Raw genomic sequence first — 115343 nt, 5'->3', positions numbered from 1 at the left:
CACCTGGGAAAATTCTTAATTGGTGTTCTCCAGATTGTATAACTGTTTGACCTTCAACACAAAAAACAATCGATGCTGAATTGTTATCCAGTTTAATTGGCTGCTCTGATAGAGAATAAATAGAAAATGCAAAATCATCTACTGGAATAGGGAAGTTTTCCGCTGTTTTTTCCTGTTTTGGCAGAGTAAATAAGGTGTCTGCTGGTTTTGACACAAAATCAAGGTTTGCCATTAACTCGGGAATATCGATATATTTATTGGTCAAGCCTGCTCGTAGGACATTATCTGAGTTTGCCATAACTTCAAGAGCAACGCCTTCCAGATAAGCGTGAGGCGTGCGTGCACAGAGAAACATGGCTTGACCTGGTTCAAGCTCGATGACATTAAGTAAAAGTGGAATAAACAGGCCATTATCGTCAGGGTAAAACGCTGTCATTTTCTTGATGGAATCCCAAGGTTCACCGAGCCGACTGTTTAACGCTGATTTTAATACGCCAAGGGCTAACTGCTTTTGTTTACCACTCATATTAAGCAATTGGGAAAATAAGCAGGCAAGATTCTGTTCATTTGGTGTTTGAATAAAGTACGGAATCTTGGGATGGGCCGCAGTAACAAATTCCAGTAATTGCGCGATTTCGTTTAATGGCCGAAATCCATTCATTGCCCGGAAGGGGGTAAGAGCATAAACCAATTCGGGCTTATGGTTATCATCTTTGTAATTTCTTTTGGGTGAATCCAACGGAATACCGGCGATATTCTCTTTGACAAAACCATCTTCTGCGGATTTTTTATCAGGATGAACCTGAATTGAGAGAGGTTGAGCCGCGCACAATACCTTAAATAGGAAAGGCAAACGGTGAAATCTATCTGAAACTTTTTTCCCCAGATATTTTTCCGGATCACTGGCTATTAATTCATTTAAGGCGATTGGTTTTCCTGTTTCAGGATTGGTTACAAATGAACTGCTTTTAGGATGGGCACCCATCCATAATTCAGCCATTGGCAGATTATCTGGATTTTCAACACCATAAATATCCGTCAGGGCAGTTTGGCTTCCCCATGAATAGTGCTGGATCTGATTTATCATCTTCAACATGGCCGTTACTCTCTTTTTAAAAAAATCAATCTATTTCCTTTCTACCACAATACGATAAATACGACTTGGTTGGCATAATCAGGAACTAATATGTGGCATGATAACAGAATGTTAATCAGTTTATCTGCAAAGACTGATTATGCATATTCGATTATTCTGTGTGTTAAGGAGAGATAGTAATGGCAGCCACTCGCATTGAAAAAGACTCAATGGGGCCTATCGAAGTACCTGCTGACCAATTGTGGGGAGCGCAAACTCAACGCTCACTTGAGCATTTCCGCATTTCGCAGGAGAAAATGCCGGTTGCATTAATTCATGCTCTGGCGTTGACCAAACAGGCTGCGGCCAGTGTCAATATGGATTTGGGCCTTCTACCGCAAGAACGTGGAGAGGCAATTATTGCTGCTGCGAAAGAGGTGCTGGAAGGTAAACATCCGACAGAATTTCCGCTTGCTATCTGGCAGACCGGTTCTGGAACACAAAGTAACATGAACATGAACGAAGTGTTGGCGAACCGTGGTAGCGAGATCCTTGGCGGGGTGAGGGGGAATGAACGCCTTATCCATCCTAACGATGATGTAAATAAAAGTCAGAGTTCTAACGATGTTTTTCCAACAGCAATGCATGTTGCCGCTGTTATCGCGCTGCGTGAACACCTTATCCCTGAGCTGAAAATATTACAAAAAACATTGGCTGATAAAGCAGAAGCTTATAAGGATATCGTTAAAATTGGTCGTACACACTTGCAAGATGCGACGCCATTGACCCTTGGTCAGGAAATTTCTGGTTGGGCGGCAATGCTAACGCATAACCTGAAACACATTGAAGACAGTATTCCCCATGTTTGTGAACTGGCACTAGGGGGAACTGCGGTTGGCACCGGTTTAAATACTCATCCTGAATATGCTGTTCGTGTTGCTAAGAAATTGGCTGAACTGACCAGCCATCCGTTTGTCACTGCACCAAATAAATTTGAAGCACTGGCGACTTGTGATGCTCTGGTTCATTCTCATGGCGCATTAAAAGGTCTGGCTGCATCCATGATGAAGATTGCAAACGATGTTCGTTGGTTGGCTTCCGGTCCTCGCTGTGGTATCGGCGAAATTTCAATTCCTGAAAATGAACCGGGTAGTTCAATCATGCCAGGTAAAGTTAACCCAACTCAGTGTGAAGCGGTGACTATGCTTTGTGCTCAGGTGATGGGTAATGATGTTGCTATTAATATTGGTGGTGCATCGGGCAACTTTGAGCTAAACGTGTTCCGCCCAATGGTGATTAATAACTTCCTGCAATCCATTCGCTTGCTGGCTGATGGTATGCACAGCTTCAATGAACATTGTGCAGTTGGTATCGAACCTAACCGTGATCGCATTACTCAGTTGCTGAATGAATCTCTGATGTTAGTAACGGCGCTGAATACACATATCGGTTATGACAAAGCCGCCGAAATTGCTAAGAAAGCCCATAAAGAAGGGCTGACATTGAAACAGTCGGCGATGAAATTGGGTTATCTGACAGAAGCTGAGTTTGATGAGTGGGTTCGTCCAGAAGATATGGTTGGCAGTTTGAAATAATAGTTGTTTAGCCATGAAAAGCTGACCGGAGACGAGTGCTCCGGTTTTTTATTTCACGATCTTTAAATTATTTTTTGCCTTTACTAAACGGGAATCCATGCCAAAGTCCAGGGGCAGGATGATCATCTGCATCAATTCCGTATTTATGGCAAAAATTACGGTATTTCCTACTCCGGTGGGATTGGGTTTCCTGACAATCCTTACAAAATCATGCTGAATGACTTTGAATTTGATGCCGGTGACCGTTTTACCTACGAGTACAACTTTTTCGAACACTGGATTCATGATATCCGTATTGAAACGGTTCTCGAAAATTCTAATTTAACGTCCCCATTTTGTTTGGCCGGAAATAGAATGCCCGACGCGACGTTAGGCGATGAAGCTGATAAAACACTGGCATTGCTTGACGTAATTACCAGCAGTGGTAATTTTGCCCGTACCGCTGGACGGTGCTGGTACACGTACAACCGGCGTTGTGCGCTGCGATCAGCCGCGCACAATTGACATGGGCGCACGGGGCGGAAAGCGGCTTGAGCATGTGCCTGCAAAAATCATGGATGACGTTCTGGCCCGACTGACCGTAATTCTTAGTTGAATCAATAACGTGAATATGTTGCTGGCATTGCCTGTTCCTGACTTGCATAAGCACCTCCTCGGTCAAATAAGCAACATGCACTAAATCTCACGATATAAATGTAGCCTTGGAATAACCAATTCCAGTGGTTTGGCTTTGGGTTTATAGCGATGGACTATGGCATTGGCATCATAGTTAGCAAGTCTCCCTATCTTTGGTTGGTTATCGCCATAGTTAACATAAAATGCAATTATTGGCAGGGGACAAGCATACTGCACCTGTTTTTGTTGTTCCGCATACCAGACTCGTGCAATGGGTTGTACTTTCACTGGTCGCTTGATTTTTAAAACCACATCATCAGGTAATTTTTTTATATCGATAATTTCTTTTGCGACCAATGCTGCCCATTGTTCACGAGAATAGGGGGAAACTGCACGTCCAGAGTTATAGCTTTTCTCCAAACGTTGCAGAATTTGATCTTTTGTGACTTTATTGATGATATTTTTATTTGCCCAACCAAAGCGAACTGAATCGGGATTGAGAAGGGGAGTGATGGTTCTGTAAGCGTTTAAAGTTATCAGACCATGTAACTGACTGTGAACAAACTCAAACCGCTGTTCTTTATCTACCCCTGATTGCACTGTTACGATATGTTCAAGTTCTGCTTTCAACTTATTTATTTCCTCAATCAATAGTAAAGCAGAGCGATATTGCTGTTGGTTTACAGAAAAACATAATACACCGGGAAGGCGAACGGCAGCTTTACTACTGATATTTTGGTTATTGTGATATATAAATAGCTTCTGGTAATGACTTAACCCTATATTTAATGCGTCATTACCCGTCGTTTCATTAACAATTATTTCCGTTATTGGCTCATGTTCATTACCTTTTTCTACATCAGGCAGAATAAACACATGAGCGGCCGCCAGAGAATAGCTATTTAATTGTTCATGCAGTTGTTTCAACTTGTTCTCTTGTTTTTGAAAACAACTATTCAAATCTTCGATTGATAAATATTTACTCATTTGAATAACACAATTAGTTACAACATACTTTTTATTATAGAACAAAAGGTGAAAACATCAAACTCACAAGTCGCACTCAAAAGCAAAGCATGAAACTCACATACACCGGACGCATGTTCAATCGCCTATAAAACTTAAATCATCGATGCCCACGATAGCATGACGGTTTTCGGATTTAAGCCACTACAGGTAGAAATGGTTATTTAAAAGTTGGTGGTTATCGCAACTACCCGGTTATCACTCTTTTTAGCATTGTCACTTTTATGGGAGCTTAGGCATAATCTGTTTTTGTTTTGATTATGTTAATGATGATATATGAATTAATTTAATTAGAAGGAAGGGATGATGAAACGAAAAACGGGGTTTTTCTTTGATGAATATTGTTTTTGGCATAGTACTGGCATGCATGTAACGACTCTGCCTGTCGGTGGTTGGGTTCAGCCTTCTTCTGGAGCTGCACATGCTGAATCGCCGGAAACAAAACGGCGGTTAAAAAATTTGATGGATGTATCAGGCTTGAGCCACTCCTTGCACCTTTCTTCGGCCTCACCTATTGATGAGCAAACACTACGTAAAATTCATCCCGAAGAATACCTAGAGCGGTTTAAGCAAGTCAGTGACAACGGTGGAGGAATGCTTGGTACAGAAGCCCCTCTGGGACCGGGAAGCTATGAAATTGCTAAGCTCTCAGCTGGCCTTGCTTGTGCTGCGGTGAAAGCCGTGCTTAGTGGTGAACTTGATAATGCTTACAGCCTTTCTCGACCACCAGGTCATCACTGTTTGCCTGATAAACCTATGGGATTTTGTTTTCTGGCAAATATCCCATTGGCAATTGAACACGCAAAAGCACATTTTGATTTAAAACGAGTTGCAGTCATTGATTGGGATGTTCACCACGGTAATGGTACTCAGCATATTTATTGGGATCGCTCTGATGTTTTGACCATCTCAATGCATCAGGATGGTTGTTTCCCTAACGGATACAGCGGTGAAGATGATATCGGGGAAGGTGAAGGAACAGGTTATAACCTGAATATCCCATTACTTGCTGGAGCCGGACATAATAGCTATATCTATGCAATGACACAGATAGTACTTCCTGCGCTTGAACGCTTTAAACCGGAACTGATTATTGTCGCCTGTGGCTATGATGCGAATGCGGTGGACCCTTTGGCAAGGATGCAGCTCCATAGTGAAAGTTTTCGGGAGATGACCCAGCTAGTGCAGCAGGCAGCAGATAGTTTATGCGATGGAAAACTCGTTGTTGTTCATGAAGGCGGATATGCGGAGTCTTATGTACCATTCTGTGGATTGGCTGTACTTGAACAGATGAGCGGCATTCGTACAGAAGTCAAAGATCCAATGTTAGATTCTATACGTTTGCAGCAGCCAAGAGCCGAGTTTGAGCTATTTCAACAGCAACAGATTGATAAATTTAAAGAAAAATTCGGTCTTTGAGCTTTGTTACGTCGGTTTGCTCCGCATAGTTTGGGAGCAAACCTATAAGACTAATAAGGGGCGGTGCGTACATTTCCCTGAAAATGTCTCACTTTCATAACTTTACCCCAACAATTCTTTATCAAAATATTTTCTAGTTGACAAATATGCTTCATATAGTCGCGCACTTAATACGCGAATAATGACTATTTTATCGATTTTTTCTATTAACCAAGCATGGGGTTAATTTTGTTTTCATAAACATCAGTGTTTACATCGAAATTAACTGAGTTCAATAGATGGAATAAGAAGTTCGATAAACAGGAACAGCATCATGCTGTTCCCGATAATAGTTATTTTATAAGATGTACCTAATATCAAGCAGGGCTAATTGTTGTATCAATTACTTGGTAAAATGCATTTAGGGTATCTGAGATTGTCCAAACACCCAGTATAACGTGATAGCCTTGATAACCCTCTGGTAAGGTACATTTATTAATAACTCTGCTGCCCGGCATTTTTTCCTGATAATCCTCAAAGCAGAAAGGTGTACTATTAAATTGCTCTCTGGTTAAAGGCTTATTGGGCTCCCAATCAGGTTTGGTAATAAAATATTCCCAACTTGCGGTTTTGTGTTGAATCACAATTTCCCACTGGAACTCAATCTCACCGGCAGTAATTGGGACTTTTTTCCAGCGATCTTCGGTTTGAACATCCAATGCGCCAAAATGACCAATGCCAGCGCTGGCAATATGGCCATCTTCTGGGCCAGCCTGTGGAAAGCCTTTCTTAGCTTCAAGAGATTGAGGCTCATATTTGACCAACCCACAATCCGTATTTTGTTCATTTCCCTGCGCAGAACAAAGGAATGCCCGACTTCCTGGGCTATCAATATAACCATGAGCCCATGTGCCATTAGATAAAGCTGTAATTATCGTAGTGGCTAAAGCCATCACTTTCACTTTATGTTTATACATAATAGTGTCCTCCACTTTACAGGATAATTTATCTACGACAAATAAAGCCCTAGGACTTAACTATCAATTCTAGATAAATATAATATGATTATCCATTTCATAAATTGATTAATAATCTAATTATATTAAGTTATTGAAATTTTGTTTTAAATATGCCTGTTACTATTTTTTGTAATACAAAATGATATGATTTTCCTAATTTATTTGGCATGGCTTATATTGTTCATTAATCACTAGATTTAAAGTTCCGTACTGAATTTGCTCTATACGTATAGTCAAACGATTTTTATTATCAAAATATGGCTATTTAAAATGACCACTTAATCCTCAAAACAGAAAGGTGTCCAAGGAGGGAAATTATCCGGAGGGGAGAAACAACAGATTGTGATAGCAAGAGTAATATTACGCAATCCTTTGATGATTATATTAGATGAACCAACTTCCATTCTAGACTCAAAGATTGAATATAAAATCATTGATGTTTTGAAAAAACGGGTTAAAACTTTGTTAATTGTAACTTATCGTCAAGATTTAAAATCGCTAGCAGATATTATTTATGAGTTAGACTCAAATGTAAAAATTAACCAGTGGTCAATTTAGGAAATGTATTAATTAATAATTTACCAATATATTACGGTTTAAAATTATTACGGTTTAAAACAATCAACCTGTTAAAAACCGTAATATAGACTTAAATGTTACAATAACATTCTATTAATGCTTAACAACATAAAGATCTTTTGTCGACACAAAACCCAATGGACTCATATAATATCCACCAATATAAGGCTTAACTAATCTAACGCCGATATAGTAATAAACGGGAATTGCTGGTACATCTTTTGCCAGAATGTCTTCTGCTTGCTGAAAATATTTTCGATCATTTGTTGCTTTAGCTTTATTTATCAAATCATCATAAGCAGGATTGCTATATAAGAATGTATTATTAGAACTATCAGTAACAAAATTATTTAAAAACGAGGCAGGATTATCATAATCAGCAATCCGCGCATATCTTACCATCTCAAAATTACCTTGACGAATAACGTCCAACATAGCTTTTCGTTCTTGGTTCTGCAAAACAATATCTACATCCAGACTTTTTTTCCACATTGAAGTCGCCGCAATAGCAATTCGTTTATGCTCTTCTGATGTATTATAAAGAAGTTTAAATTTCAATGGGTTATCTTTATTGTAACCCGCTTCATTTAGCAATTGCCTGGCTTCCTCAACTCTTTCCTGTTGTGTCCATGATGCATAATCAGGCTGACCTAAATCCATTCCTCCGGTATTAGGTGGGGTATGATTATAAGCTGGCTCTTGGCCTTGCCCTAAAACTTTATTCGCTATGATCTCTTTATCTAAAGCCAGATTCAATGCCTGTCTGACCCTGACATCATTAAAAGGCGCTTTTTGATTGTTAAAATCATAATAATAAACACCTAATGCTGGCGTGATATGAACCTGACTACCTAATTTGGCCTTTAAGGATTTAAATAAAATTGATGGAATATTCTTGGTGATATCAATTTCATCGGCCAAATAGCGATTTATATCTGCTGTTTCTGATGCTATTGGAAGATAAGTGACTTTGTTAATAACAGTATGGGCATTATCCCAATATTGTGGGTTCCTAATTCCAACAACTTTTTCGTTAACAACCCATTCGGTTAACTTAAATGGTCCACTACTGACAAATACATCGGAGCGAGCCCATTTTTCGCCATATTTTTCAACCGCTTTTTGGCTGATGGGTACCATGACAGGATACGCCAACATCTGTAAAAAATAGGATACCGGTTGTTCTAAGGTCACTTCCAAAGTCAAATTATCCAGTGCTTTTACACCTAATTCATCAATTCTTTTCTTACCAGAAACAATATCTTTAGCATTGACTACGTGCATGTTTCCAAGGTAACTGCCATACGGAGACGCAATTTGGGGATCAACTAAACGCCGCCAGCTAAAAACCACATCATGGGCAGTAATAGGGGAACCATCAGACCACTTTATTCCTTTTCTTAGATGAAATAACCACACTTTATTATCTTTGGTTTCCCAACTGACCGCTAAATCAGGATTGATTTTTCCATCGCTGCCCGCGCTGACTAATCCACTGAAAAAGTCATGAATAATATTGAATTCAACATCATTTTCAACTTTATGAACATCAAGAGATACAGGTTCTGAACCATTATTGCGAACGATATCTTGATTAACTGATAATAATGTACCTGCTGGAATAATTGCGGCATGGGATAATGCCATATTGCCAAATATAATGCCTGTGAATAAGGATATATTCCTTAATGTTTTATTCATCGTTTGTTCTCCAAGAAGATCTCATTTGAGGTATCCATTTCAGGGGAGTCAGTTATTTGATAATTAAGATTTTTATGCAATCTTGCAAACCAAACTTTAAAATTTTTATGACTATTTTAGATGTTAAGTTAAAATTATATGATTCTATTGAATACCCTATTTTGAATGCGAGAGGTATAACTATCATTAAGTATTAGTATAAAATACTTATCGCTACTCCATCAACATCATGAAATTTAAGTAGTAAATTTATATACATCCTGAAATATTCACTTGTGATATGAGTTGTTTTAAAATTTTCATTTCAGCATCAATTCGTTGACCAGATTTAGCAAAACTTTTCAATAAAATGTGATCTAAATTGTATTAATCCTTGATCATCAACGCTTAAACCGTTTTTTCTAAATAACATCCAACGAATGAGATGCAATGTGGAGGCTAATATGAAACATAGAAAAATAAATTATGAAGCCAATGAACAGAATGATGACCTGACGGCCAGCCATCGTCGTTTTATTCAAGCGAGTGCAGCGCTTATATCTATTCCTTTTGTTTCTACCCGCCAAGCAACCGCCGAAGAGAAAACAAGCCAAAATTCACTCCTGATTCATGTTATTGATGCAGGTGAAACGAAAGTCGTACCCACCTGTAGTACGTTTGATTGCGGAGGAAGATGCGATATCCGAGCTCATGTTCGAGAAGGTGTTGTTACCCGCATCACCACCAGACCTGATCATGAACTTGATGAAGCAATGCCGATCATGCGCGCTTGCGTTCGCGGCGGGGGCTATCGCAAATTTGTTTATCATCCTGATCGTTTAAAATATCCGATGAAACGAGTTGGTAAGCGGGGAGAGGGGAAATTTGAACGAATCTCCTGGGATGAAGCGACAACCATTATTGCGGATAAGCTAAAAAGTATTACTGAGAAATATGGTCCGGCTTGCCGCTACGTTAGCGTTAATACCGCGGTAATCGGTGGTGTATCATCAGGTGATAAAATGTTGCGTCGTTTACTCAATATTACCGGCGGACATTTACAATTTTACCATTCCGTGAGTATGGGCAATACAGCGGCAGCGACACCCTATACCTATGGCGTAGCAACTTCGGGTAGCACATTGGATACCTTAGAAAATACCCCTTTGGTGATCCTTTGGGGCCATAATCCGGCTGAAACTATTTTTGGTCACTCCAACCACTATTTCCAGAAGATGAAAAAAAACGGCACCCAATTTATTGTTGTCGATCCCCGTTATTCTGATTCTGCATCCTCATTGGCTGACCAATGGATTCCTTTGCTGCCAACAACGGATAACGCATTAATGGATGCAATGATGTATGTGATTGTCAGTGAAAACCTGCACGATAAAGAATTTATCGATCGTTATACAATTGGTTTTGATGAAGACAATATGCCGGATGGCGTTCCTGCCAATGAATCTCTGGTTGCTTACCTGACAGGCGCTAAAGATAACATTGTGAAAACACCAGAATGGGCTGAAAAAATCACTAAAGTGCCGACAAATATCATTCGTCAGCTTGCCCGTGAATATGCCAGTACTAAACCCGCGGCTCTGATTCAAGGATGGGGACCACAACGTCATATCTGTGGTGAACGTGTTGCACGTGGTGCAACAATTTTGGCCACAATAACCGGTAATGTGGGTAAAAAAGGAGGATGGGCAGCAGGTTTCAGTGGTGTCGCTGGCAATAAATACCTTTATGGACTCGATCTTGGTAAAAACCCAGTAAAAGAAAAAATCTCCGTGATGAACTGGGTCCAGGCAGCCGATGATGCCAGTAAAATCACCCCGGCTGACGGTTTAGTTGGTGCCGATAAGCTGAATACCAATATCCGTGTGTTATTCTCACTGGCCGGTAATTACCTTGCAAATCAAAATCCAGATATCAATCAGGCAGTAAAAATATTAGCAGATGAATCTAAAATTGAATTGATTGTCTCCAGTGATCTTTATCTAGCGCCAAGCGCCCGATACGCAGATATTTTATTGCCGGAAACCAGTTTTATGGAACGCTGGAATATTGCCCATCCTTGGGGCACTGGCAGTTATTTCATGCTGTCATCAAAATTAATCGAACCTGAATTCGAACGGCGCTCTGATTATGAATGGATACGCGAAGTTGCAGCAAAACTGGGCGTTGAACAGGAATTCAGCCAAGGCCGTGACGAAAAAGCGTGGATAGCCCATATTATGGAATCTAATCGTCAGGCTATGCCAAAAGAAAATTTACCCACGTTTGAGGAATTACAACGGACGCACAAACATCTTTTCAAAATACCGTCTTATGTCGCTTTTGAAGAAAATATTCGTGACCCAGAAAACCATCCATTTCCCACACCTTCGGGAAAAATAGAGATATTTTCTAAACGTCTGTACGACATGCAACATCCTGAAATCCCTGCGTTATCACATTATGTGCCGGCATTCGAAGGGCCGGAGGATAAATTAACTGAAAAATACCCACTGCAATTAATTACCTGGAAAGGGAAAAACCGCACCAATTCAACCCAATATTCAAATCCTTGGTTAAAGGAGGTGCAAACCCAGAAGTTGTGGATTAATCCGCTGGATGCGCAGAAACGTAAAATTAAACAAGGGGATTTGGTTCGGGTATTTAATGATCGCGGAGTTTCTATGATCCCGGCGGAGGTAACTCAACGTATTATCCCCGGCGTGGTAGCAATGCCAACCGGCGCATGGTGGCAACCGGATAAACATGGTGTTGATTGGGGCGGTTGTGTCAATGTGCTGACATCATCCCGTCAGACCCCGCTTGCACATGGAAACTCTCATCAAACATTACTGGTCGAGGTCAATAAAGCATGAGTAAATTTATATAATATGTGCGCCGCTGTTTGTTTCCCTAAATCGATTACCGTTAAACCTATTATCAGTAAGACAGCGATAACGGATTCCTACCCTTATTATGTTCAAACATGCCATTCTTGCCAGCAACAATTTAGTAGCTGGCAAACCCATGCTATTGAATGTCATATTTGTGCTCGTCATCAATATGGGATGCGTGAAGTATATACCCGTCATCTTTCAAGTTGCTTCTTTGTTGGCTGCACTCACTCCGGTCACATAGTTCTCTATGCTCCAGGGGATTCGCTCCTTTGCCGCCGCGGTGCATCTTGAAATCAATAGGGTATAGTCCGAAATAGTTCATTTTGAAAATATTCTTAGCGAAATAAAATCATTTCTTGATAGATAACTTTATTATGGATGCTGGGCAATTTGTTAGTAATAATATCATTTAAAAATGAATCATGAGTTATCTTATAGATTCGGCGTAATGCAGCTAATCTGTATTATAATTCCTGCGAATAAAGATATATTTTTTATTGTCTTTATTCATCGTAATTTCTCCAATAAGACTTCTTTTTTTATATTGATGTTGCAGATTGAGCAATCTCTGATATTAGCTAGATTGTAAATAATCCTGCCGAGAAATAACCCAAAATCTTTTCTTCCAGTTAAAAAAATCCTCGATCCTGTTCACAGAACGGCATATTTTCTTGAACAGGAATGTCTAAAGTTACATCTATGTATGTATCTAATTACTCTTTTATTTTTGTTTTTTTAGTTGAAAAATTAACATCTATATCTCGATTGAACATATTAAGTTATAGGTTATATTTTATATTATCTAATCCATCAGGAGGTAATCATGGCGGTACCAACGCTCAGGCATTTCATTAATAGTCAGTATGTTGAATCTAAAAGTTCCGAATATTTTGACCTAGTAAGTCCAGTCACTGGTGAAACCTATGCGCGTTCTCCTAACGCGACTGTGGAAGATATTGATAAAGCTTATGCATCGGCTAAAGAGGCATTCAAAATCTGGGGGCGCAGCACACCGTCAGCGCGTCAACAGGCGTTGCTGGCATTAGCCGATGTGGTGGAAAAAAACTCTGAACGTCTGATCGAAGCGCAAAGCCGCAATACAGGGCAGCTAAAGCATCTGATTGCCTCTGAGGAAGTTGCAACGTCAGTGGATCATATCCGTTTCTTCGCTGGTGCCGCCCGTTTTCTGGAAGGCAAAGCGACGGCTGAATACCTTCCTGATATGACAACCAGCATTCGGCGTGAACCGCTAGGCGTGGTGGGGCAAGTTACGCCGTGGAACTACCCGCTGATGATGGCAGTATGGAAGATAGCACCTGCGCTGGCAGCGGGTAATACTGTGGTACTCAAACCGAGCGATACCACGCCGGAAAGTACTCTGTTGCTGGCTGAACTGGCCGCTCCGTTTTTCCCTATAGGTGCATTCAACGTGGTGCTAGGTAATGCCAGCGCAGGCTCTCTGGTCGTTTCACACAAAACGCCAGCTATGGTTTCCATCACCGGTTCCGTGCGTGCAGGTTTGCAGGTTGCCTCTTCGGCGGCGGCTAATCTCACCAGAGCACATTTGGAGCTAGGTGGCAAAGCGCCAGTAGTTGTTTTCGCCGATGCAGATATGGACAAAGCGGTGGAGACCATCGCTACCGCGGGGTATTTCAATGCAGGTCAGGATTGTACAGCAGCCTCGCGTGTGCTGGTGCATGAATCTGTTTACGATACCTTCGTCGCTAAACTGGTGGCGGCAGCTAAAGCTACCCGCTTTGGCTATCCAGAAGATGAAGAGGCTCTGTATGGGCCACTCAATAATGTTCGTCAGCTAGAGCAGGTCAAAGGGTTCATTGCGCGTTTGCCCGCTCATGCCTGTATCGAAACAGGAGGCCGTCAGGCCGAACGCTCGGGTTATTACTTTGAACCCACAGTAATTACCGGTCTGGAGCAACACGACGAAGCAATTCAGACCGAGATTTTCGGTCCGGTTATCACGGTGCAGAAGTTCCGCGATGAACAGGATGCCATAGAGAAAGCTAACGACGTGAAATACGGGCTGGCATCCAGTGTCTGGACCCGCGATCATGGCCGCGCCTTGCGTCTATCACGTGAACTCGATTTCGGTACTGTCTGGATTAACACCCATATTCCTCTCACGGCAGAAGCGCCGCACGGCGGCTTCAAAAGCTCCGGATATGGTAAAGATCTGTCGGCTTATGGCTTCGATGAATATACGCGTATCAAACATGTGATGAGTTCCAACGACTGACACAGGGCATCCATAATGATTCAGAATAGATCTCCACGCGATTTGGTGTCGCGTGCGCACCACGAGCTGTTTACTGACCATGATGTAGGGGCGCTTGAGCGTTATTTTGCGCCGCATTTCATCGAACATTCCCCGTTGGTCAAAGATGGTCTTACCGGATTGCGTGAGCTGGTTTGGACACATCCTGAACTGCACCACGAAACGTATCGTATATTGCAGGATGGCGATCTGGTCGCTATCCACGGTCGTTTTACAGGATTAGACGACTGCCCGTTGGTCGGTTTCGATCTGTACCGGGTTGCCAACGGCTTAATCGTAGAGCACTGGGACGGACTGGTGCCGCAGGCTGCACCCAACGCCAGTGGCCGGACTCAGTTAGACGGTCCGACTGAAGCAGGCCATGACCATGACCGAGAGAAGAATCGCGAGCTAGTGGTCAATTTTTTTACACGTACCCTGATCGAAGGTCACTACGAAGAGTTTGGAAACTACACTAATGGTGAATTGTTTCGCCAGCACAGCCCCGATATTCCTGATGGTACGGCGGCAGTCATCTCGTTTCTTAAGCAACTCAGGGATGAGGGTCAGGGCCTGCATTACACTAAAATTCACCGTACGGTAGCCGATGGGCAGTTTGTTCTGACCCATTCGGAGGGGAGTATCGTCGGAGTGCGTCACAGCTACTTCGAGCTATGGCGCATTGAGAACGGCAAAGTGGTTGAACTTTGGGATGCTATCACCCCAGTACCGGAGGATGCAAAAGCGCTGCATCGCCACGGTATTTTTTAAAGTTGATCGATACCCGGCGCGGATGTCATGGCGGTAGCTTCGTGTGTCAAGTTCCCGTTGAGACAATGCGGAAAATAGAGACAACGCAGAAATATCACCTGTTGCGGTTGATGGCTTCAGGTGAACTAGCGAATTTCACTGTGCAGTGATCGGTCACAGCGCGAAACTTGCGGTCGCGATGCAACCGGATGCCCCATACACAGGCAGATATACACTCATCGACGATCCCTATGTGGATTATGTCTGCAACGGAGCCTACACGATTACAATAGCCCACTTGGTACTCATCGTTGGGGATTTTGTCGGCATTGCGACGGCGGATATGCTGGTTTCGACGCTGGATCGGTTACTTCTACCAGCTCTGGGAGCTATATCACATGGACGTCTGTCTGCTGAAGCTCACTTATTTCAGATTGCTGAGGAGTTTTCATTTATGACTGAATCTATGTTAGCCAAAAGACGCAGCGCGGCTATTGCAAAAGGCGTGGGCGTAACCACGCAAATCTATGCGGAACGTGCGGAAAACGCTGAAATTTGGGACGTTCAGGGGCAACGTTATATCGATTTTGCCGCCGGTATCGCCGTGGTGAATACCGGCCACTGCCATCCGCGCGTCATCGCGGCAGCCAGAGAACAAATGGAACAATTTACCCACACTTGTCATCAGGTGGTGCCCTACGAAAATTATGTGGCACTGGCCGAACGTCTGAACCGCTTGGTGCCTGGTAATTTTGCGAAGAAAACCGTCTTTGTCACTACTGGGGCCGAGGCGGTGGAAAATGCCGTGAAGATCGCACGTGCCGCTACCGGGCGCAGTGGCGTGGTAGCTTTCAGCGGCGCTTTTCATGGACGTACCTTCCTCGGTATGTCATTAACCGGCAAAGTTGCACCGTACAAAATGGGGTTCGGCCCGCTGGTTAGCGACGTTTACCGTGTTCCATTTCCGGTCGGGCTGCATGGCGTTAGTGTGGAGCAAACGCTGAATGCGCTGGAAAATCTCTTTAAAGCTGACATTGAGCCCACGCGCATCGCTGCCATCATCATCGAACCGGTACAGGGAGAAGGCGGTTTCTATCCTGCTCCTCCCGAGCTGCTCAAAGCTCTGCGTGAGATCGCCGATTACCACGGCATTGTACTTATCGCCGATGAGATCCAGACCGGTTTCGCGCGGACGGGCAAACTGTTTGCTATGGAGCATCATGAGGTTGTTGCCGATCTGACCACTATGGCGAAAAGCCTGGCGGGCGGTTTGCCGCTGGCGGCTGTAACGGGACGCGCAGAGTTGATGGACGCTGTAGTGCCTGGTGGTCTAGGGGGAACTTATGGTGGTAACCCGGTGGCGATTGCGGCCGCCCATGCGGTGCTGGATGTGATCGAAGAAGAAAAGCTGAATGCGCGAGCAACACAGTTGGGAAACCAGCTAAAACAGCGTCTGCATGAACTACGACCGCGTGTCCCGCAGATCGCCGACGTGCGTGGGCTCGGGCTGATGATTGCGGTGGAGTTTAACCATGCGGACAATCAGGAACCCGATGCCAGCTTTACCAACGCGGTACGTCAGAAAGCGCTGGAGCGTGGTCTGATCCTGCTGATATGCGGTGTACACGGTAACGTGATCCGTTTCCTTCCGCCGCTGACCATACAAAATAACGTTTTTAATGAAGCGCTCGACATTTTGGAGTCTGTACTGCTCGAACTGACTGAACAGTAGATAGAATCTGCTGCCTCACAAGAGGGGATCACAATGCACTGGTATTTAAATGTATTAAAGAACTATGCATGCTTCAAGGGACGAGCCAGGCGTAAGGAATTCTGGAATTTCTTCCTGTTCCAGATCCTGGCTGTATTTATTATCTCTTTCCTTGAACGCTACTTTGCCGTTGCCAATCCTGAAGTTTATATGGGGTGGTTCAGCGCTGCCTATCTGCTGCTCACGTTTTTGCCCGCGCTAGCAGTGAATGCCCGCCGCCTGCACGACATCAACTGTAGCGCTTGGTGGTTACTGCTGCATCTCATACCGTTTATCGGCACTGTTATCCTGCTAATTCTCGCCGGTCTGAAAGGTAGCTCTGGCAGCAATAAATACAGCTCAGATAGCCGAGCTCACTCGTAGGGAAACTCTCCAGACTAGGCCTGCGAGTGATTTCAAAATCATGACAGGAGTGTTGAAATGACAATGAATAGAAGAGACTTTATCTCTACCGTCGCGACGCTCGCGGGGGCGGGAGTGCTTTCATCCGTACTTCCCAATTTATCCCTGCTCGCCCAAACCTTAACTGCGGCCGATGCTCCGGCCGTCAATATTGATAAGCTCCGGCCAACGCTGTTGGAGGATGCGCAGCATCGAGCCAGCCGGTTGGGGCTGGACCCGCGCATCTGGAGCTGGCATAAAGACGCTGCTGCCGACACCATGCCAGCCAACTATTATGAAGCTTCTTTGGCTGACTGGTCAGCTTTTGGAAGCCTGCCTGGAGACCAGAACTGCGAGGTTGTGGTTATCGGCGGTGGGTTGCTGGGGGCTTCCACGGCATTGCATCTTGCTGAAGCGGGAGTGGACGTGATTCTGCTTGAAAAGGATAACATTGGTTCAGGCGCTTCTGGCCGTAACGGGGGACAAATAACCCCTGGGCTCGCACGCTGGGAAGCTAAGACCATGCTGGAAAAACTTTCATTCGATGAGGCTAAACGCTTATGGCGTTTTGCATCTGTTGAAACGATGAATCTCGTGGATGAACTCCGTGAACGTTATAGTTTCGAATGTGACCGCAAATATGGTCATATCACTGTTGCGGTACACGCAGGCCACATGGGGCCACTGGTGGCTAATGCCGATGCCCGGCACCAGATGGGAGATACGGCGATGAAGGTTATCGGGCCGCACCAATTGCAAGAAGAGTATGTGCGTTCGGGCATCTATCATGGAGCAAATATCGACAGTATCGGTGGGCAAGTCCAGCCTCTGGCACTATTGCGTGGCCTGGTTTATGGCTTCGCCAGACTGGGTGGGCGAATCTATGACAGCACGAAAGTGAAGGGCATCAGGCAGGATACCGGTGGCACAGTCGTAGAAACTGAGCGGGGGACTATCAGGGCAAGTAAAGCCGTGGTGTTGGGTGTGCATATCTCCACGGGTGAGTTTATTTCCGGCCCTTCCACTACGATGCCTTTTTTCTCCTACGTGGCGGTAACGCCTCCATTGCCAGTGGATGTCAAAGAACTGATCCCGTCAGATCTGCCGGTCTACGATACACAGTTACAGGTAGACTACTATCGTGCAGTGCGCAACAATCGCCTGCTGTTCGGTGGACAGGGTACTGGCAATTCTTGGTCACCGCGTGATGTGAACAACTATCTGCTTAATCGTATCAGAACCGTGTTCCCGCAGTTGGAAAAAGCTGAACTAGAATATTCTTGGGGCGGTATCAGCGATCTGACCCTGAACGGTGCTATCGATGCCCGCAAGAGCAATGACAGAGTACCCGTGTATATGGTACATGGCTGGAGTGGTCATGGAGTGGCGCAGACGGTGCGCATTGGCAAAGCTATCAGCGACGATCTTACCAGACGCAACGACGATTTTACCATGCTTACCTGCATTGACCACGCGAGTATCCCTCTGGGTTCCTATCTCTCTCCGGTAGCCATTCCGTTAGCTAAGAGTATTCTGGGAGTGATAAGCACACTTAATCCGGCAGATATGGTTTCGTTCTGAGCAACAGGGCGTAGGGTTTCGGGAGCCAATGTCGGTTATATTTGCATTGGTTAACGATTGTATGTATGTTTTTCATACTATCAATCGTTAACTTGAGGTGCATTATGCAAACTTGAAAGATGACGGGTATATGTCTTATACGAGCACTTCTGGAGTAACTCTCTATAAGTATTCTGTGTTTCACTAAGCAATTATTGATAACGTCACCGCAATAAATATCTTAAATAGCGCCTGTGATAACGCGATACTAATGAGGAACATCAAATGGACCGTATGCTAGAAGGTAAGGTTGTCATTGTCACTGGCGGCGCAAGTGGCATCGGAGCAGGCATTGCTTTAGCTGCGGCGCATCATGGCGCAGCAACCGTAATTATCGGTGACATCACTGATCAGCCCCGAGAAGGAGGTACGCCAGTGCTCCAGCGCCTTAGTTCGCTTGGTACAAAAGCCATATTCCACCGGTGTGATGTCACCTCACGGAGCAATATGGATGCATTGGTCGATGTTGCAACTCCGTTCGGCGGTGTTGATCTGATGGCTTGCAATGCAGGAATTGCATTAGCTACCGATGGCCCACAGATTAGTGCAGATGATTTTCACAAGCTGCTGACAGTCAACCTTGATGGCGTTTTATTTGGTGCACAAGCTGCTGCTAAGCAGATGATAAAACTGGGCAAACGCGGAAGTATTGTGGCAACGTCAAGTATGGGGTCTATTAGGACAGGACAACTTACAACCGCCTATTCCACTAGTAAAGCTGGCGTGAATATGATGGTGGCCGCATTGGCTGATGCTTTTGGTCCATCAGGTATTCGTGTTAATGCAGTATGCCCAGGATTGATCAATACAGCGCTTCCTCTTTCCTCGCCGGAAGTGGCGAAAATGTTTGATGGATTACGAGAGAGGATGCCTCTCCGAAGATTGGGAGAACCGGAAGAGGTAGGAAATGCGGTCATATGGTTAGGATCGGATCTCGCATCATTTATAACCGGCGTATCACTGCTAGTCGATGGTGGACAAACGGTAGTACTGTGAGAATACGCATTTTAAGGCAATTGGCATATTCCGAAGGCGAGTAGGGTAAAATGGCTGTTTTTCAATTACATGTTGGAGTTCCTTACATAGAATCAACAGAACCGAACATTTTTGCCAGTTTTACCAATTGAGCAATTTCATCATTGGAAGCGCCATTTCTGAGGATATCCAATACCGTCGTGGATTCAGCCAGATCGATACCAAGATTAAATGTCTTGATTTTACGGAGGAAAAAACTGCACTTTTTTACGCCACTGACTGGACCTAGACTAGCCAGCATTTCTGGAACACCTTTTAAATATCCCTTATTACTAGTTTTTTTATTTACCGAAAACTGAAATACAGGATATAAATTCTCTATTCCCCAATTTAATACAATGAGTTTATGATTTTCACCATACTTATTTACTGTCGGACGGGTCACTCCTAATATATCAGCAACCTTACTGGACTTATAAACACCACCATATTCCCCAAGATGGGCAAGAAAAGCGTTTCTAGTCTCGATAAATTCCTCGTATTCCTTCTTTTCTGGTGTGATATTTTCCACTATTTCAATATAGTTAGCTCGACCTTTGACTTCTGTCCAAAATTCATCATCAGGAAGAGTTAACAACAGAGAAATACTTTCTGAGTCTTTGTTTTTAAGCACATTAATAAAATGATCAGCAAGATTGATGATGCGTGCTTTGACCAGTTCAGACTGCTCAAATCCGCTTTTCGGTTTTACTGTCCGGTCATTGGGCTGTTTTGCTGATGTCTCCATTAGCACCTCAATGGTATTTTGCAATTTCGAAAAATTAGCTTACAGGAAGGAAAGCTTTTTCACCAATCTCTTTTTAAAAAGTCATACTAGTCGGTGATGCGGTTCAATTCTTCTAACTCAGGACGGTTTTCCTTGAATGATTATATATTCGTGCAATGGTATTCAACGCGGTACATTACTGGAGAAGTTGAAACAATTTTCACTCCGCTCATAAACATATGGAAATATTCCTCTTCCTGGCCTGCATTGTCTATTCTGTACCACTTGATATTAGCAGATTGTAACGTCTGTCTAGTAGCATTGATTTACTTTAATTCCACCCCATTTTGATGATAATTTAACTAGATTATGCTAGTTAAATATTATTATCTTACTATAACTAGCGATAATTTTATTGACTACTTTTGAATTTTATTTTCTATTGAAAGAAAAATCGAAGTAGATGTGGATACCGGAGGTTGACATTTACCAAGATTATCTACCGATGGTTCAATCGCAAAAATGGTGAGTGTTAGTTGACTTGGGCAAAGTTACAACTGATCCTTAAAACGGCCAAGTTATCTAGTAAGATGGAAAAACCTGTTTAAATCTCACTTATCATATTAAACGTAACCCAATAAAAAGGATCGTCAAAAGAAATAAGAGGTATATATGCACAGCCAAATTAATTCATTGCCCCAATATATGTTAGCTATCAGCATCATTAAGCCCGGAGGCCCGGAGAAATTGCATCTGGTTCAGGTTCCGCTGCCGCGGCCAGGAAAAGGCTACTTGTTGGTAAAAGTGGCTGCGGCAGGTGTTAATCGGCCTGATATATTTCAGAGAATGGGTTCTTATCCACCACCACCTGATGCATCGCCATTACCGGGTTTGGAGATTGCAGGAGAGGTGGTTGCCAAAGGTGAAGGTTGTGAACGCTGGAATCTTGGCGATAAAGTTTGTGCCCTTGTTGCCGGCGGCGGTTATGCCGAATATTGTCTGGTACATGACTCCGTTGCTTTACCCATCTATGGTTTGGATTTTGTTCAGGCCGCCGCATTGCCAGAAAACTTTTTTACCGTCTGGGCTAATGTTTTTCAGACTGGCAAGCTGAAACAAGGAGAAAATTTGCTGATTCATGGTGGCACTTCTGGGATAGGCAGTGTCACTATTATGTTAGCAAAAGCCTTTGGTGCCAAAGTTATTACTACCGTCGGCTCTGATGAGAAAGCTAAAGTTGCACACAGTTTAGGTGCTGACTTTGTTATTAATTACCATAAGGAAGATTTTGTTGATCGAGTATTGAAAATCACGGGTAATCATGGTGTTGATATGGTTGTTGATTTAATCGGTGGTGATTATGTCAATAAAAACTATAAGGTTGCGGCTAAATTCGGGAGAATTATTCAGATTGGTATGATGAAAGGAAACCCTGAAAATCTTAATCTGATGCCCTTAATGCTAAAACGTCTGACTCATACGGGTTCTACATTACGTTCTCGCAGTGTAGAGGAAAAAGCGGAAATAGCCAGGGAATTGGAAAAACATGTCTGGCCATTATTGAAATCAGGAAAAGTCAGTCCATTAATCTGTAAAGTTTTTGATCTAAAAGATGCTGCCGATGCACATCGAATGATGGAAGCCGGTGATGTTATCGGCAAGGTTATGCTAGTAAATGTATCATCTTAATAGTACTTCTGCTTAAATCAGGGCTATTTTAACTTGTAGCCCTGCATTCTATATCTACCTATCGACTAACCTCTTCACGTTAAAATAAATCATTATAATCAATAAGGTTAATAACAAATAAATCTCCATTTTTTGATTGGTTTTTATTCATTCTTTGTCCTCGCGCACAAAATCAGAATTTATATTTAATGTCATTGTTAATATTTTAACAAATATAGTCTATATCTATTAACAAATGATCGTTTATAGATATGTTAATGACTAATCTATTCCACCTGATAGATTTTTCTAAATGTCTAGAATGATGAGGTATAAACAGCTATTAGTAAGTTAGGTGACATATAATTTTCTGTCTACCCATCAGAGAATGATAGTGATTTCATTAACAAATAAAGAATTGCAGAATCTCTCTGTTGCTGACAGCCGTTTTTGTTAGTTGAAAGGGTATATGATTATGACCAAGCAGTTCACTTCGCACTTAAACATTGATGCGTTGTTTTTAGGCCCTAAATCAGAAAATACGGTTTTTTTTAGAGAAATGATGGAATATGCCGTAAGTGAGCACATGCACTGGCGCTCTGATTTTCACCCAGAAGATCCTGCTTTAGTCACTTCGGTTGATCGTTATGCACCTGATTATAGAGAAACGCTTTATCGGACAGAGGGTATTCTAAACCAGCTATCCGCCAAACTAAAAAACACCTCTATTCCCTGGTTTTCTCCTCGCTATATGGGACATATGAATGCCGATACTCTGATGGTTTCCAATCTCGCTTATGTCATGGCAATGATGTACAACCCAAACAATTGCGCCCATGAGTCATCACCGACAACAACGGAGCTAGAAATTGAAGCAGGGCTGGATCTATGCCGGATGTTTGGTTATGACCCGCGCCGAGCCTGGGGACATATTACATCAGGAGGAACCGTCGCCAATTATGAAGGTCTATGGGTTGCGCGTAATTTAAAAACCATGCCTCTTGCCATTGCACAACATCCGCAATCCAGTGATCTGGTCGCAAATAAATCAGAACAACAACTGTTGAATATGTCGCCATCAGATATTCTGGATTTGACGGATGAATTAAAAAAACGTGGCATTTTCGAAGAAGTTCGTGAGCTTTCTTGCCGTGGCACTGGGATAAAACAGGGGATGTTTGGCAAGGTCTTGGTTCCACAATCGAAACATTATTCATGGATGAAAGCAATGGATATTCTAGGAATTGGTCAACAGCATATCGTGCCATTGCCGGTCGATGCGAATTATCGTACCGATGTTGAAAAAATGCGTGAAATTACATTCGGTTTGATAGAACAGGGGGAGCCTATTCTGGCTATGGTAACCGTAGTTGGAACTACAGAAGTGGGTGCCATTGACCGAGTTGATGAAGTTATTGCGTTGCGCAAAGAGTGTGAAGAGCGTTATGGCGTTTCATTTTATGTGCATATTGATGCTGCTTATGCAGGTTATGCCAGTGCGATGTTCCTCAACGAACGGGGAGAGTTTATGGAATATGATGAACTTATCCGTCGTTATCATGAATTGGCGATTATTCCCGAAGATATTATTTGGCCTAAACCTGAAATTTACCAAAGTTTCCGGGCTATGTGTCAGGCTGATTCAATCACCGTAGATCCTCACAAAGTTGGATTTATTCAATATGCCGCTGGTGCGGTATGTATGAAAGATAAGCGTATTGTTGACCTCATTTCCTATCGTGCGGCTTATGTTTTTGAAGATGTTGATACTCAATCAGAGCAAGCTGTTGACCGACATGTCGTACTCGGTGCCTCTATTATGGAGGGATCTAAAGCCGGAGCTATCGCTGCCGCAATTTGGGCCGCGCACCGATTGGTTCCACTTAATATCAGCGGCTACGGAAAAGTGATTGCTGCCGGTATTGTGACGGCTAACTGGATGATTAAAAAACTTTTAACCACCGAACCATTGGTTGTCGGTAAACGCCGGTTTGAAATTCATACCATGCCGACCCCTGATTTCCATATGGTCAATTTTACTTTTAAAGAGCAAGGAAATAACGACTTAAGGCATCACAACCGTCTTAATAAACGGATGTACGAGCTTTGTTCATATGCCTCTGGACGTAGTTACACCAATGATTTTTTGACTTCTTCCACCTCCCTTGGTTATGGAGAGTATGGTGATACGCCTTGGCATTACGTTGAAAGTTGCGGTTTTGACCAAGAAGAGTGGCAGAAAGTCCACAGTTTATATGTTTTGCGTGCTGCTGTGATGACTCATTGTTTACGTAATGCTGACGATTTTGGCGAGTATTGGGAAAGGCTCCAGAAAATTTTTATTCACAAACTGACTCAGATTGTTGATGAAGAAGAAAAAAAGAAAGTGGCTTGATTTTCTACTATTAAATATTTGTGGTTGATTCGAAGGGAAAAAAACGTGAAGAACCGTACTTTTGGCAGTACTTTTATTATCGCCGGAACGACCATCGGTGCTGGTATGTTAGCCATGCCATTAGCCACCGCAGGTGTAGGATTTGGTGTAAGTTTGATCATGTTGGTTGGCTTGTGGGTTTTGATGAGTTACACCGCGTTACTGCTGGTTGAAGCTTATCAATATGAGTCTCCTGATACAGGATTAGGGACACTTGCTCAACGTTATCTTGGCAGCGGCGGCAAAATATTAACGGGTTTCAGCATGATGTTTCTGATGTATGCGTTAACATCAGCATATATTAGTGGTGCCGGGGAATTACTGACAGTCAGCCTCAATAAATGGCTTAATTTATCCCTGCCTGCTTCCATAGGCGTTATTCTGTTTACGGTAATTGCCGGAGGAATCGTTTGTATTGGCACCAGTTCAGTAGATATGGTTAACCGGGTTATTTTCAGTGCAAAAATTATTTTCTTGGTATTGATGTTGGGGCTGATGATGCCGCATGTTCAGCATGTTAACCTACTGACATTACCATTAGAACAAGGGTTAATATTATCTTCAATCCCTGTGATATTTACATCGTTTGGTTTTCACGGCAGTGTTCCCAGTATTGTGAAATATATGAATGGCGATGTACGTCGGCTCCGTTGGGTGTTTATTATCGGCAGCGCAATTCCGCTAATTACTTATATTTTCTGGCAATTGGCGACATTAGGCAGTATCAATTCCAACACGTTTGTTGATATCTTAGCTGAAAACGCAGGGCTGAATGGCTTATTACACAGCATTCGTGAAGTTGTTGCTTCACCGAAAACTGAACTTGCAGTACAAATGTTTGCTAATCTAGCGCTCGCAACCTCATTCCTCGGTGTCGCACTTGGCCTGTTTGATTTTCTGGGTGATCTATTTAAACGCAAAGATAACGTAACCGGGCGTATGCAAACCGGTTTGCTGACTTTCGTTCCACCCTTGATTTTCGCACTATTTTACCCAAAAGGTTTTGTGATGGCGTTGGGGTATGCTGCGGTCGCGCTGTCAATTTTGGCGTTATTGCTGCCTAGCCTCCTGGCATATAAATCCCGTCAGCAAAATGAACGTCGATACCGGGTACCTGGTGGTAAACCTATACTATTACTGGTATTTGCCTGCGGTATTGCAGTAATAGCAATCCAAATTGGCATAGTCAGTGGAATATTGCCGAAAGTAGGGTGAATACAGGATTATCGAAGATAGATTATTTTTGACCCAAATAAGTTCTTTTTTGACCTAAAGAGTATTCTCTGACAGACTGCTGCATAATAGACCTATTAGCGGAGGCAATTATGAATCATACCCGTTACGAAACTGATGTGGTCGCTTGGGCAAATGAACAGGCAGCGTTATTACGTGCCGGTAAATTCTCTGAGATTGATATAGCCAATATTGCTGAGGAGATCGAAGACGTGGGCAAGAGTGAACAGCGTGAGTTGGCTAGCCGCATGGCAGTATTAATTGCTCACTTATTAAAATGGAAATACCAGCCAAGTCATAGAGGAACAAGTTGGGAAAGGACCATTAAAGCGCAAAGAAAAGAGATTCTTTATGGTTTAAAAGAATCTCCTAGCTTAAAGACAAAGTTAAATGATTCAGACTGGGTTGATGTTGTTTGGTCTAAAGCTGTTGCCTCAGCAATGAACGAAACCGGGTTAGACGTGTTTCCCGACGTATGCATTTGGGGTATGTCCCAGATACTGTCCCTTGAATTTTATCCTGATTAGCGAATAATCAAACGGTTGATCACTAGGCAGTGTTGAAATGGGCTGAAAGTCTTAACCAGACCATATAAGGAACAAGTCGAGAAAGTACAATTAAAAGATAAGCACTTTAAAAACAAAATGGAGAAAATTTAAAAGTTATAATAACTATCTCTGTTTTCCCCTGTGAAAAACTAACATTAATTATAAGGAGTTGGATCATGGCGAAAGAATTATTTACTGCCACAGTAAAATCTGTAGCTGGATTGAAAGTTGAATGTACATCAAGAGATTTCTCCTTTTATTTGGATGAACCGCGTAATTTAGGTGGTACTGATCAGGGGATGAATCCCGTTGAAGCTTTACTCTGTTCTCTCGGGGCCTGCAAATGTATCGTAGCAAAGGCTTTTGCTAAATTGCACAAAATTAACTTAATTGATATTCACGTTGATCTGGAAGGTGAGCTTGATACTGATGGTTTCACTGGTAGAAATAAACAAGCGAAATTAGGTTTCTCCAAAATAGTGACAAAATTTCATATTAAAGCGGATAATAGTGAAGAAGAAATTCATGCCTTTGTCGATTTTATTAATAGAACCTGCCCGGTTCATGATACCATTGAGAATGCACCAAGTTTTGTCACTGAAATATATTGTGAATAAATAGATGTTACGGCGAGATAATTTTACAAAGAAAATGTTATTTTAATTAATCTAAAAAATCCTCTACGGTGAAGTAGAGGATTTTATTATAAAGTTAGGTAAATCAATGTTTATCTATCTTTTTATCCCGTTGATAGCAATATAATAACATAACAAATAATTACTATTGTTTAATAACGTAAACCGTAGTTATATTACAACTTACGTTTTCTATGCCAACTTTAATACTTAAACCCTGTGCATAAGCTTGGCTTAATAGCCTATTAATATTTTCAGCGCTTGATCCTGACCAAATATAACCTGGTTTTCCACAGTTACTGGCCAAGCTTCCACTAAATGTATAAAAATAATGTGCAGGATTATCCCAATCAGCTTTAATTTCTGCGACTTTAACAATGCCACTATTCGTTTCTGCCGAGAATGCAGGGGCACTAATCATACCAATGAAAATAAACAACATAGATATCAATTTTTTCATACTCTACTCCTAGTTAATAATAAATAAAATCTGACGCATTTGAAGTGTAAATTATGCAAATAATCTTTGCACCAACTTCATATTAATATAATAGGTGAATCTCCTGATAAATAATGCCAAAAGTTTCCCATTAAAATAAGCAATTGATAAAACAATATGGTAATTTTCATCAAAAAAAGTAAAGATTTTCATTATTAAATTCAGTATTATGTCGCAGATTTATTTTCTTCCTCTGCTAATACTAAGATTCATAACCAACTCACTAACTGGTTATATTAAAAAAATAAAAATCCATGCTCATAGCAAACTATTCACATTCAGATAATTCTGACGATGAAGATGAAATGATTAATCTCCTATTATAATAAAATATTGATTAAATTTTCATAGAATACTCATTTCATTATGTATATAATCGCTATAATTTCTCAATCATTATCTTCTTTAACTTCCTATTATTGGTGCACTTCTAGTTTCTTCAAAATAATAGCTATATCCTATGGATTTCAAGATGCATCGCGGCGGCAAGGGAGCGAATCCCCGGGAGCATAGCGAACTATGTGACCAAGGTGAGTGCAGCCAACAAAGAGGCAACTTGAAAGATAACGGGTATATACTTGAGAGTAATAATGTCGCTTTATGTCATACGTTAAATACCTCTTAGATAACTTAAATTAATATGGTGGGAAATAAATATGAATAACAACAGTAATAATATCGATGAAAAATCAAAAGTTGATCATCAAACCGACTCACTATCAATATGGACTCCTAATGCTTGGATGGGGCATTTGCATGATGATAATCGACTTTTGAGCCATATCACTATTCCGGGAACACATGAAAGTTGCGCCCACAGGAACATATTGGGATTTGTTCAATGCCAGAATTTGTCAATAGCGGACCAATTGCAGCTAGGAATTCGCTATTTAGATATCCGATGTCATGCAGAAACCAATGATAGGGGATTTATCATTGATGGCTATGAGGACAGGTGGATTTTTGACATGCATCACGGGATCATCGATGAATACATCGTATTCGATAAGGTAGTCAATGACTGTCAGAATTTTCTTAAAGCTAATCCATCAGAAACGATTTTGATGAGTATCAAACAAGAGCAATCAAAGGAACCAGACGAACTATTCAACGCTATTTTCAAGCACTACAAGGACAAATACTCTCCGCTCTTTCATGACGATCGCCAAATTCCAAAGCTTGGTGATGTCAGAGGAAAGATTGTTATCATTTCAAGGAATAAAGGGTTGCCTGGAATCGCCTGGACATCAATGGATATTGAGGATCACTATGATAACCCTGGGAAGAAAGAGAAATATCATCTTGTCGTTAATCATCTCGAAAAGGCATTAAAAGATAGCGAGGATACTCTATATCTGACTAACACGAGTGCATATAGTGGCCCTGATTTCACTCTCGATTATGCTTTTTATATGTACAAAAACCTTAAAGATTGGCTTATTCATACTTACCAACCTGAACACCCGGGCCACGATAAACCAACTCTCGGAATCGTAGCAATGGACTTTGTTGGCAGATGGAATAACGGCGATGTGGTTTCCCTACTTTATGAAGGCTGCAATTCCGACAAAATGTCTGGTTGTTCAAGTTCCAACTAGGTTCACCGTGCTGTTGGCTGGACGATCACTGGTTTGCTATCCATCTCCCTCCTAATGCTAAACGCTCGCTTTACTCACAATTCGTATTCAGGAGGGAGAATTCCGCAAGTTTTGTTAAAGATAATTTCCCCAAAGCAACATCATTCAGAAACTCAATTCCCATGCCAAATACATCGGGCTAATTTTATATCAATTGAGGCGGATTTACTTTATTTACAGATTATCCCCGCCAAGTTTAACGACGGGGATTGTACATAATTGCCTTTATAGAGCTTTAACCTTGGGAGAGCGGAAAACCATCATTATCCCCACCAATATTGCTGCCATTCCAAATATGCCTGACAGGGGCAACTTATTCCCAAGCAGAAAGTAGTCCAGTACGGTTGTAATCACCGGAACCAGATAAAACAGGCTCGTGACGTTAACAACGCTGCTAACACTTAATAGCCTATAAAGTAGAAGCTGGGCCACTACAGAAATAAGTAAGCCAAGGAAGAGTACCGAGACCAAAAAACCTAAATTCAGGGTTACTTGAAATTTCCCGAATGGGGTCATCATAAGGCATAAAAGCAGACTGATACCGTATTGCAAAGGAAGAACGTCAGCCGGTGCCTGATGATTTTTTTTCTGCAAGATGGCTCCGAAAGTCATAAATAGTAGCGCTGCTAAAGCAAAAAGGATTCCCGATACGGCCATATGCGATGTGGAAAGGCTGCGCCATACCAGTAATACCAAACCTGAAAGCGCGATAACCAAGCCCAGAAAACGTATACCCTGCAAGCGTCGTTCAACAATACAGAGCGTCAGAATAGGTTGGATGCCCATTATAGTTGCAATGAGTCCTGGGGTAATGCCATGTGCCATCGATTGGAAATAACAGATTGAATAACCGCCGATCAACATAATGCCCGTCAGGGCAACCTGATAGCGCGTTCCCCGCGCCGGTAACCATCTGCGGCGAAAACAGCCGATCAGAAGTAATGCCCCTAGTGCAATGGCAAAGCGAAAAACAAGCAGGGCATAAGGGGAGGCGTTATCTAGCCCCCAGCGAGTGAAAATGGCGGCGCAGCCCCAGAGCAGGACGAAGCCGGATGTTGCGCCATGTGACGCGAGCATGGTTTTACTGAAAAGCATGAATGTGCTCCAAGATTCCTAAAACTGCAAATTACGGACACAAGTAGACAGCACAACGCTACAACGAAGAAACTGGCTTATATCCATCTATCCATCAAAAGAGAAATTAATCTCTGAAGAGTGCAGATCCGGGAGGTGGAGGGCAGGTAATGGCAAAAAGTTTATACAACGATGACTCAGTACTTTCGACCGTATAACCGGTGAAAACGCCTATTTGTATTGGTGTCATCATTGTCATAGTGGTGTAAGTACCAGTGAAAAACATTAATATCCCCGCAATCTATCACGAGAAGTGCATTCTGTCATTTACCTTGATAGAAAGAGTCAAGAAAGTAACAGCATTTATCTTGGTAAATTTCTTTTCAAACAAACCCAATATAATGTTTTTTTTGCATTAAAGACTCACATGACTTGACATAAAAGTTTGGGATTGCCCAAAACGTTCAATCAGCCAGTTAATAAAGACGTTAAGTCTAGTATTTTGATGAGTATTCTGTCGGTAAACGACATAGAAAGGCAGAGGTGGCTGGTGCCAGTCTTTCCGTATATGTACGAGTTTTCCAGAATCCAGATGCGGTTGAACGAAAGCCCTCAGATGTTGGGAAATACCTAATCCGGCGAGCATAAGATTAATAATCTCCATCAGCTTCATTGGCCGAGAACTGGCTGTCAATAATTTCTATGGTTTCCTCTTTTTTTCTGGCGAAAGTGAGAGGAACGATTTTCCCGGTAGTGGAGGAGAAATAAATAATTTAGGGGCTGTCCTAGGTAACGATTATATTTTTCCTTTAACTATTTGTTTTAGAACATGTAATTGGTCTTTTATACCCGGAGTGTTAAATCTCCACTCACATTCCTTAAGAAAGAGCTCAAAATGTTCCTTTGGTATACCATTAAATATACAGATTTGCAAAACCAGCACGTTCGGTAACACATTCTTTTGAAACCAGCTCACGAATGACATCAACACGACCATTTGGCATTACATCTTCAATTAACAAACGAAAAGCAACTTTATTACGCTCTACTCTGGAATCTGGCATTTTATCCTCTCATTTTAAATATATGGTTATCCCATTCTGTGCACAATTAAACGTAGTTCTTTACAAAAACGAGATAACGGTTGGTATTTAAGAGAATAAATGTGGTGGATATGGTTAACAATAGCCAAAAAGCGATAACACTGTTCATGGTAATGAATAATCACCGAAAAAAAGGCTCTGAGAAGTAGATAATATGTTGTACATTGGTTGCGGATATTATAATTTTGGTAATGCATGGCGATGACTAACTGATAAAACAGAGAAAACAAATTGTGGCAAAGAAAGAAAAACGGCCTCACCATGATGTATTATTCAAATATTTTTTAACGCAGCCTGAAACGGCTAGGGAGTTTTTATCCCTTTATCTGCCCGAAGAGGTCCAGTCGTTGTGTGACTTAGCCACATTGAAACTGGAACCCGGCAGTTTTGTGGACCTGAATTTACGTCAACTGCACAGTGATGTGCTGTACTCGGTTGAAACGGCTCGGGGACAAGGCTATATCTATTGTCTGATTGAACATCAGTCCACTCCTGACCCGTTGATGGCCTGGCGGCTGATGTATTATTCCATGTCAGCTATGTCGGCTCACCTGAAAAAAGGCCATACTGAACTCCCTTTGGTAGCGCCTCTGCTGTTTTATCATGGTGAGGTTCGACCGTATCCTTACTCAAACCGGTGGCTGGATTGTTTTACGTTCCCCGAACAGGCGGCTCGCTTATACCACCAGGCGTTTCCGTTGGTGGACGTCAGTGTACTCAGTGATGAAGAAATCCTGACACATAAAGGGGTTGCCCTGATGGAACTGGTGCAAAAACACATACGCTGCCGGGATATGCTGGAATGGGTCCCCCAATTGGTGAAACTTTTGAATGCGGGGTATAATACAACTGAGCAGCGCAATGTGGTGTTAAGCTATATTTTACTGAATGGACATACGCTGGATCTCTCACAATTTGTCCATCAACTGATTGAACAATCTCCGGAGCATGAAACTATGCTGATGACTATTGCAGAAGAGCTTGAACAAAAAGGGCGCGAGCAAGGCCGAATAGAAGGTCGAACAGAAGGTCGAACAGAAGGTCGAACAGAAGGTCGCATAGAAGGTCGAATAGAAGGCCGAGCGGAAGGCCGAGAAGAAGGTAAAGTGGAAACGGCTCGCGCATTATTACGACATGGTGTCAGTCTGGACATTATTGTCACTAGTACCGGCCTGAGCCGGGATAAAATTGAAACGTTAAAGCATTAAATTAATCTTCTCTTTTACAGCAAAATGCCGATATTCAAGATCGGCATTTTTGTTATTAAACTCAAGTGGTCAGTAATTCAATATTATGTTCCAGATCCATTTTTCTCCTTAGCTAATTTATCAGCCACTTTATTTAGTAACCTAATTATCACTATCAGTATTTTTTAGCACCTGATTAATAATTTGTTTATGATAGCCAATCCGTATTTCTGTTATGAATATGTACGATTAAAGGGTCGTAAAAGGGGTTGATATCATACTATTTATATGAGACAACTTTATTTGAGATCCAACCGCAGTGACGAAATTCATTTTCACTATCCGGTCAGCGATCCTCATACGGACATGATTTGCATGGGATCAGGATGATGACTCGTCATACAGACCAAGCTACCAATAAAAGTAAAAGACTCTCTGTCTTAACGGATGCGAAGCAATTTGCCCTGAATATGCTTCCTGATTTTGATGAAGGCTCACAGTTGGAATTTCTGTCGTTGTCAGCAAGTGAACTGGAGCTTGTTACAAACCAGCCGGGTTTGTATTCCCAAATTTACTGTGTCCTGCAAATCGGTTATTTCAAAGTTAAACACGCTTTTTTCTGTTTCGCTTTGTCTGACGTGGAAAGCGATTATGCATTTGTGATTAGTCGCTACTTCCGTCATGCCACCCCAGTTGCCAACCATGAATATTACACTCAACGTAAACTAATCGCAGAATTGTTTGGATATTCTCTATGGTCTGAAAAATTCAGGCAACAATTCTCACAACGGCCTCTCGCCGAATACCCGGGCGCTACTCTACTGAAACACCTGCGTCCGTTCCAGCTAACATTCGATACTGAAAGCCAGTCGGTCTACATTTTATTTTTAGAAGGATGAAAGTAAATGTCTTATATTCAATCGCATTTGAAGGGAGGGTGTTGGTTTACCCTCGGCGACAGTATAACTGAAAGAGGGTGGTATCAACCAATAGTGACTGAAAACTTAGGTCTAAAAGAATGGAAAAACTATGGAATAGGGGGAACATGCATCGCCCAAAAAGATAAAAATGACAATTCAGCCATTTGTTTGAGATATGAAAAAATGGGAAGTAATCCAGATATTATTACAATATGGGGAGGGGTAAATGATTTTGGATTTGACTTTGGCTCCTATGGCGGGGTGGAAATAGGTGATTATAACGACAAAACCTCATTAACATTTATTGGCGGAATGAAGTTATTAATGACTGGAATTACCAAAAAATACCCATTAACAAGAATAGGGTTTATTATAACAACACCAATATCAGTACAAAGAGGTATGAATAGTAAAAACGCCAAAGGGTACTACTTGTCTGACTATTGCAACGTTTGTCGGGAAATTTGCGAAAAATACTCCATCCCATATCTGGATTTGTTAAAACAATCTGGATTCAATGAAGGAAATATCGATATTATGACCAGCAATAGCTTGGGCACAGTGTCCGATGGTTTGCATCCATCAAAAATAGGTATGGCCAGGATTGCCCCCAAAATTTCAAACTTCATTTTATCTATTTAAGAGACAAAAAATGAGAATATTAACCATAGATTTATTAAAGATCGTTTCTATATTTTTCGTTGTAATTTCTCACGTTACTTTATTTTTTTTGTTGCGCGATGATAATGACGTGGTTTTGTATTTTTTTAGGCAGATCGGTCAGTTGGGGGTCTCGCTGTTTTTTATGTGCAGTGGCTATTTCTTACTAAATAACAAGCATGAAAAGCAGGTGGATTACGTTATTAATAAAGCCAAAGGGATATTAACTGTATTGTTGTTTTGGCTTATCTTTTATTATTTGTATGACACATGTTTTATCAGTAAATTTACAACCGTGCCTACTGTTAATTTTTTAAACTATGTTAATGTCAGTAGAACCACATCAGATGCTACCCATTTATGGTTTATATTTGCAATTGTCTCTCTCTATATATTAACACCGCTAATGCGGAACACATTTAACGAAACAAATGCAAAGGGGATTATGAAGATACTTGTCATAATGCTTATAATTTCTAATCTTACATTGCTGAATGAACTAACAGATTACAAATTCTCTTTTTCCCTAATCCCATTCAATATTTTGCTTCCGTTCCAAGTTGAGGGTTTGATTAGTTTCTTGATAGGTGGATATTTAGGGCTAACGAAACCTCAAATAAAGACTTTTTCCTATAAACACATAATGCTTCTGGTACTTTTTGTTATTTCATTGATATCTTTATCAATCATTTCATCCAGAACGGGGATGGCCTTTTTTTATGGGAAGTTTTATAATGTATTCCTTCAAGTTTCTTCGGTGTGCCTATTTTTATTCTTGGTTAATTTAAATATCAAAGAAATACCATCCTTAATAGATGACATTAGCAAGAATATATTAGGCATATATCTTGTTCACAATATTTTCGTTATTGAAATACATAATGAATTTATCCATGATTTATTTTTTAAAAAATTTAATTACATAAATATATATGTTTACATAATAACCTATTCTTTGCTGGCTTTTATCCTGTCATATATATTATGCGTTTTGTTACGGAAATCAAAAATAACATCAAAAATTATAACCATCTAACGTTATTGACAGGGAGAGTCGGTTTCTTCCAGTAATATCTTTTTGGCAGTAAAGTGTATTGGCTAAAGGAAGGCGTTTTACAATTATCACAGACCACACAGTGGCTTGAAAAGTAAAACGCCTTATGAAACTCCCGTTGAGAAAATGAAAGCTTAAAAATGCTCTGTCAATCAAAGCGAGAGATCATACATCATATATTTTTATAATGAGTTCCAACACTATGAATCGTGATTGTATTGTCAGTATTATTTTGAGTGAAAGTTACCCTGTCTTTTTGGCTTAGCCTCACACTAAATAAATTATTTGGCAGTTTTTCCAAGTTACTACCGCTTGCTGTACCAATACTTTTTGCTGCTGTAAGTGGATCGTTACCCTTTTGCACCTCTTTTATAAATGAACTATACTTTTGTTTCGCAGCACCGTCCATATTAGAAAATCCATTCCTGGATTTGTTCTTTTTAAGTTCTTGAAAACTCACTCTCCATTTAGGTGGTTCAGTTGGGCCAGCCAAATAACCTATTCTGCCATCAGGTAACTTCTGTGGTGGTCGAAAGAAAGGTTTAGAAAGTTTTTTTCTCTCAATATAATTCTCTAATGATTTAGACTCTAATCCATTGTAAAATTTCTTTGAAAAAATCATCTTTCCTAGTGATGTTACAGCAGATAATATGAATAAGAAATCAATTAATTTAAAAAATCTTGCGACATTTGATTGTTGATTTTCCTCCAATGGGATTTCTTGTGCAGCGAAAAAATATAGTGCTAATAATTTATCATCATCTGAATAATCATTTAATGGTTTGTTTTCAAGACCAGGAATATTCCAAATATTTTCAGGATATTCACCTTCAAAATCCAATTCATTCTTGCAAAAACCATTTGCCATATCTTTAGAAATTTGATCACCATCTTCATCTAATAGTGAAGATGAAAGATTAGACATATATTCTTGATAAATTCTCTCAGCAGTATCTTTATTCTTATAATAGTCATCAGGAAGTTGAGATACATTATGAATACCACTTACAGCTAAAGCGTACGCTAATATTATTTTCTTAGCTCGATATTCAATTCCATATGATGCTGTATGACCCTCATCTGTTTGCCTAAAGTTTAGTACACGTACTATATCTCCTGCTATTTGTTTTTCAACGGGTGGATATCCACTTCTATCATCAGGTGTTAATTGTATAACCATTATATTTCTCCATTATGTTGAACTATGAAATTTCTGGCAGAAAACTCCGCAATTTGTCGCTGATAATATAAATTTCAACTTTAAATATAGGGTTTTACCTGGCTTTTTAATCGTTAATTTCAATGTAAAATTAACTTACGCAAGAATTATTAGCAAGCTTTTATTTTGCCATTTATCGTTTGGTTTTTTTCATTTAAATCATTGGGTTAATGTTCATTAAACAAATAATAAAATGAGTTAAATAAAAAACAGAGGACACTAAAAACAAATTGTAGCAATACGGACTTGAAGAATAGGATAACTTTATGTTAACAAAATATTTTTAATATAGTCTCGTCAGGTTATGTAAATGTAAAATAATCATTGCGTATGGCAGAAAATAGGCAATTTTCGATCCTTGTTGATAAAAAACTCACCTAATAAATGATTTTCATTGAGCGTTTTTTTATTAATAAAGCCTCGTATAAACGAGGCTATTTTTGATATACAAGGTCATATAGATTCAATACACCACGGTGTAATATCTCAAGTCCTACGGCGCGATATAACTAATTTATCCTTAGGACGATCCGCCCAATCGGAGGGTTTATTGTTGAAGTTATCTGCGAGCAGATAAGACGGAGTTTTGGCTAACCAATCAGAGAGTGAGATATCTTGGTAGATACCGTTATCCAGCACAACCAGCACCTTAAGATCATCATCGCCAATATTTTCGATATAGTGACCAAATCCCTGCGGAACATAACCGACGTCGGTTGGCCCATATTTTGCGGTTTGTGCGTGTCCATGAGAACTAAACACGGTCATGCGTCCTTTACCTGAAATGTAGTATTGCCACTCGTTAGCGTTAGGGTGCCAATGTAATTCACGTATTGCACCAGGTTTGACAGTTTCTATGAGACCAGTGATCGTTGTAGAAATAGGAAATTCCTTCGATGATGCCCGATAAATACTCCCTGCGTCATTCTCAAAGAAAGGTTTATTTTTCAAGAGCTGATAACGGTGGGTAAGTGGGGCATCGTTCAATCCTCCATCGTCAGCAGGTAGGGGAAGTTTTGGCGGTATAGCACCGCCAACAATGTAAGCTTCACCCTGTTTAATGTTAGAAAAAACGGATGCCGGCATGTTGACACTTTTCTCAAGCACCTCTTTCGGCATATGCGTTATCCAATCAGTGATGCTGAAAGTACCAAATTCTGAGAAATGCCCGTCATCAAAAGTCAGAATAAAATGCGCGCCATCTTCAAGTGCCTGAATGGAATGACCATGACCTTTGGGAAAATACCATACATCGCCGGGACCAAAATCAGCTACTTCACTGTTACCCTCCGGATCAATAATGGTAATACGTGCATGACCTTCAAGCATATATGCCCATTCAGCAGCAATAGCATGCCAATGAAGTTCACGTACACCACCCGGTTCAAGTAACATATCAACACCGGCAATTCCTGTAGATATCGGGAATTGTTCCACCGTGGCTTCCCGTGCCCATCCATTTTCCAATACCCGTTTTTTGCTATCGGTAAATTTATATTTATACAAACTTTTAGCATTTATTGGCGGTTTATTTTTGCCAGCAGTGACTATATCGTACTGTTCATCGGCAACAGCCGCTTTAACTATACCGCCCATGCTAGCGGCGGCGGCACCAATTGCGGATGCTTTCAAGATATCACGACGAGAGAACATATTTATTGCCTCCAGATAATAAAATGGGTACCAGCAGAAATAGTTGCAAGCTGATATCTATTTATTTATTTGTTTTTTTTAAGTTAATGGTTGTCACTGGAAAGAGAAAATAGAGGTGACTGATTAAGCATAGTAGAAAATTAGTCGTCTCGGGAAAACCAGAAACAACCTTGGTTTTCCCGGGGTTTGGAAGAAAAAGTGTTTTTACTTCATTTACTCTTTTTTACCAGAGTAAGGGCGAACGTATTTCATAATGCAGTCAAGTTTTTCACAGGTCTCTTGCCATTCTCTTTCTGGTTTTGAATCTCTGACCAATCCCGCGCCAGCCTGAAGCCAACAGCTTCCTTGATGCTGATAGAGAGAACGTAATACCAGAGCCGCATCCAGTTTACCTGAGCTATCTAATAACATGACACAACCGCTATAAAGCTGGCGTGGTTCACCTTCATAATGTGAAATTGCTTGTAGAGAAGGTTTTTTAGGTATTCCCGAAGCGGTTACTGCCGGAAATAGGGCGATAAATGCGTCCCAACGATTTTTACCTGTCTGTAGTAATCCTTTTACCCGTGATGCCAAATGTTGTACTGAACCCCGTTTACGAATCGCCATAAACTCTGATACACAAAGTGTGTCAGCCTGACAAATCGGTGCCAATTCTTCTAATGCCAATTTGGCCGAAACAGCGTGTTCGGAGATCTCTTTTGGGTCAGAAAGCAAATCTGCTCTCAACCGTTGATCCAGATCTTTATCATGTGTCAAAGCTCTGGTTCCAGCCAATGGTTGTGTACTGACCCAACCTGAACCATCTGCTTCAACCACGGTTTCTGGGCTGAAACCATAAACAGAGAAATCTTCATCCCGTAAGAAGAAGGAGCGGGCAGGTGTGTTAGCCTGACGACCTAACCAGTAACTGTGTGGCATATCAATATTCGAACCAAGTTCAACTCGACGTGACAGGATCACTTTTTGGTAGTGGCCCACGGTAATGTCCTTAACTGCATTGGAAACGTTATCCTTATAGTGCTTTGCCGCGTCTGGCTTATTAATGATTTCCATATCTTCTGTACATGAGAAAACAGGTGTGCCTAATTGGTCAGCATGGCGAATTTTCTCACTCAATATGGTGAGTTGACCTTCTTCGAGCGTTCGTATCAGAACCTGTCCTTGAGTTATGCGTAATTCATGCTGTGGAATAGTGATTTTTATTAATTCTTCGTTTTGTTGTGCTAATGGCAACCTATATGTCATATGGGAGAATTCAAATAAAGTTCTTCCATAGGCCCGCCAATCCTGAATGGGGAGGGCATTAAGCGACTGTTCAAGTTTTTGGCTCAATGTGTTGATATCGTATGGATGATAATTCCCTTGTGAATCAATCAATTGACCTGATGCGTCCGCACTGATGGTCGCTGCACAGCCTATCCCCAATGACCACTCGCCTTTTACTTCATAGAGCATATAAGGTTGTGCTTCGTCATCTGAAAGTAAATGCGTGATTAAATCTAACGGAGTGCTGGTAATAACAACAGTTTGCTCATGATATTGCTGTATTGGGTTGCCATGTTCTGCTTGTGCCATCTGTACCAAGCGGCGTTTATCAATTTTTCCTACTGTAGTTAACGGCCAATAGGCGACAAACAACCATTGGTCAGGAATTTTATGACGCTGAACCCCTTTCTGTTGTAGAAATGCCTCTATCTGCACCGGTTCCAGTTGATTGCCATTGTTAGGTAAACAGGCGCAGGTTCGTTCACCCAACAGTTCATCAGGCACAGAAATGACAACTGCATCATTAATGTCAGGGTGTTGCAGCAACAAGGTTTCAACTTCTTGGGTCGAAATTTTCTCGCCACTGCGGTTAATCAGCTCTTTAATTCGGCCCTCAACGATCAGGTTACCATCTGAGGTCATACGAACCAGATCACCGGTACGATAGAACCCATCGGTGGTGAAAGCTACAGTATTATGCTGTTCTGCACGGTAATATCCGGTAATGGTGTAAGGACCACGTGTAATAAGCTCTCCTATCTCTCCGGGCGCTACAGGTTGCAAATTGGCGTCAACTATTTTGATCTCATCTTCTTCTGATAACGGTCGCCCTTGGGTATTAATGATGACCTCATAGGGATCATCTAATCGGGTATAACAGAGTAATCCTTCCGCTGTACCAAACACCTGTTGCAAAGGCCCAAGACGCGCTATCACTTGTTCCGCTAGTTCTGGCGCCAACCTGCTGCCGCCTACTTGCAAACAGCGCAGAGATGAAAGATCGCTTTGTTCCCAGTCGCGGGCCTGTTCCCAGAGCCGTGCAAGAGCCGGTACTAATGCTAGATGGGTCACTTTGTGTTGCTCGATTAGCGGCATAGCTTCATCACAACTGGCGGTATCGCTCAGAAGGACACTTCCCCCTTGGGAAAGGACGCCCAAAATACCGGGGCTGCCTAACGTGAAGTTATGTGCCACAGGCAGTACGGCCAAATAAACACTTTCCGTATTTACTGCGCACAAGCGAGCAGAGAGCACAAAATCATAGGTATAAGCGTTGTGAGTACGGGGAATTAATTTAGGTGTGCCAGTCGTTCCCCCTGAAAGCAATAAAACAGCAATATCGCCATAGCTTGGACCAGGAATATTTACCGGTGCATCATCAATGGATGCCAATGCGGTAAATTCTTCCGCTTTTCCGTCAACAATAATGTGTTTCAAATCGGGACACGATGCCGCAATTTCTCGTGCCATTTCCCGGTAGTCAAAATCATGGATGCAATCGGGGATAATGTAAGCAACCGGACGTACAATCCGGCAAAGGGCCTGAACGTCATGTGCCCGCTGTGTCGGCATTAATAACACTGGATGAGCGCCTAACCTAAATAGGGCAAAACAGGCAACAACAAAGGAGATACGGTTAGGCAGTTGTACCATAACATTATCCCCACGACGTATCCCTCGACGAAATAGTCCGCTGGCTAATCTCTCTGCGGATTGGTGCAACTCACGGTAAGTTAGTTGTTGTTCTTGATAGATCAGCGCTGTTTTATCGCCCCAAATACCGGACCACCCGGCAAGTTGTTGGTCCAGCGTTTTGCCATTCCAAAGATAGTCCGGAGTCATAGTAAGTGTTTTCCTAGAAAAAATGCCATTATGTAACCTCCTGTAAATAGACATATTGTATAAATCGTGTAACCTGACGAATAAAACTCTCAGGTTCTTGAGTAATATAAAAATGGTCGCCTACAATCAGGTTCTCTCTCTGTGCGGGAGTGAATGAGACTATCAAGTCAGAAAGTGATTGAGCCAATGGCGCAATACTGGCGGCAGCCTTTTCCTCCATGCGGTTGTCACGTCTAGAGTAAATTACCAATGTGCATTCAGGCTTGCCGTGAGTCGTCAGACGCGGGCGAATCATCGGGTGTGTAGGGAGTGCCCACGTCATCAACATTCTTCCTTTAACATCAACTTTGCTGGCTCAATCCAAACAGGGGGCGGTACATCCTGAATAATAGGTTCTCCCATGATGCGCAAAATTTGTTGCCATAAACTAGCTAACCGCAGTTGGTAATCATAAGCAAAAGCAGACGGGCAGGAGGCACCATTCAATACAGAATTCAAGGTATTGAGTAGCAATGCCACACCTTTAGCGCCATCACATTCAAATGCCGTCATCCAGTTTTTGGTTGCCGGACAAATAATTTGTGATGTTGCCCGGTGTAAATAGTTACCATCCGGCTGACTGGCATTTAGGTAGAGGCTTTGTTCGCTATTCAGATGGTCAGGGGCATGAAGGACAGGCGTCCAAATGACCGGCCCGTAACTGGCTTCCTGCGTAAGATAACCGGCAGGCCAAATCAGCGTCATTTTATGCATCACCAAATTGTGCATATCGGGATCTCTCGGGTCTAGATAGGATTGCACGTTCAACGTTACTGTTGTTCCTGCGAAGCTAAGTTCAAAGCAATGAAATGCATTACTTCGCTGGCCAACATAGACTATCTCCATTTGTTCCGGGCAGCGACATGCCTGTAACAACAGATCGAGCGCAGAAAATAGCAATTGGCGACTGGTTGTCAGATAACCACTTACCGGACGCTGCTGCGATAATTGACTAATTTTCCGCGCCGCGTGTAACCAACTTCTTCCAGCATGACATTGGCTATAAAAGCTATTTACCCAAAACACCGCATTATATTTATTGGCGGTTAATTGATGTCTGTTGATGGCTTCAACGTCAAGGGGGTGTTCCTGAATGACAGAAATTCCACGAGCCAAGAGTGCCTGAGTGAGCTGATCGCCTTTACCGCCAATAACCTCCGCCCGTATTACCACACAGGCAATATCAATATCGTCTGGTAGCTCATCCAATGAGCGAAACAGAGGCACATTGAAATCACGAGCAAGTTGCCGCGAACGAGCGCTGCCTTGTGCCAAAATGCCAGCCAGTTCCAGACCAGACTGAGGTTGTAGGAACGCATTAAGATATAATTCGCCAAATTTCGAACCGACAATCAGAACCCGCCGTGGCTTTATCATATGTTCTCCTTAACAAGATTAGTGGTTGATACTGAATTCAAGATATCTTTTATACAGGTAATCAGTGAGCCAACATGTTCATGTTGGAACAAGGTGTAATGATCGCCCGCAAGTTGAGTCACATGGACTGGCCCAAAAGCCTGCCAGCCAAGATCGATTGAGGCGATGGTGGTTGGATCGAGATAATCCATAAAATCAGGTAATGCCTGCGCTGCCCGAATAAGCCAGAAAGGTTGTGAAGTCCGCGGAGGGCGGTAGTCAAGCAACGCATTCAAGTTATGACGCCACACGTCATAAAGTGTAGTCAGCGAGCTATCAATCTGTGCGGATTGTGGCAAGGCATCATGCATTGCATTAAGGAAAGTCTTAGTATCTGCAGCGATAACATGGTTATCCAGAGTCAGACCCGGAAATTGTCCCTGCAAATCGAGCAGGAAATGACGATGACAAAATGTTTCATTCAATGTTAAATCGGTGCGCACATTTGGTGCAAAGCTGTCAATCAGGATGCATTGAGAAACACGTTCACCCATCGCTCGTAATTGATGAGTCATTTCATAGGCTACCAATCCACCGAAAGACCATCCGGCCAAAGCATAAGGCCCTTGCGGCTGGAAGGCCCGGATTTGACTGATATAGTCAGCAGCCAACGCCGCCACGGAAGGGGTATCTGTATTTAAATTATCTGGCGAAAACGCCAGCCCAATCATGCGTTGGTCGCCGAAATTGGCCGCCAAATGGCGATATCCCAACAGATGCCCGCCAATAGGATGTACGATAAACAGAGTAGGTTGCTCAATACTCCCTTTGTTCAAGATCACCCCTTGGCAAGGGTTTTCTGGCTGATGCTCAATAAATTCAGCTAAAGCGTGTACGGTATCGTAAGCCTGTAGCAGGCTGAGTGGGTATCGACGGTTAAACGTCTGATTAATTTTCACCATTAATCGTACCGCCGCCAGAGAATCGCCGCCTAGCGTAAAGAAACTCTCATGCACGTTGATAGCTTGTTGTGCCAATACCGATTGCCAAAGGTCCAACACAGCTTGTTCTGTCACACTGAGAGCAACTGATGTTGGATTGATATCCTGTGTCGTTTCCTCAACCAAAGCTACCAATGCGCTCCTGTCAATTTTGCCATTGTCCGATACCGGGATCGCATCAAGAATGATAAAGCGCTGTGGACACATCCAAGCAGGTAAGGTCTGCTGCAACCAATGAGGAAACACGGGTAAAAGTTCTGTAGATAGCGGTGCTTCATCAGATAAACGTACACCTGCGACGAGTTGCAATGCGCCTGTTGATGTAGTACATGCAAACGCTAATGCCTGTTGTATATCTGGATGCTCACATAAGCGATGTTCGATCTCGCCTAACTCAATCCGGTAGCCACGAACTTTAATCTGGTGATCATTGCGCCCTAAGAATTCAATATTACCGTCTGGCCGCCAGCGCCCTAAATCACCGGTGCGGTACAACCGTTCACCCGTTTGAGGATGAGTAATAAAGGCTTGGGCGGTTTTTTCCAAATCAGCCCAGTAACCTAGCGCTAACCCTTGTCCACCAATATAGAGTTCCCCCGTTACCCAAACCGGGCAGGGTGAAAGCGTTGCATTGAGCACATAGAAGGTCTGATTAGCCAGTGGTTTTCCATATGGAATGCTGCGCCAGTTTGGATCAACCTGAACAATAGGATAGGCAATGGACCAAATTGATGCTTCGGTTGCGCCACCCAAACTGAGAAGATTCAACGCAGGATGGATCGCAAATAATCTTTCCGGCAAATTGGTTGGTATCCAATCACCACTCATCAATACCCAACGCAAGCTATTCAGGGAATGTGGATAATCTTTGGCATACTCCTCAAGTAGCTGTACAAATGCCGGAACAGAGTTCCAAACTGTAACGGATTCTTGCTGTAACCACGCCAGTAATTTGTCGGGTTGTCGGCTGTCACCGGGAGAAGGAATTACCAGTTTTGCGCCACAACTTAAAGTACCGAACAGATCATAAACTGAAAGGTCGAATGTCAATTCTGAGATTGCCAGTACGGTATCTAGTTCATTGAGGGTAATACGCTGGTTAATATCAAGAATGGTATTAACTGCTCCCTGATGATCTATCATCACACCTTTCGGTTTGCCAGTAGAGCCTGATGTGAAGATCACATAAGCCAAATCCTCAGGACAAACAGACAAACGCTGTTCAGCAGTATTTTTCGGCGAGCGATTAAGTAATAGTTCGTCCAGCGAGATAACCTGTATATCATCAGGCCAACTCATTTGTTGAGCAAACTTAGGTTGAGTTAATACCGTATCAACTTGCCCTGATGCCAATAGCTGATGGATGCGCTGTCGCGGGTAGCTGGCATCAATAGGCAGATAAGCCCGTCCCGCCAATAAAACCGCTATAACCGCGACAATCTGTTCCCAACCTTTTTCCATCACCACGCCAATCAGAGACGAATGTTGATTTTCTTGCTCTTGTAGATGAACAGCCAGCGTCAGGCTTTGCGACCACAAAGTGTGGTAATCGATTTGACGATAAGCATCAACAACCGCTGTACGTTTTGGGTAACGGTTTACCGCTTGTTCAATTAACGAACAAAGCGTATGAGGCGGAAAAAATTCCTTTGTCGCATTACTGTTTTGGCACAAAATCCGATCATTTGCCGGGAGCCACTCTGGCAGTGGAGCGCTCCATTGGTAATCGGGTTCAAGCAGGGCGGCGACGCTCGCCTGATAATGAGCAAACATGTTTTCTACAACTTGTGGCTGGAACAGTTGCGGCAAAATTACCCATTGAATGGTAACACCACCATCTGAATTGGAAATCAGTATACAGTCGAGATAAACATGCGGTGTTTGCGCACCAAAAAGATTCAGCGTTCCCAGCCCTGATGGCTCTTGACCCACAGTACCGGTTGTATCGTTGAACACAATCGGCATACCAGCATTTAAATTATGACAGTGTTGATTTTTCTCTCTGAGCACCAATTGGCCATCAAATAGAGCATGTTGCAGATCAGCTAACCACTGCTTCTGTATCCGACTTACCGCGTCACTGAATCCAGTGCTATTGCGTAAATCCACTTCCAGCAATGACGTAGTGGACAGATTTCCTACCAGCGTATCGCAATGTTGTGGCATTAACAGACGGTTGCTATGCAGGATATTGATGGTGAAATGCTCACTGTTGCCCCATACCGCCAGAATATGGGTGAATAACGTTAACATCACCTGTGATGGCGATGCTCGGTATTCCGCTGCGCGTTGTTGCAAACGCTGCCATTGTTGTGGGCTGATACATCCCGTCAAACATTGTTGATTAAGCTCGTGTGATTGGTAATCTTTTAGTGGCAACACCGGAGCATCAGGCAGATAAGGTAAGCGATTCAGCCAGTATTCTCGGCTTTGCTGCCAAGCTTCCCCGGTTTTCTCATCTTCCTGTGATTGAATATAGTCACTAATCGTCGCTACTGGCGGTTCTGGCTGCCAGTTAGGTTCCTGATATCCGCGTTGTAAATCCCGTAGGATTAACGTCAGACTTTTACCATCAATAACCAGTAGGTCGATAGTCAAATGCAATAAATACGCCCGATCATCAGTATGATATAGCGTCAAATTAAACAACGGCCAGTTATCGCTAGGAACACCTTTAGTACGCAGAATATCGCGGGCATCAGCGAGTTTTGTCTCGCGTTGAGTAGGCATCATGTCACGGCAGTCGATTACCGTCGGGGTATAACAGGGAACTTTCGGCAAAATATGATATCGGCCATCTTTCACATAGCCACGTAATTGCTCATGATGGTCCACCACACGGTTCCAAGCCGTGGTGAAACGTGGCAGATCAAGATCATTGATAGCCAGTTCAGCGTAGAAATGTGCAATACCGTTACCAAATTGAAACAGTTGGCTTTCACCTAACCAATAGGCATATTGCAATGCAGTTAATGGCAGCGTCTGTTCCGATGCTGGCTGAGTCTCAAATGGAACAGCCTGTGTAGCGGATGTTGTTTCAACTGTTTCAATTGTCCGCAAAGTACGGCAAAACTCACTTAACTTAGGATATTCAAAAAGCTGTTGCAGATTTGCCTGTTCGTAACCCTGACGACGCAATTGCACCACCATCCGGGTAGCAATTAAGCTGTCACCGCCACTCTGGAAAAAGTCACTGTGACGCTGTATTGGCTGAGAAAGCAGTGAACACCAAAGCGCGATTACCTGTTGTTCAATCTCATGGAGTTGCTCATCCGCTGTTTCCGTAGTTGATGACTGTGCCATGTGTTCTTTAGTGGTCACGATTATCGGCAATTGTTCTTGCTGTTGAATATGCAAGAAGTCATAACGTGCATGACCAAAAGGTGGTGTATGAAGATCATAATGTTCTATGCGTTCAGGCTGGCGGCAAATTTGTATTAACAACGCGTTATAAGCGGTAAACAGTGCTTCAATAACTCCCGGTACCAATACATCATCCATGCAGTACCAGTTAAACAATAAATCACCATCCACTTCCATGACCTGATGATCCAGCCAAACTTGTGGGGTTTGACTCAGAACAAAAACCGGGTCCCCCAGTAACTGAGTGATGGATTGTTTGATGGCGACGCCTTCTCGCTCCATTCCCAACATGCTGGTGAAAACTACCGGCGTCAGTGGTTGTCTGCTATGAGCTTCACCATTTTGTTGGCGGCCAAGCTCTCGCAATACTTCAACACCATTGACATAGTTATGGCTCAGCCGTTGCCATAGCAAAGCTTGTGTCTTCTCCATACTGGCACGCAGGGAGGTTGTTTTGCGTAAGTCAAAATCCATCAACATGACGGAGGTAAAATCACCAATCAGATCTTGAACTTCTGGATGGAAAGGTTGCCGGTTAAAGAATGTCAAGTTAAGAGTAAACAACGGATGACGACTGTACCATTCCAGAGTATGAGCAAACAGCGTCAGCAGGCCGGCAGAAGGAGTCACGCCCCATTGTTGCCAGCATTGTTTAAGCATTTGCCAATCAGATTGTGCTAATCGACCTTCATAAGTGGTGAATTGCGGCTGACTACGCTGAGGCAATTGTGGATTCAACGGCAATCTTGGTGCCGGAGGCAGCGAAGGCAATTGTTCCTGCCAGTATGCCCATGATGCACGCCACTCTTTACTTGCCCGTTGAGCTTGTTCCGCCATTACATAATCACGGAAAGTAAACACTTGTGGCATCAGTGGTTGCTGGTGATAAGCGCGTTGCAAATCGTCCATCATGATTCGGAAACTCTGTACGTCAAACTGCAACAGATCCAGATTCATGTGTAAGCGACAGCGGGCATTCGGCAACAGAGAAACAGAAACCTCAAACAGCGGCCACTGTTCTGCTGGCGGGACCTGGTAAGAAAGCGTATGACGACGCTGAACCAGCGCCTGTTGGCAAGCTGTTTCATCCAGCATACGCAAATCATCTTGTGATAAAGCATACCAAGGCGTTTCAGGCAGAATTCTTTGTTGTCCGTCCTCATCCACTACCATGCGCAACATGCCATGACGCTGAATTAAAGCATTCCATGCCTTCTCAAAACGATCTATATCAAAACTACCTAGTGTCAGATCCCACTCAAATAAGACGTGACATGCGACACCGCCAAAATCAATGGCCTGAGTACGACCAATCCAGTAAGCATGCTGAATAGGTGTTAGCGGGAATGGAGCATAACGTTGGGCGCGGTCAATAATGATCTCAGGCTGAGAACAGGTTACTGGTTGTTCAGGTAACGCTTCGCCAATAAGCCGATTAAGCCCTGCCAAAGTTATATTCTGATAAGCCAATTCGGCAGTTAGCCTGACACCAAACTGCTGGTGGATCACTGCGTTTAGCTCTAGGAACAATAGGGAATCCAAACCGAATTGCAGTAAGTCCTGTTGCGATTCCAAACGTTCAGGCTGTTCTAACCGCAGCAATGCCGCGACACGTTGACGTAACCAATTAAGCCGTTCTTCACTATCTTGATACAACGTGTTATCGACAGAGTGTGAAGGAGCAGGGGTTGCCACTGGGTGGCTATGGTCAATATCAGCCTGTAAACGCCGCGAAATATCGGGATGATGTTCATCTAACCGCATTGCCAGATAGCAGGGGGATGCGGTGCGCAGAGATTGATTAAAATGCCAGATACCTTCATTGACACTGAACGGCAACATGCCATCTTGTGCCAATTTTTCCACTAATCGCTGATCGCGGGCCATACCAACACCACCCCAAACACCCCAGACCAGTGTTTTTACCATCAACGGATTCGGTGCTGTCAGCGCCAAAGATTCCAGGTAAGCATTGGCAACGGCATAAGCGCTTTGTCCTTGAGCGCCTAGTATTGATGCAGCGGAAGCGTGAAGCAGTAGATAATGTGCATTATGTTGTTTAAGAGCCGCTTGTAATACCGATGCACTCAGAGCTTTTACTGATAACACCTGTGACAGACGTCGAGGTTCAATTTCTGCCAGCCGGGTATGATCAGCGATACCCGCCGCATGAATTGCCCCGGCGATACCATCCTCTTGAGCCAGCGTCTGCACTGCATTTAACAAGGCTGGCGTATCAGTAACATCAACTTTAATCCAGCGTATCTCACATTCAGCATTCAGTGATAACGCTTGAACAAAAGCGTCCCAATCCGCATGCTGACGGCGGGCAAATACCGCAATTTTACGTGCGCCTTGGGCCAACAACCAACGGATGGAAATCTGACCAATCCCTCCCATTCCCCCGGTCACGATATGCCAACCCTGATGGGGAATCGACATCGATTGTTGGGAAGGCAGTAAGGATTGACGTTGTAAAACCGGTACCGAGACTTGATTGCCGCGTACTCTCAGCCAACGGTTACGTTCACTCAAGTATCCAAGCGCTAATGACAAAGCATCAGCATCGTTGATAGCAGCAATATCAATCGCTTGAATACGACGATAGGGATATTCTTCAACTGCAACACGTAACAATGCCCAAACAGCATATTGAGCTGGATTGATATTTTCTGGTGATAAGGTGGTTTCCGGTTGAGCGCAACAAGTGACAACGGTTAATGATGTTGCTTCATCACGTTTTAATTCGGTAATAACTTGATCGCATAATTCAAGTACATCACTGCCGGTAAGCAGTAATAAGATGTTTTCGCTTTCCGGCTGTAAAACAATACCCGCTCGACGCCAATGATTAACCATTTCATCATTCGCAGTTGAAGAGCGGAGAGTGTATGCCGTTGAAGATCTTGGATTATCTATGATGTTTATTGTACGCCAGTGTAGCGCATAGTGGGTGTCAGGACACGGTTGTGGTGCCGGAAGCCATGAGTTGGTTGTAGCTGGTGTTGCCACAATCTGTCGAGGCAAATCACAACGATCGCTTAACAGGGCGAATAGACGCTCACCCGCATAAATCAAGGCCGGAAAAGCAGTGAGTAAACGTGACTCTAATAATCTGCGTTTGGCATATGGCAAGGGACGATCAGGACGATATATTTTACCTGCCGTCGGCCCAGAAATTTCCCGGTAATAACCTTGCTGGACGCAATAGGTTAATAATTGTTCCAAAAAAGGACGCCAACAAGGTTGTAGTCGGCCAGCCCGAATAGTGTCGATAGCACCGAAACCTTGTTCAGCATCACACCCATGACATTGATATACCAATGCATCGGTATACAACACACGTAGTGTCGCCGCATCGGGGTTTTGCTCAATGGCCGGATCGAGAAGAGCATTCACATCAAGTCCAGCATTGATATTAGTTGTGGGCTGCACAGATTTGGTCGCAGGGAAGCGGTAATGCTGTTCATCAAATGGGTAGAGCGGAGCATGGCATTTTTCCCCAATGAATGGGAAAAGATGCGGCCAGTCAAGATGTACGCCAGCACAATAAAGTTGCATAAGCGCCGTTTGCTGAGCTGCCTCTGGAGAGCTTTGACGCTGTACGCCAGCAATCCAGGTTTCCTGTGGCAGACTGACACGCCGCCCGATGCCGGTTAATTGTGCATCAGCCCCCATCTCCATAAATAATGCCACCCCTTGCTGGCGGGCAAATTCAACAGCTGGATAATAGCGTACAGTCTGACGCATATGGTTACGCCAGTAGTCCGGTGAAGCCAATTGTTCAGCCGTTGCAATATTGGCTCTCAGGGTAGAAATCAGCGGAATTTCCCCCAATGCAGGTTGCAACTGGCTACAACGTAGAGAAAATGCCTCCAATACGCCATCAAGCATGGCTGAATGTGCGGCGCAGGCAACATTCAGGCGCTGGCAACGAATCTGCTGTTGCTCCAGACGTTGCGCCAAAGCAGTAATTTCAGTCTCTGTACCGGCCCAAACCCAGTGTTGTGGGCCATTGCAAGCCGCCAAATCTAATGCCAGCGAATGAACAAACGGAAATACATCTTCTTCATTGGCAAAAACCGCCAGCATTGCCCCTCCTCGGGAGCAGCTTTGCATCAGTTTGCCTCGTACCGCGACTAACGGCATCACCTGTTCAGGCGTGAAAATCCCGGCAACAACGGCAGCGGAAAATTCGCCAACCGAGTGCCCTAGAACATAATCAGGCTTCAATCCAAGGGCCCGCCAATGCGCCGCTAGTGCAATCTGATGCGCCACAATTGCCGGTTGTGCGTATTCGGTGGTGGCTAATGCGGCATCATGCTCTCCGAACATGACTGCTTTTAATGGCAGTGCCAACTCTGATGCACAGGCTGCGCAGCAACGATCCAACATAGCGGAAAAAACAGGAGAGCTGACATACATTGCTTTTCCCATTCCAGACCATTGACAACCTTGGCCACTAAATTGCCAAAGTTGCTTACTTTCGCTATTGACTTGTCCACTGAAAATATTTTGTGTTGGATTTTTGTTGGCAAAAGCGGATAAATGTTCAGCACTTTGTGACGTTAACGTCAAGGCTAAACGCCAGGGTAATGAAAGATCACGCCCTTGTAATGCGGTCCAAGCCAGATCTGCGTGATGCTCTGGTGCATTATTGAGTGCAGTCGCATAACGTTGTGCCAATCGACGTAATGAAGATTCAGAAGCAGCAGAGAGCAATAAAGGCGCGGTCTGCGCATGATGGGTACGGTGACAACGTAACTCTTCCGGCAGTGATTGCACGACAACATGACAGTTGGTACCGCCAATACCGAACGAAGAGACACCTGCGGTTCGTAATGCTTGTGTCCAACGCCGTCCTTGCGTTGCCAACCTGAACGGACTTTGTTCTAACCGTAACGCCGGGTTGGGTTGCTGAACATTGATCGTCGGTGGAATATAACCATGCCAAACAGACAGAACCGCTTTAATCAAGCTAGCAATGCCGGCGGCTGTATCAAGATGGCCCATATTGCTTTTCACTGAGCCAAGATAACAAGGTGGCACCGCCACACTACGGTCAGAAAATATGCTGCGTAGCGCGTCAACTTCTATCGGATCGCCAAGAGGCGTTCCTGTGCCGTGTGCTTCAATCATGCCAACATCATCAATACTGACATCGGCCAGTTGGAGTGCTTCGATAATAACGTTGCGCTGACCGTTGACCGAAGGGGCGGTAAAGCCAACTTTCTCATTGCCATCATTATTAATTGCACTGCCACGTAACACAGCCATGATGGGATCGCCATCGCGCAGAGCATCATTCAAGCGTTTTAGCGTGACAACACCAACTCCATTACCGCCATAGGTGCCATTTGCCTGGCTATCAAAGGAGCGGCAATGTCCATCAGGGGAGAAGATCATTCCCGGCTGATACAAGTAACCGCTTTCTTGGGGGAAGGAAACCGCCACACCACCGGCTAACGCCATGTCACATTCACCGGCACGCAAATTTTCACAAGCCATATGCACAGCAACCAGTGAACTTGAACACGCTGTTTGTACCGTCAGCGCCGGACCTTTTAGGTTTAATTTATAAGCGGTACGTGTTGCAAGATAATCTTTATCGTTGCTGATTAATGCTTGAAGTCCTTTAACTTTACCAACATCGGTCATGGAAAATTGCGACCATGAAGGCCAAGTACTGATCCGGCTACTACCAAAAACACCGGTTTTCAAGGGGACATGACGTGGCGCATAACCCGCGTGTTCAAGAGCATGCCAGGCGGTCTGGAGAAAAAGACGCTGTTGAGGGTCCAGTATCTCCGCTTCCTGACGTGAATAACCAAATAGCGAGGCGTCAAATTGTTCCGCCTTCTCTAATATCGCTGCCCGATTGACAAAATTTTCACTCTCAATAACTTCAGGAGGAATACCTGCATCTAATAATGTTTGACGGGAAAGTGGAACAGTACACTCAACGCCGTGTTGTAGGTTATGCCAGAAAGCATCGCTATCTGGCGACCGAGGAAAGCGGCAGGCAAGGCCAATCACTGCAATAGGATCGCAATTATCGTAGTGAAGCGTTAAATCAGTCATTATGCAGCTCCTTTGTGACGTTTTTCCCGTTGTTGCCGACGCTTTTGCTGTTGACGCTGACGAGGAGTAATCGACTGGCGATTTCCGTCGTGAAAATCTTTCCGGCAGCGCAAACTGAGTGCCTCTGGTGTTGGATAAGCAAATAAATCAGTCACGGCAAGATGATGAAAACCCGCATGTTGTAACTTGCTATGCAATTGAATTAGTTGTAGTGAGCTAGCTCCTGCCTCAAAAAAGTTTTGTTGTGCGTTAATAGAATGACCTGTTACGGATAAGAACAGACGTTGAATTTCGCTGCATATTTGTGGGTCATATCCCTCTGAACGTAATGATGGCGCAATAGCAACAGCAGTATTTTCAACCATCACGGATTGCTGACGCGGCATCAATTGCTCCAGCGCTGCGTGCCAACTTTCTGGTTGTGTCACAAGGGTACGTAATAGCGTCGTGTAGCTATTGAACATGTTTTGTAATTGACGAGGTTCAAACAATTCTTCGACAGCATCCCAATTTAGGCAAAGTTCATTATCAGATTCATAAACTTGATGATCCAACCAGATTTGTGGCGTTTGCGAAATACCCCAAACGGGTTTCATCCACGAGGAATGTGAAAGGAATTGCCCTTGGCGTGTCCCCAACGCACTGGTGAAAACAACCGGCATAATGGCAATATCAGGGCCGCGGCTCTGTGCCAATTCACGCATCACTCTAATTGCTGAAATGTGACGGTGATCCAGATTCTGCCATAGCTGTTGTTGCAATCCACGGGCGCTTGATAACCAATTTTTCTCCGGATGCCAGGCCAGTAATGACAGAGAAGTGAAATCACCCAGAATGTCATTAATATCTTCATGCCAGTGCGGACGATCAAAAAGGGTAAGGTTGAGCGTTAGCTCCGGTTTAGTACTGAATGCAGAAAGAACCGCTGCATAAGCCGCAATTAATAACGCGGAAGGCGTTATCTGATAGGAAGCTGCATGTTGTTTTAACTGACTCCATTCATATGCGGATAACCGATCGCTATAGCGCACAAAACGTGGCGATTGAACACTTTCCGGGGCAATACGCAGTGGCAATTGTGGTGCCAGTGGTAATGTTTTCACTTGCTCCTGCCAATATTGCAGCGAACTCTGATGTGCTGGCACCTGTTGCTGGCGTAGTACACAATCCCTGAATGTCACTTTTAATGGCGGCAATTCATGTTGTTCGTCAAGATAAAGCTGTTCTAACTCGGCCAGCAATATCTGCATGCTCAACCCGTCTAATAGCAGATTATCCAGACTGACAAATAGCCGGGAGACAATCCCATCGTCTTGCGCAAGCTGGAAATCGAACACCGGCCAGCTACTGGCATCTAATACCTGATGTGAAAGCTGTTCACGTAACGTATCTGCCTGCGTAATATTGGCGAATTGATGTTGTTTAACGGAAAATAACGGGACATTTTCTAATACCTTCTGCTGGTCATTGACAACCACGGTTCTCAGCATTGGATGACGCTGGATCAGGCGATTTAACACCCGATTTAAACGTTGAACATCTAACCGCTCTATCTGGTATTCAATAAAGAAATGCGCCCCAACGCCACTTAAAGTGAACCCCGGATGGCGTCCGACCAAGTAAGCCTGTTGAACTTCCGTGAGTGGAAAAGGGTGGTATTCGTTTTGCTCTTTCGACAGCGCACGCGCTTGTGATGAAATTTTAGCCGAAGGAACCAATGTAGCCGCAAAGGCAGCCAATTGTGAGTTACGGAAAAGATAACCCAGTTCACCTTTGAAACCTTGTTGTGTCAGTTCACCAACCAAACGTGTAGCCAGAAGACTGTCTCCACCAAGTTGGAAAAAGTCACTGTCACGGCTCAGTTGCTTGGTATTGAGCAAGCGTTGCCAAATGCCAGCAACAATTTGTTCCACCGCACTCAACAAAGTCATTTCATTCTGACGTGGCGCTGTCTCCGTTTTTGTCGCGGACTGTAGTTCTTGCAACAATGCATTACGATCAATTTTGCCGTTAGGCGTCAGTGGCAGGCGAGGAATGATGTGTAAACGCTGTGGAATCATATATCCCGGCAGATGTTGTGCCAGCACAGCCTTAATTTTTTCCCGATCAGGAATGGTTACACTGTCACTTACCTGCATCAATAACACACTAAGGTTACCGATGGTAATTGGCATTTCGGCCTGTAGCGGTAATAGTTGTGGCAATAGCGATAACCACTGTGACGCAGAGCGTAATTGAATACCTTTAGGTGAAAGCAATTCAGTCGTAATCAAGGAGAGAGACGATGCCTGTCGCAACTCCATTGCCAATATCAACGCGCCAGGTTGAGCAAGCGGCACCAATGCCTTGACACAACGTACGGGATCTTTTTCCCGGTGTAATACGTTATTCAACAGAATAATATCAGCCTGATGTTGCAGCGATTCAGGAATTTGTTCAGGCCAACTCTGTTCAGACCAATATTGTACCGATGCATGAGCATAACCGCTCAATCGTATCTGCGCCTGATTAACCAGTGCTTGAGAACGTTCAAAACCGAGATAACAGAGGTGCTGATCAGTAATATGCTCTGCCAGCCACTGCGCACAGAGACCGCTACGAGCATCAAACTCCATCAAAGTCACGGGGCGTTGTAATCGCTGAGAGAGGATAGTAATTACCTGTTGTAATCCTGCCAACCATTGCCGGGTTTCTGGCAACACAAACAATTGTTGTTCCGGCGCGAATTGCGGATCGTCAAGTAATGCGATTGCCGTCTGTTGACCAGTAAGAACATCACGTATCACAGTATGCCAACGTTCTGGGATGCATATCGCCTCACCATTGGATGTAGCAGATAACCATCCGACCTGATATACATGCTGTGTAGATTCAACCAATACTTTGCATTGGCAAAGGTATGCCAACATACGGCCAAACCAGTCATGATATTCCGGTTGGGGCTGATAGCGTTTCAAGCAATCCGCCAGTGATTGTGGTGAAGTAAAGGTAATACCGTGACGAGAAAGATGTTCCAGCAAGAATATTGCAACTTGAGGTTCACTGCTATCCGCGGTTATTGCATGCATTGCTGGGAACAGCTCACGATAGCCAACAGGTAACTGCGGCGCACGATTTACCCGTTGGCATAAAGCATCGCCTTCCAGCTCAAGGAACGCCGCCAGAGACTTCTCTTTTTCACCACTGGCTAATGCAATCCCTTTACTAATTCCAGTTAGTTGATTAAGGGCTGCGTCAATTTCCCCCAACTCAATTCGATAACCACCAATTTTTACCTGGCTATCACGACGTCCCAGAAATTCAAGCCAACCCTCAGGATGATAACAACCCAGATCACCGGTGCGGTACCAGCGCTCCCCTTGATCGAAAACAAATTGCGCAGAAGTGAGTTCTTCATCATTAAAGTAGCCTAATGCAACACCTGCGCCGCCAATCCAAAGCTCACCGACAACCCAATCAGGGCAATCCCGGCCATCTTCGCCTACTACACGATAACGCTGGTTAGCCAAGGGATAGCCATACGGAATAGAGCGCCACTGTGCTGCAACTTTTCTGACGATATATTCGTTTGACCAAATAGCCGCTTCTGTCGCACCGCCCATTGCGCTCAAAACACCATCAGGATTGAATGCATGATAACGTTCAGGCAGCGACAACCCGATCCAATCCCCGGACAACATCACGGTACGAAGCGCTTTCGGCGTATCCACCTCTATCCCTTCGCAATAGGTCAGCAACATATCGAACAGTGCAGGCACACTATTCCACAACGTCACATTATGACGGGCGATCAACATTTCCCAGGTTGATGGGTCACGACGCTGTGCTTCATTGATTAATACCAGCGCACCTCCCGCAGTGAGGATACCAAAAATATCATAAACGGAGAGGTCGAAATGTAGGGCAGAGAGCGCCAACAGCCGGTCACTGTTTTGAACCTGATGACGGCGGTTAATATCCAAACAGGTATTCAGTGCGCTTTGGTGGCTAATAACCACCCCTTTGGGCATACCGGTTGAACCAGAGGTATAGATGATATAAGCCGGATCAGTAACCGCACGCTTAACCATATTTGTCAAAGGCAGACATTGCTCATCCTGATGCCAAGAAACACAGTGTACATCTTGTGACCAGCCATCAGGTTGTTGTTCAGGATCAATGATAACGACACAAATTCCAGCACTTTCACAGATAGCGCGACGCCGGTTTACCGGCTGATCAACGGGAACTGGGACATAAATACCACCAGCATAAAGTATCGCCAATGCTGCGACGATTTGTCCGACGCCTTTTTCCATGCTGATGGCAACCCGATCCCCCGGTATAACCGACATTTTTTGCAACACGGCAGCCAGCCGACGGGCTGCCAGACTTAACTCACCATAACTAATTTCTTTATTATTAGTGATTAAAGCAACAATATTTGGTGTACGTTCTGCCTGTAAAAACACCCCTTCATGCAGCAAAGTACTTGGCAGAGGTTCAGTTGAGTCATTGATTTTATGCCGCAGTTGGTATTGCGATTCAGGCATCAAATCCGGCAGTTCTTCACGCCACTGCATGGCGTTTTCCGCCAAATTTTCAATGAGACCCTGATAGGCGGTAAATAAGGTATCCATTAATCTATCAGGGAAGAGTTCATCGTTACTATCCCACTGAATGTTCAGCGTGTTCTCGTGTTCAAATGCAACGAAATCCAGCCATACCTGAGGAGTTTGTGATATTCCCCAACCCGGTTTCCCCAGAACATCACGAGTATTTTCACCATATAAAGGTCGGCCTAGATTGCTGGTAAACACAATTGGCGCACCATATGGATGACTGCCGCGTTTTTTAAGTTCACGTAAAACTTCTACCCCAGACCAATGGCGGTGTTCATAAGCTTCAACAAATGTTGCCTGAGCGTCTTGAGCCAGTTGGCAGAATGGCAAATTATCAGCGGGAATATCTAATAGCAGAATATTAGTAAAATCAGCCAGCAGGTTATTAACTGCGGGGTGCAACGGCGCTCTATCGAACAATGTCAGGTTAAACAACAGACGAGGGGCATGATTCCAACGACACAATAAACCGGCAAATGCGGTCGCCAATGCCATCGTTGGCGTAACACCATTTTGTTGAGCAAGTTGTTTAAAACGTTGCCAATGTTCAGGAGCCAAGCGGAAACATCTGCGCTGAATGCGGACGTTTTTTATTAGCGAAGGTTCTTTAGCCAGCGGAAGTTGCGGGGCAGGGGGAAGGATATCTAATCTGTTACGCCAGAATATCTCTGCTTCTTGTCGAGCCTGTGCAAATTGCGCCTGATATTGCGCTAAGTAGCTGCAAAAATCGTAGTCAGAAGGGATAACAGGCAGGTTGCGTTTGACAATTAATGCCGCCAATTCAGTAAAGAACAGGCTAAAACTGGCGGCATCCATGATCAGCAAATCAATATTAGCGTGCAACCGGTGCTGATTCTCACCAAATAGACTTAGCTGAATATCGAACGTTTCCCCTTGCTCAACCCGTAATACCCGATGGCTTAGCTGTTCGCGGATATTATTCAGCGCTTGTTGCTGTTTGTCTGCTGCCAAACTGCTCAGGTTATGGACCGTTAATTTTTTCCAATAAGCGTCGGTCATGCCTTGCTGGCGACCATCTGGTAAAAACCGTACTCGTAACATCGGATGTCGCTGAATCAACCGATAAACTGCCGCTTCCAGTTGTTCAGGCTCCAGCCCGCTACCGTCAAATTCTTGATACAAATGACAACCTACTCCCCCCAACGTCTGTTCTGGCGAACGCCCAACAAAATAAGCATGTTGTACCGCGGTCAACGGGAACGGACGAGTATCTGCAATCAATGGCTGCGCATCATCAGTCTTAGGAGCTGTGTGAATGACAGGTGCATGACGTTGTAGAAGCTGGCTCCAGGCATGCAATGTGGGGTTTTGATACAGTTCACGCAGGGTGACGCGATATCCGTGACGCCTCAACTGGTTTAACAATGCCATCATTTGCATTGAGTCCAGCCCTTTGCGAATTAAATCGTCGTTATCATCCACCAGTATATTTTTCTGATTAAGAAAGCCAGATATGATCTGACGCAATGAGTCTGGAGAGACAAGATCCGTGTGCATGAAGATATCCTATTAAATAATGACGGTTACGAAACGGTGGGTTACACCTTAATTTTGCGTATTTGGGTATAGATGCCAGTGCTCTTCTGAGCCAAGGTGGTTTTCCCAAAGAGATTGGTATAGTGAACAACGCCCTAACAATTCGTCGTGAGTGCCGCTATCACAAAGGGTTCCATGATCCATCACCAATATTTGGTCAGCGCGGGTTATAGTGCTCAGCCGATGAGCGATAACAAAGACTGTTTTATTCTGGGCAAGAGAATCAAACGCCTGTTGTATTAATTGTTCGTTTGCGGGATCGAGAGAAGCCGTCGCTTCATCGAGGAATAAAACCGGAGATTGTTTCAAGATGGCACGGGCAATGGCAAGACGCTGACGCTCGCCGCCAGATAGCGTACCACCATCCACGCCTAACAGAGTGTCGTACCCTTGTGGTAATGCCAAAATCGTATCGTGAATATTGGCAAGGCGAGCAGCTTGCTCCAGTTCTAACTGGGTTGCATTGGGATTACCCAACCGGAGATTGTTAGCGACGGTATCCTGAAATAGCGCGGTTTCCTGAAATACCATAGTAACGGTGTCATACAGCGCCTGGGTTTGGTAATGATGGATATCATTTCCACCCAAGCGGATTTCCCCCTTATCCAGTTGATAGAAAGAGAGCAATAGATAAGCCAGTGTGGATTTTCCACTGCCACTGGGTCCGACAATGGCGGTCATACTGCCTTGCGGCGCATAAAACGACACATCGTGGATAGCGGGTTGATTCGTACCTGGATAGCTAAACGAAATGTTATTAACTTCAACATCATATTTGTCTGGCGCGGCTAGTGGCCCGGAAGCTTGCGTTGCAATGGTTTCTATCTCTGCAATATGGGCTTCGCCTACTTGCGTTAAGGCTGTGATATTGAGCAGGGGGATGATCCCACGCAGGGGGGTAATCGAGGCAAACAACAACAGAATCGTGATAAGCATTTCCGAAAGTGTTAATGCTTCCGATGAATTAAAGCTCAGGGCACCAGCCAGAATGCCAACAACCACGCTAGTATCAATAATGATATAAAACAAGCTCAATAGTGGAATACTTCTGAATACCCCACGGCGGAACGCGACACGTAATTGGTCGATTTCGCGGTCAAAGCGCTGTTCTATCGTCGTAGTAGCTGCCGCAGCGCGAATAAAAGACATGCCTTGGGCGTACTCAACGATAGCTTCGGATACATCAGCCATCATAACTGCGCGTAAGCGAAATATTTCATTCAGTTTTTTACGGATAGCCGCCAAGATGAGCATCCCAACCATTAGCACCAATAATGCACTGCCGGCAACCACCCAATCAAACCAGAATAAAGCCAGGTAGATAAGGGTCAGCATCATAACCTGACAGGCGATTTGCGGTGTGGTATAGGCTGACTGATTTTCCTGCCATTGCACATCCTCAGATAACGTTAACGCTATCTTTCCGGCACTCAATCCTCGAATCGTGGCGACAGACATACTGACAAGGCGTTGCAGTAGAGCGCGACGAATTTCTATGCCCAATCCATAGGCGGCAATGGTGAGCTTACGTAATGCCCGAGCCATAAAAGTAAATCGCAGCAACAGTAAAATAACCAGTAATCCCAAAGTGGTAAGCGGCAGCATAGCGTTGTCACTTTCCCCCAGATGAGTAATAGCCCAGGCAGCAATAGCAAGTTGGGCCATAATCGCAACAGTATCAAATTGTTTATATAACAATCCCTTGAACCAAACTCTTTGCATTTTGGGTGATAGATGTTGCTGAAGACGATTAAATAGCCTCATGATAATTTGCTCCTGTCCCGGTTTTTTCTCCCCGCCAAGCTGCCCGCTGTCTGGCATATGCACCTTGCTGCGCGACCAGCTCCTGATGGGTGCCTTGTTCGATAATCTGTCCTTTGTCTAAAACCAGTATTCGATCAAGATGACGGATAGTCGGTAGACGATGAGCAATGACAATCACTGTCTTATTGCGGCATAAGGCATTGAGCGCCTGTTGCATCTCTTTTTCACATTCTGGATCGGCATAGGCTGTAGCTTCATCCAATACAAGAATTGGTGCGTTTTTCAGAATAGCGGCAGCAACGGCAATACGCTGTTTTTCGCCTACTGATAAACTTACGCCGCCGTTCAGTACTGTGTCGTAACCCTGTGGCAATTGTTGAATAAATTGATCTGCTTGTGCTGCGATAGCGGCCGCTTCAACTTCTGCCTGTGAAGCGTTAGGACAGGCTAATCGTATGTTATTAGCCACTGTATCGTTGAACAGGAACACGCGTTGGAAAACAAAAGAGACATTATTGCGTAGCGTCGGTTCATCCATATGACGGATATCAACACCGCCGATAGTCACCTGACCGTGTTGAGGGTCCCAAAGACGTGCGATAAGGCTTGCTACCGTAGATTTACCCGAACCACTAGCACCGACTAAGGCTAATGAACTTCCCGCCGGTATAGAAAATGAAATATCATTTAACGCATTCTCCTGCTCATCCTGGTAGGAGAAACTGACATTATGCAAAGCAACGCTGTGATCCGCCGGTGTTTGGCTCTGAGTACAAGGCACCAGCTCAGGTTGATTCATTAACCAACGATAACGTGTGATTAACGCTTCTTGCTGTTGCAAACGTGTCATCACAGCGAACATGGATGAGGCAATATTGCCAAATGCCATTGCCGCCAGAATAAAGAAAGTGAATTCGAATAACGTGATCTCTTGTCGGTTTAATAACCAGACCGCCAAAGGGAGGACAAACAACAGGTTAGCACTGGATAGCACGAAAAACCGGCTGGATTTGACCTGCACTTTCTCAACCCAGACATCAATAATCCGTGTCAGGGCGGTGAAAGCTTCCTCAGCGCGTTGCAACGCAACCTTGCCGCCTGAATAGGTTTTAACCACCGGAATCGCATTAATAACTTCACCCATTGTTGAAGCAATACGGTTCTGGGCGGCATAAAAACGCTGAGTTGTCGTTTGCACCTTCATCTGGATATAGACGAATAACAGGCAGGCACCCAAAGTTGGCGCAAATGCCGCCAAGGCTAACCGCCAATCAATGGCCAGCATGACGCTCAATGCGATCAGTGGTCCAAACAGGGTAGCAGACATCTCTGGAATGATATGGGCAATACCATCTTCAAGTTGCTCGACGTCATCTAGCATCATCTTTTTTATTTCAGTGCTGTCGGTTAGCATGAAAAAGCCCAAAGGCACAGACTTCAACTTACGGCTAATATTGCGACGAACGTCAGCCTGTACATCAGCGGCAATCAAATGAGCAAAAAACGTTGAACCACTAAAGGCCAACATAGCGGCAAACGTGAATCCCAATAACATAACGCCATAATGCAATAGGGTATCATATTGTCCATCATAGATAGATTGAGTGATAAGCCCGGCAACCGCCGCCGGTAACATTTGCAAACCGGCGGAAAGAATGGCAAGTGCAATAGCAACATAGCTCAGCGTGCGGTATGGGCGCATCATATACCATAATTCTTTAATAACGCCGGCATCAGCCGCACGCTGCTCCGGTGAGTTCTGAACAGAAGAATCATGGCTATGCATGCACATTCTCCCGCTGGAAATCATGGAATTTATGCAATGTCCAGAACAGGGCAATGAAGGTGAAAATGAGTGCAAGCATGAAAAGGGCGGCGTAGCCTGCTTTAGTCACTATCAATCCCCCCATCATGGAACAGATAATTGCAATGCCCATATCGGTGGATTGCATCAACGCAAAATCCACACCAGACTGAGCGCCTGCCGCAAGCGACATCATCTGGGTATACAGCGCCACAAATTTGGCGGCGGTGATTAACGTGATGAAGACATATGCGGCTGAAAGCAGGGATAACGGCGCTTCTGGTTGCTTGGCAAGCCAGAAAATACAGGCTAATACGATAGATTCAAGCAGCATGACAGCCAGTAGTGTCTGGACAGCACCGAATTTACGTACAATGATACCACCAAGCATAACACCAGATAATCCAGCTAATGCGCCGCCACTGGCGGCAATGATACCGAGTTGAGTTAAATCCACACCGCGATCGATCAAAAATGGCGAAAGCATGCCGAGTGAAAGGCGTGTACCAATCATACACAACAATATCAAAACCAGTGCTTGTCTAACCGATGACCGACGGAGGGCATTCTTAAGTGAAGGGGCGACTGGGGCCTTTAAAACCGTTGGCGCTTTTTCTACTTGTGTTTCCCGTAAAAATAGGACAGGCAATGACATCAATAGAATCACTATAGCTAACACCCCTGCACCAATATGCCAACCGTACAGTGAAACAAGGTACAGAAACAGACCGCTGCCTATGATGGAGCCTAAATAACCGCCGCCAACTTGCATAACATTACACCAAGGGCGGTGCTTTGGCGGTAATCGGTCAATAGCGTGACCATCGGTGGTGGTATCCACCACCGTCAAACAAATTGTGATCAGAAACAGGCCGATAATAATCAGCGGCATATGTTCGGCAGGTCTTGCCAATGACATTGAACAAAAAAGCAATGTAATTAGCAGATTACCGCAGATCATGATACGACGGGGGTTTGCATCCCCCGAACCAGATTTACGATAGCGCTCGATAATAGGTGCCCAAAGGAATTTGAATGCCCAAGGCAACATCAACAGGTAGAGCAAGCCGATTTTATCCGGGGTTACACCGTGGCTGCGTAAAAATGCCGGCATACTTTGTAACGTCAACATGCCGATCGTGCTTTGGAGGGTGTAAACACCCGCTAAAGTTAGCAGTAATAACGATATATGACGAGGATGGGAGATATTATGCGTCATAGTGCAACGCTCACATCTAACCCAACATTCAAACCCTTATTGATCATACTGAGCGTATTTGGCCCCACAATGAAACTGGAGACACGATACTTTTTATCACCCAGATTTTCGCCATAGAGTTTTACGCTAACCCCGTGTGCCATTTCTAAACTGAATGAAGCGTCATAAAGAGCGTATCCACCCTGTTCAAGAGTATTCGCTTCATTAAAATAACTTTTTGAATAGTAACGGGCACCGGCATTTAAATAGAGGTTACCGGGTAACAACGTTTGATCAATTAAGTAGTCAAAACTTGCATTAAGCATGACATCTGGCGCATAAGGCAGACGTTTATTGTCATAACTTATGCCATTCTCTGTATCGGTCGCATCAACGAAGTTTGATTTACCGGCACTTCCGCCAAGAGAAAATTTTAGCCCTTTCATTGGCTTAATCTGGCTACTCAACTCAATGCCTCTGCTCTCTGCTTTACCCACATTGCGTATAAACTGCGCGCCGATCGGACCAACATAAATTTGTTTATCTTTCGAACGAATGTAGTAAACGGCGCTGTCTAATGTCACCGCGTTATCAAAGAACGCGGTATGCCAGCCTAGCTCATAATTATCTGAGGTTTCAGTATCGTAGGGTTTTCTGTCATTGGCGGAGGAGACAATATTATTGAATCCACCGGGTTTGTACCCTTTAGTGGCGGAGATATAAAAACGGGTATCTGGAGTCAATTGCCAACCTAATGCAACTTTAGGTGTGAACTCATTGCTGGAAACCTGGTTATTAAAAGCTTCGATCGCTACCATGCCAGAACGGCCCGCATAATCTATCTGCGACTTTTCATGGGACAAACGCCCACCCAAAGTTAAATCCCACTGAGAAGCAAACGGCAACTTCACTTCACCAAACAGTGCCAGCGATTGACCTTTTATTGTGTTGGCCGCATCGCCATAGTAACCGGGATAACCACTGGTATGGTGTTTATTCTTTTCATCTGAAAACCAGCCGCCGAGAACGCTGCTAATCCCATTTGAGAAATGAGAGTTCAAACGCAGCTCTTGCGTGGCAGCGTGGTGTTTCTCTTTCCATTTACCGCCAATGAAATCACGGTAAATATCGCGATCCTGATAAGAAGTCACACTGGTTAACACACTGTTGCCGAAATCATATTCAGCCTTGAATGCATAGCTGTTAACCCGCCGGGTTAAATCAGGGATAGGACCATCGTATTCTTTCCGACGAAATTGTTCGTCGTTTAAATAGAGTTCTTCATGGGAATCGAGATCTTCATGAGCGAAGCTAAGTTCAGCACTGAACGAAGAATCTTCTGGCGCAAATGTCAATTGCCCTCGACCAAGCCAAGTTTTGCTGGAATCAATATTTTTATTACCGCTATTAGGTACATCAATTTGCCCAGGCTCTTTTACCCAACGCAAGCTGGTACTTCCATAAAGGATATCTTCAATAAGCGGTATTGATCCGCTGAAAGAGCCGCCTTGTTTCAGTTTAGAGTAATTACCGGAAAGGTTTAGCCACGGGCCTTCTTGCGGCGAACGGGTGACGATATTGATAACGCCCGCCTGTGCATTTCCGCCATATAAAGTCCCTTGTGGACCGCGTAATAATTCTACACGTTCCACGTTGATTAATTCTTGTGTTAGGAATTGGTGATCTTGAGGAACGCCATCGACATAAACTCGAACAGAAGGAGAATAGAAATCCGGCGAACTAATACCTCGAATGGTTGTTGCTGAATAGGTTCGATTTCCCCGTGAGCGGATCTGTAAACCAGGGAAAGCTCGTTCAAGATCTTGTACTTGAGTGATACCGGCCTGCACAAGCTCTTCGCCCGTTTTAACCAGAATGCTGCCATCTACTTTATTTAGCGCCTCTTCTCGTTTATTGGCCGTTACAATCAAAGAATCTTCTATCGCGCCAGACGAATGTTCTGCCCATACTACAGGCGAAATTAAACAACATAAGACAGACGCCTTAGCGTATTTTTTTTTCATATAAATAACTCGTTATGCACCGTTTAAATCATGTTTTACAAAAATTAAGTGTGGTAAAGTAAAAAAACATAACGGAATACTACCGATAGTACTCCATCAGTGCTAACGGGATAGGGACAAAAATAGCGCGTTACGTACTATTAATAATGATTATCATTAATGATAAAGTGAGTGACCTTCACAATATGCATATATATAAAATAAAAATGTAATGCTTTTAATATGCAAGAAACACTGTTTTAAGTGAGGAAACGCTTTTTAACCGGTATCCGATGCTAATTTTATAGGGGATCTCATGAAGACGATCTATAGCAAGAAATTAGGAATTTTCACGGCTGACCATTGCAATTGCATGCATTCACATGCGGATAAAAATAACACAAATCTGCCTTTATTGACTGAGGAATTATCTGACGGAATTCATATAAACCGAATTCGTCTTGAACTCAACAAAGATATCACAGAATATTGTGAAGGGCCGCCAACGGTATCAATTGCGTTTATTTTAAACGGTAAAGGAAAAATGGCGATCGAAAATGGTGATGTTTTAGATATCAATTCGGGAATGATGATATTTTTCCGTTCACCTAAAATAACTCGTGGCATGAACTTCTTTGGCTGCGGCTCATGGCATATTCTCGATATTCGTTTCTCATTGAACGAAATTGAAGCTCAAGAACTACCCCCTTTCACTCAATTAGCGGCTGGCTTTGAGAAGAACGCTAGCTACAGTGATGTATTGATGATGGCATGCCCCATTTACCCACCGTTTATGCAGATAGTGAATCAAATAGAAGAGTGCCAATTAAGTGGCAGTATAAGAAAGGTTTATTTAAAAGCAAAAGCGTTAGAAATACTCGCTTGTGTAGCATCTCAAATTTACGATTGTCAATATAATGTGATCAGCGGGTTGCAACGCCGTGCTGTTTATAATGCAATAAAAATAATTAACAATGATTATCATTATCCCTGGACGATAAAATCATTATCAAGAGCAGTTGGCTTGAATGAACGGAAATTAAAAGAGGGATTTCGTGCGGTTGTTTTTCGCACTTTCCATCAATACTTGGAGAATGTCCGTATGATAACCGCAGAAGATTTATTGAAAAAAGGAATGAGTGTCATTGACGTTTCCACCGCAGTGGGGTATTCCAGCCCAAGCCACTTTTCTAAACGCTTCCGGCAACATTATTTGCTCAACCCTAAAGCATGGCAGGCGAAATACGCCGTTGGTCACACCTTATCCGATGCGCCGTAAAACCCCGTCCTTCAGCGAGTGTCAATAACAGAAAATATTGTAAATTGACTCTAGAGCAAAGGTGGCCATTTTGCATGGCCACTTCACGAATAGGGGTATCGCATAATTTATATGTTACGCCAGTATTATATTATCCGCCAATAAGCTGTCCATGCTGACGCCAACCAGAGTGACTGAGTTTTGGCCAAAGGTAAATACCAGATCATTATCCACCATAGAAGCATGATCCAGATAATTACTTTTATCACTGCTGCCTTCGGTACCCAGGAATACTAATTTATCAGTCTTATTGTAGCCATAGATGATGTCTTGTCCAAAATCACCGTTGAACAGGAAGGTATTGTTATTACCCTGACTTTTCATGACATCGTTGCCTTCACCACCGACGAAAACATTATTATTGCCGAAGCCGATCAACGTATCATCACCATCCAGACCGAACAACCAGCTACCGGAAGTTTTAGAAGTCAGTGTATCATTCCCATCGTTGCCTGTTACTGAATTGGCGTATTTCGTCTTCAATCCGCTGTTGGAATACAAACCATCGGCCCTGACTTGAGAATCCACCTGTTTAGTCAAAAACAGCCAGGTACTTTCTTTACTTCTTATAGTGGAAATATCCGTAGCAACTGTGATACCACCTTGTGCATCACGCACATACAATGTACCTGCCTGATCATAGGCTATTTCTGCATTTTTTAGTGACTTCTGTAAGTCAAAAGTATTATGGCCTTTCCCGCCGGCAATCATGTTAAATCCACCGTCATCGCGGAATATATCATTGCCGTCGCGCCCTTCCAGATAATCGTTTCCTTTACCACCTTTAATTAGGTCGTTGCCGTCGGTACCGATAACAAAAGTACTGCCAGTGTGTTTTTCAGCATTCCGGTTCAAATCCTGCACCCAAGTATTTTCACGGGTGACGTTGGAAAGATTGCTGACAACAATAGTAGAGTCTTTATGAGTTAGATTATAGAACGTTGACTCCATAATACGTTGCATGCCGCTCTGGTAAAACGGCGTCACATGCGAAACCCAAGTTGATGGATTAGCAATAGAGAAGGGCAACACATTCCACCAGTCTGATGCATAGTGATCATTAAAATTAACAATATTATTTGTAGCCGAATCCCTTGGTACATCATGAACGCCTGGAGAGAACGCATCAACGCTGGTACCTTTTAGTACGCGGAATACAGGATCATTTTCATATCCTACATTCAGCACCTTATTATCTTTCTCATACTGTGATGGCGAAGCGAAAGAGATATAGTTCGACTGGGAGTAGAATCCCCCCCATTTCGTATCGCTAGACTCCGCCATACTATTCACAGCTAACCCACCCAAACTATGGCCGCTGACCACAACGTCACTGCCTGTCAAACCGTGAGCTTTGGCATAATTAGCTACATGGTCCAGCAGCCGACCGAAAGCGTTTGGCGTATAGTCATTCGAATAGTCTTTCTTACCTAAAGCCACCAACACATTGTTCATAAAGTCACCGAATGTATCGGTAATAATTGACTCTCGGGGACCACTCGTACCGCGAAACGCAATGCCAATAGAAATCAAATTACCATCAGCATCATATTTCCCCATTACCTCTGCCTGAGCAGTGGAATGACTTGATTTTTCGCCAAAAAAAGTACCGCGGGCATCAGTTCTACCCTGATAGCCTAATTCATCAGCACTGATAGTAAACCATCCCGATTCATTGAGTTTATCTTGTGCTTGTTTTTCTGCGTCCGGATTCCAAGGCAATTTAGGCGTGATGCCCTGCGATGTCGTACTGCCGAGAATTGCGGTCAGCAATGTTAATGGCATCCCTAAACCAAAACCGTAATTGTAATACCCCTCAGCAAATCCGCTACCCAGATTATGGTAAGCATACCCGGCGATAGCTTTTGCGTCGGAAAATAGTTCTTTAGAAGTAGTGTCATCAAAGTCTTTGTACTGAAAAACACCCATGATGCATATCCTTGTTAAGTTAAAATAAGGTTAAAAAAGTGTTTTAAAAATATTAACCAGATAGGTAAGTATAGATTGATATAGATCATTTAAAGAGTAATTATCTAAAAATTTATAAATTAGTGAGCCATAATGAAAATTTAATATTTTTACAAAACTTTAATTGAATAAATTAAGTTTATATGCTAAATGGTCTCACCGGTGAGAATAAACACGCTGACATATCTATTATCATCATTGATAGTTTTTAAAAGTAACTAAATGAATGAATAGCTATAGTCCACAACATTATAAAGAGAGATTAATTAATTTCATTTAATATATATAAAATAAGTATACACATGTAATTTAAGAGAAAATTTTTATCGCTAATTCATTTAATTGGTTTGAAAAAAGAAATTAAAATCCATTATTCTCTATAAATACCTTGTTAATTCAAGACGAATTAATTCATAATACTGACATTCACTTCTTATTTATTAGAATAGTTGTGATTACTCTTTCAATATAATTCATTCAATAATTAATTTACAAATGGAATATATTGATTTTTTATTTAACAACGAATTTTAAAAGATTATAATTGTATTATGTTAATGATTACATTTATTAAGTTGTAATGATAAATCTGTATTTATATTTTTAATGTTTACTATTTTAAATTTGTTTTCTTTGGTTAAAGTTTAATTTTACACCCATAAATAAAATTAAAAAATAATTAAAAATCAACAAAATACCACCATTTCATTAGGGTGAAATCACAGCCACAAATAATATAAATCATTCATTAATAGGTAATTGAATTTAATTTTTAACATAGAAAACAAAATGAATGAAAAATAGCTAAAATAATTTATCAATCTTCTGGCTATAATTACTGCTGTATTAAATTAAGGATTATTTAACATTATATCGCAAATTAAACATCGTGCTTATCATGATAAAAATCGCCATAATAAAATATCATTAAAAATAGTGCGACATTACTTTTTTCTCTCTATAATGCATTTTTTACTATCTATATTACGAGATTCAAATATGAAACACTCTCCGTTGAGGCGTTCGTTGTTATTAGCCGGTATCACACTTCCATTGATCAACTTTGCTTTTCCGACATGGGCTGGTGCCATTCCCTCATCCCTGCATAAACAACTTGCCGAACTGGAAAATAGCACAAAAGGCCGTTTAGGCGTGTCGCTGATTAATACAGCGAACGGTCAGGAAATTCAGTACCGGGGAGATGAACGTTTTCCTTTCTGTAGTACTTTCAAGCTGATACTTGTTGCAGCGGTATTGCACAAAAGCATGTCTCAATCAGAATTGTTAGCAAAACATATTCACTATCGTGAGTCCGACTTACTCTCTTATGCTCCCATTGCGCGCAAAAATCTGCACCAAGGTATGAGCGTCACACAATTATGTGCAGCAACAGTACAATACAGTGACAACACCGCAGCAAACCTATTGATTAAAGAATTGGGTGGGTTAGAGGCTGTGAATAGCTTTACTCAAGATGTTGGTGATCCTGCATTTCGACTCGATCGCTGTGAACCCGATTTGAACAGTGCCATTCCCGGTGACCTCAGAGATACCACGACACCTGCCGCAATGGCGACCAGCGTGAAGAAAATCGTACTTGGAGAGGTACTTGCAGCTCCACAACGTGAACAATTAATCGTCTGGCTTAAAGGAAATACCACCGGAGATGCCAGTATTCGCGCCGGTGCTCCAGCCGGTTGGGCAGTGGGTGATAAAACCGGTGGTGGTGATTATGGCACCACTAACGATGTCGCGGTTCTCTGGCCGCCAAAAGGGGCACCTGTGGTTCTGGCAGTTTATTTTACCCAGCCTCAACAAGATGCCGAATCACGCCGTGATGTACTTGCTTCGGCTACGCGGTTGGTGATGACACATTTAACCTAATTTTTCCTGGGATGCTAAGAGGGTGAATGACTAAAGTTTGCCCCTTTAGCATTATGGTAGTAACGTACCTAACATAAATTAGCTGTTATATCGAGGAGCATCATGTCAATCACAACCTTATCGAGTTGGGAATTTAATCAGGATGTCAGCAGGGCAAAAAAAGCAGCTAAAAGCGGTCCAGTGTTCATCACAGATCGTGGCAAACCGGCACATGTCCTGCTAACCATTGAAGAATATCAACGAATCACCAAGCAGCGTAGAAACATTGCTGATGCTTTAGCAATGCCCGAGACCATAAAAATCTATGGTCTCCCGTAGGGTTAAACTTTTTGCCCTGTTGACCATTTTAATTAATAAAAATGCACGATTTACTCTATTTCTCTTTTCACAACTTTAGTCGGTCAGCAAGGCGTGCCAATAAGTCCATCCTCTCATGAAAAATTGCCACTATTAATGCAGGAGCATCTTTGCGTGGCAAACAAAATACATAGTGATGTTCACAACGCGCCATGCGCAATGCTGGAAAGAATTCGCTCATATCCTTGAAAGATCCTTTGCCGCAAGCGAGACGTCCAATACCTTGTTTCAGGGTAGTGATGTAATGGTGTACCTGAGCATCCCCCCATTGCTTACGTGTATAACTAATAATTGCGCGCAAATCGGTTTCAGTGGCTTCTGTCAGTACATAGTCCATTAATCGCGTCCGTTCTTGGCAAGTTCTTCATTAAGAATTTCGTCGATGCTTTTTTTGGATACCTTACCTTCCATCCCTTCACTGATCCGCGTATTTAACAAGACTTTCAATTCTTGCCATGCCTGATCACTATCGGTCATGTCAGGGAACAAACGTTCGAGTGTATATTGCTTGATTGTCTTGCCATGCAAGGCTGCCAGCGCTTTCAAACTTTTGTGTTGTTGATCGGTTATATCAATAGTTAAACGGCTCATAGTTTATTCTCCTTATGAATTCACCCACAAACCCACATTAGCACATATGATGTCTTATAGCTATTTATGAGGCCACCTCAGCGGAATTTCATCAGATGCTTATTTGAAGCACGTTCACACTGTTTTCTTGGTGATTTATATCGTATTCAAAATATTGCTCACTTTGTTTTAATTAAGGTCCGTTCACCAAACGGAGCTTACCACTATGTTAAGAACACTGCCTCCCCAGACTTTCCCGCCAGAAACGCTCTCGCTTGACGAGCTGGTGCCCAAAGATCATCTGGTCCGTAAAATCGATGCTGCTATTGATTTCAAATTTATCCGCGAATTAGTCACAGACTGACGTGCCAGCATTTTCACGCCAGCACGTATTGTTTTAATAGCTCGACGAGCAGTATCTTTGTCTTTTTTGGCAAGAAAACCATAGAACCGCTGTATATCAGCAAGAGCAGACGGAGACCAAATCAAACGTGGCATTTAGGTAACTCCGCATCTTCTCCTGCTTCGAGCTTAGCTAACCAATCGTCCGCTTCTTCAAGCGTTAGGTGTAGTTCATTCTCTTGATACGCTTCCCAGGCACGCAATGCATCCTGTTTGAAAGCTTCACGTTTTTCTTCACACTCTACATAGGTTGCCATTTTTTCCACCTAAATATTAAAAGGTAATACCTTTTAATACTCTATCATGGAATCTCCGCTTTGCTACCAAGTAAAGAAAACCTTCGTTTTTCACTCGCTTGGGGCATTATGTCGTCACACGAAATACGATTGATTTTGAATTGATCGGCGTGCCAATACTAACCCCCTAGGTTTAAGGACAATAAAATATTTAAATATGCATGCTTATATTAAATAAGAAATAAACATGTACCTTGAAATATTATTTTTACAAATTTGAAAAAACATTTATCCTAATCATTGCCATCTATTTTATCCTGTTTTTCTTTCCGTTATTATTCAAATAAAAACATTTTCATATTTTAACTTTATTATTTTATGGATTTACTTTCCATAAAAATAGAAAGACAATAATTCACACTCATTAATTTGCTTATTTCTCACTTATACAAAAATAATTGTCCATGTAAGTTATAAAAATAGTCCATTATTATTTTTTTGAACTAAACTATGATTGGCACCAATAAATAGAGTTATCGATACGATAATTTAATATATTGATTACATGGGAAAACAATTTAATTTAAGAGGGGCGTATGAGCCAAAAAAATGATTTTAAAGCTTTTTCTATTGTTAATAATTCTAATGTGGTAAGTCAGGAAAAATATGAGGAAAGTCAGAGTTTAAAAACAGGGTTTCCACCAGATGATATCTCTACGCATGTATTAAATAAGGCATTACGCCAATCATCAACAATAGCTTCTGTGGTGGCTAATTTTATTGCGAAACAATCTGACGATGATGTTCTGGATAATGGTGATATAGATAAACTCACCTCCCAACTAAACCAAGCGTTAAAAAAAATAGCCGCTGATGGCAAAGTGCCTAATAGCCGGAAAATAAATGGTAAGGCGTTGACTGAGGATATTAATCTGAATGCGAGCGATGTGGGGGCATATACACGAGCAGAAGTAGATAGACTGATTAAAACAGCCAGTGAAATTCCTGTTGGCTCTCCTATTCCCTGGCCATTATCTCATCCACCTATCGGCTATCTCACTTGTAATGGTTCCGCTTTTAATAAATTACAATATCCGAAGTTAGCAGAAGCTTATCCTGATGGCAGATTACCCGATTTAAGAGGAGAGTTTATTCGGGGCTGGGATGATAGTAAAGGGATAGATCCATCTCGTTCATTATTGTCATGGCAAGAAGGGTCTTATTTGGTACAGGATGTTGGTAATGGTGATGCTCTTGTTGCCTTCTCACACAATGATCGCACAAAATTACAGTGGGATACTCCCCAAGATAACAATATTTCAGCAAGAACCAGATACACTGGAGGTAATCATACTGCACTCTGGATGGTGAATAAGGACTATGTAGGAATATCAAGACCACGCAATATTGCATTCAACTACATCATGAGGGCAGAATAATAACACAAGAATATATCTTAAATACCGAAATATAATATCGTTAAAGTTTTACCATTTTTAATCATCGATGAAATTCTATTTTTTATCAGAATTTTGGCTTAATAGAAACGAGCTTATCGTTATGTTATGAACAATGAGTATAAATTATTTTGAATTATTCCTAATAATTTAATGTATTAATTATAAAATTTAAGGGAATTATATGAACCAAAAAAATGATTTCAAAGCTTTTTCCATTAGTAATAATGCTAATGTGGTGAGCCAAGAAAAATATGAAACAGATAAGAGTTTGCAGGAAGGGTTTCCACCAGAAAATATCTCTACTCATGTATTAAATAAGGTGTTACGCCAATCATCAACAATAGCCTCCGTGGTAGCTAACTTTATCGCGACACAATCTAGCGATGATGTTCTGGATGATGGTGATATAGCTAAACTCACCACTCAACTGAATCGAGCATTAAAACAAATAGCCACTGATGGCAAAGTACCCAATAGCCGGAAAATAAATGGTAAGGCGTTGACTGAGGATATTAATCTGAATGCGAGTGATGTGGGAGCATATACTAGAACAGAGGTATACACTCGGTCAGAAGTATATACACGAGCAGAAGTAGATAAACTGATTAAAACAGCCAGTGAAATTCCTGTTGGCTCTCCTATTCCCTGGCCATTATCTCATCCACCTATTGGCTATTTCACTTGTAATGGTTCCGCTTTTAATACATTACAGTATCCGAAGTTAGCAGCAGCTTATCCTGATGGTAGATTACCTGATTTAAGAGGTGAATTTATTCGTGGTTGGGATGATGGTAGAGGGGTAGATGCTGGCAGGATACTTCTAACAAACCAGAGTGATGCACTACAAAATTTAAAAGGTTCATTTAAAGGAGATAATGAAATAGCAAGTTCTGCTAAAGGCGTTTTTGCTATGGGCGATTTCGCAAGTAACTATGGTGGCCTGAACAATGAAAATGGTTATACAACCCTATTTGATGCGTCACGAGTAGCAAGAACGAGCCATGAAACCCGCCCTCGAAATATCGCATTCAACTACATCGTAAAAGCGGAATAATAACACAAGAATATATCTTAGATATTGGAATATAATAGCGTTAAAACTTTATCATCATCAAATATTAATAAAGCGCTGTTTCTTAATCAGCGCTTTGATTAAAAAAACTCAAAAAGTATTTTATTTCCATAAAAAAGTTAACCACAGATTAAATCAAACTCTAACTCCACCTATATTTCTATTTTTCTGACTCGTCAGATTTTGATTATTAAAAACAGTGGCATGAAAAATAAGACAAGTATGAAAATGCATTTTTATCACAATGTGCCTTGTCTATTTTTCATAATAAATACAATTACCTATGAAATAAGATAAATTTACAGATATTATATTTCCCCATGAGACTATTGCATTAAGTTAATATCCGTGAGAATTTATTCCACGCCGAAATACGGTGGGTTTTGAATATCATTAAATGTGTCACAGCATATTAGCTTGCTATCAATAGCGTTAATTGATCTCTTCATCTATTTCTCATCTTATTCGGCTATTTAATCAGGTTTGGTGCGGTTTAACATAAGTTTGCACTTCCTGTCATATATAAAGGTAAAAGGTGCCATGAATACTCAACGTAAGCTTGATAAAGTCAGACCGCCCCGAGTTCAGATTACTTATGATGTTGAATTAGGTGGCGCGGTCGAGAAAAAAGAATTGCCTTTAGTTATTGGTGTTGTTGGGCAATTTGCTGAGCAATCTATTCCGATGCGTGAACGTCGTTTTATGCAGGTTGATAAAGATAATTTTAATGCGGTGATGGAAGGTTTGTCGCCTTCATTGGAATTACAAGTTGAAAGCGCACTGCCGGGTCAGAGCGGATTTATTAATGTCGATTTGCAATTTAAATCAATGGCTGACTTTACCCCAGAGAATTTGGCGAAACAGATAGAACCGCTTCGTCATTTATTAGAGGTACGCAGCAAACTCAGTGATTTGAAAGGCCGTGCATTGAGCAATGAAAAATTGCGTGACCGTCTGGCGGAAATTCTAGCTGAACATGCGGATAAATTACCGCAGGTAAATGAAGAAGCAGATGACGTCACCCCGGAAAATAGCAATATCCCGGAAAATAACAATGCACAGTGAGGGCAGTATGGAACAGAGCGTTGTTGAACAACAAGAATTGAAAACGACGGAAACAAATAGTGATTTTCTTGATCAGATTATTGATAACACCCAAGCCATTCGTCGAGAGGCAGATCGTGATCGGGTAAAAAGCCAGCTCGACCAGTTTCTGGCCGAAGTCACCTCCGGTTCACTGGTGGTTTCCGGCGATTTGGTAAACAGCATTGACGAACGTATCGCCGCGATTGATGCTCTGATGTCCGCTCAACTGAGTCTGGTATTACATCACCCGAAATTTCAGCGCCTGGAATCTTCTTGGGTAGGGCTTAAAGGATTACTTGACCAAAGCGAAACGGATAATACCCAGATCCGCATGTTGAACGCGACGAAAACCGATTTGATTAAAGATTTTAAATCGGCATCGGATTTCGATCAGTCAATGCTGTTTAAAAATGTGTATGAATATGAATACGGTACCTTTGGTGGTGAACCTTATTCAGCATTTGTCGGTGATTTTGACTTTGATAACAGCCCGGAAGATCTCTATTTACTGGAGCAGATTTCTCATGTGGCCGCAGCCGCCCATGCGCCGTTTATCAGTTCAGTCAACGCAGGCATGTTGGGGCTGAATGATTTTGGCGAGCTACCACGTCCACGTGATTTATCCAAACTGCTTGCAACATCCGATTATCTGCGTTGGAAACGCTTCCGGGAATCTGATGACTCTCGTTATGTCGGCTTGACGTTACCACGAGTCATTGGCCGTTTGCCTTATGGGGCAAAAACCATCCCGGTTGAACAATTCTGCTTCGAAGAGCAGGTAAAAGAAGGGGATAGCGGTAGTTATCTATGGATTAACGCCGCCTATGCACTGGCAGGCCGTATGGTGGCGGCATTTGAACAGTATGGTTGGTGTGCGGCGATCCGCGGTGTGGAAGGAGGAGGATTGGTCGAAGCATTGCCAGCGTATCACTATACCTCTGTGTCCGGTGAAAATGTGCTGCAATGCCCGACTGAGGTGGCTATCTCTGATCGCCGCGAAAAAGAGTTAGCAGAATTAGGGTTCATTCCTCTGGTTTATTATAAAGGAACTGATTATGCCGCATTTTTTTCGGTACAGTCACCAAATAAGCCGAGAAAATATAATTCTGACCTGGCAAATGCCAACGCAAAATTATCAACCCAATTGCAATATATTATGACAACATCTCGTTTCGCCCATTATTTGAAAATGATTGTGCGTGACAAAGTGGGCAGTTTTATGTCCCGCGGAGAATGTCAATCTTATCTGCAAAACTGGATCAACCAATATATTGTCGGCTCTGATACCGTCGGTGCGGAAATTAAAGCGAGTCACCCATTACGGGAGGCAAGAGTTGATGTTGTTGAAGTTCCTGGATCGCCGGGAACATATCGGGCTGTAGCCTATTTAAGGCCGCATTTCCAATTAGAAGGATTAAGTATGTCTTTACGGTTGGTTGCTGATTTACCGCCGTCCTCGGCTGCCTGATTTTTCTATTTATTAATATTTTTCCTATTTATTACAACTAACTGGAGCAGTTAATTATGAGTTCTTCAATTTTTTTACAAATTGATGGTATTAAAGGTGAAAGTACCGACAGCAAACATAAAGAGTGGATTGAGCTGGAACATGTCAATTTTGGTCTATTTAACCATGCACGGATTGCAGACAGCGGTAAACGTAAAATTACCGTTGGTGCAGCGGATTTCCGTACCATTGACTGTGTGAAGGTGATGGATTCCAGTTCTATTGGCTTACTGTCTGCTGTAGCGCAAGGTACCGCGATTAAGAAAGTGAAACTGGAAATCTGCACGATTTTCAAAGGCGAAATGCATCCTTACGCGGAAGTGGAAATGGACGAATGTATTATCTCTGACGTTCATGAAACCTGTTCACGTGGCGGTGAATTCCCACAAGAACAGATTTCTATCGCCTATTCCAAAATTAAGTGGACATTTACGCCACTTAAAGAAGATGGAACTAAAGGAACTAAGGTGGGGCCGGAAGGTTGGGATCTTATCGAGAACAAAAAACAATAACAATTACCGTTTACTGTCGGCCTTTGGCCGGCAGTTTCTAGCCGGAAAAATATGATGATTCAGCCTTCATTTCTCCATCGCCTGAAAGATGATTATCCACAAGATGAAAAACGGGGTGTCGCACTTATCTGGTCACGTCAGGAAGTTGTCCAAAGCCTGATTTCTGACTTGAGTATGTTATTTTCATCAAGACCGATTTCTGAAATTTCCCCTTTATTTGGTGAGTTGCCGAAATCAGTTTTAAATTACGGTGTTTCCGATGTCATTAATGTGGATATTTCTGATGATGAACGTATTGATGTACTAAGCAATAATATTTACCAAGCTATTTCCTGGTTCGAACCACGTTTGAAAAATGTCGTTATTAAATTACAGAAAAATACGCCAGAAAATATAACTTTCTGGGTGAGTGGAATTTTCTTCAACGAACAAGTGGTGTTTTCTATCTCATGGAACAGTACCGCATATACCTATTCAATTTCATGGGATAAATAACAAGATGATGTTATTACCACAAAAAATACTGACTTATTACAACCGGGAATTGAGTTATTTAAGACAATATGGCGCTGCTTTCTCTCAGCGTTTTCCCAAAATTGCCAAACGTCTTGGGTTCGCGGAAGGTGTTTCAGAAGATCCTCATGTAGAACGTTTGGTGGAATCTTTTGCATTTCTGACAGCAAAAATCCATCAGCGGATTGATGAAGATATGCCGGAACTCAGTAATGCTATGTTGGAAGTACTGGCGCCACAGTTTCTACGTCAAGTACCGTCGGTATCGTTGGTGCAGTTTCAACAGGACCCGTTAACATCCGGTGTGACCGGAATGATGACGGTAGCGCGGCATACTCCCTTGATTTCTCAACCGGTAGGTGATGTGACCTGCCGTTTCCGCACGGTATATCCGCTGGAGATGTTGCCATTGGATTTAACGCACGCAGAACTGACGCCAGACCCTTACGATCGGGATTTTATCTTAACGCTGAATTTTAACCTGTGGCCGGGCGCCAGTTTTCAGGCGCAACATATCCGGTTGTATTTACATGGCGCACCAGTGCTGACCCATAGTTTGTATGAATTATTATCGGCGCAAGTTAAGCAACTGGAGTGTCAGTTGGGTGAGCGTATATTCAACCTGAATAGCCGAGGTGTTCAGGTGGTGGGTTTCGATCCACAAGATAACTTATGCGCCGATGATTCATTGATAAATCCGGTTCATCACTTGTTTCGTGATTATTTTAGTTTCCCAGAAAAATTCTTATTCCTGGATATTCCGCTACCGGATGCGGGTTTGTTTACCAGTTCATTAGGGGAGCTGCAATACCGTTTCCGGCTTAAGGATTGTGTCGCATTACGTCGAATTGAACGTATGAGTGATAAAGTCAGCAACGAAACCTTCCGGCTAAATTGCGTGCCGATAATTAATCTGTTTCTTCATCAGGCGGAACCTATTATTCCACTGGAAACAGAACATGAATATTTGGTTCAACCGGATGCCCGTCGCCCGCAAAGTATGGAAGTTTATACCATCGATCAGGTGGAAATTGTCAGCCGTCAGCAGGAACAATTAAGCTCCAAACCGGTGCCGTCATTATTTGGTATTGAACATACACAGTCTGACGAACAGGTCCCGTTATTTTGGCAGGCAACGCCGCGCCCCTCACTGAGGCATAACGATCTGGGGATGAATATGTTCATCGGTTTTTCTGATAGCAGTGGTGAACATCTGAAACCCGAAACCGATGTGGTGATCTTGAGTTTGACCTGTACTAACCGTGATATACCGCGGCAGTTGAGCAACGGCCATCCAGATGGCGATTTCGAATCAGAAAGCGCACTTCCGGGCGTAAAAATTCTGGGATTGATTCGTCCTCGCTTGCCGGTGCGTCCACAACCCAATAGTGCATTGAACTGGCGGTTGGTATCGCAACTCAATTTGAACCAAATGCTACTGAATGGTCCGCAGGGTGTTCAGTGTTTAAAAGAGGCGCTAGAACTCTACAACCTGCTTGGCGATCCAGCCATATCGCGGTTGATTGCACAATTACAGCAGGTGGCTATTGCGCCGGTGAGCGCACGCCTGAATCCCGCCGATCCCTATTCCTTGGCGCGTGGGCTGGAGGTGACATTGACATTTCAGGCACCAGCGGGGGAATTTGTGGATTTTTATCTATTTTGTAGCCTGCTAGAACGTTTTATCGCGATGTATGCGCCAATTAATAGCTTCACGCAGACCGTAACGCAGCTAGAGACGGTTAATAACAGTACCCGCCGTTGGCCGCGTCGCTGTGGGAGACTGACATGGCTTTAGAAAATAAGCTACGTTTAGCTGGCGGCCGTTTTTATCAAAATGTACGCCGTTTACTTAAACGTTGTCGCCAACGAGAAGAAACAGCAATCACTCCTGATGATGTAGTGCAATTTAGCTCTGTACTGACATTAGATGCGCCGGAAAGGGAAGTAGAGTCTCTATTACCACCGCAAGAAGGGTACGAACAGTATCGCATGACGGTACATCACTTTGGTCTATTAGGAACCCTCGGTGCATTACCGTTGCGCTATACCGAATGGCTGATTGACCGGCGTTATCGCTACGGCGACGAATCAGCTCAGGCATTTATTGATATTTTTACTCATCGTCTGCTTAGCCTGCGTTTTCAAGCGTGGCAGAAATACCGGTTATATATCAATACCGAATTGCAAAACCATGCCGAATTGCAAAACAATAAAGAGTTACAAACTCATCGGTCTTTACCGGCAGTCATTCCAGCAGTTATCGGCCAGTTGATGGCGGATACCACACAACGTTCTCATCCCGCTTGTGTCGGATTATTGGCAACACCGGTCCGCTCAATGGTGAATTTGCAACACCTGTTGCAGCGAGAGTTTGGTATGGCGGTCAACATCCAGCCCTTTAAAGGGCGCTGGCAATATGCTGATCAGGCTCACTGTTGCTGTTTAGGTCGCAGTTTGTTAGGCGATAACCCGATGTTGGGTAACGCTTATTGGGATATTCAATCAAGATTTCATGTTCAGTTAGGGCCGTTTGCCGCTCGGCAGCGAGCCGCCTTTATGCCGGGAAATGAACAATATCGCAAACTGACACAATGGGTGTGGCAATTTGCCGGGCCGTTGCTCTCCTTTTCACTGGAATTGCTGGTACAGCATAGTGGGCGAGGTAACGTATTAAATGGCAGCCATCAATTGGGGTGGGATGGTTGTTTGGGCGACACCGGCGAGAGCCATATTCAGCGTATCTATTTGGCTGAATGTACCGGCCCCTACGCAAATTAAACAAAAAACGCAGGTAATAAAAAGATGTTGTTAGGGCAAAAGAATCGTTTTTTACAGGTTATCAGTAGCCTGTCAGATATTGTGGCACTGAACAAAATAGAGGGTGAAGAGCACCTGTCGCGGCCTTATTCATTTTCTGCTCAGCTCTATTCCAGCGCAGACTGGGATAAGCTGGAGTCTCATATCGGTAAACCTTTGGCATTTCGTCTTGGTGAAGCGCCGAATCATCGCATTGTGCATGGCATATTGACTGAATTACAGCAACAAGGTTTTAACGACGGCCAGTTTTGTTATCAAGCCCGTATTGAACCCTGGCTGAAAATGCTGACCTTAACCCATAACTTGCGCGTCTATCAGCGCATCAGTGTGCCGGATATGGTATGTGATATTTTCCGTAAACGTGGGTTTAACGACGTTGAACTGGCGCTAAAAAGCCGTTATCCGAAGCTTGAATATTGTATGCAATACAAGGAATCAGATTTTGACTTTGTGACACGTCAACTGGAACAAGCGGGGATTTTCTATTTCTTCCGCCATGAAGAGGGGCGTCATGTACTGGTATTGGCGGATCACTCTTCGACGTTTATTAACGCGCCTTTAGCGGTATTGCCATATCAATCGAAGATCGGTGATCAACAAGGCTATGGGCTACGCGCCTGGCATATTCATCGCACAATGATTCCAGGTATGGCGGAAATGAATGGTTATAACGTTAAAAGTGCCGCGGCAATTAGTGCTAGCGCCAAAGCGAACAGTGGTTATTCCACCAATCCTAAGCTTTCTATCTATGACGACCGGCGTCAGGAGGAGCGTAATCAACTGGAAACACAAGCAACGCTGTGCATGGAACAATGGGAATCACAATCCTATTACGCACATGCCGTTAACAGTTATCCCAGTTTACAAGTGGGGCATCAGTTCACCTTGAAAGGGCACACCAGCGCCGATGGCCGCTATGCCGTGGGCCACCAGCGATTAAAAGCGGAGAACAATCTGGAGGAAGGCGAATTACTATTTTCGTCTCAGGTGACCTTATTCCCGGCGAATAAAACATTTCGCCCGCGTTCTTCTGTTACGCGGCCCTACATTTCCGGCGTATTGTCCGCGCTGGTGGTAGGGCCGACGTCAGAAGAGATTCATACGGATGAACAGGGCCGCATCAAAATCCAGTTTCACTGGGATAAAGAACATAAAAAAAATGATGACAGTTCCTGCTGGATACGTGTCAGTCAATTCTGGAACGGCGCAAAGTTTGGTGCGCAATTTGTGCCACGAGTGGGCAGTGAAGTATTGGTGAGTTTTATCGATGGCGACCCGGATAGCCCGCTGGTAACCGGAACGGTTTATAACGGGGTGAAAATGCCACCGTTTGCACTACCGAGACAAAAAACTCAAAGTGGGATTGCGACGCGCAGTAGTGCAAAAGGCACAGTGGAACAAGGGCATCAGTTTTGTTTCGAAGATAAGAAAGGTGAAGAGTTTATTTTGCTTCACTCACAAAAAGATATGCGCCTGAAAGTGAAAAATGATTTTTCAGCGCAGATCGATCGCAACGTGTTATGGGAAATCCAAGAAAAGCGCGATACCCAAATTAAAAAGGGCAATGACACATTAATTTTGAGCGCAGGTAGTTATGAACTGGAGGTATCCAGAGGTAACGCCAAAATCAATGTCGGTCAACAATGCACAATCACGGCAAATCAGGGCATTGAACTGAAAGTCGGTGCCAGCCAATTATCGATTACCCCGACCGGGATCACCATCAAAGCGCCATCCGTCACTGTAGAGGGAACAGGAAAACTGGCGTTGAAGAGCAATGGCATGGCGGAGCTAACTGGCACCACAGTAAAAGTAGAAGGCAGTGCAATGGCACAATTAAAAGGCGGCATTGTTCAGGTGGATGCGACCGGCATTGCTATGGTGAAAGGCACTCTGACCAAGATTGGTTAATAACAGGATCAAATAATAAGAGTTTGCAGTCATGGTTAAATTACGACATTGCCAACTTTCGCCACAGGCGGAATTGGCACTACAACAACACGCGGCACATGAACAAAATCTATCAGCGCTTAACAAGGAAATGTTGTGGCAAGACGCGGTGTACTACACCATTTTTATGTTGCCTTACACCCAGGCTCTGGAGCTGGTACTGACATTCATCTCCTGCGTTTACGAACGCGATCTCATACAAGGACAACGGTCGTTATTGCAACAGGTGCGGCGCTGGCGGGTTGATGGTGGTGATCCTTTACGTCATGAACTGTTCGAACAGGCACAAACAGTGGGGTTCGATAACCCAATTTCATGTCTGGTGCTTTCCGTTTTTTGGAGTGAAGGCAGTATGACCACGCCGGATCTGGAAGCGGTCTATCCACAACCGTGGCAGTCACTGGCGGCATTAGCCGATACGTTGTGCCTGATATTGCACCTTTATGGCGAACAACCGGAACAACAAATGCGGTACGTTGAGCAATTTTTTCAACTGGCGCACGGTCAACTAAGACAATTGCCACTGTCACAAGATCAGGGACGTAAAACCTATCTGTATCATGAAGCCACATTATCAGGAGAACAATGATGCCAATGCCGGCTGCCCGTGTGGGTGATATGCATATTTGTCCAATGGTCTCGCCTGCGGTACCGCCGGTGCCACATGTAGGCGGACCGATTATGCCGCCAGGTGTACCAACGGTGCTGATTGGTGGATTACCCGCGGCGACAATGGGCTCAATGTTGGTGTGCGTCGGGCCGCCGGATACGGTGGTCATGGGCAGCCCAACGGTATTGATTGGCGGACGGCCTGCGGCCAGACTCGGCGATCTGTGTGCACATGGCGGCATAATTACTACCGGTTACCCATTGGTGATTATTGCTTGAAATGGAAGTCACTGTGAACTTAACCCAGACAGATATCGCGCGTTTTTTGCAACCCATTACCGCTGACGAACCAGCGGGATGCGATATTGAATACGAATCTATTTTTGAACAAATAAACGCCGCACGCGAAACCGACGACGATTTCCTCCAAGACGATGCATGGGGTTATGAAACCCGTCAGGCTGATTGGATGAAGGTTTCAGCGTTGTGTCAGGAAGTACTGGAAAAACAGAGTAAAGACTTGCAAATAGCCTGCTGGTTAACCCAAGCGCAAGGGGAACTGTATGGTCTGGCAGGGATTAGCGGCGGTATCACATTACTTGCCCATCTATTGGAAACTTTTTGGCCGGTACTTTACCCGCCGCTGGATGATACAGAGACAAACAGTGCGGATGCCCGTCTTGGTCGGTTAAGCTGGTTGGATAATCAATTGGTGAAACAACTAGACAATCTGACACTGACCGATGATGGCAAATTGAGCTTAAGCGTCTGGCAACGGGTGCAATATTTTGAACAACACGTTGCCGTTAATAGCGAATTACGCAGTGCCTTGATCAGTGATGGTTATTTCGGTATCGCTGAGTGTGACGGCAGCATTCGCACTACGCCAGTCGAACAATTTAACCAACTGCTGATGCGGGCTGAACAAGTTAGTAAGGCATTGTCAGAACTGCAACACATCATGGCAAACCTGTTGCCGGATGTCGGTAACAGCATGAGTGCCAGCACCCAACAGTTGCAAGATCTGGTGGTCTTAATCGAACGATTTCGTGAAATGGTGGCACCGGGATCAAGCCAGGAATACGGCAATAGCAATGAAAGCAATGAAGCAATAGCGGCAGGGGGAGATGCACCAAACGGCATGAATACGACTTTTTTAACAGAAGATCGGGCGCACCATGAAATGCGCACTATCGCCATAGGACAAATGATCAATATCGCCAATTACTTTCGTCAAAATGAACCTACCAGTCCAGTGCCTTATTTAATTGAACGTGCAGCGCGTTGGGCAAATATGGGCATGGCCGAATGGCTGGAAGAAATGATGTCAGAAAATACTTCCGCGCTACAGGAAATTATGCGCGTGATGAAAGGACCATAAATAAACAGAGAGCCAAATGAATAACATAAATTTTTATAGCGTCATTAAACGCCGTTTTTTAATACTAACAGCAATTATTTTAATAAGTGGTTGTAGTCATTCTATCTCCAACGATGAAAAACGCTTACAGGCAATTGAACAAGCCAAACCGGTTTATGCCAGTAATGCCATTCATTTAAAAATAACCGCGGTTCCGCAACTGAATGTTTTTAATAATATGTCGAACAGTTGCACCATATTAATTGCTCAAGCAGAAAAACGTGAGCAATTAGATAAATTACTGGCCAATCCCGTGTTATTACGCAATTTATTTGCCGGCACTGGTGCAACAGAGCAAATATTACAGTTGGATAATTACGTGATGATGCCGGGACAATCCGTATCTTTACACATCGATAGAGCGGAACAGGCGCGTTATATCGCATTAATTGCCGGTTACTACCCAGCGCCAGACAGTACTCATACCCGAGTATTATCACTGCCGCTGCGCCTTGAGCAACACGGTTGGTGGAATAGCTCCTGGAGCGCTGAATTTGTTCCCATGCGCATTAATCTAACACTAGGACGTTACGCCATTATCCGCAGTGATTTCTCAGCAGGTAACACGGGAGATGAGGTAGTTTTCCCTGGACAAATAGCTTTCTCTGGACAAACGGCAGAATCCGGCAGCGACGAAAGTTTGTTGAGGAAGTAACCTATGTTTGAATATAAACCGATCTATTGGTATTCAGGCTTGTATTTACAGCCGCAACACTTTCAGGCCCATGAATTGCAACAACAATACTGGCAAGGGCGCTATCAGTTACTGACACAGCCTTATGCTTTTGGTGTGGTAAAACTTGCATTCAATCTGGCCGCCCTAAGTGATGAAGTGCTGAGTATCCATCACGCCGCGTTCATTTTTCCCGATGGTTGCTACGTGGACTGTGATGTCAACGGCGTACTCAGTGCCCGATCATTACGGGATTGCTGGCCGGTACGAGACAAACCGCAACGCATTTATGTTGGTCTGCGTATGTTCAGCCATAATCAGAGTAACGTCACCGGCATCACGGATGCCAACAGTGTCGGTAATATCACCAGTCGTTGGGTAACATGGCCGCAAGAACAGCGTATGCGGGATGCTTTTGGCGAGGGGCCGGAAGCGGAAGTGCAACAACTGACCTATAACTTACGTTTTTTCTTGCACGATGAGATTGCTCAGGCAACGGGTTACACACTGCTTCCGGTTGGCCAACTGCACTGCACCAGTGACGGTATTGCGCTGGATAACCGCTATCTACCGCCATGTTTAACGCTCTATGCCGTGCCACAACTGGGCCAGCGCATTGGTCAACTGTGTCAGGAGTTAACCGGGCGTGTCCATCAATTGGAAGAATTGAAACGCCCTCAAACGCTGGAAGGGGAAATTTATACCCAAGAAAAAAGCACATTATTGCTGACACTACGGACTCTGGCGCGTTATGTCGTACAGTTGCACCATTTTCAGGAAGCGAGAGATGTTCACCCCTTACAGATTTTTGGGTTATTGCGCCAACTAATCAGCGAGCTTTCCTGTTTTACCGATCGTTGCTCCTTTTTAGGCGAGTGGAACGGGCAGGAAACAGCACTGGATAAATATCAGCATCTGGAGCTGGCGCTGACTCTTGATAGTTGTGAACGAACAATTGCCGATTTGCTTAATGCACTGGTGCTGGAACCAAACACCGTGATCCCTCTGCAACAAGAAAGCCACGGTTATTATCATGCTGCTTTCAATAGAACCAGCGTCAATGAACAACAACGGCTTTATTTGGTGCTGCGTTCTGACAGCTTTAGCCATCGTGAGCGTGAAATTCCTGATGATCGCCTGATTAAACTGGCAGCGGCGGAACAGATCGACAGCATTATTAACCGTGCTTTACCCGGTGTGCGTCTGTACTACCAGGAAATTGCGCCACATGGTTTACCCAACCGGACAAATACCCGCTATTTCCGGCTAGAAAACCGGGGTGCGTTATGGCGGCAGGTAGAAGATAGTGAACGTGTGGCGGTGCACTGGGCAGATGCGCCAGACGATTTACAAATAGAAATCGTTATAGTGAGAGCATCATGATGCAGTTGTTGGATTGTTATATTCCGGTATTCACTTGCGTATTGCGCATGATCCAGCAGCAGGTGAATCAAGCGGAAACCTTGCGGCAAACCTTATTAGCTGAGTTGACACAAGCACAGAATAGGGCGCGTTTGCAGGGTTATGGAACGCAAGATATCGAAGAGGCAAATTTCGCCGTGGTGGTTTGGGCAGACGAAGCCATTTTGTGTGCCGGTCAAAAAGAACTGAATGTTTGGCGTCAATCTTCATTACAAGCAGAGCTTTATGATGCCGAACTGGGTGGAAATACGTTTTTTGATCGCCTTGCCACGTTAGTAGCGAATAATTATCAGGTTCGATTAGTCTATGTTTTTTGTCTGCTTGCCGGATTTTATGGTCGATATGGCAAACGTGATAATTTGGAATTACACAATATTATCCAGCAAGAATTAGATAATCTTCCTGATACTTTGCGTGGTTATCTCTCTTTAGAAAATCACCGATTAATGAATAGGTACGACAACAAATTGAAAAATTTGCGCCAAAATAATAAATGGCGCATAAAATTAATATTATTTATGTCATCTCTTACATTAATTTATATTTTTCTTACCGTCTATTTATTAAGTATTGGCCGATAAATTCGGAAATTAAACATGAAAAAATTATTTTATGCCATTGTCTGGCTTAGCGTGATGGTTATCCTTTTATTATTCAGTTTAACTATTGCGGTGGTATTTTCATGGCCGACAATAGGTGGCCTGTTACTATTTATTTGCCTATTGCTGTTGTTATTATTGTTGCGTGGGGCAATAGCATTCATGCCGCAAATAATGAATAAACTGAGTTGGATAAATAAACTCTGGCGGAAAGGAGATAACCGTCTGGAATATTTATTGTACCAGCATTGGTGGCAGGGAGGATATTTACAAAGTTGGCGTCGATTCCGTTCACTGTTACACCGTAACGATCCTGTTCCATCGTGGTTTCTGGTGGTAGGGGAACGGAGTAATGGTAAACAGAAGCTGTTAACACACTGCAATGTGGAACCCATGACGGGGAAAAATCTGCCGTCACTGACAGAAAACACCTTCACTTGCCGCTGGTGGTTCTTCCGCCGGGCAATGTATATGGTCATTTCCGGCCGCTATACCGAAGGTCAATCCTTGTACCGGCAAGCCTGGTTGCGTCTGATACGCTGGATAGCACAGGTGCGTAAACCGGCTGGTGTACTCGTTTGCTTGTCAGTGGAACAATTGCTAAACAGCGACAATCGAGCGCTCTATATCGCCGCACGCCAAGTACGTGCGCAGTTAGAGCCATTACAGATACGTCTGGAACGCCGCTTGCCAATCTGGTTGATCCTTACCCATAGTGAAACATTGCCGGGGTTTGACCATTGGTGCGCCCAACTGTCAGCAGAACAACGTACTGAATTACTGGGTGATTTTATCGAGCATCATACGGTGGGTAATGTCACCGACGTGCTGAATAAGAGTATGAGCACCATTGTTAACACTTTGAAAATGATGCGTCTTAAATTGCTCAATCAGCAACGTCAGCAACCCAATGCGGAAGTTTTAGCGTTACCAGAAACCGTAGCTCAATTGCAACCAGCACTGAGTTGCTACCTGAATGCACTATTCGACCAAGACCATTATTTGGAGCATGGCCTGTTACGGGGCATGTTTTTTACTGCCGAACATCAGACCACGGGCATTTTCAGCCACCGGTTGTTGGGCGAATATCTGCCAGACCAAGTTAGCCAACATCAAGGTAGTGATAGCGTATTGCTGACCGGCTGGCGGACATTGACCAAACGCGTATTAGTTAGCCTACTGAGTTTGATGCTGGTATACGGTGCAGGCAATGCATTGATGACTACCTGGCGTGGTGTTACGCAACTTGAAAATATTCGTGAAGTCAACCCACTTGAGCGGAGTTACTTACGCTATCAACAAGTCGAGTACTGGTTGCAGGAAACCCTGTCATCTCTGCTTTTTTATCCAGTCAGCCATACTATGGAACAACGGATGGCGCGGCAGTATCAACAACAAGCACCTGTTGGTGTATTCAACCCGGAATCGGTAGCGACACACTTGCTAGCACGTTTCCGTAGCGCTGAGGCACCGCAAAAACGGCTATTGGCTTTACACTGGGCACGTTTTATTAACATTGAACAGGCAATGGCGCATGGCGCTACGTTAGAAACTTTACAGCATATGCCTGCTTATTCATCCTCACTGTTAAGTGGCGAAAACGATCCTTTATCAGCAGAACAACGCGTTGCACTCCGTCTGGCGCAATATCGCCAAAGCAACGCACAGCAAGAATTTGATCGGTGGCGGAATGTATTGCAAACACTCCTGAAAGATAGCAGTAACTGGCAATGGCTGTTAGCCGACGAACAACCGGCTGGCACACGTTCGCTGACGCTGGCTGATTTCTGGCCGCTGACCAGAGAAGATGCCGACACCATTAACGCTCGTATCCGCGGTGTCTATACCCAAGCCGGTGAGCAAGATACTCAGGCAACCTTGGACGAACTGGCACAAGCCCTTAACAACTCGGCATTTTTTGATCCTTTACAGCGTTCATTTTATCAACAGTATCAAAATCAGCGTCAATCAGAGTGGTTAGCATTCGCTCAGACTATGCCTCAAGGGGAAACGTTAGTACGAGGCAAGAAAAATTGGCAGGCGTTGATATTAGCAACAAGTCAATATGACAGCCCCTATATTGCCTTTCTGACACAGTTAGAACGTGATTTATCCACGGTAGAATCGGCGGAGCAGCAGCCTTGGTTGCAGACACAACACCGTTTATGGCAACTGCATGGCTATGTGCAAAAAAGTAACGTCATGCAACGGGTCTCGCTAGGGAACCTCTCTGTGCGCCAACGCATCATGTCATGGTTTGGTATTTCACCGCAGACCTCTGTACGGCTGGATGACAACGTACTGACACGCTATCGCGTCTACCGGCAAGCGGTGCAGTTAAATAGCCAACGCGAGTTGCTCAGTGACATGGAAACCGAAATGTTGGTTAAAAATGCACTAAATAGCGAGAAAGAGGAACTGGATGATAGTGGTCTGCGTGCATTATTCAACCGTTTCACCCTGTGGCGTCACGAGGCCGAAAGCAAACAGAATACCGGCGTAACCGGGGTAAATGAAACCTTATGGCGACTCTATCAAGGTGATGCACATCTGGTATTACGTTATGCCTTCTTAAGTGCCGCCAGCCGCTTGCAAACCCAATGGGAAAGCAAAGTGATTTGGCCGATGGAAAAATTGAGCAGACAGGAACTGTTTGATGGCCGGGAATTGAACGCGCGTTTGTATGAATACAGTAACGCATTTGTACGGGATACCGCAGGGTATGCGCTGGATATTCGTCCTGAAGGGATTAAACGTCAAGAAATGGAAGATGTGCTCTTTCCGTTTAACGATGATTTCATTTTCTATATTAATAATCTCATCCAGCCAAATGACCTACTTTCAGCGACATCGGATATTCGTCGTCGCCTGCAAGAGAAACTTGCCTTACTGGAAAGCGAGCAGCAACTGGCGACAGCACAACAGGAACCGGAACAAGAACAGAAGCCATTGGCGGAAGTCACGATTGTTAGTCAACCGGCGACCGCTAACCGAGGAGCAAGGGTATTGCCAGTGGGCAGTTCAGTGACGTTGAGTTGTGATGATGGCGTACAGCAGCTTAAAAGCATGAATTTCAATGACAGCATGACGCTGCATTGGCACCCGGGAACATGCGGTAAAGTACAAATTGATGTCTATTTTCCTCGCTTTACATTAAGCAAAAGTTACGTTGGCCCCGATGGTTTGCTGCAATTTATGCACGCTTTTTCTCGCGGTGAGCTGACACTGGCAGCACAAGCGTTCCCACAGCAGCGCGATGAATTAAATGCACTGGGTATCAATAACATCACTGTGCGCTATCAAGTCAGCGGAAACAAAGCTGTTTCAACACTGTATCAGCAGTGGCGGCAACATCAGCAACAACAAACGGCATTATTAGAACAACGCAACCGACTGGATAGCCAGTTGTTAAATTTAAGTGAGCCAACAGTGGCAAAAGGAACCCTCTCTACTTTGCCATCACAGATCACCACCCATTGGAACGAATTAAGGAAACCTAAAAGTGAGTAATTATCTCAAACAGATCGTGAGTAAATTAACGGTAGAAGCGCGTCAGTGCCTTGATGAAGCCGCTAATCTTTCGGTACGGCGTACCCATCATGAAGTGGAAATTGAACATCTACTATTGGCTTTGTTTGAAAAACAGCTTCCGACGATAGAACAAGTGTGTCACCACGGTGGTATTGATACCATGACGTTGCTGAACGCCTGTCAGAGATCACTGACATTATTACGCAGTGGTAATCATCGTCCGCCGGTACTGGCTACCAGCCTAACTGAATGGATAGAACAGACCTGGATGCACGCCAGTACTCATTGGGGAGCATCACAGATTACCGCTCAGGCGCTGATTGTGGCTTTGATCATGAATCCGTCACTGCACCATTCACTTACCTCAGAATTACAGCAAGCGTTACAGGGTAACACCGATGGGATAGAACAGTGGTTGCGTACACAGACAAATACGACACCACAACACATTACGGCACCTGTTGGGGATAATACCCAATCCGCGCTGGCACAATACACGCATCACCTGACACAGGCAGCACGTGATAACAAACTCGATCCGGTTTTAGGACGTGAGCGAGAGATCCGTCAATTAATTGATGTGCTATTACGCCGTCGCCAAAATAACCCTTTGTTAACCGGTGAAGCGGGCGTCGGTAAAACCGCTCTGATTGAGGGGCTTGCTCAGCGGATTGTTGATGGCCGTGTACCGAAAGTTTTGGCACAAGCTGAATTATTTACCCTGGATATGGGGCTGTTACAAGCGGGCGCTAGCGTAAAAGGTGAGTTTGAAAGCCGTCTGCAAAAATTATTAGATGAAGTGAAGGGGTATCCCACACCAGTTATCCTGTTTATCGATGAAGCACATATGTTGATTGGCGCAGGCGGCCAGGCCGGACAAAACGATGCGGCTAATCTGTTGAAACCCGCGCTAGCACGTGGCGAATTACGGGCAATTGCGGCAACCACTTGGTCTGAATATAAGAAGTACTTTGAAAAAGACGCAGCGTTAGCGCGTCGTTTCCAAGTGATCAAAGTCGAAGAGCCTACGCTAGAACTGGCAATCGCCATGTTGCGTGCCATGACACCGGCAATGGAAAAACATCATGGCGTCAAAGTACTTGCAGAGGCGGTCACGGAAGCGGTTACGTTAGCCAACCGCTATATCACTGGACGTCAGTTGCCGGATAAATCGGTCAGCCTGTTAGATAGCGCCTGTGCCCGCGTTGCCGTTTCACAGACCGATGAACCGGCACCAATTGAAGATCTGCGTGCCATGCTGACAAACATTGTTACCGAACAGGAAGCATTGTTACGCGAAGGCGGCCATGAAACTCAGCTACAGAAATTGACGCAACGTCAGGCTGAATTGCAAGCATCACTGGAAGAAATTTTGCAGGAATATCATGCTCAACGTCAGTTGGTCAATGACATCCTCGCCTGTGAAGAGCACGACGAGCGGCTACCTGTGTTACGTGCAGAACTGCATCAGCGCCATCATCAACACGCTTACGTCTTTGACTGTGTTGATGCCGCTTGTGTCGCAGACATTGTTGCCGGCTGGACAGGAATTCCCCTTGGCCGGATGGTGGAAAATGAACGCGATGTGTTGCGCCAGTTAGCAACCCGTCTCGGCCAGCGAGTTATGGGGCAAGATCATGCGCTCAGTCAGATAGCCCGTCAAATTAGGATTGCTAAAGCACAACTGGCCGATCCGGCCAAACCCACCGGAGTATTTATGCTCACAGGGCCTTCCGGTGTAGGGAAAACCGAGACCGCCTTAGCGCTGGCTCATGAGCTGTATGGCGGTGAACATCATCTGATCACGATTAACATGTCGGAATATCAGGAAGCTCATTCGGTTTCCGGCCTAAAAGGTTCTCCTCCGGGCTATGTCGGTTATGGACAAGGTGGTGTATTGACCGAAGCGGTTCGACGTCAACCTTACAGCGTAGTACTACTTGATGAAGTGGAGAAAGCTCACCCCGATGTACTGGAACTGTTCTTTCAGGTATTCGATAAAGGCATGATGGAAGATGCCGAAGGGCAACAGATTAACTTTCGCAATACGCTGATTATCCTGACCACTAATGCAGCAGCAGATTTGGTGATACGTGCAGCAACACACGGCGTAACAGAGCAGGGGGAAAATCGCCCGGCCACTCTGAAAGATATTCAGGAGATTATCCGGCCAGAGCTGCAACGTATATTTACGCCAGCATTTTTAGGTCGTTTACAGGTTATCCCTTATCTGCCAGTACACGGCGAAGTTCTGCATGCCATTGTGTGCCATAAGTTGAATAAAATTGTCGTGCGCTACCGTCAATCAACTCAATGTGAATTGCACTATAGCGACACGCTGGTGGATTTTATCGCCGAAGAGTGCCGGATTGCGGAGAGCGGCGCTCGTGAAATTGATAATCTGTTAACTCAGTTCGTTCTGCCGTTGTTATCAGATCAGTTGCTGCTAGGTGATGCGCCGGTAAATCGGGATGTCTGGATGGATGTTACAGAAGGTCAGGTACAGTTACGATCAGCCCAAAAGAAACTATCACTATCTAATATTATCAACTAAGGGTAGCAAACACTTATCTCTGCTATTATTATTTTATGAATGTAACATCAGTGTTACGGAATAAGATCCCGATGAAAATGAAAAAGATAGTGATCTTCTGGTTTATTTTTACATTGGTCAATTTCGCGCTGGCACTGTTAAGCCTACAGGTACGGGATGTGTGGAGCCTGTCATCGCTGGTGTGGTTTCCGGCAGGCTTGTTACAAGGCATATTTTGCGTCAGGGCACCACGGTACTGGCTTATCTGGTTAATAACCGGTGCCTTGATTGCGCTGACCGCCAGTCAGTGGTATGGAAGACCGGTCAACGTATCGCTGATCTTTTCCTGTATCAATGTGATGATGCTGGTGGTAACAGCGCTGATCTGGCAGTTTTTTTACGGTGTCATGTGGGTCCCGAAGCGGGCAAGGGACATCCTTAGCTTGACCGTACTCTGTTCGTTAAGTGGCATCATTGAGCGACTTATCGCAAAATGGATACTTCATCTCTTTGGTTATCCTACCGACATATCGGTTTCATTACCGACTGTCGTAGGCTCAGTGTTGAGTTATCTGCCATTTACGCTGTTTGTTATCTCCTGTATTACCTATGAGAAAAATAGGGTTGAGAACTGGAAAATCTACGGTTTATGGCTGGTGGCCTTACTTGCCATGACAGCATTGTTCATCAGTCCGCCACCGGAAGCCGGGCAAATACACTGGCAAGGGATTGCGCTGCTGTTTTCTTTCAGTTTGCCGATGCTGCTAGCATTAAGTGGTAACCTGCTGGTATTAAGCAGCTTTTTATCCTTGTGTACGGTGGGGATCGTCAGCGCTACCATTTTTGGTCTTGGGCCATTCTCATCCCCGTTAACCCATGTCCAACAAAATGTGCAGATAGCGGCTTGGTACAGCACAGCGTTGACCTTGCCCGCGTTGTTATACTGTAGTTGTTTATCTAACATAATCAATGTGTTACATCGACATAAAACGCGTCTTCTGTTAATGAGAGCTATGTTGGATCAAGAACAGGTTAATTGCTTTCGGTTAAGCGCCAACGGGCATCTGTACTGGCATCATAATGGTTCTGTCTGGATGCGGTGCGGAAAAGCACCTGCCTCTTGGCCGCAATTGATGGCTTGGGTACATCAGGAAGATCGACACAAAATCGAACAGCTTAAAAATTCCGTCTCGCAAATACCGCAAACACTAAAAGTTCGGATTGCCGATGGCAAAGGTGAATTTAACCTGGTCATTATCGCCTTAATCGTCCATGTGGGAGGAGATGCCGGTTTTATTGAAGGAACGATACGTGAAATAGTAAATAAAAAAGTAAATAGAAAATAATCTGGAGAAATAACCCATGCCCAGACGAGTCATTATTGCCGACGATCATCCGGTATTCTTATTAGGACTACGTACGATACTGGCAACATTGCCGGAGAATTACCAAATTGTAGGGGAAGCTCATGATGTCGCCACGCTCTTCTCTCTGCTGGAAGAAAAAGAAACGGATATGTTGATTACGGATTTCATTATGCCGGGTAATAACCAGAGCGACGGTCTGAGGATGATTAGCCGAATACGGGAACAATATCCAAATCTGCCTATTGTGGTAATTACCATGATCAGCGACCGGAAAATCATTGCTTCACTGATTGATTACAGAGTAAAAGCGATTTTAAACAAAAACAGCTTATCCCACGAGCTGGTAAAAGGGTTATACAGTACAACCGGGCGTTATGAACCCTATTTAAGTGAACAATTTCTCGAATCACCGTGCGAGGAAGTTGTAAAAACACTAACCAGCAAAGAATTGGAGGTAATTAAATTGTTGGGGCAAGGGTTGAGTGTGAATGATATCGCTGCGCGTTTGTACCGAACTAAGCAGACAATTAGCGCACAAAAAATCAGCGCGATGAAAAAGCTCGGATTAGACAGTGAAGCCGCCCTTTATAATTATTTGCATCAGATTGGACTGGGGCTATAAGCCATGAAGTACCGGTGCAAAACATGGCGATGGATTGCCCTATTGGTATTGCTGTTACCGCTATCTGGTTGGAGTCTCAACCTGTTTGAATACCGCAATGCGCAAGATCTCCCTGCAAATGGACTACCGGTGGAGTTTTATTCAAACATCACACAAGAATCGCAGGAATTTTTGCCGTTGCCGGTCAAAGAACAAACGGTTCTTCCCTTACGTTTCCCGACATTAAAAGTCGGCATTCTCTGTTGTATCGGTGCCCCATTGGTGATCCATCGTTGGGACGGCAAGTTGGAAGGGATTTATGCGGATTACCTGCGCTTGATTGAAACCGTGCTGAAAAGGCCAGTGGAGGTACGGTTGTTTGGCAACTGGGAATCAGCTTATAAAGCGTTGCAACGTGGCGATATCCAACTGTTATCGAATTCCGCCTCATCGCAATCAGGAAATGGAGCAAACGACACTTATCCAATTCTGGTACAACCACTTGCCCTGATTATGCGCAAAGAACAAGTGAATATGCCTTTTGCTGAAATGAATATTATGGCGGCACCCGGTAGTGATCCGGATGTCATTAAGCAATTACGTAAACATTACCGCACCATTTCAATGGCGAAAAATCAGCAGGAGGGAATACAAGCAGTCGTAGATGGCAAAATGGATGCCTATCTCGATGGACAAAGCCAGATTGCCTATTTACTGGCTTTTCGTCCATTTACCGGTTTGACTTACCGACGGGATATTTCACTCGGGGAACGATATGATTTTCTTGGCCACAACGGTGATGGCATGGTTGAAGCAGTAAATCTGATTCTGACATCCATTCCTCATGCCATCAGAAATAAAGTTTATGAACGTTGGATTTCTGGGCTAGCGTTAGGCAACAGTAACGACGCCGCCATCTTTTCAGCTCAGGAAAAAGCCTGGATTAAAAAAAATCCTGTCGTCAATGTGGCACTGAATCGCGCTGCGCCACCTTATTCTTTTCTGGATAAAAACGGTCAAATCACCGGGCTGGATGTGGACATTTTACGTTTACTGGGAGAAAAAAGTGGCATCACCTTTAATTTTATCCCAACAGATGGCGCAACAGGCATTAAAAAGCGGTTAGAAAATGGCGAAGCACAAATGACCTCCATGCTCAACACGCCCGAACGTAGCCGTTGGCTCTCTTTCAGTCATCCCTATGGTACCGTGGAATGGGTGATGATCACGCGCAATGAGCGTAATGCGCCTTATGAGTTCGAACAACTTAAACACCATCGGGTGGCAATTCAGCGCGGCAACGCACTTTTATCACTCTTAAAACAGTATCCAGAGATTTTTATCATCGAAGTTGACAGCGTGACACAAGGTATTGATATGGTGCTGGCCGGCGCGGCAGATGCCACTTTTGATAGCCTAATCAGTGCTGATTACCTACAAGCAAGCCACTACGGCACCAATATTTCTATTCAGTTCTTTAAAGGCTCGCTGCAACCGGAACAATACGCCATCATACCGACCTATCCTCAACTGGTGGACATATTAAATAAAAGCATTGATGCACTGCCACCAAATGAACTGCGGGTATTACGGTTGAAGTGGTTATCTATGGCGAATGTCACGCCTTATAATGACAATAAAATCTCTCCTTGGGTGAAGCTGTGGGGAGGGGCGTTACTTGTAATTGCGTTAAGCTCAATTTTTTGGGGCAGTTATCTCGCACATCAAATCAGACGACGTAAGACCGCAGAAAGCAACTTACAAGATTTGCTGGCGTACTGGGAAACACTCTTTAATAACATGCCTACGCCAATGTTTGTCTGCGATCCAACCATGTGCATCACAGCGGCTAACCTCTATTTCCGGCATGAAATGGGCACTGTCGGATCTGAGGTGATTGGTCGTAGTCTTTTTTCCTTATGCTTTCTAAAGCCGACCGATGAGCAAGAGATCAGTCTAATTTTTCTACGCTGTCTGGAAGGGGCACCGGTACATTTCTCTGATCGCAACATTGTTATTCAGGGACAAGATAAAGATGTTTATTTGTGGCTCGAAAGTTATAGCAATACCGAAGGCGTTGTTCAGGGAATCATTGGTGGTTGGTTTGATGTCACCGAACGTAAATTGCTGGCACAAGAGCTACGTCAGGAGCGTGATAAGGCCGAACTCGCTAGCCTGGAGAAATCAGATTTTCTGGCCCACATGAGCCATGAGATCCGCACCCCGCTGCAAGCCATTATCGGTATCCTTGATCTGGAGGTAAAAAAGCAAACTCAACCATCCACGCCATTACATATCGCCTGGCAGGCGGCAATATCTTTGCAAGGAATCATCGGTGATGTGCTGGATTTCTCCAAGATAGAATCTGGTCGGATGGTACTGAATCTCAAGTCGGAATCATTGCAGGCAATTCTGGAAAGTTGTGTAGCAACTTTCAGCCATCGAGCAAAGGAAAAAGAATTATTTTTCACCTATCAGTTTGATTTACCGTCTGAATATTATCATCTACTGGATGCGACACGCATAACCCAAGTCATCAATAACCTGTTGGGCAATGCCATTAAATTTACCGAACAGGGAAGTGTACAGATCAGCGCCAGCTATCAGCCTATTCCAGAGAATCACCAAGATGAAATTACGCTGGTGGTTGCCGATACCGGTTGTGGCATCCCGGAAACCATGTATGAAGCGGTTTTGTTGCCCTATGTACAGGTGACACAAAATAATGGCGGTAAAACCGGTACCGGGTTGGGATTACCTATTTCTGTACAGTTAGTTGAACTAATGGGTGGCAGCTTGAAAATCACGGGGGCACCCAGTGGTGGCGCACAGGTTACCGTGGTGTTACCGCTGACGCGCACGATTATTGAAAAAGAGGCGATAAGCGAAAAAACCGAAAACATTGAGACGGAGCTTCATGAATCTTTGAATATCTTAGTGGTTGATGATTTACCTGCCAATTTACAGGTGTTGTCATTACAGTTAGCGCCATCGGGACATCGTATCGCGCTAACTGAAAGCGGTGAACAAGCCATGAAGCTGGTGGAGGAGGGTTATTTCGATATCGTGCTGACAGATTGCCAGATGCCGATGATGAATGGTTACCAACTGGCTCAGTTACTGAGAAAACATGAACGATTACGGCAATTACCGCCATTTATTATCCTGGGCTGTACCGCGAACGCGTTCTCTACCGAACAGGCTCGTTGTTTGGAAGCGGGAATGAATGGTGTATTGATCAAACCACTGGTGCAAAGCAAATTGCTGGCAGAAATTACCCGTTATTACCGGCAAGTTAATGACAAAGCAACATTAAAATTCGATGAAATTCAAGCGTTGGCACAACAAGATATAGCTGTAGAGCGCCAATTACTTAGCGCAATACAGCAAGGGATGTCGGAAGATATTGCACAATTGCAACAACAGGAAAACCAACAATGCCATGAAAAAGTCGTGCATCACGCCCACCGTATGAAAGGCGCTTTTGCGCTGATGCAATATCAGCAAGGAATACGTGTCTGCCTGCGGATTGAAAAGAGTGAACAGTGTGATGTGAAAACAATAGCCGTTTTATTAACTCGTGCGGAATATTTTCAACAGCAAATTAAGCAGAAATTGGGGGAATTGCATAGTTAGAAATCAAATGAAACGACACAGAAAAACCTTAGCTTGAAAATATAAATGCAATTTTTGTCATCGTAAAAATTGGAAAAAACACCATTTTGACGTACATTGCTCTCACATTATCTAACGGGTATACATCTAAGGAAGGTATTCTCTATGAATACAGCCACAGTTAGCAACTTTATCCTGACTAGTGCATTAACACATGCTGAAAAAACCATTCATGAATACGAAGTTATGAGTTTGAATAACCGAGACTCAGAAGTTTTCTTCAATGCATTGGTTAAATCGGTTCGCTTCAATAAAAAGCTGGCAGATGCCTTCGAAGAACATAATCAGCGTGTGATCAATAAACAACCGATAATTATTTAAATCTATTATTAGGACAATAATCATTGAGGATTTTTTATGCGTGCTTTATATTTTTTCCCTATTTTCTTATTTTTATCTTCTTGTTCAATAAATCTCCCACCTTATGAACGGGAAGCCCGACATTATGTTTATCGCTCTAATGATGATTTTGACCCTAATTTTGAAACACATGTAAATAATTCTATTAAGCTTATGACGCCATTCTTTGAACAATTTTATCGAGAAGGAGTTAAGGATAGAATGAATAACATCAGTTCACATGAATTTGAGAAAAAAATTAATTATTTTAAGAGTGATAATTTAATTCAAGAAATCGGCATGTCCGAAATATTCATTTCACCCAAAATACACACAAAAGAAATCAACAATAGTCAGATTTCAAATAAGAAGAAAAAAGCATTAATTAACGGAATCATCAATTCTTACGAGGCCGGTTACTATGGCAAGTAAGAAAATTAACTATGAACTTATAAGCATAATGGAAGCGGGGGAGAGGGAATTAACGATGGACACAATAAACTATTCAGCATTTAGAACTCACTTCGCCAGCCCCTTAGATAAAGTGAACGACAATCACAAGCCAATTCTGATTACTCATCAGAATGGCAAGCCAGCGATCGCCCTACGTTTGGAAGATTTTCAAGCCTACGAAGAAACAGCCTATTTAATGGCTAGCCCGAAAAACGCGGCACATTTAAATCAGGCAATTGCTGAAGTGGAAGCAGGGAGAATGATTGAAAAAGGGCTATTGAAAAAGGGCTATTGAAAGAATGATTTTATCTTGGACTGAAATGGTAAAGGCAACCCTTTGATGGAGAACCTTTAAAACATAATTGTCGGGTTATTGGTCTAGACGTATTAATCGAGAGCATCGTCTGGTTTACAAGGTAACAGATGATGCAATCATTATCGTGCAGCACTATTAAGGACTACCTATCAGAGGACTTCATAAACGAAGTCCCCTAGTCGTTATTTTAAGAAATCGTGATGGCGACTATGCAACAAGCCAAATACCATCCATTGTTGCGTTACTTTTTCGACTAGTCAAAATCCATCAATGAGAAAATCCAAAGCATCTTTAATTTGTTTCCGGTGGGATGTGACATCAATAACTTCATTACCGATCATAGATACTCTGATACTTGCCATTTCATGAGTCATGACGATGTAGTCACTCTCCTCAATTGTCAATATTGGACATAATCTTATAGGAACTTTGCCTTTAAAATTTTCTTTCAGAAACAGGGGTATCATTAATCTTGTATTCAACATATCAATAATGTCACTCTGTACGTCAAGAAGATATGGGTAAGCAGAATTGCCAATATTGCGATAAACAACATACTGCATCTCAGAACACCCTGTACTTGTCAGACAGTAAACCGTGTTCGTTAGTGATACGATTAAGTTCTTCCATTCCTGCCTTATTCTCACGTTTCCAGCGTTCAGACTCAACGGCTTTCAGTTCCGAAATTAGTGCTTTAGTCAGCACTGCTGATAAGTTAAGCCCTACCTGTCTCGCTTGTTGATACAGTTCAGGTGCAACGGTCACGCTCACTGTTTTCTTTAATCTGATTTGTGTTGCTGGCATGTTAACCCCTGTATGAAACACGTTATTTTACACTTGTAATTATAGCAAGCTTTTTTATATAAGGACGGCAGAAAAGAGTCAATACATCTAATCCAAAGGACATACCCGAATAATATGACCATCGGGATCTTCAACGAGGAAAGTACGACCAAAAATTTCAGTGTGGGGTTCCTTCACAATCTTGATATCGGGTTTCTTCTGCCATTCTTCAAATAAGCGATCTACATCTTCTCCAGATGGCAACATAATACCGATCTCAGAGAACCGAGGAGTAGAGGCATCTGGCGTTGTTCCGCCTGACCAAATAGCGAATAGTGCTTCACCGCCGGCGGCAAATGCCACATAACGAGGGCTCGAAAATACCGGCTTAGCATTGAAAATCGTCTCGTAGAAGACCGTCGAACATTCAATATCAGATACGTAAACAAGTTGAAGGTTAGGCTTGGGGGATACTGTCATCATGTAATTCTCACCTAAGTTAGATTCAATAAGAGAGTAAAAGCAAATCAATATGTAACATTTGTTACCGGATTGCGCTTGTATCATAGTAATATAATGTTAGCAGGCTGTATATACATACATATGTAAATTGATGTGGGAATTCTGGGATATGGAGATGTCTAAGATCGAATCTTGTGGGGAAAACATGAGAGTTACCTCTTGCGCTTTGTATAAGGATTCAACATCCATATCCAAACCGGTAACTCTCAACCTTCCAAAGTGCTTTGTCAGATCTGATAAGACTAGCGACAGTTAATCGTCAAGGGAATTTTTCATCCTATTTTGAGTATATTCAATCAATTCTTCAATTTCTAAGCTAGGGGTTGTACCACAATGAATATCACAGAACAATATCGGGTTAGATCCTCTCGACGAATAAAAACCTTGAGGATCTTTTAAATTTGATTCCCTAGCTGCACATAAAGCTCGTAAGATTCTTTTTAACCTTTCTTCATCACCTTCGTTATTAATAAAGTTCTCAAGATTCGCTCTACCACCGTGGGAAATCTGAAAGAAATGATTACCACTATTATTACTGGTATCAATTCGTTTCATCTTAATAATAGTAGCGTCCTCATTACGATCTATACCATTGCTGCCTTGAAATGAAAATTTAGCATTAAAAACGTCTAAGTATACGCTTGGCAAGCCATAACTACGATCACAGTTTTTAAAAACACCTTTAATAGAATTGTTTAGATTCATTGGTTTATACGCTATATTATCAAGCATATATACATATCCGCCTTTCGCTTCGCGAGAATTTCTTGTTTCTGCTTCGGTAAGATTAATAATTTCACCATTTCCTAATTGTATGTGAGCCATCTCATAATCCCATTTTACTTGTCAAAAAAATGTGTATTTTCACATAAAAGATAAGAAAAATTCGTATTCATATCACGATTAAATATTCATTTTATGACAAATCAGAAAATATACTGACTTACAGGATTTTATTTAGTGAATAACTGAAAAACAGAAAGAAGAATTAGCGGTGCTAATAGCAATAGCGTACATTCAGGCGGCCTTGGGATCATTGTTAATGTGGGTCAGACGGTATTCGGTTTTTTCACCCGTTTCTACCAAGACGACTTCTATCATCCAGTCACCATCCTCTAGCTTGACTGTTCCCAACGTAGGACCTGTTAGCCAATAACTAATTTAATCATAAATATAGCGATTAATAAGATTTTCGAGTAATTCCTGTTGTCCACTTCGATGTTTAGGTTCTTGAACCAATGTTTCTGCATAATGAGCCACTTCATCAAGTGTCATTTTTCCTTCAAGAATATCTCTACCTAATTCACTATTCCAACCAGAATAACGCTGAGCGACATATTCATCTAATTTACCGTCTACTAATATTTTCACCGCACTCTTTAATGATAAAGCCATAGTATCGATGGCACCGATATGCCCATAAAACAGATCATCAATATCAATACTTTGACGGCGAACTTTCGCATCGAAATTTAAACCACCCGTGGTAAAGCCACCGGCTTTTAAGATTTCATACATTACAAGAGAATTTTCCTCGACACTATTTGGAAATTGATCGGTATCCCAACCCAATTGAGCATCCCCGCGATTCGCATCAATAGAACCAAATATCCCCAATGCAATCGCTGTGGCTACTTCATGCTGAAAGGAGTGTCCAGCTAATGTGGCGTGGTTAGCTTCAATATTCACCTTAATTTCATTTTCTAAACCAAACTGCTTTAGGAAACCATAAACAGTCGCCACATCATAATCATACTGGTGTTTAGTCGGTTCCTGAGGTTTAGGTTCAATTAATAATGTTCCCTGAAAACCAATTTTGTATTTGTAATCCACAACCATTTGCATAAAACGGCCAATTTGTTCTCTTTCTTGACGTAAATCTGTATTGAGTAAACTTTCATAGCCTTCACGTCCACCCCACAGTACATAATTTTCACCGCCCAGTTTTTTAGTCATTTGCATAACCTGACATACTTGTGCTGATGCATAAGCAAAAATATTGAGATCTGGATTAGTTGATGCACCGGCAGCATAACGCGGATGTGTAAAACAGTTTGCCGTTCCCCATAACAATTTAACGTCAGTCTCTGCTTGTTTATCAGCAAGAATATCGGACATAATTTCCAAATTATAAATATATTCTTTTAAGGAACGGCCTTCGGGTGCAACATCAATATCATGGAAACAATAAAAAGGAATATTGAGCTTGTAGAAAAACTCAAAAGCAACATCAGCTTTAAGCTTCGCCAATTCTAAGGCATCATTGCCTTTTTGCCAAAAACGCTCAAATGCCCCAGAGCCAAACATATCAGCACCATTCCAACAAAAACTGTGCCAATAGCAGACGGCAAAACGCAGATGATCTTTCATCTTTTTGCCTAGAATAATCTCTTCGGGATTGTAGTGACGGAAAGCTAATGGATTATTACTTTGTCTACCTTCGTAACTGATTCTATTTATTTCTTCAAAATATCGATGCATATCAGCCTCTATCTAATATACCCGTTATCTTTCAAGTTGCCTCTTTGTTGGCTGCACTCGCTCACCCCGGTCACATAGTTACCTATGCTCCCGGGGATTCTCTCCCTTGCCGTCGCGATCCATCTTGAAATCCATAGGGTATAGACATACGTGTATGTATAAAATTTTGTTCATCAATGCCGCTATTTTCAATTGTGTTATTTTATTTCTTCATTAAGATTATTGTTAATTGTGTGATTTATCTCATAAATTGGCATCAATTTAACCCTGAAAATAGAAAAATAATTATGATCAAGACTGTATAAATCAATAAGGAATATCAATGATAAACAAACGATACCATATAACACTATTATTTAATGCCAATAAAGCTTATGATCGTCAGGTGATAGAAGGGATAGGTGAATATTTACAAGCATGTCAATGCAATTGGGATATCTTCATTGAAGAAGATTTCACCACCAAATTAAATAGCTTGAAAACCTTACAGAGTGATGGAATTATTGCTGATTTTGATGATATAGAAATCCAACGTATTTTCAGTCAGTTAGACATTCCTGTTATTGGTGTCGGCGGCTCTTATCACCAAGAAAATCGCTACCCTGCGGTTCATTACATTGCGACAAATAACTTTGCGTTAATAGAAAGTGCATTTAATCATTTAAAAAATAAAGGTATTAAATGCTTTGCATTTTATGGTTTGCCTGAGACCAGTGGTAAACGATGGGCAATAGAGCGTGAATACGCTTTCCGACAATTAGTCGAAAAAGAAAAATATCAAGGTGTGGTATATCAAGGAATGGAGACAACACCGGAAAATTGGTTTTACGCACAAAATGAATTAAAAGATTGGCTGCAAACTTTACCCCCAAATACCGGCATTATCGCCGTAACGGATGCCAGAGCTCGACATATTTTAGCCGCATGTGAACATTTAAATATTCCTATTCCTGATAAAATCTGTGTTATAGGCATAGATAATGAAGAAATAGCCCGCTTTCTTTCACGTACGGCACTCTCTTCCGTTGTGCAAGGTACACAACAAATGGGCTACCAAGCAGCAAAATTGCTTCATAAACTCCTTAAAGGCTACGCTCCTAAAAAATACTACCGCCAATTAATTCCACCTTCAAAGGTTATTGCAAGGCAATCGACAGATTTTCGGGCATTAAACGATCCCGCAGTTATTCAAGCCATGCATTATATTCGTCATCACGCCTGTAAGGGGATAAGAGTTGAACAAGTTACCGATGCTGTTGGTATGTCACGTTCTAATCTTGAAAACCGTTTTAAAAGTGAATTTGGGCAAACAATTCATACCATTATTCATAATGAGAAGTTAGATAAAGTAAAAAATCTTTTAATCCACACCTCTATTTCAATCAGTGAAATTGTTACCGTTTGCGGTTATTCTTCTTTACATTATTTTTACTCCATGTTCAAGCGAAACTATAATATGACACCAAAAGAGTATCGAGATAAATATAAAATCACCAAAGAGAGTTAAATAGTTAAAATTAATAAGCCATCCTCAAATCAAATAGGATAGCTTTTAATTTAATTAGATATTTTTACCGTTCGTTGCTATAACTTTCTTATACCAAGAAAAACTCTTTTTCTTATAACGTACAAAATCCCCATTTCCATTATCATCAACATTGACATAAATAAATCCATATCGCTTGCGATATTCACCAGTTGTAAAAGAGACACAATCGATACATCCCCATACAGTATAACCGAGTATATCAACACCATCGAATAAAATAGATTTTTTAATTTCGGATAGATGCGATTCTAAATATTCAATACGATAATCATCATTGATAACACCATCTTGAGATAATTTATCAACGGAACCCAACCCATTTTCAACAATAAAAATAGGTTTTTGATAACGCTCATATAATTCAGATAAACTGTATCGAATACCTATAGGATCAATTTGCCACTCCCATTCAGAGGATTTCAAATAGGGATTGAGCTTTCCTTTCTCAAAGAAGGAGAGGGATTGGCTATTTTTTTCTAACATTTCGGTGGATGAAGCAACGATATTACTCATATAATAGCTTATTGCCAAATAATCAGCGCAACCTTCCCGTAACCAATTTAAATCACCATCTTCAATATGAAGCTCTATATTTTTTCTTTCCCACTCCCTAATAATATAAGCTGGATAATACCCACGAAGCTGAACGTCACTAAAAAGATATTTCTGGCGCATAGCTTGTTGTGCATATAAAACATCTTCTGGCTTACAGCTCTCTGGATATAATGGCGACATATGGATCATGCAGCCAATTTTAAAATTAGGATTTATTTCATGACCTAATTTGACAACTTTTGCACTAGCAACAAATTGATGATGAATAGTTTGATACATGACCTGTTCTGGATTGTCGTGATCCTGGTAAATCACACCTGAATTACAATAACCAAATAGTGGATATTGCCAATTTATTTGGTTATTAATTTCATTAAATGTAATCCAGTATTTGACTTTATTTTTATATCTTGCCATAACCGTTAGGCTAAAATTGATAAAAAAGTCTATTACTTTGCGGTTATACCAACCGCCATATTTCTTAGCCAAATGATAAGGCATTTCAAAGTGAGATAAAGTAATAACGGGTTCAATATTATATTTCAACAATTCATCAATAAGATCGTCGTAAAATTTTAAGCCAGCTTCGTTAGGGTGTGATTCATCACCATGAGGAAAAATTCTTGACCAAGCAATTGACGTCCTAAAACATTTGAATCCCATTTCTGCAAATAACGCAATATCATCTTTATAATGGGAATAAAATTTCACACCTTGATGATTAGGATAGATTTTATTTTCCTCAATACCATTAGTTATGACACGATCAACACCATGCTCTCCTTTTGTCATAACATCAGCAATACTCATTCCTTTGCCATCCTGATTCCAATAACCTTCAACTTGGTTAGCGGCAACCGCGCCGCCCCATAAAAAGCCGGTAGGGAATTTATTCTTCATAGATAACTCCAGATTGTTATGTTCTCTTAGTTAAATATAATAGAATTAATCGAATCAGGTTCCAAATAAATAGACCAAACATCATTGTTATAACCAATATTTAATTTTTTCTTTTCTTTATAAGAATTATTTATATTCACTACAAGGGAACCCGTTTTATTCTCGAAAGCAACAGCATTTCCTGACATATTACCTTCTAACTCAACATGCTGCGCATCAGGTAAAATTAAACCAGAAAAATGGCGCATGACGTAATACTCTGGATTATATATCACTTTATTTATTCCTTTTGGAATACTTATCATACTATTCTGTTTCCAACCCCAACTACTTTCTCCCCCAGAATGCAGCACCATATTCCAATAAAAATAACCATTAGCGCCATTAGTTAAATAATGTCTGAAAAGCGTAAATACATAATGAGCATATTCCCAACTATTATGACCATCACCACATTCATTTTCAGTTTGATAATATTTTAATTCTGGATAGCTTTGTACTGTTCTTTGAATAGCATTTTTCCCTTGCCATTGATAACCAACGCCTTTTATATATTTATAAGCGCCTATATCACGTAATACACAATTTGCGTAATCATCATAATCTTGCCCAATCTCTTTAGCGAATTCAGGAGCATTAATAGTACCTAACCAAATCTCAGCTTCTACGTTATTTTGTTCGAATTTCGGCCCGAGATGATTTTTTATAAAATCTCTTAATTGCTCACCGTTCCATACACAAGAAGGGAATTTTTGATCCGCGGCAACTTCATTCTGGATATGAATTTGATCTATTGAAATGCCTTCTTGCTGATATTCTTCGATAAATTTTACAAAATATAAAGCATATGCATCCTGGCTTTGAGCATCACTCTTTAATTTGCCAAAATTACAGACTTGATGAGTTTTAAGCCATACTGGAGGGCTCCACGGTGAAGCAGATATTTTTAAATTTGGTTGTCTTTTTAACGCCTCCTTTATATAAGGAATCAATAATTTTTTGTCTCTTTGAATTGAAAAATGAGCCATATTATAATCATCTTCAATCTCATTTAAACTATACCAAGAAACCGCATAATCACTGGCACCAATAGGCATTCTGGCTAATGTTAATTTGCATTCTCCATCCGGCGAAAATAATTTATCTAACACATTTTTTCTATTTTCTTTATCCAGATCTAATAAAGCATTCATCCCAAGTTCATTAAAACAACCGCCAAAGCCATCCAGTTTTCGGCCTCGTTTATTGGTGATAATTAAATTGGCTTTTTCGTCTGTTTTTATGATCGATAATCCTTGTTTCCATTGCTCTCTATTATTTGTATAGATAAGTTTAATCATGATTTATTATTTCCAATAAAAGTATTAATTCATTGCAATCAATTAAACACAATTATATTAATATTAGTATTATGTTATTTCACAAAGGATTTAATTTAATTGTTTTATTTGAGTTTCATCACATATATCTTATCGAAACTATTTTTTTATTATCAACCACAGTGTAATAATATACCTTGATACACTTACAAACCACTTTTGCCACCATAAAAAGGAAATTTTATGTCTCTTGTGCCATTTAAGCAGGTTGATGTATTTACTCACCAGCCTTTTAAAGGAAATCCCGTCGCCGTTGTTATGGATGCTCAAGAACTTTCACCGATACAGATGCAGGGCATTGCCAACTGGACCAACCTTTCTGAAACCACTTTTATTCTTCCGGCAGAAAACCCATTGGCGGATTATCGTGTACGGATTTTCACACCCGGTAGTGAACTTCCTTTTGCCGGCCATCCTACGATCGGTACCGCACATGCTCTTCTTGAAGCCGGTTTAATTCAGGCGAGAGAAGGGCGTATTGTGCAGGAATGCGGAGCGGGATTGATTACATTGAACGTTACCGAAACGGAAGAAGGTCGGAAATTAATCACTTTTGAACTACCAGAACCAGCCATCACATTGCTTAGCGCCGAACAGATAGATCGCCTTGAAAGCATTCTGGGTTGCCAGTTAGATCGCGCGTTAACACCAGCACTTATTGACGTGGGAGCTCGCTGGATTGTCGCCCATACTACGGGAGCAGAAGCCGTACTGGCAACAAAACCCGACTATGCCAGATTACTTGAACACGACACGCAAATGAACATAACCGGAGTTTGTCTGTATGGTGCCTACCGTGAAGGAGCAGAGGCTGATATTGAAGTACGCTCTTTCGCCCCATCATGCGGTGTCAATGAAGACCCGGTTTGCGGTAGTGGCAACGGCAGCGTTGCTGCATTTATGCGCCACCACAAGGTAGCAATGATTGACGATAAAATCGTTCATTCATCACAAGGCAAAAAACTTGGCCGTCAGGGAAGCGTATGGCTCAACCATTCCGACGGTAAGATTTTTGTCGGCGGTAGTGCTGTAACTTGTATCAATGGCGCTATCACAATTTAAAAAAATTATCAGCCCTAATATGCACAATATCTTACGTAAAATTGCTCATTAGATAATTCAGAAAGGCCGCTTATTTTGTCGGAAAACAGATGTTTTCCGACAAGCAAAATCGCGTAGAGTAATGAGATTATACATACCTTATTAGTACAGAATAATAATGTTAGGAAGTCAGATCATGACGAAACAAGCTGTTTTTACGATGAAATTAGAACCTGAACTACGTGCCGAATTTATTCAACGCCAACGTGAGGAACGAGAATACAATAAATTCCTGTGTCACAAGGTAGAAGCCGGGCGAGCCTCAATGCGTGCTGGCTTGGGCCAATCTAATGATGAGGTCGAAGCCGAGTTTGCCGCACGGCGTGCCAATGTGGGGTAGTGACCAGCTACCCGGTCACTACCCCTAAATGTCCATTAAATTTTGTCCAACCTTTTTTGTCTAGGTGATTGCGCGTTTCCTAGAAAACATGCACAATCAACCCTGTTACTTTCATCACCCTATAAGGAGTGAATCATGCAAAGCATGACCATTGAGCAGCTACGCGCCGCAAGCGATGCCGGCGGCGTGGAAGGTGTGACCCTGAAAGGGCAGGGCGGAATCTTCCTTGTGCAGATCGCAACCCGCAGCGGTGCCGCCGCTTTGCTGGCGAAGGCCCGCAGCCAAGAGCCGCGCCGTTTCGGCAACCCCATTGCCGCCCTGAACGTGTTGCGCGACGTAGGCATCACCATCGGCCAGTTCGACGCCAGTGAGTGGAACCCGGACGAGAAAGAAGAAACCGCCGGCAATCGTGGCCGGGCCGAGGCAATGCGTAAGGCCCACCAAGCCGCCGCCTACTCGGAGTGGCTGGCTGCCGAGATTCAGGATGCTATCGACGACCCGCGCCCGAATCTTTCACACGATGAGGTTATGGCCGAGATGGACGCCGATATTGCCGCCTTGGCCGCCGAACACAAGCCCGCCAAAAGGAAGCGCGCTTGAGCGCGGCTGGCTGATTTATGGCGAAGGCAAAGACCCCTTACCGCATCGAGTGGCGACCGAAGGCCCGCGAGGATTTGCGCGCCATTGTTCGATACATAGGCAAAGACAACCCGACCAGGGCGCGCAGCTTCGGTCAGGAGCTACGCGACAAGACCTTGCCGCTTGCGCAGCACCCGGAGCTTGGCCGCACCGGGCGGCCCGGCCTGCCGGATTATGTGCGCGAGCTGGTCGCGCATCGGAACTACATTATTTTTTATCGCGTACTGGACGAGGCGCGCACCGTCGAAATTTTGCGAGTGAAACACGCGGCGCAGCAAACGCCGTGACATGGTGACAGCAGGAGATGGAGAGCGTAAAAAAGTGCCCCAGACTTTTTTACGCTCTCCAATGTGGTGGACCAAGCGTGAAAGTTATCTGGACACCCGAAACGAAGCAAGACCGAGCTGACGTGTAGGACTACATCGCAGCCGATAATTCATATGCGGCAGCCAGAATGGATGAACAGTTTAGTGATGCAGCATCCAATCTTGCACGACATCCCATGCAAGATCGAAACCTCTTAAGTAGATTAGATTCATCACAACGTATGAATACCTGTCTGAAATTAGTTGAATTTAATAAAGCACTTATAAAGGCAACATCGGCTCATGTAAGCGAAGCTGAGTCGGTTAAAATTCTTGAGCCTTTTATTGGTCAGTTCTGAGTTTTAAAGAGGATGCCCAAAGATATTTATGCAGGTGTGAGATCAGTATAGCAAATAAAACCTCATCTCCGGCTTTGTTGAATAAATCAGTCCAGGGAAACAATTCTTCCTGGACTATACCTTATAGATTTCAAGATGCATCGCGACGGCAAAGGAGCGAATCCCCGGGAGCATAGCAAACTATGTGACCGGGGTGAGTGAGTGCAGCCAACAAAGAGGCAACTTGAAAGATGACAGGTATATATATTTTGTCGGGATGACTACCCATGCCCGTATCCTGATGATTCCAGAGTGTTATCGGGCCAATTCTTATCAAATTGGCCTGAAACAGTGAAACAGAGATGATGCTTTTCAACAAAAACAAAATTTTTTGTAAAATGTTTCAGCAGAGGGCGTCACCGCAGTCATATGCATTGCACCATGTATCATTCCCTCAACAGTTTCAACCTGCACAGATACACCTGCATCTCTTAACTGCTGTGCATAAGCTTCTCCTTCACTTCTTAGCGGATCGTATTCGCAAAGCAAAATAGTTGCATCTGGCAATCCTTCAAAATGCGTTAAATTAGAAGGTGAGATAAGTGGATTTGTTCTGCTGTTGTGCTCATTAATGTATGCCTGCCAAAAGAATGCCATCATCTGTTTTGTCAATACATAACCTTCACCATATTTATCGTATGAATCCGTTTCCATTGATGCATCTAAAGCTGGATAGAATAGCAATTGATGGCAAATAGCAGGCCCTTCTTGGTTTCGCGACATCAAACAAGCCGCAACGGCAAGATTACCACCTGCGCTATCACCACCGACCGCAATTTGTTGCTTATTGATACCAAACTTTTCCGTATTATCAGTGACATAGCATAGAGCCGCATAGAAATCCGTTAGTGGTACCGGAAAAGGGTTTTCTGGGGCAAGCCGATAGTCTACCGAGAAGATAACGCAACCCATTGATTCCGCCAGCTTACGGCAAGGGCGATCCCAAGCATCAAGACTTCCTACGCACCACCCACCGCCATGAGCATAAACCAGCGCGGGTTTATCACTCATCTTTTCTTTTCCATAGGGCACATACATACGAACAAGAATAGGGAAACCATCCTCTGCGGGGACAGTAAAGCTGCTATTATATGTCGCATCGTTCCATTCGCCCTGTTGCTGGATAAGAGCATGCTCAAGAACGATTCGAAGTTGTTCCAAGGGGGAATCTTCTCCTATTGCAATTTCAGGCGTGGAAGCAAGCCATTTTTCAACATTTTTATCAAGTGGCATAATAATAACTCCTCTGTAAAAAGTGATTGCCAGATAGCAACATTGTTCGGGGCATTATTCAGTAACAAAATGCCCACAGTTAGTGATAATTGCGCTGTCTAGATTCGATGACACTTTTTTCATTGTGAGATAAGTGCATCTCGTGTCGCGTACTCAGCTCCAATAGTTAAAACCAGCATAGATAATTGTATACGAGCAAGACGCTGATAGTAATGAGAATAAAAAAAGACCATCGGAGAAAAAGACTTTTTAAACGGTCTTTTTTGTTTCTTTTCTCAACAAAGAAAGCTACTATAAGACTTATTAACAAGTCTTTTGGAGTGTTTTTATGGCCAACATAATTCTGTCAGATATGAGCGCAAGCATTAGTGAACTTAAAAAGAACCCTATGGCGACCCTTAGGGCCGGGGCTGGATACCCTATTGCGATCCTAAATCGTAACCAACCCGTGTTTTATTGTATTCCTGCGGAGCTCTATGAACAGATACTTGATACTTTGGACGATCAAGAGCTTATTCGACTGGTAAATGAGCGTAGAGGGCAGGCATTGGTTGATGTAGATTTGGATAATTATCTATGATCTATAGAGTGAAATTCAGGGAAGATGCACTCAAGGAGTGGAAGAGACTTGATAAATCAGTCCAACAACAATTTGCTAAGAAGCTGAAAAAGTGCTGTGTTGAACCTCATATTCCATCAGCTAAACTTCGAGGCATGCCAAATTGTTACAAAATAAAATTACGCGCTTCTGGTTTTCGCTTAGTTTATGAGGTCATAGATAATGTGTTGATTATCGCCGTAGTAGCAGTTGGTAAGCGCGAACGGAGTGAAGTGTATGAGCTAGCAAGTAAAAGACTAAGATAGATAAGGGAATGTCAGATGCTCTGTCGTTAGTGATGATGCAAAATTCAAATCTGGATTTTCAATGAAACTGAATTTGAATTCAAAACAATGCATAGAATAAATCCATACAACAATATAAAAATGACATAATTAAAAAACTCTGCATGATTTGGGATGAAGCGAAGCCCCTATTTCAAATGTTCCATTCCCACAGAACTACCTCAATCTGGGGAGCATCATCGTCTCTCCGTTACTAGTTTGACAACAACAGATAATCCCTAACTTAACTGAAGAAAGATAACATGCCCGTTTCGCAGGCAATTGGTATATTGGCGAAATCATGATGCGAAATAAGGTTTCGAAATGTTCCGAAGATGCCTGCGAATTTTATGGTGTACTCATTCCAAGATAAGAGGTTTATTTATGATGTTAAAAAATATCAATTTGTTGAAAGTTGTACTTATCGTTACCTTTGCAACAAATCAATCTCTTGCAGCAAATAATATTACATTTCTGAGCAATCCTTCACCGCAACATGTCAAGGATATCGGTAATTTTGTTGTGAAACGAACTGAAAAGCCATTTTTTTCCGATGTTATATTATTCGCAGCTAATATTAACAGCAGCATCTCTAATAACCCCGTACTATTTTACAACGATGAAATAAGTTCGATCCTCAAAGAAAATATTTCCCTAGTGCGGACTTTGCAAAAAAAGGGCGTCAAAGTTCAACTATCCTATCTAGGCAATCATCAAAATGCAGGTTGGTCATGTAATATGAGTAAAGCAACGGCCACAAAACTTGCCAATGATATGGTAAATGATGTCGTTAAATACGGGCTGAATGGAATCAACATCGATGATGAATATTCAACATGCTACGGTAATCGTCAATCCTTCTATTGGGTAGCTGATGCGATCAAAAGCCATCCACAATTTGCCAACAAAGTACTCACCAAAGCCCTGTGGTCAGATTATATCTATTTCAAGGAGCCGACAAACATAGCAAATTTACTGGATGCAGGTTATGAGATGACTTACACCAACGCCAGTGCCAGTAAGTTGGTTCCGTACGTTAACTTTGGGATGAAGAAGGAAAATTTGTTACTAGGCTGTGTCCCTTAATATCAATTAATAGTATTATTATCTGATTGATTTCGATGCAGGAACAAAATGATGGCACGTTACGACATTTCTGATGATGCTTGGATATTGATAGAATCTTGTTTGCCCCCTGTACGTTCAGGGCAGGCAGGACGTCCACATGTTGAACACCGCAGTGTGATGAATGGGATGTTCTGGGT

90 protein-coding genes and 5 pseudogenes (1 of these 95 running past the window's edge) are annotated in these 115343 nt (G+C 43.1%); 59 read left to right on the top strand and 36 right to left on the bottom strand.

Annotation, left to right across the window (positions count from 1 at the left end):
• Positions 1-1096 carry the 5' portion of a mannose-6-phosphate isomerase gene (manA, locus tag EAE91_RS07605; RefSeq protein ID WP_214087949.1) on the bottom strand. 77 nt of this gene lie to the left of the window's left edge, so 1096 of the gene's 1173 nt are visible here — the first part of the coding sequence; its start codon is at positions 1094-1096; its stop codon lies off the left edge, out of view.
• A 179-nt stretch (positions 1097-1275) separates the two neighbouring features.
• Here manA and fumC point away from each other — a divergent pair, with 179 nt between their 5' ends.
• From fumC to EAE91_RS24125, 3 genes and pseudogenes are all read left to right on the top strand, one after another.
• Positions 1276-2670 carry a class II fumarate hydratase gene (gene fumC, locus EAE91_RS07600; protein ID WP_214087948.1) on the top strand — a complete coding sequence of 465 codons (1395 nt, stop codon included), beginning with the start codon at positions 1276-1278 and terminating at the stop codon, positions 2668-2670.
• Between the two features lie 93 nt (positions 2671-2763).
• Positions 2764-3033: pseudogene (locus tag EAE91_RS24130) on the top strand (IS1096 element passenger TnpR family protein); the annotation flags it as partial.
• 48 nt (positions 3034-3081) lie between these two features.
• A pseudogene (locus tag EAE91_RS24125) lies at positions 3082-3265 on the top strand (type II toxin-antitoxin system PemK/MazF family toxin); the annotation flags it as partial.
• Positions 3266-3345: 80 nt separating this feature from the next.
• Here the strand turns inward: EAE91_RS24125 and tus are convergent.
• Complete coding sequence (gene tus / locus EAE91_RS07585) at positions 3346-4272, bottom strand: DNA replication terminus site-binding protein (protein ID WP_214087946.1); 927 nt, start codon at positions 4270-4272, stop codon at positions 3346-3348.
• A gap of 345 nt (positions 4273-4617) precedes the next feature.
• On the opposite strand from tus, the gene EAE91_RS07580 reads away from it, so the two are divergent.
• A complete protein-coding gene (locus EAE91_RS07580) occupies positions 4618-5730 on the top strand; it encodes a class II histone deacetylase (RefSeq protein WP_214087945.1) in 1113 nt (370 codons plus the stop codon).
• A gap of 356 nt (positions 5731-6086) precedes the next feature.
• Here EAE91_RS07580 and EAE91_RS07575 read toward each other — a convergent pair whose 3' ends face one another.
• Positions 6087-6686: a lytic polysaccharide monooxygenase gene (locus tag EAE91_RS07575; RefSeq protein ID WP_214087944.1), complete on the bottom strand. Its 600-nt coding sequence runs from the start codon at positions 6684-6686 to the stop codon at positions 6087-6089.
• A gap of 354 nt (positions 6687-7040) precedes the next feature.
• On the opposite strand from EAE91_RS07575, the pseudogene EAE91_RS07570 reads away from it, so the two are divergent.
• Positions 7041-7286 (top strand): annotated as a pseudogene (locus EAE91_RS07570) (ATP-binding cassette domain-containing protein); the annotation flags it as partial.
• Between the two features lie 114 nt (positions 7287-7400).
• On the opposite strand, the gene EAE91_RS07565 reads toward EAE91_RS07570, so the two are convergent.
• Positions 7401-9008 carry an ABC transporter substrate-binding protein gene (locus EAE91_RS07565; RefSeq protein WP_214087943.1) on the bottom strand — a complete coding sequence of 536 codons (1608 nt, stop codon included), beginning with the start codon at positions 9006-9008 and terminating at the stop codon, positions 7401-7403.
• Positions 9009-9451: 443 nt separating this feature from the next.
• Here EAE91_RS07565 and EAE91_RS07560 point away from each other — a divergent pair, with 443 nt between their 5' ends.
• From EAE91_RS07560 to EAE91_RS07530, 7 genes are all read left to right on the top strand, one after another.
• Complete coding sequence (locus EAE91_RS07560; protein WP_214087942.1) at positions 9452-11860, top strand: DMSO/selenate family reductase complex A subunit; 2409 nt, start codon at positions 9452-9454, stop codon at positions 11858-11860.
• Positions 11861-12704: 844 nt separating this feature from the next.
• Positions 12705-14135, top strand: coding sequence for a gamma-aminobutyraldehyde dehydrogenase (locus EAE91_RS07555; RefSeq protein WP_214087941.1), 1431 nt, complete (start codon positions 12705-12707; stop codon positions 14133-14135).
• Positions 14136-14150: 15 nt separating this feature from the next.
• Entirely contained in the window at positions 14151-14924 is a 774-nt protein-coding gene (locus EAE91_RS07550; protein WP_214087940.1) for a nuclear transport factor 2 family protein, read from the top strand.
• A gap of 433 nt (positions 14925-15357) precedes the next feature.
• Positions 15358-16635 carry a 4-aminobutyrate--2-oxoglutarate transaminase gene (locus EAE91_RS07545; protein ID WP_214087998.1) on the top strand — a complete coding sequence of 426 codons (1278 nt, stop codon included), beginning with the start codon at positions 15358-15360 and terminating at the stop codon, positions 16633-16635.
• 33 nt (positions 16636-16668) lie between these two features.
• Entirely contained in the window at positions 16669-17037 is a 369-nt protein-coding gene (locus tag EAE91_RS07540) for a DUF805 domain-containing protein (protein ID WP_214087939.1), read from the top strand.
• 114 nt (positions 17038-17151) lie between these two features.
• Positions 17152-18636 (top strand): NAD(P)/FAD-dependent oxidoreductase, encoded by a 1485-nt coding sequence (locus EAE91_RS07535; RefSeq protein ID WP_247983059.1) that lies wholly within the window; start codon positions 17152-17154, stop codon positions 18634-18636.
• 264 nt (positions 18637-18900) lie between these two features.
• Positions 18901-19671, top strand: a complete 771-nt coding sequence (locus EAE91_RS07530; protein ID WP_214087937.1) for a glucose 1-dehydrogenase — start codon at positions 18901-18903, stop codon at positions 19669-19671.
• 82 nt (positions 19672-19753) lie between these two features.
• Here the strand turns inward: EAE91_RS07530 and EAE91_RS07525 are convergent, their stop codons facing one another.
• Both EAE91_RS07525 and EAE91_RS07520 read right to left on the bottom strand, forming a co-directional pair.
• Entirely contained in the window at positions 19754-20437 is a 684-nt protein-coding gene (locus EAE91_RS07525; RefSeq protein ID WP_214087936.1) for a hypothetical protein, read from the bottom strand.
• Between the two features lie 140 nt (positions 20438-20577).
• Positions 20578-20742, bottom strand: coding sequence for a type VI secretion system tube protein Hcp (locus EAE91_RS07520; protein ID WP_214087997.1), 165 nt, complete (start codon positions 20740-20742; stop codon positions 20578-20580).
• Between the two features lie 346 nt (positions 20743-21088).
• On the opposite strand from EAE91_RS07520, the gene EAE91_RS07515 reads away from it, so the two are divergent.
• The 5 genes from EAE91_RS07515 (at position 21089) to EAE91_RS07495 (ending at position 26916) form a co-directional block, all read left to right on the top strand.
• On the top strand, positions 21089-22105 hold the full coding sequence (locus EAE91_RS07515; RefSeq protein WP_214087935.1) for an NAD(P)H-quinone oxidoreductase: 1017 nt from the start codon (positions 21089-21091) through the stop codon (positions 22103-22105).
• A gap of 454 nt (positions 22106-22559) precedes the next feature.
• Positions 22560-24479, top strand: coding sequence for a pyridoxal phosphate-dependent decarboxylase family protein (locus EAE91_RS07510; protein ID WP_376744758.1), 1920 nt, complete (start codon positions 22560-22562; stop codon positions 24477-24479).
• 45 nt (positions 24480-24524) lie between these two features.
• A complete protein-coding gene (tyrP, locus tag EAE91_RS07505; RefSeq protein ID WP_214087933.1) occupies positions 24525-25733 on the top strand; it encodes a tyrosine transporter TyrP in 1209 nt (402 codons plus the stop codon).
• Positions 25734-25843: 110 nt separating this feature from the next.
• A complete protein-coding gene (locus EAE91_RS07500; protein ID WP_214087932.1) occupies positions 25844-26278 on the top strand; it encodes a DUF29 domain-containing protein in 435 nt (144 codons plus the stop codon).
• A 197-nt stretch (positions 26279-26475) separates the two neighbouring features.
• Positions 26476-26916, top strand: a complete 441-nt coding sequence (locus EAE91_RS07495; protein ID WP_105399738.1) for an OsmC family protein — start codon at positions 26476-26478, stop codon at positions 26914-26916.
• Positions 26917-27079: 163 nt separating this feature from the next.
• Here EAE91_RS07495 and EAE91_RS07490 read toward each other — a convergent pair whose 3' ends face one another.
• The gene (locus EAE91_RS07490) at positions 27080-27394 is read right to left on the bottom strand and encodes a hypothetical protein (RefSeq protein WP_214087931.1); all 315 of its coding nucleotides are present in this window, start codon (positions 27392-27394) and stop codon (positions 27080-27082) included.
• A 695-nt stretch (positions 27395-28089) separates the two neighbouring features.
• Here EAE91_RS07490 and EAE91_RS07485 point away from each other — a divergent pair.
• On the top strand, positions 28090-29031 hold the full coding sequence (locus EAE91_RS07485) for a phosphatidylinositol-specific phospholipase C (protein WP_214087930.1): 942 nt from the start codon (positions 28090-28092) through the stop codon (positions 29029-29031).
• A 264-nt stretch (positions 29032-29295) separates the two neighbouring features.
• Here the strand turns inward: EAE91_RS07485 and EAE91_RS07480 are convergent, their stop codons facing one another.
• The 4 genes and pseudogenes from EAE91_RS07480 to EAE91_RS07465 all read right to left on the bottom strand — a co-directional run bounded on the left by EAE91_RS07480 (position 29296) and on the right by EAE91_RS07465 (position 31208).
• Positions 29296-30165, bottom strand: coding sequence for a DMT family transporter (locus EAE91_RS07480; protein WP_214087929.1), 870 nt, complete (start codon positions 30163-30165; stop codon positions 29296-29298).
• A 394-nt stretch (positions 30166-30559) separates the two neighbouring features.
• Positions 30560-30838 (bottom strand): LysR substrate-binding domain-containing protein, encoded by a 279-nt coding sequence (locus EAE91_RS07475; protein ID WP_214087928.1) that lies wholly within the window; start codon positions 30836-30838, stop codon positions 30560-30562.
• Positions 30839-30940: 102 nt separating this feature from the next.
• Positions 30941-31063, bottom strand: a pseudogene (locus EAE91_RS07470) (IS1595 family transposase); the annotation flags it as partial.
• The gene (locus tag EAE91_RS07465) at positions 31059-31208 is read right to left on the bottom strand and encodes a hypothetical protein (RefSeq protein WP_214087927.1); all 150 of its coding nucleotides are present in this window, start codon (positions 31206-31208) and stop codon (positions 31059-31061) included. The gene EAE91_RS07465 and the pseudogene EAE91_RS07470, both read right to left, overlap by 5 nt.
• A gap of 272 nt (positions 31209-31480) precedes the next feature.
• On the opposite strand from EAE91_RS07465, the gene EAE91_RS07460 reads away from it, so the two are divergent.
• From EAE91_RS07460 to EAE91_RS07445, 4 genes are all read left to right on the top strand, one after another.
• Positions 31481-32455 (top strand): Rpn family recombination-promoting nuclease/putative transposase, encoded by a 975-nt coding sequence (locus EAE91_RS07460; protein WP_214087926.1) that lies wholly within the window; start codon positions 31481-31483, stop codon positions 32453-32455.
• A 365-nt stretch (positions 32456-32820) separates the two neighbouring features.
• The gene (locus EAE91_RS07455; protein ID WP_214087925.1) at positions 32821-33333 is read left to right on the top strand and encodes a DUF4158 domain-containing protein; all 513 of its coding nucleotides are present in this window, start codon (positions 32821-32823) and stop codon (positions 33331-33333) included.
• A gap of 6 nt (positions 33334-33339) precedes the next feature.
• Positions 33340-33996, top strand: coding sequence for an SGNH/GDSL hydrolase family protein (locus EAE91_RS07450; protein WP_214087924.1), 657 nt, complete (start codon positions 33340-33342; stop codon positions 33994-33996).
• Positions 33997-34006: 10 nt separating this feature from the next.
• Positions 34007-35050, top strand: coding sequence for an acyltransferase (locus tag EAE91_RS07445; protein WP_214087923.1), 1044 nt, complete (start codon positions 34007-34009; stop codon positions 35048-35050).
• 190 nt (positions 35051-35240) lie between these two features.
• Here the strand turns inward: EAE91_RS07445 and EAE91_RS07440 are convergent, their stop codons facing one another.
• The 11 genes from EAE91_RS07440 to EAE91_RS07390 form a co-directional block, all read right to left on the bottom strand.
• Positions 35241-36248, bottom strand: a complete 1008-nt coding sequence (locus tag EAE91_RS07440; protein WP_214087922.1) for a Txp40, insecticidal toxin (previously name A24tox) — start codon at positions 36246-36248, stop codon at positions 35241-35243.
• 525 nt (positions 36249-36773) lie between these two features.
• On the bottom strand, positions 36774-37940 hold the full coding sequence (locus EAE91_RS07435) for a cupin domain-containing protein (RefSeq protein WP_214087921.1): 1167 nt from the start codon (positions 37938-37940) through the stop codon (positions 36774-36776).
• Between the two features lie 213 nt (positions 37941-38153).
• On the bottom strand, positions 38154-41051 hold the full coding sequence (locus EAE91_RS24560) for a salicylate synthase (RefSeq protein ID WP_214087920.1): 2898 nt from the start codon (positions 41049-41051) through the stop codon (positions 38154-38156).
• A 28-nt stretch (positions 41052-41079) separates the two neighbouring features.
• A complete protein-coding gene (locus tag EAE91_RS07425) occupies positions 41080-41373 on the bottom strand; it encodes a hypothetical protein (protein ID WP_244868722.1) in 294 nt (97 codons plus the stop codon).
• Positions 41373-42467, bottom strand: a complete 1095-nt coding sequence (locus EAE91_RS07420; protein ID WP_214087919.1) for a Gfo/Idh/MocA family oxidoreductase — start codon at positions 42465-42467, stop codon at positions 41373-41375. The genes EAE91_RS07425 and EAE91_RS07420 overlap by 1 nt, the downstream gene beginning before the upstream one ends.
• The gene (locus EAE91_RS07415; protein WP_214087918.1) at positions 42464-52891 is read right to left on the bottom strand and encodes a non-ribosomal peptide synthetase/type I polyketide synthase; all 10428 of its coding nucleotides are present in this window, start codon (positions 52889-52891) and stop codon (positions 42464-42466) included. The genes EAE91_RS07420 and EAE91_RS07415 overlap by 4 nt, the downstream gene beginning before the upstream one ends.
• The gene (locus EAE91_RS07410) at positions 52891-59010 is read right to left on the bottom strand and encodes a non-ribosomal peptide synthetase (protein ID WP_214087917.1); all 6120 of its coding nucleotides are present in this window, start codon (positions 59008-59010) and stop codon (positions 52891-52893) included. Before EAE91_RS07410 ends, EAE91_RS07415 begins: the two co-directional genes overlap by 1 nt.
• Positions 59011-59058: 48 nt before the next feature.
• Positions 59059-60870 (bottom strand): ABC transporter ATP-binding protein, encoded by a 1812-nt coding sequence (locus tag EAE91_RS07405; RefSeq protein WP_244868721.1) that lies wholly within the window; start codon positions 60868-60870, stop codon positions 59059-59061.
• A complete protein-coding gene (locus EAE91_RS07400) occupies positions 60800-62599 on the bottom strand; it encodes an ABC transporter ATP-binding protein (protein ID WP_244868720.1) in 1800 nt (599 codons plus the stop codon). The genes EAE91_RS07405 and EAE91_RS07400 overlap by 71 nt, the downstream gene beginning before the upstream one ends.
• Positions 62592-63836: an MFS transporter gene (locus tag EAE91_RS07395; protein WP_214087916.1), complete on the bottom strand. Its 1245-nt coding sequence runs from the start codon at positions 63834-63836 to the stop codon at positions 62592-62594. Before EAE91_RS07395 ends, EAE91_RS07400 begins: the two co-directional genes overlap by 8 nt.
• On the bottom strand, positions 63833-65839 hold the full coding sequence (locus tag EAE91_RS07390; protein ID WP_214087915.1) for a TonB-dependent receptor: 2007 nt from the start codon (positions 65837-65839) through the stop codon (positions 63833-63835). The genes EAE91_RS07395 and EAE91_RS07390 overlap by 4 nt, the downstream gene beginning before the upstream one ends.
• 295 nt (positions 65840-66134) lie before the next feature.
• On the opposite strand from EAE91_RS07390, the gene EAE91_RS07385 reads away from it, so the two are divergent.
• Positions 66135-67097: a helix-turn-helix transcriptional regulator gene (locus EAE91_RS07385; protein WP_214087914.1), complete on the top strand. Its 963-nt coding sequence runs from the start codon at positions 66135-66137 to the stop codon at positions 67095-67097.
• Between the two features lie 114 nt (positions 67098-67211).
• Here the strand turns inward: EAE91_RS07385 and EAE91_RS07380 are convergent, their stop codons facing one another.
• Positions 67212-69065, bottom strand: a complete 1854-nt coding sequence (locus EAE91_RS07380) for a polyurethane esterase (protein ID WP_214087913.1) — start codon at positions 69063-69065, stop codon at positions 67212-67214.
• A gap of 1038 nt (positions 69066-70103) precedes the next feature.
• Here EAE91_RS07380 and bla point away from each other — a divergent pair.
• Positions 70104-70988: a class A beta-lactamase gene (bla, locus tag EAE91_RS07375; protein WP_214087912.1), complete on the top strand. Its 885-nt coding sequence runs from the start codon at positions 70104-70106 to the stop codon at positions 70986-70988.
• Positions 70989-71090: 102 nt separating this feature from the next.
• Positions 71091-71306 (top strand): type II toxin-antitoxin system Phd/YefM family antitoxin, encoded by a 216-nt coding sequence (locus EAE91_RS07370; protein ID WP_214087911.1) that lies wholly within the window; start codon positions 71091-71093, stop codon positions 71304-71306.
• Positions 71307-71373: 67 nt separating this feature from the next.
• Here EAE91_RS07370 and EAE91_RS07365 read toward each other — a convergent pair whose 3' ends face one another.
• Both EAE91_RS07365 and EAE91_RS07360 read right to left on the bottom strand, forming a co-directional pair.
• Positions 71374-71682: a type II toxin-antitoxin system RelE/ParE family toxin gene (locus tag EAE91_RS07365; RefSeq protein ID WP_214087910.1), complete on the bottom strand. Its 309-nt coding sequence runs from the start codon at positions 71680-71682 to the stop codon at positions 71374-71376.
• A complete protein-coding gene (locus EAE91_RS07360; RefSeq protein ID WP_011146571.1) occupies positions 71682-71936 on the bottom strand; it encodes an antitoxin in 255 nt (84 codons plus the stop codon). Before EAE91_RS07360 ends, EAE91_RS07365 begins: the two co-directional genes overlap by 1 nt.
• A 205-nt stretch (positions 71937-72141) precedes the next feature.
• On the opposite strand from EAE91_RS07360, the gene EAE91_RS07355 reads away from it, so the two are divergent.
• Positions 72142-72279, top strand: a complete 138-nt coding sequence (locus tag EAE91_RS07355) for a hypothetical protein (RefSeq protein WP_214088002.1) — start codon at positions 72142-72144, stop codon at positions 72277-72279.
• Here EAE91_RS07355 and EAE91_RS07350 read toward each other — a convergent pair.
• Positions 72213-72413, bottom strand: a complete 201-nt coding sequence (locus tag EAE91_RS07350; protein WP_244868719.1) for a type II toxin-antitoxin system RelE/ParE family toxin — start codon at positions 72411-72413, stop codon at positions 72213-72215. The genes EAE91_RS07355 and EAE91_RS07350 overlap by 67 nt on opposite strands.
• On the bottom strand, positions 72401-72574 hold the full coding sequence (locus EAE91_RS07345; protein WP_214087909.1) for a hypothetical protein: 174 nt from the start codon (positions 72572-72574) through the stop codon (positions 72401-72403). Before EAE91_RS07345 ends, EAE91_RS07350 begins: the two co-directional genes overlap by 13 nt.
• A gap of 575 nt (positions 72575-73149) precedes the next feature.
• Between EAE91_RS07345 and EAE91_RS07340 the strand changes: the two genes are divergently transcribed.
• From EAE91_RS07340 to EAE91_RS07225, 24 genes and pseudogenes are all read left to right on the top strand, one after another.
• Positions 73150-73992, top strand: a complete 843-nt coding sequence (locus EAE91_RS07340) for a phage tail protein (RefSeq protein ID WP_214087908.1) — start codon at positions 73150-73152, stop codon at positions 73990-73992.
• A 202-nt stretch (positions 73993-74194) separates the two neighbouring features.
• A complete protein-coding gene (locus tag EAE91_RS07335) occupies positions 74195-75067 on the top strand; it encodes a phage tail protein (protein ID WP_214087907.1) in 873 nt (290 codons plus the stop codon).
• Positions 75068-75625: 558 nt separating this feature from the next.
• Entirely contained in the window at positions 75626-76150 is a 525-nt protein-coding gene (gene tssB / locus EAE91_RS07330) for a type VI secretion system contractile sheath small subunit (protein ID WP_214087906.1), read from the top strand.
• Positions 76151-76157: 7 nt separating this feature from the next.
• Entirely contained in the window at positions 76158-77639 is a 1482-nt protein-coding gene (tssC, locus tag EAE91_RS07325; RefSeq protein WP_214087905.1) for a type VI secretion system contractile sheath large subunit, read from the top strand.
• 56 nt (positions 77640-77695) lie between these two features.
• Complete coding sequence (locus EAE91_RS07320) at positions 77696-78190, top strand: Hcp family type VI secretion system effector (RefSeq protein WP_011146547.1); 495 nt, start codon at positions 77696-77698, stop codon at positions 78188-78190.
• Between the two features lie 51 nt (positions 78191-78241).
• On the top strand, positions 78242-78685 hold the full coding sequence (tssE, locus tag EAE91_RS07315; RefSeq protein ID WP_214087904.1) for a type VI secretion system baseplate subunit TssE: 444 nt from the start codon (positions 78242-78244) through the stop codon (positions 78683-78685).
• Positions 78686-78689: 4 nt separating this feature from the next.
• Positions 78690-80501: a type VI secretion system baseplate subunit TssF gene (gene tssF / locus EAE91_RS07310; RefSeq protein WP_214087903.1), complete on the top strand. Its 1812-nt coding sequence runs from the start codon at positions 78690-78692 to the stop codon at positions 80499-80501.
• Positions 80492-81484, top strand: coding sequence for a type VI secretion system baseplate subunit TssG (gene tssG, locus EAE91_RS07305; protein ID WP_214087902.1), 993 nt, complete (start codon positions 80492-80494; stop codon positions 81482-81484). The genes tssF and tssG overlap by 10 nt, the downstream gene beginning before the upstream one ends.
• A gap of 24 nt (positions 81485-81508) precedes the next feature.
• Complete coding sequence (locus EAE91_RS07300) at positions 81509-83434, top strand: type VI secretion system Vgr family protein (protein ID WP_214087901.1); 1926 nt, start codon at positions 81509-81511, stop codon at positions 83432-83434.
• A 31-nt stretch (positions 83435-83465) separates the two neighbouring features.
• On the top strand, positions 83466-84062 hold the full coding sequence (locus EAE91_RS07295; protein WP_214087900.1) for a DUF6931 family protein: 597 nt from the start codon (positions 83466-83468) through the stop codon (positions 84060-84062).
• Positions 84062-84361, top strand: a complete 300-nt coding sequence (locus tag EAE91_RS07290) for a PAAR domain-containing protein (protein ID WP_214087993.1) — start codon at positions 84062-84064, stop codon at positions 84359-84361. Before EAE91_RS07295 ends, EAE91_RS07290 begins: the two co-directional genes overlap by 1 nt.
• A 13-nt stretch (positions 84362-84374) precedes the next feature.
• A complete protein-coding gene (tssA, locus tag EAE91_RS07285; RefSeq protein ID WP_214087899.1) occupies positions 84375-85463 on the top strand; it encodes a type VI secretion system protein TssA in 1089 nt (362 codons plus the stop codon).
• Between the two features lie 16 nt (positions 85464-85479).
• Positions 85480-86157 (top strand): type VI secretion lipoprotein TssJ, encoded by a 678-nt coding sequence (locus tag EAE91_RS07280; RefSeq protein WP_214087898.1) that lies wholly within the window; start codon positions 85480-85482, stop codon positions 86155-86157.
• A gap of 3 nt (positions 86158-86160) precedes the next feature.
• Entirely contained in the window at positions 86161-87558 is a 1398-nt protein-coding gene (tssK, locus tag EAE91_RS07275) for a type VI secretion system baseplate subunit TssK (RefSeq protein ID WP_214087897.1), read from the top strand.
• Positions 87555-88178: a DotU family type IV/VI secretion system protein gene (locus EAE91_RS07270; RefSeq protein WP_244868717.1), complete on the top strand. Its 624-nt coding sequence runs from the start codon at positions 87555-87557 to the stop codon at positions 88176-88178. The genes tssK and EAE91_RS07270 overlap by 4 nt, the downstream gene beginning before the upstream one ends.
• Before the next feature lie 15 nt (positions 88179-88193).
• Positions 88194-91706 (top strand): type VI secretion protein IcmF/TssM N-terminal domain-containing protein, encoded by a 3513-nt coding sequence (locus EAE91_RS07265; RefSeq protein WP_214087896.1) that lies wholly within the window; start codon positions 88194-88196, stop codon positions 91704-91706.
• Positions 91699-94281 carry a type VI secretion system ATPase TssH gene (gene tssH, locus EAE91_RS07260; protein ID WP_214087895.1) on the top strand — a complete coding sequence of 861 codons (2583 nt, stop codon included), beginning with the start codon at positions 91699-91701 and terminating at the stop codon, positions 94279-94281. Before EAE91_RS07265 ends, tssH begins: the two co-directional genes overlap by 8 nt.
• A 71-nt stretch (positions 94282-94352) precedes the next feature.
• On the top strand, positions 94353-95606 hold the full coding sequence (locus EAE91_RS07255; protein WP_244868716.1) for a hypothetical protein: 1254 nt from the start codon (positions 94353-94355) through the stop codon (positions 95604-95606).
• Between the two features lie 16 nt (positions 95607-95622).
• A complete protein-coding gene (locus tag EAE91_RS07250) occupies positions 95623-96249 on the top strand; it encodes a response regulator (protein ID WP_214087894.1) in 627 nt (208 codons plus the stop codon).
• 3 nt (positions 96250-96252) lie between these two features.
• Positions 96253-99864 (top strand): transporter substrate-binding domain-containing protein, encoded by a 3612-nt coding sequence (locus EAE91_RS07245; RefSeq protein WP_214087893.1) that lies wholly within the window; start codon positions 96253-96255, stop codon positions 99862-99864.
• Between the two features lie 144 nt (positions 99865-100008).
• Positions 100009-100224, top strand: coding sequence for a type II toxin-antitoxin system TacA family antitoxin (locus tag EAE91_RS07240; RefSeq protein ID WP_214087892.1), 216 nt, complete (start codon positions 100009-100011; stop codon positions 100222-100224).
• Between the two features lie 36 nt (positions 100225-100260).
• Positions 100261-100674 carry an Exc2 family lipoprotein gene (locus tag EAE91_RS07235; RefSeq protein ID WP_113049478.1) on the top strand — a complete coding sequence of 138 codons (414 nt, stop codon included), beginning with the start codon at positions 100261-100263 and terminating at the stop codon, positions 100672-100674.
• Positions 100664-100990, top strand: a complete 327-nt coding sequence (locus EAE91_RS07230; protein ID WP_244868715.1) for a type II toxin-antitoxin system Phd/YefM family antitoxin — start codon at positions 100664-100666, stop codon at positions 100988-100990. The genes EAE91_RS07235 and EAE91_RS07230 overlap by 11 nt, the downstream gene beginning before the upstream one ends.
• Positions 100991-101022: 32 nt before the next feature.
• Positions 101023-101150, top strand: a pseudogene (locus EAE91_RS07225) (Txe/YoeB family addiction module toxin); the annotation flags it as partial.
• 118 nt (positions 101151-101268) lie between these two features.
• Here EAE91_RS07225 and EAE91_RS07220 read toward each other — a convergent pair.
• The 6 genes from EAE91_RS07220 to xylA all read right to left on the bottom strand — a co-directional run bounded on the left by EAE91_RS07220 (position 101269) and on the right by xylA (position 104797).
• Positions 101269-101574: a CcdB family protein gene (locus EAE91_RS07220; protein WP_011146528.1), complete on the bottom strand. Its 306-nt coding sequence runs from the start codon at positions 101572-101574 to the stop codon at positions 101269-101271.
• Between the two features lies 1 nt (position 101575).
• Positions 101576-101815 carry a type II toxin-antitoxin system CcdA family antitoxin gene (locus EAE91_RS07215; RefSeq protein WP_011146527.1) on the bottom strand — a complete coding sequence of 80 codons (240 nt, stop codon included), beginning with the start codon at positions 101813-101815 and terminating at the stop codon, positions 101576-101578.
• An 87-nt stretch (positions 101816-101902) separates the two neighbouring features.
• Entirely contained in the window at positions 101903-102274 is a 372-nt protein-coding gene (locus EAE91_RS07210; RefSeq protein WP_011146526.1) for a VOC family protein, read from the bottom strand.
• Between the two features lie 294 nt (positions 102275-102568).
• Positions 102569-103141, bottom strand: coding sequence for a hypothetical protein (locus EAE91_RS07205; RefSeq protein ID WP_214087891.1), 573 nt, complete (start codon positions 103139-103141; stop codon positions 102569-102571).
• A 192-nt stretch (positions 103142-103333) separates the two neighbouring features.
• A complete protein-coding gene (locus EAE91_RS24950; protein ID WP_214087890.1) occupies positions 103334-103450 on the bottom strand; it encodes a DUF5397 family protein in 117 nt (38 codons plus the stop codon).
• 27 nt (positions 103451-103477) lie between these two features.
• Positions 103478-104797 carry a xylose isomerase gene (xylA, locus tag EAE91_RS07195; RefSeq protein ID WP_214087889.1) on the bottom strand — a complete coding sequence of 440 codons (1320 nt, stop codon included), beginning with the start codon at positions 104795-104797 and terminating at the stop codon, positions 103478-103480.
• A gap of 322 nt (positions 104798-105119) precedes the next feature.
• Between xylA and EAE91_RS07190 the strand changes: the two genes are divergently transcribed.
• The gene (locus tag EAE91_RS07190; RefSeq protein WP_214087888.1) at positions 105120-106304 is read left to right on the top strand and encodes a XylR family transcriptional regulator; all 1185 of its coding nucleotides are present in this window, start codon (positions 105120-105122) and stop codon (positions 106302-106304) included.
• Positions 106305-106358: 54 nt separating this feature from the next.
• On the opposite strand, the gene EAE91_RS07185 is transcribed toward EAE91_RS07190, so the two are convergent.
• Both EAE91_RS07185 and EAE91_RS07180 read right to left on the bottom strand, forming a co-directional pair.
• Positions 106359-107801 carry a 6-phospho-beta-glucosidase gene (locus EAE91_RS07185; protein ID WP_214087887.1) on the bottom strand — a complete coding sequence of 481 codons (1443 nt, stop codon included), beginning with the start codon at positions 107799-107801 and terminating at the stop codon, positions 106359-106361.
• Between the two features lie 26 nt (positions 107802-107827).
• A complete protein-coding gene (locus EAE91_RS07180; protein ID WP_214087886.1) occupies positions 107828-109141 on the bottom strand; it encodes a glycoside hydrolase family 30 protein in 1314 nt (437 codons plus the stop codon).
• 222 nt (positions 109142-109363) lie between these two features.
• On the opposite strand from EAE91_RS07180, the gene EAE91_RS07175 reads away from it, so the two are divergent.
• From EAE91_RS07175 to EAE91_RS24110, 5 genes are all read left to right on the top strand, one after another.
• Positions 109364-110242 (top strand): PhzF family phenazine biosynthesis protein, encoded by an 879-nt coding sequence (locus EAE91_RS07175; protein ID WP_214087885.1) that lies wholly within the window; start codon positions 109364-109366, stop codon positions 110240-110242.
• Positions 110243-110417: 175 nt separating this feature from the next.
• Positions 110418-110621 (top strand): antitoxin of toxin-antitoxin stability system, encoded by a 204-nt coding sequence (locus tag EAE91_RS07170; protein WP_214087884.1) that lies wholly within the window; start codon positions 110418-110420, stop codon positions 110619-110621.
• 135 nt (positions 110622-110756) lie between these two features.
• Positions 110757-111221, top strand: a complete 465-nt coding sequence (locus tag EAE91_RS07165; protein ID WP_036780591.1) for an antitoxin PaaA2 family protein — start codon at positions 110757-110759, stop codon at positions 111219-111221.
• A 17-nt stretch (positions 111222-111238) separates the two neighbouring features.
• The gene (locus EAE91_RS07160) at positions 111239-111547 is read left to right on the top strand and encodes a type II toxin-antitoxin system RelE/ParE family toxin (protein ID WP_036780593.1); all 309 of its coding nucleotides are present in this window, start codon (positions 111239-111241) and stop codon (positions 111545-111547) included.
• 167 nt (positions 111548-111714) lie between these two features.
• On the top strand, positions 111715-111924 hold the full coding sequence (locus EAE91_RS24110; protein ID WP_244868714.1) for a hypothetical protein: 210 nt from the start codon (positions 111715-111717) through the stop codon (positions 111922-111924).
• A gap of 351 nt (positions 111925-112275) precedes the next feature.
• Here EAE91_RS24110 and EAE91_RS07150 read toward each other — a convergent pair whose 3' ends face one another.
• Entirely contained in the window at positions 112276-113196 is a 921-nt protein-coding gene (locus tag EAE91_RS07150) for an alpha/beta hydrolase (protein ID WP_214087883.1), read from the bottom strand.
• Between the two features lie 328 nt (positions 113197-113524).
• On the opposite strand from EAE91_RS07150, the gene EAE91_RS07145 reads away from it, so the two are divergent.
• From EAE91_RS07145 to EAE91_RS07135, 3 genes are all read left to right on the top strand, one after another.
• Positions 113525-113776 (top strand): type II toxin-antitoxin system Phd/YefM family antitoxin, encoded by a 252-nt coding sequence (locus EAE91_RS07145; protein WP_214087882.1) that lies wholly within the window; start codon positions 113525-113527, stop codon positions 113774-113776.
• A complete protein-coding gene (locus EAE91_RS07140; RefSeq protein ID WP_214087881.1) occupies positions 113773-114060 on the top strand; it encodes a type II toxin-antitoxin system RelE family toxin in 288 nt (95 codons plus the stop codon). Before EAE91_RS07145 ends, EAE91_RS07140 begins: the two co-directional genes overlap by 4 nt.
• Before the next feature lie 402 nt (positions 114061-114462).
• A complete protein-coding gene (locus tag EAE91_RS07135; RefSeq protein WP_214087880.1) occupies positions 114463-115164 on the top strand; it encodes a glycoside hydrolase family 18 protein in 702 nt (233 codons plus the stop codon).
• The last annotated feature ends 179 nt before the right edge of the window (positions 115165-115343 follow it).

This window comes from Photorhabdus noenieputensis, from assembly GCF_018448935.1.
GTDB classification, from domain to species: Bacteria; Pseudomonadota; Gammaproteobacteria; order Enterobacterales; family Enterobacteriaceae; genus Photorhabdus; species Photorhabdus noenieputensis.
The sequence above is the reverse complement of the archived record's forward strand: the minus strand, read 5'-3'. Positions and strand labels throughout refer to the sequence as shown.

What these genes read in the sequence shown, in the direction of transcription:
- fumC (WP_214087948.1), top strand. Translation starts at nt 1,276, where the DNA reads ATGGCAGCCACTCGCATTGAAAAAGACTCAATGGGGCCTATCGAAGTA.
- tus (WP_214087946.1), bottom strand. Translation starts at nt 4,272, where the DNA reads ATGAGTAAATATTTATCAATCGAAGATTTGAATAGTTGTTTTCAAAAA.
- EAE91_RS07580 (WP_214087945.1), top strand. Translation starts at nt 4,618, where the DNA reads ATGAAACGAAAAACGGGGTTTTTCTTTGATGAATATTGTTTTTGGCAT.
- EAE91_RS07575 (WP_214087944.1), bottom strand. Translation starts at nt 6,686, where the DNA reads ATGTATAAACATAAAGTGAAAGTGATGGCTTTAGCCACTACGATAATT.
- EAE91_RS07565 (WP_214087943.1), bottom strand. Translation starts at nt 9,008, where the DNA reads ATGAATAAAACATTAAGGAATATATCCTTATTCACAGGCATTATATTT.
- EAE91_RS07560 (WP_214087942.1), top strand. Translation starts at nt 9,452, where the DNA reads ATGAAACATAGAAAAATAAATTATGAAGCCAATGAACAGAATGATGAC.
- EAE91_RS07555 (WP_214087941.1), top strand. Translation starts at nt 12,705, where the DNA reads ATGGCGGTACCAACGCTCAGGCATTTCATTAATAGTCAGTATGTTGAA.
- EAE91_RS07550 (WP_214087940.1), top strand. Translation starts at nt 14,151, where the DNA reads ATGATTCAGAATAGATCTCCACGCGATTTGGTGTCGCGTGCGCACCAC.
- EAE91_RS07545 (WP_214087998.1), top strand. Translation starts at nt 15,358, where the DNA reads ATGACTGAATCTATGTTAGCCAAAAGACGCAGCGCGGCTATTGCAAAA.
- EAE91_RS07540 (WP_214087939.1), top strand. Translation starts at nt 16,669, where the DNA reads ATGCACTGGTATTTAAATGTATTAAAGAACTATGCATGCTTCAAGGGA.
- EAE91_RS07530 (WP_214087937.1), top strand. Translation starts at nt 18,901, where the DNA reads ATGGACCGTATGCTAGAAGGTAAGGTTGTCATTGTCACTGGCGGCGCA.
- EAE91_RS07525 (WP_214087936.1), bottom strand. Translation starts at nt 20,437, where the DNA reads ATGGAGACATCAGCAAAACAGCCCAATGACCGGACAGTAAAACCGAAA.
- EAE91_RS07515 (WP_214087935.1), top strand. Translation starts at nt 21,089, where the DNA reads ATGCACAGCCAAATTAATTCATTGCCCCAATATATGTTAGCTATCAGC.
- EAE91_RS07510 (WP_376744758.1), top strand. Translation starts at nt 22,560, where the DNA reads ATGACCAAGCAGTTCACTTCGCACTTAAACATTGATGCGTTGTTTTTA.
- EAE91_RS07500 (WP_214087932.1), top strand. Translation starts at nt 25,844, where the DNA reads ATGAATCATACCCGTTACGAAACTGATGTGGTCGCTTGGGCAAATGAA.
- EAE91_RS07495 (WP_105399738.1), top strand. Translation starts at nt 26,476, where the DNA reads ATGGCGAAAGAATTATTTACTGCCACAGTAAAATCTGTAGCTGGATTG.
- EAE91_RS07490 (WP_214087931.1), bottom strand. Translation starts at nt 27,394, where the DNA reads ATGAAAAAATTGATATCTATGTTGTTTATTTTCATTGGTATGATTAGT.
- EAE91_RS07485 (WP_214087930.1), top strand. Translation starts at nt 28,090, where the DNA reads ATGAATAACAACAGTAATAATATCGATGAAAAATCAAAAGTTGATCAT.
- EAE91_RS07480 (WP_214087929.1), bottom strand. Translation starts at nt 30,165, where the DNA reads ATGCTTTTCAGTAAAACCATGCTCGCGTCACATGGCGCAACATCCGGC.
- EAE91_RS07465 (WP_214087927.1), bottom strand. Translation starts at nt 31,208, where the DNA reads ATGCCAGATTCCAGAGTAGAGCGTAATAAAGTTGCTTTTCGTTTGTTA.
- EAE91_RS07455 (WP_214087925.1), top strand. Translation starts at nt 32,821, where the DNA reads ATGATGACTCGTCATACAGACCAAGCTACCAATAAAAGTAAAAGACTC.
- EAE91_RS07450 (WP_214087924.1), top strand. Translation starts at nt 33,340, where the DNA reads ATGTCTTATATTCAATCGCATTTGAAGGGAGGGTGTTGGTTTACCCTC.
- EAE91_RS07445 (WP_214087923.1), top strand. Translation starts at nt 34,007, where the DNA reads ATGAGAATATTAACCATAGATTTATTAAAGATCGTTTCTATATTTTTC.
- EAE91_RS07440 (WP_214087922.1), bottom strand. Translation starts at nt 36,248, where the DNA reads ATGGTTATACAATTAACACCTGATGATAGAAGTGGATATCCACCCGTT.
- EAE91_RS07435 (WP_214087921.1), bottom strand. Translation starts at nt 37,940, where the DNA reads ATGTTCTCTCGTCGTGATATCTTGAAAGCATCCGCAATTGGTGCCGCC.
- EAE91_RS24560 (WP_214087920.1), bottom strand. Translation starts at nt 41,051, where the DNA reads ATGACTCCGGACTATCTTTGGAATGGCAAAACGCTGGACCAACAACTT.
- EAE91_RS07425 (WP_244868722.1), bottom strand. Translation starts at nt 41,373, where the DNA reads ATGACGTGGGCACTCCCTACACACCCGATGATTCGCCCGCGTCTGACG.
- EAE91_RS07420 (WP_214087919.1), bottom strand. Translation starts at nt 42,467, where the DNA reads ATGATAAAGCCACGGCGGGTTCTGATTGTCGGTTCGAAATTTGGCGAA.
- EAE91_RS07415 (WP_214087918.1), bottom strand. Translation starts at nt 52,891, where the DNA reads ATGACTGATTTAACGCTTCACTACGATAATTGCGATCCTATTGCAGTG.
- EAE91_RS07410 (WP_214087917.1), bottom strand. Translation starts at nt 59,010, where the DNA reads ATGCACACGGATCTTGTCTCTCCAGACTCATTGCGTCAGATCATATCT.
- EAE91_RS07405 (WP_244868721.1), bottom strand. Translation starts at nt 60,870, where the DNA reads ATGCCAGACAGCGGGCAGCTTGGCGGGGAGAAAAAACCGGGACAGGAG.
- EAE91_RS07400 (WP_244868720.1), bottom strand. Translation starts at nt 62,599, where the DNA reads ATGCATAGCCATGATTCTTCTGTTCAGAACTCACCGGAGCAGCGTGCG.
- EAE91_RS07395 (WP_214087916.1), bottom strand. Translation starts at nt 63,836, where the DNA reads ATGACGCATAATATCTCCCATCCTCGTCATATATCGTTATTACTGCTA.
- EAE91_RS07390 (WP_214087915.1), bottom strand. Translation starts at nt 65,839, where the DNA reads ATGAAAAAAAAATACGCTAAGGCGTCTGTCTTATGTTGTTTAATTTCG.
- EAE91_RS07385 (WP_214087914.1), top strand. Translation starts at nt 66,135, where the DNA reads ATGAAGACGATCTATAGCAAGAAATTAGGAATTTTCACGGCTGACCAT.
- EAE91_RS07380 (WP_214087913.1), bottom strand. Translation starts at nt 69,065, where the DNA reads ATGGGTGTTTTTCAGTACAAAGACTTTGATGACACTACTTCTAAAGAA.
- bla (WP_214087912.1), top strand. Translation starts at nt 70,104, where the DNA reads ATGAAACACTCTCCGTTGAGGCGTTCGTTGTTATTAGCCGGTATCACA.
- EAE91_RS07370 (WP_214087911.1), top strand. Translation starts at nt 71,091, where the DNA reads ATGTCAATCACAACCTTATCGAGTTGGGAATTTAATCAGGATGTCAGC.
- EAE91_RS07365 (WP_214087910.1), bottom strand. Translation starts at nt 71,682, where the DNA reads ATGGACTATGTACTGACAGAAGCCACTGAAACCGATTTGCGCGCAATT.
- EAE91_RS07360 (WP_011146571.1), bottom strand. Translation starts at nt 71,936, where the DNA reads ATGAGCCGTTTAACTATTGATATAACCGATCAACAACACAAAAGTTTG.
- EAE91_RS07355 (WP_214088002.1), top strand. Translation starts at nt 72,142, where the DNA reads ATGTTAAGAACACTGCCTCCCCAGACTTTCCCGCCAGAAACGCTCTCG.
- EAE91_RS07350 (WP_244868719.1), bottom strand. Translation starts at nt 72,413, where the DNA reads ATGCCACGTTTGATTTGGTCTCCGTCTGCTCTTGCTGATATACAGCGG.
- EAE91_RS07345 (WP_214087909.1), bottom strand. Translation starts at nt 72,574, where the DNA reads ATGGCAACCTATGTAGAGTGTGAAGAAAAACGTGAAGCTTTCAAACAG.
- EAE91_RS07340 (WP_214087908.1), top strand. Translation starts at nt 73,150, where the DNA reads ATGAGCCAAAAAAATGATTTTAAAGCTTTTTCTATTGTTAATAATTCT.
- EAE91_RS07335 (WP_214087907.1), top strand. Translation starts at nt 74,195, where the DNA reads ATGAACCAAAAAAATGATTTCAAAGCTTTTTCCATTAGTAATAATGCT.
- tssB (WP_214087906.1), top strand. Translation starts at nt 75,626, where the DNA reads ATGAATACTCAACGTAAGCTTGATAAAGTCAGACCGCCCCGAGTTCAG.
- tssC (WP_214087905.1), top strand. Translation starts at nt 76,158, where the DNA reads ATGGAACAGAGCGTTGTTGAACAACAAGAATTGAAAACGACGGAAACA.
- EAE91_RS07320 (WP_011146547.1), top strand. Translation starts at nt 77,696, where the DNA reads ATGAGTTCTTCAATTTTTTTACAAATTGATGGTATTAAAGGTGAAAGT.
- tssE (WP_214087904.1), top strand. Translation starts at nt 78,242, where the DNA reads ATGATGATTCAGCCTTCATTTCTCCATCGCCTGAAAGATGATTATCCA.
- tssF (WP_214087903.1), top strand. Translation starts at nt 78,690, where the DNA reads ATGATGTTATTACCACAAAAAATACTGACTTATTACAACCGGGAATTG.
- tssG (WP_214087902.1), top strand. Translation starts at nt 80,492, where the DNA reads ATGGCTTTAGAAAATAAGCTACGTTTAGCTGGCGGCCGTTTTTATCAA.
- EAE91_RS07300 (WP_214087901.1), top strand. Translation starts at nt 81,509, where the DNA reads ATGTTGTTAGGGCAAAAGAATCGTTTTTTACAGGTTATCAGTAGCCTG.
- EAE91_RS07295 (WP_214087900.1), top strand. Translation starts at nt 83,466, where the DNA reads ATGGTTAAATTACGACATTGCCAACTTTCGCCACAGGCGGAATTGGCA.
- EAE91_RS07290 (WP_214087993.1), top strand. Translation starts at nt 84,062, where the DNA reads ATGCCAATGCCGGCTGCCCGTGTGGGTGATATGCATATTTGTCCAATG.
- EAE91_RS07280 (WP_214087898.1), top strand. Translation starts at nt 85,480, where the DNA reads ATGAATAACATAAATTTTTATAGCGTCATTAAACGCCGTTTTTTAATA.
- tssK (WP_214087897.1), top strand. Translation starts at nt 86,161, where the DNA reads ATGTTTGAATATAAACCGATCTATTGGTATTCAGGCTTGTATTTACAG.
- EAE91_RS07270 (WP_244868717.1), top strand. Translation starts at nt 87,555, where the DNA reads ATGATGCAGTTGTTGGATTGTTATATTCCGGTATTCACTTGCGTATTG.
- EAE91_RS07265 (WP_214087896.1), top strand. Translation starts at nt 88,194, where the DNA reads ATGAAAAAATTATTTTATGCCATTGTCTGGCTTAGCGTGATGGTTATC.
- EAE91_RS07255 (WP_244868716.1), top strand. Translation starts at nt 94,353, where the DNA reads ATGAAAATGAAAAAGATAGTGATCTTCTGGTTTATTTTTACATTGGTC.
- EAE91_RS07250 (WP_214087894.1), top strand. Translation starts at nt 95,623, where the DNA reads ATGCCCAGACGAGTCATTATTGCCGACGATCATCCGGTATTCTTATTA.
- EAE91_RS07245 (WP_214087893.1), top strand. Translation starts at nt 96,253, where the DNA reads ATGAAGTACCGGTGCAAAACATGGCGATGGATTGCCCTATTGGTATTG.
- EAE91_RS07240 (WP_214087892.1), top strand. Translation starts at nt 100,009, where the DNA reads ATGAATACAGCCACAGTTAGCAACTTTATCCTGACTAGTGCATTAACA.
- EAE91_RS07235 (WP_113049478.1), top strand. Translation starts at nt 100,261, where the DNA reads ATGCGTGCTTTATATTTTTTCCCTATTTTCTTATTTTTATCTTCTTGT.
- EAE91_RS07230 (WP_244868715.1), top strand. Translation starts at nt 100,664, where the DNA reads ATGGCAAGTAAGAAAATTAACTATGAACTTATAAGCATAATGGAAGCG.
- EAE91_RS07220 (WP_011146528.1), bottom strand. Translation starts at nt 101,574, where the DNA reads ATGCAGTATGTTGTTTATCGCAATATTGGCAATTCTGCTTACCCATAT.
- EAE91_RS07215 (WP_011146527.1), bottom strand. Translation starts at nt 101,815, where the DNA reads ATGCCAGCAACACAAATCAGATTAAAGAAAACAGTGAGCGTGACCGTT.
- EAE91_RS07210 (WP_011146526.1), bottom strand. Translation starts at nt 102,274, where the DNA reads ATGACAGTATCCCCCAAGCCTAACCTTCAACTTGTTTACGTATCTGAT.
- EAE91_RS07205 (WP_214087891.1), bottom strand. Translation starts at nt 103,141, where the DNA reads ATGGCTCACATACAATTAGGAAATGGTGAAATTATTAATCTTACCGAA.
- xylA (WP_214087889.1), bottom strand. Translation starts at nt 104,797, where the DNA reads ATGCATCGATATTTTGAAGAAATAAATAGAATCAGTTACGAAGGTAGA.
- EAE91_RS07190 (WP_214087888.1), top strand. Translation starts at nt 105,120, where the DNA reads ATGATAAACAAACGATACCATATAACACTATTATTTAATGCCAATAAA.
- EAE91_RS07185 (WP_214087887.1), bottom strand. Translation starts at nt 107,801, where the DNA reads ATGAAGAATAAATTCCCTACCGGCTTTTTATGGGGCGGCGCGGTTGCC.
- EAE91_RS07180 (WP_214087886.1), bottom strand. Translation starts at nt 109,141, where the DNA reads ATGATTAAACTTATCTATACAAATAATAGAGAGCAATGGAAACAAGGA.
- EAE91_RS07175 (WP_214087885.1), top strand. Translation starts at nt 109,364, where the DNA reads ATGTCTCTTGTGCCATTTAAGCAGGTTGATGTATTTACTCACCAGCCT.
- EAE91_RS07170 (WP_214087884.1), top strand. Translation starts at nt 110,418, where the DNA reads ATGACGAAACAAGCTGTTTTTACGATGAAATTAGAACCTGAACTACGT.
- EAE91_RS07165 (WP_036780591.1), top strand. Translation starts at nt 110,757, where the DNA reads ATGCAAAGCATGACCATTGAGCAGCTACGCGCCGCAAGCGATGCCGGC.
- EAE91_RS07160 (WP_036780593.1), top strand. Translation starts at nt 111,239, where the DNA reads ATGGCGAAGGCAAAGACCCCTTACCGCATCGAGTGGCGACCGAAGGCC.
- EAE91_RS24110 (WP_244868714.1), top strand. Translation starts at nt 111,715, where the DNA reads ATGGATGAACAGTTTAGTGATGCAGCATCCAATCTTGCACGACATCCC.
- EAE91_RS07150 (WP_214087883.1), bottom strand. Translation starts at nt 113,196, where the DNA reads ATGCCACTTGATAAAAATGTTGAAAAATGGCTTGCTTCCACGCCTGAA.
- EAE91_RS07145 (WP_214087882.1), top strand. Translation starts at nt 113,525, where the DNA reads ATGGCCAACATAATTCTGTCAGATATGAGCGCAAGCATTAGTGAACTT.
- EAE91_RS07140 (WP_214087881.1), top strand. Translation starts at nt 113,773, where the DNA reads ATGATCTATAGAGTGAAATTCAGGGAAGATGCACTCAAGGAGTGGAAG.
- EAE91_RS07135 (WP_214087880.1), top strand. Translation starts at nt 114,463, where the DNA reads ATGATGTTAAAAAATATCAATTTGTTGAAAGTTGTACTTATCGTTACC.